The sequence below is a fragment of the Bradyrhizobium sp. SZCCHNRI3043 genome (genome assembly GCF_032377735.1).
In the GTDB taxonomy this organism is placed as follows: Bacteria; Pseudomonadota; Alphaproteobacteria; order Rhizobiales; family Xanthobacteraceae; genus Bradyrhizobium.
Genome location: NZ_JAUHID010000005.1, coordinates 1 through 112,449, shown reverse-complemented (window position 1 = coordinate 112,449; position 112,449 = coordinate 1). Strand labels below are relative to the sequence as shown.

Below are 112,449 nucleotides of genomic sequence, written 5' to 3'. Positions count from 1 at the left end.
GTTGCGCCGCCACCCGCTGCGACGGCCGTTGTGGCACCTGCTGCGGCTCCGGCTCCTGCCGCCGCGCCGCCGCCACCGCGCCCAGCCCAGACGCCTGCCGTGACCACCGCAGCCGCGCCGCCCGCTGCGGCGCAGACCGCCGGTCGCGATCCCAACTCGCCGGTCGGCATCTGGTTGACCGAGGAGAAGGAGGGCCAGATCCGCATCGAGCCCTGCGGCACCAATCTCTGCGGCTACGCCGTGGATACGAAGACCAACCAGAACGGCGAGCAGATCCTGATCAACATGCGTCCGAGCGACAAGACGCAGGAAAAGAAGTGGACCGGCCGCATCTTCGATCCGAACAGCGGCAGCACCTACGACTCGACCATTGCGCTGAAGGGAATGGACAGTCTGCGCGTGCAGGGCTGCGCCTTCGGCGGCATGTTCTGCGGTGGCCAGACCTGGACGCGGGTGAACTGAGCGCCGCGCCTGCGGTCCACGCTCTTTCAAATGAAAAGCGCGCGGCCTTGCGACCGCGCGCTCGAACTGATCTCGGGTGCTGCTCAGCCTCAGCCGACCGGGGTGGCATATTCCTCGTCGGTGACGTGCTCCATCCACGTCACGTGCTCGCCATTGAGCGATTCATGCATCGCGACGTGGACCATGCCGGTGGTCGGCGCGGCGCCATGCCAATGCTTCTCGCCCGGCGGAATCCAGACGACGTCGCCGGCCTTGATCTCGCGCACCGGCCCGCCCTTGGCCTGCACGCGGCCGACGCCCTGGATGACATAGAGCGTCTGCCCGAGGGGATGGGTGTGCCAGGCCGTGCGAGCACCCGGCTCGAACGCGACACGCGCCGAGGCGACGCGAGCCGGAGCCTGTGGCGTGATGATCGGATCCTGCCAGACCGTGCCCGTAAAGCTTTCCGCCGCCGCGCGGCGGGTGGGGCGAGAGCCCGCGAGATAGACTTCGACCATTGTTCTACCTTTCCTGAATCTGTGCCGTCGATTGATCGGGGCCGTGAACTACTTCTTCGACGCGGAGTAACGCGCCTTGGTCTCTGCGTTCATCGGATAGAGACCCGGCAGCACCGCGCCCTTGTTCACCTCGTCGACGATCCAGGCCTCCATGCGTTCCTGCTCGGGGCCCTCGGCGAGCACGTGATCGAGCATCGCCTGCGGGATCAGCACCGCACCGTCCTGGTCGGCCACGACGACGTCGTTCGGGAACACGGCCACACCGCCGCAGCCGATCGCCTCGCCCCAACCGACGAAGGTCAGGCCGGCGACCGAGGGCGGAGCAGCGTAGCCGTCGCACCATACCGGAAGCCCGGTGCCGAGCACGCCTTCGAGGTCACGCACCACGCCGTCGGTGATCAGCGCGGTGACGCCGCGCTTGACCATGCGGGCACAGAGGATGTCGCCGAAGATGCCGGCGTCCTTGACGCCCATCGCATCGACCACGGCGATGCAGCCTTCGGGCATGGCCTCGATCGCGGTGCGGGTGGAGATCGGCGACGACCAGGATTCCGGCGTCGCCAGATCCTCGCGCGCCGGCACGAAGCGGAGCGTGAAGGCGGGACCGACCAGCCGCTTCTGTCCCGGGCGCAGCGGCTTGGCGCCGCGCAGCCAGACATTGCGCAACCCCTTCTTCAGCAAGACCGTCGTGATGGTCGCGGTTGTGACTTGAGACAGGGTGGCGATGGCTTCGGGGGTGAGGGACATCTTGAGACTGGCGCTCCAAACAGGCTGGCGGAAAAAGCAGGCGCATCTTGCGAGCGACGAAGGCGGCGTCAAGGGCATGCTCGGTGCGTCCAGCGCATGCGGGGCTTGCGCCCATCCGATAAAGTCTTCTTATCGCCGAGCATCCGATTAATTTATTGAATTTTCGAGACTTTTTGCCTTTGACCCAATTCCACTTGCGATCGAAACGAGCTAGATCAGGGACCATCAACGCGGATCACTTCGGACTCATGGCCGATCCCTTTCCACCTCCCCGCCTGCTGCCCAGCGGCGACAGCGCCGTCACCGTCGAGTTCAGCCGGACCATCGACGAGATCGCCAACCGCCGCGTCCTGGCGCTCGACCATGCAGTGGCAGCGGCCGGGATCGAGGGCATCACGGAGGCGGTGCCGACCTATCGTTCGCTGCTCGTGCATTATGATGCTGACGTCATCGACCACGACACGCTCGGGGCAAGGCTGTTGGCGCTGTCGGCCGGGTCGCTCGCGCCGGACAGCGAGGTCAGGCGCTGGCGGGTTCCTGTCTGCTATGGCGGAGAGAATGGCATCGACCTCGAGGATGTCGCGAAGGCGTTGAGTCTCACGCCGGACGAAGTCGTCGCGCGCCATATCGCCAGAACTTATCGCGTCGCAATGATCGGCTTTACCCCCGGCTGGTCCTATTTGTCCGGTCTCGATCCCACGCTGCAGATGTCGCGCCGCCAGAATCCGCGGCTCTCGACGCCGGCAGGCATCATCGCCATCGGCGGCATCCAGACCGGCATCCAATGCCTTGCGGGCCCCTGCGGCTGGCACCTGCTCGGCCGCACCGCGATGCGGACGTTTCAACTGCATCGCGACCCGACCTTCCTGCTCGAGCCCGGCGACGAGGTCAGCTTCTACGCAGTTGACGTGAAGACCTTCACCGAGCAGGAGCGCGCCGCCGAGGGCGGCGAGCTCATCGCCGAGCGGATCGCCGCATGAGCACGCTCGTCGTCTCACAGATCGGCCCGGCAAGCTCGGTCCAGGACGGCGGGCGTTTCGGCGCGCAGCGCTACGGGCTGACACCGTCCGGTGCAATGGACAAGCTGGCGCTGGCGGCAGCCAACAGCCTCGTCGGCAATGAGCCGATGGCGGCTGCGATCGAGATCGGCCCGTTCGGCGCGACCTTCACGGCGAAGGGCGGCGCGGTGCGCGTGGCGCTCGCGGGCGCGCAACGACCGGCGGATGTTGCCAAGCGGCAGGTCGAGATCAACACGTCGGTGACGCTGAACGACGGAGAGGAGCTCACGCTCGGCTTTGCTCGCGGCGGCTCCTTCACCTATCTCGCCGTCGAAGGCGGCATCGCCGGCGAACCGATGTTCAACAGTCTCTCGGTGAATGCACGCGCTGGACTTGGCAGTCCCTACCCGCGGCCGCTCCAGGCCGGCGACGTGTTCGGGGTCGCACCCGCTGGCGACGCGCCGGAACTGCGGATCGATCTGCCGAAAATTAGCGGCGCGATTCGAGTCGTCATGGGGCCGCAGGACGACGAGTTCAGCGACGAGATGAAAGCGCTGTTCCTCGGCAGCGACTGGATGGTCTCGGCGACCAGCGACCGCATGGGCTATCGGCTCGAGGGGCCGCAGATCCGCCACCTGCACGGTCACAACATCGTCTCGGACGGCACCGTGGACGGCAGCATCCAGGTGCCCGGCAATGGTTCGCCGATCGTGCTGATGTCGGACCGCGGCACCAGCGGCGGCTATCCGAAGATCGCGACCGTCATCACAGCCGATTTCGGCCGCCTGGCGCAGACGCCCGCCGGCACGCCGTTCCGCTTCAAGGCGGTGAGCATGGTCGAGGCACAGACCGAGCTGCGCCGCTATAAGGGCCTGTTGCGCAGCCTGCCCGGCCGCGTCACCGCGATCGCGAGCAGCGACTTCAACGTCGATGCGCTGCTCACGGCCAATGTGGCCGGTCATGCCGTCAGCGCAACCGACGCCACCACCTGGCCCGGAGTGACTCTCGATTAACCTGATCGCATCTCACGCTGCTTCGAACCCATCAACGAGCGGACCCTGACATGACCAGCACCGTCGATCTGAACTGCGACCTCGGAGAAGGCTTCGGCCCGTGGGAAATGGGCAATGACGTCGCGATGATCGAGCTGGCGACGTCTGTGAACGTCGCCTGCGGCTTTCATGCCGGTGACGCCGACATCATGCGGCGGACGGTCGAGATGGCGAAGGCCAAAGGCGTCAGCGTCGGCGCGCATCCCGGCTATCGCGATTTGCACGGTTTCGGCCGGCGTCCGGTGCCGGGGCTGAAATCCTCGGAGATCGAGAACCTCGTCGCCTATCAGATCGGCGCCCTGCAGGCGATCGCCACCGCGGCCGGTCACAAGGTCACGCACGTGAAGGCACACGGCGCGCTGTCCAATGTCGCCTGCGAGGACGACATGACGGCGAATGCGATCGCCAGAGCGATCAAGGCCGTCGATCCCAGCCTGATCTTCGTCGTGCTCGCCAACTCCAAGCTGGTGACCGCTGGCGAGAAGGCCAATCTGAGGATGGCTCACGAGGTGTTCGCCGACCGCGCCTATTGCGACGATGGACTGTTGGTGTCGCGCAGCAAGCCCGGCGCCGTGCTGCACGATCCCAAGGTCATCGCCGATCGCGTCGTGCGCATGGTTCTGGACGGCGCGGTGATTTCGGTGACTGGCAAGGTGATGAAGATGCGGACCGACACCGTTTGCATCCACGGCGATACAGCCGGCGCCGTCGAGATCGCACGCGAGGTCCGCAAGGCACTCGACGCGGCCGCCATCACGGTCGCGCCGTTCAAGAGGTGATGAGAATCAGAACGGATGCGTGAAAGACGTGCCTAGGGTGATCGCGGCAATCAGCGCCATCGCGCTGTAGAAGGCAACCAGCGCGACGGTTGCGCCGCGCTCGCGAATGGCGCGGGCCTGGGGCATCTGTCGCAGGGGCGTCGATATCGTCCGCATGGCCGGTCTCCTGAAGTTCCGGCCATGAGAAAAGCGTTCCCGCGGCCGGGTGCAAGGCAACCGGCGAAATAACGACAAGCCCCCTGTTTCGGGTCCGCTTGGAACCAAAAAATTCTCGATCGGTGTTCCGACCGAGAAATATTCTCCATCTGGTTCCGGCTCAGTAGACGTCGAGTTGGAACCGGCCCTTCTTCTTGAGGTCCGCAACGAAGCTGACGGCCTCATCCGTGGAGCGGGCACCAAACTGGGCGACGATGTCGACCAGGGCGCGCTCGACATCCTTGGCCATGCGCTTGGCGTCGCCGCAGATGTAGAGGTGGGCGCCGTCGGCGAGCCAGGTCCACACCTCACGGCCGACCTCGCGCATGCGGTCCTGGACGTAGAACTTCTTGTCGCCGTCGCGCGACCACGCCAGCGACAGCCGCGTCAAGAGGCCCGCGGTCTTCATGGCGTTGAGCTCGTCGGCGTAGAAGAAGTCGCAGTCGCTGCGCTGATGGCCGAAGAACAGCCAGTTCTTGCCCGGCGCGCCGGTCGCCCTGCGATCGAGCAGGAAGGCGCGGAACGGCGCAACGCCGGTGCCGGGGCCGACCATGATGATCGGCGTCTTGGGATCGGCCGGCAGCGCGAAGCCATGCGCCTTCTGCACATAGACGCGCAGCTTGTCGCCGGGATTAATCCGCTCGGCCAGGAAGGTCGAGGCAAGTCCCAGCCGCTTGCGCTTCCCGATGACGTAGCGGACGCAGTCGACCGTCAGCGACAACTTGCCGGGCATGGCATTGTGCGATGACGAGATCGAGTAGAGCCGCGGCTGCAGCGGCTCCAGCGCCTCGACGAAGGCTTCGGGATGCGGCCGGACACCGGAGAACTTCTGCAGCACCGCCATCACATCGAGCGTCGCCGCATCGCCATCGGGATCCTCACCCTGCGCCAGTTGCCGCGCCTTCTCGCGGGTCGCGCCGCCGGTGATGAAGGAGATCAGCTCGAACAGCGAATCCGGTGCCGGCGCCAGCGAGACATCCTCCAAGAGGCACTGCCGCAGCGGCTTTCCCTTCACCTCGGTCATGTGCGAGGCGCCGAGCAGCGCGATGATCTGGTCGACCAGGCCGAGATCATTCTTGGCGAAGATGCCGAAGGAATCGCCGACGACGTAGTCGAGCCCGCTCTCTCCCAGATCAAACTCGATGTGCCAGGTCTCTTTCTCCGAGCCCGGCTTGTTGAGCAGGCGCCGCGACAGGAACGTCGCCTCGACCGGATTGTCGCGCGAGCGGCCGGGCTCGCTGACGACGACGGAGACGGTGGCCGGCGCAGCAGCAGCGGGCTTGGCGGCCGCCGGAGCCGTGTCGATCTCCTCGTAAAGAGCCTTCAGCATCCGCGCGGTTTCTTTGCCACCGGGGACGCACAGATTCAGCCGCGCCTCGCTGCGACCGGCGATCGCATCCGAATAGTCGTTGCAATTGTAGCCACATTGGCCGCAGTCCTGCTGCGCCATGGCCGCCATCATGCGCCGGCGCAGCGGGCGACCCTCGGCCAGCTTCATGCGTTCGGCGATCGGCATGGTCTGATCGTGCCATGGCGCCTCGCCGTCATCACCGTCGCCTGCGGGCGCGAGCACAGCGCCGTTCTGCGCCGGCGACAATGCTGTCGAGCCGTCTAGACCGAGCGCTCCGGCCAGGAAGCCGTTGAGCCACGAGCGCTGCGCCTCGGAAAATGGCGCCGTCGGAGGAATGATATCGATGTTGGGCATGGGCGTGATCTGGTTCATGCTGACACCTGCGACGAGGTCTGGGCTTCGGCGAGATTGCGCAGCGCTTCGCCGTCGTGACGGCGTGCGAACGACAGGAAGGTCTCTTCGGGCGAGGCGCGATGGGCGAGATAGGCCTTGAGCAGCTTCTCGACGGTTACAGGCGCATCCGCCGCCTTGAGGTCGCGATAGACCTCGCGGCCGATATCGGCCTGGGGGCCGAAACCTCCCCCGGCGAACAGATGATAGCCTTCGACCGTGTCGTCGCCGTCACCAACCGGCACCTTTGCCGCGATCAAGCCGATGTCGCTGATGTAGTGCTGGGCGCAGGAGTGATGACAACCGGTGAGATGAATGTTCAGCGGCGTGTCGACGTCCACCCTGCTCTCGCACCAGTCGCCGATCTCGGCCGCATGTTTCTTGGTGTTGGATGCTGCGAACTTGCAGCCGGCGTTGCCTGTGCAGGCGATCAGTCCGGCGCGGATGTGCGAGGCCTTGACCGACAGTCCGATCTGCTCGACCGCGGCGCAGGCCAGCGCGACCTTGTCGTCGCGGACGCCGGATAACAGCAGGTTCTGCCACACCGTGAGCCGGATCTCGCCGTCGCCGAGATCCGCAGCGATCTTGGCGAGCGCGCGCATCTGATCCGTGGTCAGCTTGCCCAGCGGCAGCACGACGCCGATCCAGTTCAACCCTTGCTGCTTCTGCTGGTGCACGCCGACATGGGCCATGCGGTCGGAGTCGGGCCGCGGCTCGAGCGCCTCGTCCGGCACGCGCGCAAGCTTGCGGCCGAGCCTCGTCTCGACGGCTTCCATGAACTTGTCGTGCCCCATGTTGTCGAGCACATATTTGAGCCGCGCTTTGAGACGATTGGTGCGGTCGCCGGTCTCGATAAAGAGCCGCACGATGGCGTCAGCCACCTCGGTCGCCCGCTCCGGCTCGACGATGATTCCGGTCGGCTTGGCAAAATCCTTGTGTCCCGTAATGCCGCCGAGGCCGAGTCTGAACCACACGCCGGGCGCAACCCCAAAACCGTCCTTCACCTCGACCGCCGAGAACGCAATGTCGTTGGTGTCCTCGAGCGCCGCGATCTGCCCGGCACCATCGAAAGCGACGTTGAACTTGCGTGGCAGGCCGTACAGCGAGCGGTCGTTGAGGATGTGGAAATGCCATTCGCGCGCATAGGGCCGCGTATCCAGCAATTCCTGCGGATCGATGCCGGCGGTCGGCGTTCCCGTTACGTTGCGGATGTTGTCGGCGCCGGAGCCGCGAGCGGTCAGACCGAGATCCGAGAGTCCCTCCAGCAGCATGACCGCGTGCCTGGGTGGGATTTCGCGCAGTTGCAGGTTTGCCCGCGTGGTGACGTGGCTGTAGGGACCGCAAAGCTCGTCGGCGAGATCGGCGAGGCCGGTCAACTGCCAATGCTTCAGGATGCCGTTGGGGATGCGCAGACGGCACATGTAGGAGTCCTGCGCCGGAGCGACGTGAAACAGGCCGTAGTAGCGCCAACGGAAATTGTCGGCCGTGGATGGCGCGGCATCGTTGCGCGCCTGCTCCTTCAGCCGTTCGTAGGCATCGAACGGATGTCCTTCGCGCTTGACCTTTTCCTGGTCGGCGAGCTTCCGTCCCGACGCGATCACCTTGTCCTGCGCCTTGATGTGGATGGCGTCCGGACCGGTCGGCTCGCTTGCTGTCGGCGCGCCACCCTGGCCGCGTCCTGCGAGCGTGACCTTGAGGCCCGCGGCCAACCCTTCGAGATAGCGCTTCTGCTCGTCGTTGAAGTCGACTGACAACGATTCGATTTTCATGATGGCGGACGAAGCTCCAGCGGCCAGGGCGATTGGCGTTCGGGAATGGGATGAGGATCGCATCGTCCGACCGGCCGGTATGGCCTGATTCAGGTGAGCGATCCGACCAGCTTCGTTGCTGCGGAAATCCGACATGGATTGCAGTCAGCGGCGTCTGCGGCGGCCGACTGCACCGCAACATTCAAGTTGCGTGCCAGCGGGACAAATCAAGGAAAAGCGCGAAGAATCAGGTCGCTGCCCGAATCGATGAAGGCGCGTTGTCAGGCTCAGGCCCCGAAATACGGGCACGCCGCCCAAAAATTGGTCGGCGGCGCCCGGTGCCCAGACCCTGATCGGAGCGGTGGATCAGGCCGTCCAGCGGCCGATCTTGAATGCCTTGAGATGGCCGATCACGTCGTCCACCGCAAAAGGCGGACCAGCGAACGCGCCGATGGCGGCATCCGTGCCGACCGCGGCCGTGCCCATCGCCGCGTCGTAGATATCCGGCCGGAACACGCCCATGGCGGTGCCCAGGGCTTCATTGCTGAGGGGAGTCTGGCCCCACCGCACCATCTGGGCATACAGCCATGCCGCCTGGATCTTCTCGGGCCGTCCCGCTTCTTCCCGGCCCACCAGCAGATAGCGCGAGCTTTCGCGGAAGGTGCCATCCGGCGAGATCTTGAGGCGGCCGTCCAGCGTACGCTGGAGCACCTCCGCATCGACGCCGATCCGCTCCGGCTGGGCCAGGATACGCGCGGCTTCTGCGTGGTTCTGCTCGATGAAGTCGGCGGCCTTGGCGCAGGCGCGGACCAGGCCGGCGAGGGCGCCGGGATTTTTGTCAGCCCAGCTCTGCCTGACCGCCAGCACCTTTTCGGCCGCGCGCACCAGCACGTCAGACACGAAGTGGAGAATATGGCCGATGCCGAGATCGACCGCGATCGAGTTCCACGGTGCTCCGACGCAGAACGCGTCGACGTGACCGTTGGCGATGCTCTCCACCATGTAGGGCGGCGGCAGCACCACGAGGCGGACGTCCTCATCGGGGTCGACGCCGCCTGCGGCCATCCAGAACCGCAACTGATAGTTGTGGGTCGAGAACGGAAACGTCATGCCGAAAGTCAGCGGCTCGGCGCCGGCCTTGCGCCGTTCAGCGACGACGCGCGCCAGGGCCAGCGCCGTCGCCATCGGGTCGAAACGATCACCCTCGAGGTGGGCCATGATTGCCGCATGCAGCGCCGGCGTCACGGTGATCGCGTTGCCGTTCACGCCGAGATTGAACGGCGCGACGATCGGAACCTTGACGTGGCCGATACCAAGACTGGACGCAATGGCCACCGGTGCCAGCAGATGCGCGGCATCGAACAGGCCAATGTTGAGCTTGTCGCGGACGTTCGACCAGGAGACCTCGCGGACGAGGGTGACGTCGAGCCCCTCCGCGGCCGTGAAGCCCTTATCGACGGCGACGATCAGCGCCGCGGCATCGACCAGCGGAATGAAGCCAATGCGAAGCGGGCCAGTCATTTCAACATCTCCGAGGCGGTCAGGATCGATTGTGCGATCTCGCCGATCTTCTTCTTTTCGCGCATGGCTGTGGAGCGCAACAGCACGTAGGCTTCCTCTTCGGTGAAGCCCTTCATCTTCATCAGAATGCCCTTGGCGCGGTCGATCACCTTGCGGTCCTCGAGCGCGGACTTCGCGCGCTCCAGCTCGTCCTGAAGCTTGGAGAACGCATTGAAGCGGGAGATGCAGAGGTCGAGGATCGGCTTGATCCGCTCCTTCTTCAGGCCATCGACGATGTAGGCGGAGACGCCCGCCTCCACCGAGGCCTGGATCGAGGCGGCGTCGCTCTGGTCCACGAACATCGCGATCGGCCGGCGGACGGCGCGGCTGACCTGGAACATCTGCTCCAGCACGTCGCGGCTCGGGTTCTCCAGGTCGATGACGATGACGTCCGGATCCAGGGCATAGATGCGCGCCAGAAGACCCTGCATCTCGCTGACATGCACGACGCCGGTAAAGCCCGCTTCCCGCAAGCCTTCCTCGAGGATGGCCGCGCGGATCGGGCTTTCGTCGACGATCACGATTTTAGGCGATTGCTCGGCGCTCATCGATCACCAGGTTGTCCGGGCCCTCACCCATAGCATGGACGTGGCCGCGTCAAAGCCTTGTCTTTCTGGGCAATTCGGACTAGCTGACGCCTATCTCATCAGGCAGTTCCAAGATGCAGCAGGGTTCGGCGCCCAAGATCAGCTTTGTTTCGCTCGGATGTCCCAAGGCCTTGGTCGATTCCGAGCGCATCATCACGCGTCTCCGCGCCGAGGGCTACGAGCTTGCCCGGAAGCATGACGGCGCCGACGTCGTCATCGTCAACACCTGCGGGTTCCTGGACAGTGCCAAGCAGGAATCGCTGTCGGCGATCGGCTCGGCCATGGCCGAGAACGGCAAGGTCATCGTCACCGGCTGCATGGGCGCCGAGCCGGAGCAGATCGAGCAGGCCTATCCCGGCGTACTGTCGATCACCGGCCCGCAGCAGTATGAGAGTGTGCTGGACGCCGTACACCGCGCGTCGCCGCCTGCGCACAACCCTCATCTCGACCTGGTTCCTCCGCAGGGCATCAAGCTTACGCCCCGGCACTACGCCTATCTGAAGATCTCCGAAGGTTGCAACAACCGCTGCACCTTCTGCATCATCCCGAAGCTGCGTGGCGATCTGGTGTCGCGCCCCGCAGCCGACGTGCTGCGCGAGGCCGAACGGCTGGTCGCAGCCGGGGTCAAGGAGCTCCTGGTCATTTCGCAGGACACCTCGGCCTATGGGCTGGACCTGAAATATGCCGAAAGCGCCTGGAAGGACCGCAGCGTCCGGGCGCGCTTCCTCGATCTGGCGCGCGAGCTCGGCGAACTCGGAGCCTGGGTCCGGCTGCATTACGTCTACCCCTACCCGCATGTCGACGAGGTGATTGGCCTCATGACAGACGGTAAGATATTGCCTTATCTCGACATCCCATTCCAGCATGCCAGCCCGAACGTCCTGAAGGCGATGCGCCGCCCGGCGGCGCAGGACAAGACGCTGGACCGGATCAAGGCCTGGCGGGTAGCCTGCCCCGACCTTGCGCTGCGCTCGACCTTCATCGTCGGATTCCCCGGCGAGACGGACGCGGATTTCGCCTATCTGCTGGACTGGCTGGATGAGGCCGAGATCGATCGGCTCGGATGCTTCAAATACGAGCCGGTGGCCGGCGCGACCTCCAACGCCCTGCCCGACCAAGTCCCGGACGCGGTCAAGCAGGAGCGCTGGGACGCCCTGATGGCCCGCCAGCAGAAGATCTCGGCACGCCGGCTCAAGCGCAAGGTTGGAACGCGTCAGCAGGTGATCATCGACGAGGTCGGGCCGAGCGTCGCCAAGGGCCGCACCAAGGCTGATGCCCCTGACATCGATGGCGCCGTCTATCTGTCCAGCCGCCGGCCGCTGCGTGTCGGCGAGATCGTCACGGTCAAGATCGAGCGTGCCGACGAATACGACCTGCACGGCACGGTCGCGGGATTCTAGCGCGGCTCTGTCGCGTCTCGGGCCAGCCGCCGGGAACTCGGGGGAATTGCAGACGGGCGTGTCAACGCGTCCTGGACCTGCGGACCGCCCCTCAGTGCGAGGAGCCCGTGGTGCGAACTGACCAGAGCTTCAGCAGGCGAAGCGCCTCGTCCTGCTTCAGTTCGAGATATTTGTTCTTGAGCTTGGTCAGCTCGTCGGGAGGCGTTGCACCTGAGACGAACCGGCTGTCGAGGATGGCGGCAACCGTGACCCAGCTCAGCCCGGCGGCCTTGCACGGCACGAGTATGCCGTCGCTGCGCAGGCTCTGCATCAGCGGCCGCACCAGCTCGATGCTGCATTTCGCGAGCTCCGCGATGGCCGCGATCGTCTCGCCGTAGCGCCGCTGACGGGCAAATTCCAGCAGCGCGGCCTCGGTCAGCTTTCCGCCCTGCTTCAGCTGACCAACCGCCACCTTGGAGCTGCCACCATCGCGGTTTCGCGACATGTCGCGCTCGGCGTCGACCGTGGCCGCTGAAATGGCGCTGCGGATTTCCTCGTAGAGATGCGGCGGCGCCGACGCGAGCAGCCGCGCCCTCACCGCCTCCGTCGCGCGCTGCAACAGGGTCCTGCGCAAGGCTGCCGGCAGATCGGCGCGGATGCCGGCCGCGACCGTGAGCTCTGCATCTCCAGCCGCCTGCGCCACGATGGCGGCGAATCCGGCGGGAAACACCCGCGCCCCGGGATTCCTCATCAGTTGGCGGCTCACGCTCGGATAGCGTCGCGCGAGCAGCGCATCGGTGACGATCTCCTGCAGCCACCAGCGCCCGGCGATCGCAATCAGGTGCTTCTCGCCGCGCGTCTGCGCGATCTCGACGAGATCCTCGCTGCTCAGCCGCGGCGATTCCGAAAGCACCGGCCCCGCGACGGCGATGTCGTCATGATAGGCCAGCCGCCGGATCACGCCGGCCGGCGCCTGCGGGATCGGGGCAAGCTGGGCGCTGAGTTCGGCGAGTGCGATCCGGGCACCGACGTCGGCCAGCGCGCGCAGCTCGATGGTGTTGACGAGGCGTTCGAAGACGTCGGCAAACAGGGCGTGCTGCTCGATATCCAGGCTGCCGGCCGAGGCGACGAACAGGGCGGCGACCCGCTCGGCCACGCCGGAGCAGCGGTCGGCTGAGCCGGTGGCTATGGCCGCCTGCACTTCTTCGGCGATCGTGAGATGGGGGTTCGACATCGCTCGTCCTGAGCGCTTGCATTTTCAAGCTGCCCGGCAAAGTAAACGCAGCCGCTAAATGTTTGGTAAAGTTGTCACTAAAGCGCGAGACCCGAGATTGGATCGTGCGGCCTTCGCACCGGCCGGCGCTTCCCTCGCCGCTTCCCGGAGCAGCGGCCCGTATTGCAGCCTACAGGCCGGCATCTTGACACCGGTTGCGATTTGCCTGTATGGCCGCCGCATGATCTTCAACCGGACCAACCGCCGCGCCGCCGTTTGCCGTCGTCACCGCCGTGACGATGCCGGGGCGCGCCATGTCCGAAGACGTTGCTGATCAGCTAGCTCATCAGCTCCAGGTTTTCGAGAAGGCCGCTCCCGCAAAGGAGCGGCCTTCTCGCTTTTTGGCCCACCGTTTCCCCCTGAGCACAGGAGATTGCACATGCTGACCGCCTCCCATCCCTACGACGCTCTGATGGAGATCACGGCGCGTCCGCGCACCGTCTTCGTTCAGGGCAAGGGCTCCTGGCTATGGGACGACGATGGCAAGCGCTATCTGGACTTCATCCAGGGCTGGGCCGTGAACGCGCTCGGCCATGCGCCGCCGGAGCTTGCCAGCGCGCTCACCAACCAGGCGGCGCGCCTGATCACGCCGAGCCCAGCCTATTTCAACGATACCAGCCTGCAACTCGCCAAAGCACTGGTCGACCGCTCGTGCTTCGACCAGGTATTCTTCACAAATTCGGGCGCCGAAGCCAATGAAGGCGCCATCAAGCTCGCGCGCAAATACGGCGCCCTGCGCAAGAACGGCGCGTATGAGATCATCACCTTCGAGGGCGGCTTCCACGGCCGCACCCTGGCGACGATGTCGGCTTCTGGCAAGAAGGCGTTCGAGCCGCTGTTCGAGCCGAAGGTGCCTGGCTTTCCCAAGGCGCGCCTGAACGACATCGGCTCGGTCGAGGCGCTGATCTCCGACCAGACGGTCGCGATCATGCTGGAGCCGATCCAGGGTGAGGCCGGCGTGTGGCCCGCGACGGACAAGTTCCTGCAGCATTTGCGGGCGCTGACCGCCGAGCACGGGCTGCTGCTGATCGTCGACGAGATCCAGACCGGAATGGGCCGCACCGGAAAACTGTTCGGCTATGAGCACGCCGACGTCCTCCCGGACATCATGACCTTGGGCAAGGGCATCGGCGGTGGTGTCCCGCTCGCCGCCCTGCTGGCGACCGACGCGGCGTCTTGTTTCGAGCATGGCGATCAGGGCGGCACCTTCAACGGCAATCCCCTGATGTGCGCGGCGGGACTTGCTGTGCTCGACGTCATCGAGAAGCCGGAGTTTCTCAAGGCTGTCGCGGACAACGGGATCTATCTCGAGAGTGAGTTGCAGTGCATCTCGGCAAGGCACGGCCTGGGCGAAGTACGCGGCCGTGGTCTGTTGCTCGCGCTCGACGTGATCAGGCCGATCGCGCCGGCGATCGTCGCGCATGCCTTCGAGCTCGGCCTGCTGCTGAACGCGCCGCGTCCGGATGCGTTGCGCTTCATGCCGGCGCTCAACGTGACCCGGGACGAAATCGCGGCGATGATCGACACGCTGGATGGCATCCTGACCAAGGTCGGCGCTGCCCGGTGCGTGGCGTAGCGGCTCAGGTCGCTAGGACCGGCGCGGCATTCATCAGTCGAGCCGGCCTTGCGGGATGCGCGTCCGGAGGGGCGCGCGATCGCCGAGAACATGATTGTCGGAGGAGCGGAAGCATGCCGGCGCGAAGACGAGGAGCCACAGCGTCAGGTCTATCGTGTCGCTCCGGAGGCTCCAGAACCGGACGTCGATTGACCTAGATCAAAGACAGCGCGCCGCCTGACCAACGATCTTTGCGGAGCCAAACACCTGCGGTCCGATGACATACGTTATATCCTTGTGGATATAGCGTTGTACGGGATGTGATCAGCTCGGAGGGACGAGGCTTGCCGGACCAAGCTGATGATCATTCCGCCGACAACGACGTCGGTACGACACAAGGAGATACGAGAATGGCGAGAGACAATCTGGCTCGGGCACTACCCGTCACGGACGCCACGAGCCACATCGCCCCCGCTGCCGCCACCGAAGAGGTTTTGATTCACGTCCGCTTCTTTCCGAACTCGGACATCAACTCGATCGGCGAGAAGCCGGCCGGGCTCACCGCGAACGAATGGTACGAGCGGCTGCTCGAGATGGCACGTCCGCACTATCGGACGTTCGCCGGCGGCCGCGGCTTCTTCCGCATCCCCCGCTCCTGCTTCGACGCGATCCTGAAAGGCGTTGCTGCCTGACGTCGGCTCTCTCCGGATGAGGCAGCGGGCGTCCTCTCTGCCTCATCCCTGTCGACCGCGGTGCGCCGGGTGCGCCGCGGTCGCTGACGTTTTGGTTCGTTCGGGCGTCGGAGGACAACATTGAGCGAATCAGCTTTCAGCGAACTGCGACGTGTCTTCAACGCGCTGCTGGCGTCCGGGCGGGCCTCGCAGAACCTGACAGACATGCTCGCCGACCGCGCCTTCGATCTGTTCGAAGCCAACATCCACGCCCAGACGGCGCATCTGCCCGCCCTCGCCTGCGCCAAGGGCTGCCCCTCCTGTTGCGCGCTGCGCGTGACGGCGACGGCACCGGAGATCTTCCTGCTCGCGCGCTACGCCCGGCAGATCGATCAGCGCATGCCGGCAACCGCGCTCGGCTCGCTGTCACGCCGGATCAAGCTCGCCAACCGCGCGACGCGCGGCTTGGGCGAGACCGAGCGAATGAAGCTGCGCCAGCCTTGCCCATTCGTCGTGCGCGGCGGCTGCATCATCCATCCCGCGCGTCCGCTCGCCTGCCGCGGCCATGCCTCGTTCGACCGGCGCGCCTGCGCGCAGGCCATGGCCGGCCGCGAGGTGGACGTGCCGGTCTCGGCGCCACACGTCGCGCTGCGCGCCCTGGTGCAGGATTCGCTCAGGGAGGCGCTCGACAGCGCAGGACTCGCCGCTGGCCTCTATGAGCTCAATCAGGGTCTCGTTCTGGCGCTCCACGACCCCGAGCGCGAGCGCGCCTGGCGCGACGGACAAGACAGCCTCGCGCCGGCGCGGATCGAGGCGTCGACGACGGCAGCGCAGACGGACGCGGTGCTCTGGAGCCGGGCTTCGGCTGGTGGCGCTTCGATCCGGGACGAATTCTAGCGGCAGATCCCGATCGCCAAGCGCCTATGGCTTGAGGATCGAGGCCCCGGTCGTGGCGCGGCTTTCGAGATCGGCGTGCGCCCGGCCCGCATCCTTCAGCGCATAGGCGTGATTGATCTGCACGTGCAGCTTGCCGCTGATCACCGCTGAGAACAGCGTGTCGGCGCCCTCCAGCAACTCGGACCGTTTGCCGATGTAGTCGTTGAGCTTCGGCCGGGTCGCGAACAAAGAGCCATGGCTGTTGAGCTCCGCGATCGAGAATGGCGGCACCGGACCCGAGGCATTGCCGAAGCTGACGAACAGACCGCGCGGCTTCAAGCAGGACAACGAGCCGGGGAAGGTCGACTTGCCGACCCCGTCATAGACCACGTCGCACAATTCACCGCGGCTGATCTGCTTGACCCGTGCGACGAAGTCCTCCTCGTTGTAGAGGATGACGTGGTCGCAGCCATTGGCCAGGGCGAGATCGGCCTTCGCCTTGGAGCCGACGGTGCCGATGACGTGCGCGCCGAGCGCGCGCGCCCACTGGCAGGCCAGCAGGCCGATGCCGCCGGCGGCAGCGTGGATCAGCACGCGATGGTGCGGCTCGACCTTGAACGTCTTGTGCAGCAGATACCAGACCGTCAGTCCCTTGAGCATCAGCACCGCGCCCTGCTCATAGGTGATGTGGTCGGGCAGCTTGACCAGGCGCTGCCAAGCGATATTGCGCTCGGTCGCGTAGCCGCCCAGATTTTCGTAGTAGGCGACGCGGTCGCCGGGATGAAAATTCGTGACGCCCGGCCCTACGGCGATCACCTCGCCTGCCGCCTCGTTGCCGGTGATGAACGGCAGGCCGGGCGCCTTGTACAGTCCGGTGCGGTAGTACACGTCGATGAAGTTCAGGCCGATCGCGTGCTGGCGGATGCGGACCTCGCCGGGGCCGGGCGCGGCGACGTCGACCGGCTCATAGACGAGCACCTCGGGGCCTCCCACCTTGTGCACGCGCACCGCCTTCGTCATCCCGCCATCTCCCTTCGGACTCTCCATCGCCGCGTCCGAGAATCCGGCGAAAGAACTTCCGACAGTTACCTGATTCTCATCGGACATCCGGCTCCGTTGAAGGAGCCGGACTCCGGCCGCGCATCGGGCGCTGCCGGCGGCAAAAGCGAAGTCGATCGCGACGGCCTTGTCAACTCGGCACCTGTCAGGCGTTGCGCTTCCTGCGGTTGCGCGAGGCCATCACGTTGAAGGCTTCGACCGCCAGCGCAAAGACAATCGCGAAGTAGATGTAGCCGCGCGGGATGTGGAACTTGAAGCCGTCGGCGACCAGCGCGACGCCGATCAGGAGCAGGAAAGCGAGCGCCAGCATCTTGGTGGTCGGATGGTTCGCCACGAAGCGAGCGACCGGTCCGGAGGACACGTACATGATGACCATGGCGATGATGACGGCGGCGATCATGATCTCGAGATCCTGGGCCATGCCGATCGCCGTGATGATCGAGTCCAGCGAGAACACGAGATCGATGACGATGATCTGCACGATCACCCAGAAGAACTTGTTGGTGCCGCCGCCCTGCGACCCGCCGTCCTCACGCGCCTCGACCTCGGCATGGATCTCATGCGTGGCCTTGGCGATCAGGAACAAGCCGCCGGCGATCAGGATGATGTCGCGCCAGGAGAAGCCGACGCCGCCGATCGTGAGCACCGGCTGCGTCAGCCCGATCAGCCAGACCAGCACGCTGAGCAGCACGATGCGGAAGATCAAGGCCAGCGCCAGCCCGACCTGCCGGGCGCGTGTCGCCTGCGGCTGCGGGATGCGCGAGGTGATCACCGACAGGAAGATGACGTTGTCGATGCCGAGAACGATCTCGAGGGCGGTCAGGGTGAGCAGCGCCGCCCACGCTTCGGGACTGGTCAGAAGGTCGATCATGCTTTCAAGGATCTCAACAGGCGGATCGCGGAGTCGCTCGCGACGATGTAGAGGGCGATCGCGCACAACAGCGTCGTCACGATCGGGTCCACGGCGAAGTTGTTTCCCAGCACATCGATGACCAGGACGCCCCAGAGCGCGACCAGCGGCAGCGTCAGCCAGCGCAGCCGTTCGACGCGCACCGGGTGGATGACATGGAATGGGACGAAGGTCAGCGCGATCAGGACCGCGAGCCCCAAGGTCGCCAACGATGGCGAGGGATGCAGCAGGAACAGGTAGAATGCCGCGATATTCCAGAGTCCCGGAAAGCCGCGAAAATGATTGTCGTCGCTCTTCATGCGGCGATCGGCGAAATACAGCGCGCCGGTGACGGCGATGCCGACGCCGATGACCGGCGCGGCGAGCGGCAGCAGCATCCCGCTGGCGGTGATGGCGTAGGCCGGCACGAACACATAGGTCGTGAAATCCACCACGAGATCGAGCACGTCGCCCGACCAGTCCGGCTGCACATGAACGACGTCGAGCCGACGCGCCAGCGGCCCGTCGAGGCCGTCGATGACGAGCGCGACGCCGAGCCACCAGAACATCGCAGTCCAATGCTCGCGCACGGCCTCGAGCAGCGCGAGCAGCGCGACGCCCGCACCGAGCGCGGTGAAGACGTGCACCGAGAACGCCGCGGCGCGATGGGCGGGCGTTGCGGCCACCCTGCTCTCTGGTCTCAACTGATCCATGCGGCGCCAGTGCTATCAGGAATCGGAGCCAATTGCATATCCGCCGTTGCGGCGATGCGCCGCGCAGGCTCACGCAATACTCTTGAAAAAGCCCCGCAGGAACGTCAAATGTTCCCGCATGAGCAACACAGACGCCAGCTTTGATGTCATCGTCGTCGGCGGCGGGCCCGCCGGGCTCGCCGCCGCCGTTGCCTTGTCGCAGACCGGGGCGCGGACGGCGCTCGTGGCCCGCAAGGCCCCGTATGCAGACAACCGCACCACCGCCCTGCTCGGCGGCTCGGTCGATTTCCTCGACGAGATCGGCGTCTGGTCATCGTGCCGTGACCGCGCCGCCGGCCTGAAGGCGATGCGGCTGGTCGACGATACCGGCCGGCTGATCCGGGCCCCGGAGGTGCGTTTCGTCGCCGACGAGATCGGTCTCGACGTGTTCGGCTACAACGTCGCCAATGCCGTCCTGGTCGAGGCGCTGGAACAACGCGCCGGCGAGATCGACGGCCTGATGCGGATCGCCGAGGATGCGGAAAGCGTCCGCAGCGATGCCGATGCGGTGACCGTCACCAGCGCATCGGGCCGCGTGCTGACGGCGCGGCTCGTGATCGGCGCCGACGGCCGGCATTCGCTGTGCCGCGAGGCCGCCGGCATCGGCGTGAGCCGGCGCACGCTGCAGCAGTCGGCGCTGACCTTCAACATCACCCATGCACGGCCGCATCACAACGTGTCGACGGAATTCCACACGCCGCAGGGACCTTGCGTGTTCGTGCCGCTGCCGGGCGATCGCTCCAGCGTCGTCTGGGTCGCAGCCCCGAAGGAGGCCGACCGGCTGTTCGCGCTCGACGACGATGCCCTGTCGGCAGCGGCCGAGCGGCAGTCGCATTCGATCTTCGGCCGCGTTCGCGTCGAGCCGGGCCGCCATGTGTTTCCGCTCGCGATCGAGCGGCCCCTGCGTTACGCGCAAAACCGCATCGTCCTGGTCGGCGAGGCCGCGCATGTGGTGCCGCCGATCGGTGCCCAGGGACTGAACCTCGGCCTGCGCGACGGCATCGACATCGCCGATGTCGTGCGCAAGGCCAATGCGGCCGGCGAGGATATCGGTGCGCCGCAGGTGCTCGCGCGCTATGGTGCGGCGCGCCGCGCCGACATCCTGAGCCGCACCTTCGCCATCGATGTCGCCAACCGCTCGCTGCTCAGCGATCTCCTGCCGATGCAGTCGCTGCGCGCCGTCGGCATGCACCTGATCGGCGGCATCGGCCCGCTGCGGCGGCTCGCGATGCGCGAGGGCCTGGCGCCGTCATGGAGAGCCACGCGCAGGGCCGGTTGAGCACCGTCAGGGAAACACCAGCCGACCAGTCTGGATCAGCCACATCACGCTGGTCAGGGTGATCACCGAGGCGAAGGTGCCGATCAGCACCGCCGATGAGGCCGGCTCGATCCAGCTGTCATTCTGGCGCGCGATTACGAACACATTGAGCGCCGGCGGCAGCGCCGCCATCAGCACCGCGGTCGCCGCCCAGGGCTGCGCGAACGGCCCGAACAGCAGCATCAGCCCGAACGACAGCAGCGGGTGGACGACGAGCTTCACCACGGTCAGGACCGGCACCTCCCAGGGCAGCCGCTCGAACGGGCGCAGCGCCACGGTCACGCCGAGCGCGAACAGCGCCGTCGGCGCAGCGGCGTTCTGCAGGAACTGCAGGGTGCGATCGAGCACCGTCGGCGGATGCAGCTGAAATGCGGCAGCCAGGATGCCGGCTGCCGTCGCCATGATCAGCGGGTTCTGCAGAATCTGGCGCAGCACGGTGCGCAGCGCGTGCGCCACCGAGGCGTGGTCGCGCTCGGTCAGTTCGACGAGCAGCGGCACGATCGAGAACAGGAAGATGCTGTCGCAGCAGAAGATCAGCGCGGTCGGCGCCGCCGCCTTGGTCCCGAGCACGGCCAGCGCCAGCCCCGGCCCCATATAGCCGATATTGCCGTAGCCACCCGCGAGCCCGGCCATGGTCGCCTCGCGCAGCGACAGCCGCCCGATGGCCTTGCCGAGCACGAGCGCCAGGGCGAAGGTGAGCATGGTGGCGAGCGTCGTTGCAACCAGGAAGGGAGGGTTGCTCAGCTCCGTGAACGGTGTGCGCGCGATGAGGTTGAACATCAAGGCGGGCAGCGAGACGTAGAGCAGGAAGAAGTTCACCCAGGCGAGCCCGGCTTCGGGCAACCTCCTCCACTTACCGCAGGCGAAGCCTATGAAAACGACGCCGAAATAAGGCAGGGCCAGGTTGAGAATGTCGAACATGGGCTCGGAGGATGACCCCTGGGGGGCCTGGGAAGGGCCTGGAATGCGGGGGCGTCGCGGCTTGACGCGAATCGGATTGGTCTAGATCAAATCCGCCCGCGGGGCACTAGCATCGCTCCCCATCCTGGTCTATTCGACTGGGATGATCAAAGCGCGAACTGCCAAGTTTCAGATCGGCCAGATCGTCCGGCATCGGGTGTTCTCGTTCCGGGGCGTGATTTTTGACATCGATCCGGAGTTCAACAACACCGAGGAATGGTGGTTGTCGATTCCCGACGAGGTCCGTCCGCACAAGGACCAGCCATTTTATCACCTGCTGGCCGAGAACGCGGAATCCGAATACGTCGCCTATGTCTCCGAGCAGAACCTGGTTCCCGACGAGTCCGGCGAGCCGATCCGCCATTCCCAGGTTGCGGAGATCTTCATCAAGGACAAGTCGGGCGGCTATCGTCCGCGCAATCCGCTGATGAACTGACCTGTCGACCGGAGGGTTTCAACCCAGCGCCGTCGGCGCAGGCTTGATCTTTGGTCCCGGCGCGCAAGTTCCCCTCACATCCGTTCGCAGAACGAAAAAGGCGCTCCGAATGGAGCGCCCTTGATTTTGCGGAATGGACCCGACCGGCGTTACTGCTTCGCCTGCGGCTGGCCTGGCTGGGTCTGCTCGAGCTTCTTGCGCTGCTCCTCGGCGCGCTTCTGCAGCTCTTCCTGCAGCTTCTTCTGGGTCTCCTCGAACTGCTTCGGGTCGGTCGGCGGGCCATCATAGGCCTTGGCGAAGCTGCTGTTGCCTTCCTGCAGCGGCAGCGGCAGCGTCAGCGCGGTGCCGTTCGAGTTGATCGCCTGGACAAACAGGGTCTGGCCCTTCTTCAGGTTGTTCACGAACTCAGGCGTGGCTTCGTAGTCCGACATGCAGCCGTTCTGGAAGCAGATGACGTATTTGCCTTCCATGAACTGGTTGTTGTCGATGACGATGCGGGTTCCGGGCTGGAGCTGCATGCCGAGCGGCAGCGTCACGCGCAGGATCTTCTTCGGCTCGCCTTCAGGCTCGATGATGACGGCTGCAACCACAGGCTGACCGGATTCGATGCGGCCGTCCTTGCCGATGAAGCAGACCTGCTTGGCGTTGGCATCCTGCCCCTTCAGGCAGAACTTGGTCCACGGCGCGTAGATCAGCTGCGGCATCTCCTGCTGAGCCTGGGCCTGAGGCTGGCCGCCGGCGGGAGGAGTTGCAGGGGCCTGAGCGGCCGGAGCGGGAGCCTTGGGAGCGGCAGCCGGAGCCTTCGCCTTCGGCGCTTGAGCCTGCGCAACCGAAGGAGCGAAGGAAACGGCCAGCGCGGTGACCGCGAGCAGCGCGACGAGCCGCCCACGCGGCCCAACCGACGAGGCCAAGTCACGGAAATTCATTGCGGAAAACCCTTTCTGAACGGCAGCGCCCGAGACCGCCAAAGGCGCCACACCAAGCCGTTGAAGCGGCTGTCTCCTCAGGAAATGAGGCGGTTAAGTGACAGGCGTTGCCGCCCTCACTCAATCGCCCGCCTTCTTAACGCGGTGCGCGGAAGAATCAATGCCGCGAGACCATGTCGAAGCCGCGGTCTAGCGCTGGCGAGCCTGTGGTAAAAGCCCCTTGTGACCTGTTCCGAATCAAATGCTTGCGCCCCGATCCTGATGCTGCAGCGCATGTTCAGCGCGGCCGCGAGATGGGTCGCCGTGATCCTGGCATTGTTGCTCGCGGTCTACACTCCCACGGCGAACGCGGCAGAAACTGCGGCGATCGCCATGCATGGTCACCCGGCCTTGCCCGCCGACTTCGACCACATGGCGTACGCGAATCCCGATGCGCCCAAGGGCGGCCGTCTGGTCTGGGGACTGCTCGGCACCTTCGATAGCCTGAACCCGTTCATCGTCCGCGGCATCGCGGTGCAGCAAATCCGCAGCTATGTGGTCGAGAGCCTGCTCACCCGCGGCAACGACGAGCCGTTCACGCTGTATGGCCTGCTGGCGAAAACTGTCGAGACCGACGAGAACAGGACCTATGTCACCTTCCGACTCGACCCGCGTGCCCACTTCTCCGACGGCAGCCCGGTGCTCGCCGAGGACGTGGCGTTCTCCTTTGCGCTGCTGCGCGATCACGGCCGCCCCAACCACCGGCAGTTCTACGGCAAGGTCGCCAGGACCGACGTGCTCGACCCGCTGACCATCCGGTTCGATTTCGGCGGCGCCGAGGACCGCGAGCTGCCGCTGATCCTCGGCCTGATGCCCATTCTGGCGAAGCACGCGACGGACGTGGCGAGCTTCGAGGACACGACGATGACCGCGCCGCTCGGGTCAGGCCCGTATCGTGTCACCGCGGTGCAGCCGGGATCCAGCGTCACCCTCGCCCGCAATCCGGACTATTGGGGACGCGACCTGCCGGTCAACCGCGGATTGTGGAACTTCGACGAGATCAGGCTCGATTACTACCGCGAGTCCAATGGACAGTTCGAAGCCTTCAAACGCGGGCTGTACGACTTCCGCGTCGAGACAGAGCCGCTGCGCTGGCACGACGGGTACGATTTCCCGGCCGCGCGCAATGGCGAGGTCATCCGCGACAGCTTCACCTCGGGGATGCCGCAGCCCTCGCAGTTCCTGGTGTTCAACACGCGGCGGCCGGTGTTCGCCGACGTGAAGGTGCGCCGTGCGCTGACGCTGCTGTTCGATTTCGAATGGATCAACCGCAACTACTTCTTCGGGCTGTACCGCCGCAGCGGCGGCTATTTCGCCGGCTCCGAGCTTTCGGCCTATGGACGTCCAGCCGACGCGGCCGAGTTAGAGCTGTTGAAGCCGTACGCCGCGCAGATCCCCGCCGACATCCTGGACGGCAGCTACCGCCTGCCGATCACCAACGGGTCCGGCCGCGACCGCGCAACGCTGAAGGCGGCGCTCGATCTGCTTAACGAGGCCGGCTATGGCTTCGACGGGACCGTCTTGCGGCATCGGACGACGCGGGCCCCCCTCGCCTTCGAGATCCTGGTCACGACGCGCGATCAGGAGCGTATTGCACTGGCTTACGCCGGCAGTCTCAAGCGGGCCGGCATCAATGCTTCGATCAGGGTCGTCGATCCCGTGCAGTTCGACCAGCGCCGCCTGAGCTTCGAGTTCGACATGATCCAGAACCGCTGGGACCAGTCGCTGTCTCCCGGCAACGAGCAGGCGTTCTATTGGGGCAGCGAGGCCGCCGACCGCACCGGAACCCGCAACTACATGGGTGCCAAGGATCCTGCGATCGACGCCATGATCGCGGCGCTGTTGCGCGCCCGCGACAGGCCGGAATTTATCTCGACGGTTCGCGCATTGGACCGTACCCTGATGGCGGGGTTCTACGCTATTCCAGTGCTCAATGCCGCCGAGGAATGGATTGCTCGGTGGAATCGTATAGAACGGCCAAAGAGGACGGCTTTGACGGGAGCGCTCCCGGAGAGCTGGTGGCAGCGGCCGGAGCCGGCACGGAAGTGACCAATCGGGGCAATTGGTCGTGGCCGGGTCCGTGAAAGTACGGGGCAACAGGTGAATCAGGCCAATACGTCGCCGACGCTCGACGCGTTGTTTCAACGCATCCTGGCGCGCAAGCCCGATGCGGTTGCGCTGGTCGATCCGATCAACAAGCAGCGCGTCGCCGGGCGGCCGCCGATGCGCCTGACCTATGCCGAAGCCGATCGCGTGATCTCTGCGCTGGCGGCACATTTCATCGACGCCGGCCTGCCCGCTCATTCGGTGATCGCGGTCCAACTGCCCAACACCATCGAGTTCGTGCTGACGGTGCTGGCCGCGCATCGCGCCGGCCTCGTGGTCGCCGTGTTCCCGCTGCTGTGGCGTCAGTCGGAGCTCGTGGCGGCGCTGAACCGCACCAGCGCGCGCGCCATCGTCACGATGTCGAAGATCGACGGCGTGATCCACTCCGATCTCGCGATGAACGCGGCGGCGGAGGCGTTCTCGATCCGCCACGTCTGCGGCTTCGGCTCCGACCTGCCCGAGGGCATGTATTCGCTGGACCAGTCGATCGCAAAACCCTCGCGTTCGACGCGCGGGATGATGCCGGACGGCCGCAAGGCCGCGATCGTCTCGTTCGACGTGACCGCCGACGGCTTCCGCGCCGTCCCGCGCACCCATTTGAGCCTGATCGCCGGCGGGCTCGCCGTCTCGCTCGAGAGCGATCTGCCGCAGGGCGTGAACATGATGTCGGCCTTCCTGCCGTCGTCATTCGCCGGTCTCGCCGCTTCGGTCGTGACATGGCTGTTGTCCGGCGGCACCCTTGCGCTGCATCACCCGTTCGACGCCGATGCGCTGGAACAGCAGCTCGCGGAGCTGGCCTGCGATACGCTGATCGCCCCGGCCCAACTCGCCTTGCGTCTCGACGAGGGCGACCTCGCCGCGCGGCTGCCGAACCTGCGCTATGTGCTCGGCCTGTGGCGCGCACCCGAGCAGGTCGCGTCGAGCGCATCGTGGAAGGCGCGCGACATCGAGCTCACCGATGTCTATCTGTTCGGCGAAGCCGGCCTATTCGCGGTGCGCCGCACTGCGGCCGACGGCAGCCCGGGCCCGGTCAAATCGGGACGCCAGGGCGCGCCGCGCGAACAGCCGGGCTCGTCGATCGCCGGCGAGATCCTGGTGACGCCGAAGGGCACGCTCGGACTGCGTGGGCCCATGGTCGTGCTCGCCGCCTACGCGCCACCGCCGCCGCCAAGCGACTCGCTGCTGCCGGCGGCGCCGCGCGACTACGTCGACACCGAATACGCCGTGCGCCTCGACCGCGCCCAGGACACGATCTCCATTACGGCGCCGCCGGCGGGCGTGATGGCCGTGGGCGGCTACCGCTTCCTCGCGCAGGATCTGCACGAATGGTCACGGCGGCTCGGCCAAGGCGCGCTGCTCACCGCTCTGCCCGACCGTCTCAGCGGTCACCGCCTCGCGGGCCGCGCGATGGACAATGCGCGCGCTCGGGAAGCGCTCGCCGAACTCGGACTCAATCCGCTGATGGTCGAGGCCTTCCGAGATCGCGCCAGCTCGGGCGGCTGATATTGCCGCGTTGGCCAGGTCGTCGATCCGGTGCGCCCGCGAGAAGGGCGCGCACTCTGACAGGGGAACCGGTGCGTTCGGAACAGTGTTGACGCCGCGTTAACGGGAGCGACCTAGGATCGCACGTTGTCATCAGCGTATCCTGAGTTCCCTGGATGTCCCAACAAGGCCCGCTTCTCATCGTCTCTCCTTCCACGCGGCCTTCGCTGACAGCTGCCCTCGCGGCGGCGCAGATTCTCCCCTCCGTCGAAACGCGCTGGACCGATGCGCTGAGCGCGATGTCCAAGGTGCAGCCGGCCGCAGTGGTGGCCGTGATGGAGGGCGCTGATGCGGCCGAGCTTGCGGCGCTCTCGCGTCATATCGGCGCGCGAAAGCCCTACGTGCCGCTGATCGCAATCACGCCAGGTGACGCAACCCTGCCCGATCACGCTCTTCCCCTGCAGGACAGCGACAACCACGAACGGCTGCTGGCGCGATTGCGCGCCGCCCTGCGTGTCCGCACTCTGCACACCACCGTGTTGCGCCGTCTCGACGAGAAGAAGACGCCCGACGCCGCGCTGCCGGAAACAGATCCGCTCGATGATGCGACCGTGCTACTGCTCGGCCGCGGCACCTCTCTGCCCGGCCTCTCGGTTGCGCTCGGCGAGCGCATGGCCGTGGTCGGCGCGCTGAGCATCGAAGCCGCCGCGAAGCATCTGTCGAGCCGCGACATCGACGGCATCGTGCTCGGCGAAGGTTTTTCGCCGCGCGTGGTCGATGCGTTCCTCGCGGTGCTCGCCGAGGACACCCGCTTCCGCAACCTTGCCGTCGTCGTCACCGCCAACCAGCCGGCGCCGCTGCAGGAACTCGCCAATCTCGAGATCATCGCCGGCGCACCCGCGCACATCGCGGCCAGCGCGCTGCCCTTGATCCGCCAGCACGCCTTCGAGGCCCGCCTCAACCGCACGCTGCGCGCCATCGAAGCCGGCGGCATGCTCGATCCGCAGACCGGCCTGCTCACCCGCAACGCGTTCGCCCGCGACTTCGCCAGCGCCGTCAGCCAGACCCAGAAGAACGGCGGCAGCCTTGCCGTCGCCCGCTTCGCGTTCGATCCGGTCAATCCGCGCGCGCAGTATGACGGCGCGCGCATCATCAGCCGCCTGATGCGGCGGATGGATTTCGGCACCCACGAGGACAACGGCTCGGTCGTCGTCGTGTTCGCCGAGACCGATCTGCGCTCGGCTCACGCCATCGCGCGCCGCCTCTCCAGCGTGATGCGCCACACCTCCCACGGCAAGCGCGATACGCGCACGGAGCCTTCGGTCACCGTCGCCGCGCTGCAGGCCGGCGATACCGCCCGAAGCCTGCTGGCCCGCGTCTACGGCGAGGCGCAACGCGCGGCTTCATAGAACGATGTTGCCTGCGTCACGGTCGTCATTGCGAGTGACCTGCCACCGAAGTTTCATCCAGGAGCATTTAGAGTCCTGTTGAATTTTACGCCGAGTGGCGCGGGTGCAGCAACGGGCGATTGGCGGAGCTGGTCGGGGTTGCGCAGCCGATCGCCCGTTGCGGTGAGGTTGGCGGCATAGGCCGCAAATTCTTAGGGGCAGGTCACTACATCAAAGCATATAACGTCAGATCTGAGCCCTTCGTCTGGACCAAGAAACGTCTGGACCAAGAAAAAGGCCCGGCAACGCCGCTTCAAAGACCGCCGTATCACCGAGCTATGATTCCGGGTACCAGGTCCGCTTGCGCACGCCAGTTGAAACGGTCTCGTGTGCGCGCACATGGGTGCAGGTCGTGATAACGAGCGCAAGCCGGCTGCACTGCCAGTCAGCGCCGAGCGCGGCGCTAGTGGGTGACGTCAGGTTGACCGACAATAATGCCGCTACGCAGGCAAACATCACACACGCCGCGATCAGCACCGCTCCCTTGTGGGTCCTTGGGTGGAAAATCATGGCCTTGGCTCCTCTGTACGATGGCCGGAAGAATAAAGGGCAGGCTCCACGATCCTTGTGATCTAATTCACGACCTGACCCATAGTTTTCGCTGGTGGCCCGAAGGCGTGCTCATTGCTGGCACTGGACCAGCGCCGCAGCCGGACTCGCGCACCGGAGCAAACAGCATCTTTGTTCGGCCACCTCGTCGGCCCGAGGCGGGCGACGTGGGCGGAATGTCAACGCCGAGCGCCTTGGCTGGCTTGAGATTGACGACCAGCTCAGACCTGGTTGTCTGCTCGACGGGCTCCGCGTCCGGCTGCTGCCTCGGCTTGATCTTGATCAAGTTCAGCAGCGTCGCCGCCACGATCATCACCAGGACGCCACCAACACTGAGCGCGATCTGCATCGTCAGCCCCTCCGAGATGCCGAGCAGCGCCAGGCGGCTGGCGAACGTCAGCAGAACGCCGAGGCAGTAGATTGGCAGCGAATTCTGGCCACAGAGAATGGCGCCGCGCATCACCGCCGTCGTCAGCCCTCGCCAATTGCGAGGCACTAACCATACCACCAAAACCGCAAGGGCCAAGAAATGCAGCAGTCGCAATGGATCGAGATTCGATTTGTCCATCGGGTAAAGCAGCGTCAGCAGCGCCTGCGGGACCAGCGCTTCCAGCGGTTTGATGCTCCAGCTCAATGCGATGATGAGGCTGAACACCAGATAGAGAGCGGCAGCCACAAGCGCGGTGCCTGAGGTCACCCATGGCCGGGCTCTCTTGTCTTCGATCATCCACCACACGCCAAGCACGACCAGCAGCTGCCACGCCAGCGGATTGAAGGCCCAGTGGCCGTTCGGCCATGCCGGGATGGTCCAGCCGAAGACGTGCACCAGTGCGTAAAGCAACAGCGACGCGCCGAGCGTTGCGTTCGGCGCTCGCAGCAGCAGCCACAGCAGCGGCGCGAACAAAAGGTGATAAAGCACGAAGAGCGGCAAGACGTCGGTGTTGACGGGGCAGTATTGCAGGATCGCCGCGTGCGCGAGCGTCACGCCCGGCTGTTCCAACAGAATGCGCGTATTGCTCTCGTCGGCAAGATGGCCGCCGCCTGCGAGGTGAACCATGATGGCGCAGGCGAGCGTGAGCAGCAGAAATGCGACATAAATATCCCAGCTTCGCCACAGCGTCCGGCCGATCACGCCGGTCCAGCCCCCGCAGCGCCATGCCTTGCCGTAGGCCAACGTGCAGGTTACGCCCGACACGAACATGAACACTTCCGCGGCATCGCTGAAGCCGTAGTTCCGCAGCGTCAGCCAGCTCCCGATGTTGTTGGGGACATGATCAAGAAAGATGCACCAGAGCGCGATGCCGCGGCAGGCATCAATGCGCAAATCGCGGCCGTAGCCTTTCAGCTCCGGCAACGCGCCTACCGATGGCTTCAGGTCGGCAGTTCGATCATGCATCTGATTGCCCCGTCCGGCGTACGAGCACGCTTCAAGAGGGACCGAATTTGACAAAAAGTCACCGCCGCGCTGCCGGATCGTGACAACGCCGCAATCTAGATCTGCTTCACGCCGACCCCGCCACGAAAGCTATTACGATAACGATCATATGGCGGCGCTTGGTAGAACCTGCTGGCGCGTGAGTTTGACGATCATCGTTCAAACGGCACCGCGCGTAAATCAGCCCGAGGTCCACAGAGAGAGGTTCCTAGGTCCTATGATCAAGGTACCGTACAGATCTCGGCATCAATCACCTTTGCCCACAGGCGAAGGAGACTCTGAGTCCCACGACTTTCGTGGTCCGTACTCACGCTCCTACCGTGAGGTGACTACAATTACACCACACAACGGCATTCGGCTCCTACCTTGAGTGCGCGGCGGCGAACCGCTGGTTGGGCCAAGGATGATGGTGGATGGACGGTATCGGGAGCCAGTCTTCCGCCAGCTTCTTCCTCGCCAAAGACCCGAAGGTGGGTGTATGTTTTTTAAGTTGGATCTCCGTGCAATGAGATGACGGAGAGCTTTTATGAAAGTTCTTATTGTCGACGATCATGCATTAATCCGCGAGGCGTTGCACGCTGTCGTGAAACAACTGAAGCGAGACTCCGTCATTTTTGAAGCTTCGAACGGCCGTGAGGCAGTGCACATAGTCGAGGAACATCCTGACATCAGCCTCATTTTGCTTGATATCAATTTGCCTGATCGAGATGGCTTCTCTGTGCTCCGCGAACTGCGTGACCGCTATGCGACCATTGCTATCGTCATGCTCTCGTCCTCGGATGATCAAGATACAGTCAAGCGCGCTTTCAAACTAGGCGCTCTGGGTTTCATCCCGAAAACGACCGAACGTGAGGTCATGCTCAACGCCATCAAGTTGGTGTTTTCTGGCGGCATTTACATTCCCTCGGAGATTCTTGAGGAACCAACGTCTCCGCGGCTTACAAATAAGCTAGCGGCGCGCGACTCTCCCAAGGGTCTCGGGTTGACCGATCGGCAGATTGAAGTGCTGGCGCTCCTGATGAAGGGAAAAAGCAACAAGATCATTGCCAAGACCCTCGATATGGCCGTGCCGACAGTGAAGAACCACATCACGGTCGTTCTCAAGGCACTCAATGTAACGAGTCGCACCGAGGCAGTAATAGAAGTAGGAAAAATGGGCTGGGAATTGTCGCCGAAATCTGATTCATAACGCCGCCCCGGTGTCTCTCCTATCGTCTTGATCCCTCAAGAACTCTTGCATGACAGCGCGGAGCCGCATTGGGTCGACAGGTTTGTGCAGCAAAATGTACCCTCTATCCTTAGCGTCACGTAATGGTTCGGGTGCCGTATCGCCGCTGGTGAGGATAGCTGGAATTGATGAGCCAAACGCCGCACTAATTTGTTCAATTGCTCGGATCCCCGTCTTTCCGCTCGCAAGATGATAATCCGAGATTATAAGATCGAGGCGTTGTTGGCACTCAGCCAGTCGGATAAGCGCAGCTTCGTCGGATCCGGCGGTAAGGACGGAGTATCCCCATTTGCCAAGCAATCCGCCCGTCTCCTCTCGCACAATTGGAGCATCGGCAATAACAAGAATTACCTTACCTTCGACCGCAACGACTGCGGGGCGAGGTGTGTCGACGGGCTCAGTGGACGTGACGCATTTGTCGGCCATCGGAATCAGGATTGCGAATCGCGAACCTCGGCCCACAGTCGAAGCTAAGTCGACTTGATGGTTGAGAAGTACGCGAAGCCTGTCGACAATAGCCAGGCCGAGCCCCAGGCCGCCGTACCGGTTCCGTTCTGGGCCGGGTAGTTGAAAAAACTCGCCAAAGATTTTCTGCTTCTGATCCTCAGGAATGCCGGGACCGCTATCCCATACTTCGATACGCAACATTTCACCGCGCCGACGACATCCGACGATGATCCCGCCCCGTAACGTATAGCGCACAGCATTGGATACCAGATTGAGCAGTATGCGTTCGAGCAGCATGGCGTCGCTCCGCACCCAGGCATCACTTCGCCGAACGCGTAGACGCAAGCCTTTTTCTCGCGTTGCCTGATCAAACGTAGTCTCAATTGTTTGCAACAAGCGCGCGATCGGGAATTCGGTAATTTTGGGTGTAAGGATTCCAGCATCGAGCCTGGAAATATCCAGGAGCGAGTTGAACATTTCATCCATTTCTTTGCGCGTTGCATCGATCCGCTCGATCGTCTTTGTCCTTTCCCCCGATTTGAGCGGCGTGCGCAGCTGCGCAACGAACAGGCCTAGTGCATGTAATGGCTGCCGCAAATCATGGCTTGCCATGGCAAGAAAACGCGATTTTGCTGCATTGGCGAGCTCCAGCTCTTGCGTACGTTCTGCGACCTTCCGTTCGAGTTCCATGTGTGCGTGGCGCAGACTTTCCTCCGCTTTCTTGCGCACCTCGACGTCGGCGCTCAGTAACAAACTTGGAACGGTAATACTGATCAAGAACATCAACACCAGCAGGAATGAAACGTTGAGATCCACGGTCGTGAAGGGGCCGCCGCCCGTGAGCGTCCCCCAAATCGTGATCCCCGCAAGCACCAGCGCAACCGTTGCAGTGTCACGTGGACCGCGGCGCAGCGCCGCCCACAACATTGGCAGGATCGCAAGAAAACCCAGTGGATTTCGGCTCGGCGTTTGCTCGATCAGGGGGCTGAAAGCAATGAGTCCAACAGCCGCCGCTGTTGCGAGGACGCCGACCGTCTCCAAAAATTCCTTGCGGTTGAAAGCATGGAAGGGGCTTGATGCCCAAAGCACGATAACGGGGGCAATGACCAGCGCGCCGGTCACATCTCCCAGCCACCAAGTGACCCAGGCGTTTGCGAAATTCGTCCGTTCGATGTACCCGGCGGTTGCCAGGCTGGACAGTCCAATGGTGGCGCTGATCGGTGTCGCGATCACGAGGCAAATCAGGGTAAACTTCCCGACAGAATTTGGCGTCGAAAACGTATTACATCCGCTCGACCATCGATTGATGAGGTAAACGCCAACAACGGCTTCAAGAGAGTTACCGGTCGCAATCGCAATTGCGGTGGCAACCGAGCCGGCGGTCGCCGCATTGGCGATCACCGCCGCCGTGAAAATTGCGGGCCAAGTCCGATATCCCCACAACAGCACCGCCGCCAGCGCGACACCTGTCGGTGGCCAAATTGGCGTTGCACTGGGATGAATAGAGGCGAGAGCAAGGCCACCTTTTGCCAGGGCGAAATAGATCAGTCCAATTGCGACCAGACCGCTGGCATAGCTAATGCCTCGGCGGAAATTTATCTCCGGCGATAGTGATCGTGGATCGGACATCGTCGATGCCTGGACCAGGCAGTTGGATCGCCCCCCACAACTGACCTTTGATCTTCTTAATGAAGATCTGCGAAACATTAATCCTCTTTAGGGACTCGTGCGACCATCTCAAGGTTGCACACGCGTTCGAGCCGGACTTAGCTAGCGCTCGCATGAGGCCGATACGGGCGAGCATCGCAGGCCCGCCGTGTTCTGCAACTGACCTGCCACCGAAGTTTCATCCAGGAGCATTTAGAGTCCTGTTGGGTTTTAAGCCGAGTGGCGCGGGTGCAGCAACGGCGATTGGCGGAGCTGGTCGGGGTTGCGCCGCCGATCGCCCGTTGCGGGGAGGTTGGCGGCATAGGCCGCAGGGGTCTGGTATTTCAGTGAAGAGTGCGGCCGCTCGCCGTTGTAGTCCGTGACCCAGGCGGCGAGCTTGCGCCGCGTGTCGTCGAGGCCGAAGAACAGCGTTTCGTTCAAGAACTCGTCGCGCATCCGGCCGTTGAAGCTCTCGACAAAAGGCGTTCTGGATCGGCTTGCCGGGCGCGATGAAGTGCCAGTCGATGGCGTTGTCCTTGCACCAGGCCAGCATCGCATTGCAGGTGAACTCGGTGCCGTTGTCCGAGACGATCGAACCCGGCTTGCCGCGTCGGGCGACGATAGTGGTCAGCTCCCGCGCCACCCGCCGGCCCGAGATCGAGGTGTCAGCGATCGCCCCCAGGCTCTCCTTGGTGACGTCGTCGACGATGTTGAGGATACGGAAGCGCTGTCCTGGGGCGAACTGGACACGTCCATACCGCCAAACTTGGTCTTCCAATTGTAGAACGTCGCCTCCGAGATCCCGTGCTTGCGGGCAAGATCAGCCGTCTTCGCGCCGGCCTCGTGCTCTTTCAAAACCGCGATGGTCTGCTCTTCCGTGAACCGTTTACGCTTCATCTGTCCGTCCGTCGTCAGGCCGGACTCTAAATCCTTCTGGAGGAAATTCTTAGGGGCAGGTCACGAGGAGCAAAGCGACGAAGCAATCCAGAATTCTGGCGTGGCTTCTGGATTGCTCCGCTTCGCTCGCAATGACGGAACGTCGGCTTGGCCACGATCTCAACCAAACACGTACATCTTCAGATCGCGCATTCGCCTCACTCGTCTGATCTGATCATCGGACGGGGCGTGTGGCGTCTTGTGAAGCGGAGCGTTGCGATGCAGAACAGACAATCTCGCGATCAGACCGACTGGATCAGCGTGATCGCGATCGTCTCAGTCTTCACGATCGCCAGCCTTGCGTTGCATTTCGGCTGGATGCTTCGCTAACGCTCCATTCTGCTACGCCGCTTTCTTCTTCTCCGCGAGGTCGGCGAGTTCCTTCAGGATATCGGTGGTGCCGGCGAGCCGCTCCTCGGGCGTCTCCCAGACCTGCAGGAACACGACCTTCATGTCGGGGCGCACCTTGGCGGCCTGGCCGTGGCGCTTGATGAAGGCGACGAGACGATCGGGATAGGCGAAGCTGTTGTCGCGGAAGGCGATGACCGCGCCCTTCGGGCCGGCATCGACCTTCTCGACATTGGCCCTGCGACAGTAGTTCTTGATCGCGGCGACCTTGAACAGATAGCGCGTCTCGTCCGGCAGCTTGCCGAAGCGGTCGCGCAGCTCGGCCGCGAAGTTGTCGATCTCGTCGTCGGTCTCGAGATCGGCGAGCCGACGGTACAGCGACAGTCGCACCGAGAGGTCGGAGACGTAGTCCTCGGGGATCAGCACGGGCATGCCGATGGTGATCTGGGGCGACCAGCGGTCGACGGTCGGCTCGGTGATGCCCGCCTTGAGGTTCTCGATCGCCTCCTCCAGCATCGACTGATAGAGCTCGAAGCCGACCTCCCTGATGTGGCCGGACTGCTCGTCGCCGAGGAGGTTGCCGGCGCCTCGGATGTCGAGGTCGTGGCTGGCGAGCTGGAAGCCGGCCCCCAGCGTCTCCAGCGACTGCAGCACGCCCAGGCGCTTTTCGGCCAGTGGGCTGATCTTGTGCGTCGACGGCAGGGTGAACAGCGCATAAGCGCGCAGCTTGGAGCGGCCGACGCGGCCGCGCAGCTGATAGAGCTGGGCAAGGCCGAACATGTCGGCACGGTGCACGATCAGCGTGTTGGCGCGGGGAATGTCGAGGCCGGATTCGACGATCGTGGTCGACAGCAGGATGTCGAACTTGCCGTCGTAGAACGCCCCGATGATGTCCTCGATCACGGTCGGCGCCATCTGGCCGTGCGCGACGGCGACCTTCATCTCCGGCACGGTCTTGTCGAGGAACTCCTTGACCTCGGCGAGATCGTCGATGCGCGGCACGACGTAGAACGCCTGACCGCCGCGATAGCGCTCACGCAGCAGGGCCTCGCGGATCATCACGGGGTCGTGCGGCGCGACGAAGGTGCGAACGGCGAGACGATCGACTGGCGGCGAGGCGATGATCGACAGCTCGCGCACGCCGGTGAGTGCGAGCTGCAAGGTGCGCGGGATCGGCGTCGCCGACAGGGTCAGCACATGCACCTCGGCGCGCAGCTGCTTCAGCCGCTCCTTGTGGCTGACGCCGAAATGCTGCTCCTCGTCGACGATGACGAGGCCGAGATCGCGGAACTTGATCGCCTTGCCGAGCAGCGCATGGGTGCCGACGACGATGTCGACCGAGCCGTCGGCGAGGCCCTTCTTGACCTGATTGAGATCCTTGGTGCTGACCAGCCGCGACGCCTGTGCGACGTTGACCGGAAAACCCTTGAAGCGCTCAGCGAAAGTCTTTGCATGCTGGCGCGCGAGCAGCGTGGTCGGCACGACGACTGCGACCTGCTTGCCGTCGAGCGCGACGGCAAAGGCGGCGCGCAGCGCCACCTCGGTCTTGCCGAAGCCGACGTCGCCGCAGACCAGCCGGTCCATCGGACGTCCCGCTTCGAGATCGGCGAGCGTCGCCTGGATCGCGGCGAGCTGGTCCTCGGTCTCGTCATAGGGGAAGCGGGCGCAGAACTCGTCATAGAGGCCGACCTGCACCGGCAGCTTCGGCGCCTCGTGCAGCATGCGCTCGGCGGCGATCTTGATCAGCTCACCGGCCATCTCGCGAATGCGGTTCTTCAGCTTGGCCTTGCGCGTCTGCCAGCCGGAGCCGCCGAGCTTGTCGAGCTCGACGTTGGTCTGGTCGGAGCCGTAGCGCGACAACAGCTCGATGTTCTCGACCGGCAGATACAGCTTGGTCTCGCCGGCATAGCGCAGTTCGAGACAGTCATGCGGCGCGCCGGCGACCTCGAGCGTCTGCAGCCCGACGAAACGGCCGATGCCGTGATCGACATGGACCACGATGTCGCCGATCGCGAGGCTCGTCACCTCCGAGATGAAGTTGTCGAGCTTGCGGCTCGCCCGGCGCGGCCGCACCAGGCGGTCGCCGAGAATGTCCTGCTCGGAGATGACGGCGATCTGGTCGGTCTCGAAGCCGGTCTCGAGACCGAGCACCGCGAGCATGGTCTCGTTGCGCGGCGTCGCCTGCACCACGCGCCAGGTGTTGACGCTGGTGACGTGGATCAGCTTGTGGTCCTTCAGCATGCTGGCCATGCGGTCGCGCGAGCCTTCGCTCCACAGCGTGATCACGACCTTCTTGCGCACCGATTGTAATGCCTGCACGTGGGCGACAACTGCCTCGAATACGTTGACGGCGGAATCGTTGCGCTCGGGCGCGAAGTTGCGGCCCTGCCGCGCGCCGATGTCGACGACGCCGGTGCTCTCCGGCACCGCGAACGGAGTGACACGCGCCAGCGGGACGGCGGCGAGCCGTTCAGCCCACTCCGACGACGTCAGATACAGCCGGTCGACCGTCAGCGGCTTGTAGATCGCACCGCCGCCGGGATGCTCCATTGCCTCGCGGCGCGCGTCGTAATAGTCGATGATCTGCTTGAAGCGCTCGCGCGCGGCATCCTCGCCCTGCGGCTCGATCACGATGGGCGTGTTCGGCAGATAGTCGAACAATGTCTCCATCTTGTCGTGGAACAGCGGCAGCCAGTGCTCCATGCCGGGATAGCGGCGGCCTTCGCTGACGGCCTCGTACAGCGCGTCATCGCGCTCCGGCGCGCCGAACTCGGCGACATAGCCCATGCGGAAGCGGCGGATGGTGTCGGTGACGAGCTGGAATTCGGAAACGGGCACGAGGTCGAGCGAGCGCATGTCGAGCAAGGTGCGCTGCGTCTCGGCGTCGAAGGTGCGGATCGATTCCAGGCTGTCGCCGAAAAAGTCGAAGCGCACCGGCTGGTCGAGGCCGGCGGGAAACAGGTCGAGAATGCCGCCGCGCACCGCATATTCGCCGCTCTCGCGCACGGTCGACGAGCGGTGATAGCCGTTATGCTCGAGCCAGGCGACGACGGAGTCCATCGGCACGACATGGCCGGGCGCGACCGACAGCGCCTGCCCGGCCATGGTGTCGCGCGCCGGCACGCGCTGCACGATGGCGTTGACGGTGGTCAGCACGATCAGCGGCTTGTCGCTGCCGGCGAGGCGCGACAGCCGCGCCAGGGTGGTGACGCGCTGGGCGAGAATACCGCCATGCGGCGAGACGCGATCGTAAGGCTGGCAGTCCCAGGCCGGGAACTGCATCACCGGCAGATCCGGCGCGAAGAAGTCGAGCGCCCGCGCCAGCTGCTGCATCCGATTGCCGTCGCGACAGACCACGGCGAGGCTCACCGCCGGCGGCTTCGGCTTGGCCGCGACCGCCCGCGCGAGATCGGAGACGACCAGGCCTTCGGCGCCCTCGGCGACATTGGCGAGCGTCAGCGCGCGCCCCGGCGCGAGATGCTCGGCTGGCGACTTGACCGGGCTCTTCATCAATCGGCGTCCACCGCGCGGAACGCCTTGATGCGCTCGAACAATGCCGGGGTCTGCTCCGGCGGCAGCGGCCGGGCGCCGGTCACCGCGGCATAGAAATCCGGGTCCGGAACTTCCAGAAGCTGTTCGAGCTCGGCCAGCTCGCTCTCGGAGAGGCTCCCGATCTCGGCATCGGCGAAGCGGCCGAGGATCAGGTCCATCTCACGGGTGCCGCGATGCCAGCAGCGGAACAGGAGCCGCTTGCGACGGTCGTCTAGGCCTTGGCTCGATCGGGTCGTTCCGGTCATCGCGATATTCCTGCAGGACAACGCCAAAAGCCCGGACGGTGCCGGGCGCGGTTCGATATAGCGGCACGCAGCGCTCCTGTCAGCCCTCCCAGGCTGCAGAACCGGCATGCCCGGCACCTGAAACCTGAGAAAAAGACGTGGATGTCTTGGCATTCGCGGCTATTCCGGCTCTCAAACCGCTTTAAGTGTTCGGTCCATGCGCCCAAGCGTTCTCAATCCCCTGTTCGCGCCGGTCACCACCCTGTCGGGTGTCGGGCCGAAGCAGGACAAGCTGCTGCGCTACCTGCTCGGCTGCAGCGAGACGCCTCGCCTGGTCGACCTGCTCCTGCATCTGCCGGCCAGCGTGATCGACCGCCGCAACCGGCCCAAGGTGCGCGACGTCGCGGTCGGAACCGTGGTGACGCTCGAAGTCACGGTCGATCGCCACCGTCCCTCGCGCAACGCCCGCGCGCCGTACCTCGTTTACGCCAGCGACGAGACCGGCGACGTCGTGCTGACCTTCTTCCGTCCCAAGGGCGACTACATCGAGAAGGTGCTGCCGGTCGGCGCCAAGCGCTATGTCTCCGGCACCGTGCAGATGTATGACGGCGTGCCGCAGATCGTGCACCCCGACCGCATCCTGGATGAAGCGGGGTTTGCAAAACTCTCCGGCATCGATCCGGTCTATCCGCTGACGGAAGGCCTCGCGCTCGGATCGTTGCGGCGCGCGATCGCCGCGGCGCTGACCAAGCTGCCCGAACTGCCGGAATGGATCAGTCCGGAGGTGCTCAGCCGCTGCGGCTTCCCGCCCTTGAAGGAGGCGCTGACGCGGGTGCATGTGCCGCAGGAGCTGACGGACATCCTGCCGGAAAACCGGTTCTGGTCGCGGCTCGCGTTCGATGAGCTGCTCGCCGGCCAACTGGCACTGGCACTGGTGCGGGCGCAACTGCGCCGGCCCGCGGGCAACCGTCATGCCGGCGATGGCCGGCTGCGCCGCAAGATCATCGACGCCCTGCCCTATGCGCTGACGAACTCGCAAGCCAAGGCGATCGAAGCGATCGCCGCCGATCTCGAAAAGCCGGTGCGGATGCTGCGGCTGCTGCAGGGCGATGTCGGCTCCGGCAAGACGGTGGTGGCGCTGCTGGCGGCAGCCGCCGTCGCCGAGGCCGGCAAGCAGGCGGCCCTGATGGCCCCGACCGAGATTCTGGCGCGCCAGCATGCCAAGACCATCACGCCGCTCGCCGAGCGCGCTGGGATGAACGTGGCCATTCTCACGGGGCGCGAGAAAGGCAAGGAGCGTCGCGACATTCTTGCGCGTCTGGAGGCCGGCGAAATCGACCTGCTGGTCGGCACCCACGCGCTGATCCAGGACGACGTGGTCTTCAAGTCGCTGGCGCTCGCCATCGTCGACGAGCAGCATCGCTTCGGCGTGCGCGAGCGGCTGGCGCTGACCTCGAAGGGCGAGGCCGTCGACGTGCTCGTGCTGTCGGCGACGCCGATCCCGCGCACCCTCGTGCTGACCTATTTCGGCGACATGGACATCTCCGAGCTGCGCGAGAAGCCGGCCGGCCGGCAGCCGATCGACACCCGTGCGGTCGCCGACACCAGGCTCGGCGAGGTCATCGATGCCGTCGGCCGCGCGCTCGATGCCGGCAAGCTGGTGTACTGGATCTGCCCGCTGGTCGAGGAATCCGAGGCCGAGGGCGTCGATCATCTCACCAATGCGACGGATCGCTTCGAGAGCCTGCGCGAGCGCTTCGGTGCCAAGGTCGGCCTCGTCCACGGCAAGATGAAGGGCAGCGAGAAGGACGACGTCATGGGCCGGTTCGCGGCCCATGAGCTGCGGCTGCTGGTTGCGACCACCGTGGTCGAGGTCGGCGTCGACGTGCCGGCCGCCAGCATCATGGTGATCGAGAATGCCGAGCGCTTCGGCCTCGCCCAGCTGCACCAGTTGCGCGGCCGTATCGGCCGCGGCTCGGAAGCGTCGACTTGCATCCTGCTCTATCACGAGCCGCTGGGGCAGATGTCGAAGGCGCGGCTCGCGGTGATCCGCGAGACCACCGATGGCTTCCGCATCGCCGAGGAGGACCTCAAGCTGCGCGGCGAAGGCGACGTGCTCGGCATCCGCCAGAGTGGCCTGCCCGGCTATCGCATCGCCCGTCCCGAGGTGCATGCCCAACTGATCACCCAGGCGCGCGACGAGGCGCTGCGCATCCTGAAAGAGGACCCGAAGTTGAAGGGCCCGCGCAGCGACGCGCTGCGCTGCCTGCTCTATCTCTACGAACGCGACGAGGCGATCCCGCTGCTGACGGCGGGCTGACATGTCGTAGGGTGGGCAAAGCGACGCCAAAGGCGGCGCGTGCCCACCATGTCGATGGTCGTAAAGAACAACGGTGGGCACGTCACACCGCGCGTTGCGCGGTGCGCCTTTGCCCACCCTACGAGTCTATGACGCCGGCTTATTCACCTTGCAGCTCTCGGCGAACGCCACCAGCTGCGCCGCATCGGTGCCCTGCCCCTGCACGTCCGTCGCGATGTGCTCGAACAGACGGGCGAAGCCTTCGTAGATCAGCGCGGCCGGATGGTCATCACCCAGGAAGCCCGCGATCTCGCGCATTTCGGCGACCCAGCGATAGGCCTTCGGCAGCATGTCCGGCAGCGCATTGGCAAGCCGCGCCTGGACGTGCGGCAGGCTCAGCGCCAACTCGTCGCGCAGCGCGTCGGCGGCGCCGGCGCGGGTGGCGGCCAGCACCATCGCGGCGCCGAGCCCCGTCAGGCCCTTGTTGATGCCCGCATAGGACATCTTCAGCGCCGAAGCCGCGCCGATCGGCCCTTCGATCCGGCGCAGATCGAGCCCGAGTTGGCCCAGCGCGGCGACATCAACGGCCGCCTCGCCGCTCACATACAACGCCGGTCCCTTCGTGCCCGGCTTCGGCGGCAGACCGATGATGGCGGCATCGACCAGGCGCGCGCCCGAGGACAGCACGATGTCCTCGATGGTCCGGATGGTGTCGACGTTGACGGCGTTGCAGTCGACGATGATGGGCTTCTTCGAATTCCGGTTGATGACCGTCGCGAGTTGCTCCGCCAGCGCCACAGCCTCGCCCGGCGGCACGATCGACAGGATAATGTCGGCATTGGCGATCTCGGCGTCGCTGGCGCCGACCATGCCGGATGCGGCCGCCCTCGCCCGCGTCGCCGCGCTGCGCTCCTCGAGCGAAGTCAGAACCTTGCAGCCGTGCTCCACGAGACGGGCGGCGATGGCGCTGCCCATGGCGCCGGGCGCGATGACGGCAATGCTGGGAGGCATGATGACGCTCCGATTCCAACGATGGTCTCTAAAACTATGCCCACCCCATGACAAAACTGAAGGCACGAAAACGAAGGGCAGCCCTTCCGGGCTGCCCTCGCCTTGGCCGCAACGCCAGCGCCCCCTCAGAGCCCCCGAGAACGCTGGCTGCCGCGGCAGACCCTCAGAACGCGATCTTCAAGCCTCCGCTGCCGAAGAAATCGTCTCCTCCCGTGCGTCCGATCGTGCGCGACACGTTCACCGTCAGCGCCACATTGCTCCAGAACGGCGCCACGACGCCGGCGCTCACCCGGCCGTAGACGTTGTGCGAGGTGCCGTTCGGAACCGTCCAGTTGTTGACGATGACGGGCGCCGAGGTCGCGTTGTACTGAATCAGGCGGCCGTTGCCGATGATGTCGTCATCGAGGGTCAGGTTCAGGTACGGATTGATGACGTTGCCCTGCACCTGGAACGGCGTGCGCAGCTGCACGCCGACGCTGCCGATCAGGGTCTCGGCGGTCTGCGAGCCGACCGCGAGCGTCAGCGCAGGATCGCCGGTCTCGGTGTAGCCGTCGACACGGGCGCGGGCATAGGTCAGCCCGCCGATCGGTCCGAGCTTCGCCGTGCCTGCATCGAACAGGTAACCGGCCTTGCCGGCCGCGACGAAGGTGGTGCCGCCGGGACTGGAGGTGATGGTGTCGACCACGCCCGGCCGCGTGTTGTGATAGTCCTGACGGCCGATCGTCGCCAGGCCCTCGGCAAACAGGTTGCTGCTGGCCCAGGCGCCGTAGAGGCCGAACTGATAGGAGTTGGCATCCGTGGTGCCGGCGCTGTTGAACAGCCTCGCCTTCGGATTGGAATAGTCGAAGGCGGTACCGATCATGGCGTTCGCCGACAGCCGGTACTCGACGCCAATTGTGCCGCCGATGCTGTCGAGATTGAAGCCGTTCGAGGCGGCGCTGCCCTGGCGGTCGCTCACGCCGCCATTGCCCTGCATGTAGAACGACCATGGGCTGACCGGCGCCAGCGGCGGCGCCTTGGTGTAAGGGGACTTGGCGTAAGGCGCCTTCGTCACCGCGGCAAAGGAATTCATCGTCGACGGCGCGAAGCCGGTGGTCTCGCGGAACTGATCCAGCTTGCCGAACAGCGTCGAGGCAAACCCCATCGCCGTGATCGATGCCACCTCGCCCTGCGGCGCGAAGGTCAGCGGCGCGTTGAGGCGGTTGACGATGTACTGGCCCAGCACCTCGAAGCCGTGCGAGGTCAGGTGCACGCCGTCGACATAGAACAGATACTGGCTCTGCAGCGCCGGATTGCCGATGCACGCCACCGGACAGGCGCCGACATTGGTGAAGCCATAGCGCTGTGGATTGGCCTGGATTAGCGTCCCCACCAGTCCGGTGTCGACATACTCGACACGTACGCCCGAACGCGCGACGCCTGCGAGCGACTGCTGCATCAGGCTGTTATAGGTCGTGCTGTAGGCCTTGCCGGCCGGGGCATTGGCGTTGCCGACGGCCTCCGGCAAGGTGCTGACATCGCCGGCCGTGAACACGATGCTGCGCGCGCCGTCCCCGACCAGCGCGTTGATGCCGGCCATGGCCTGCTGGGCCGTGACGGCCGCGGCCGTCGGCGCGCCAGCGAGCGAGCCGCCGGCGCGGTAATAGGCCCGCGCATCGTTGCCGCCGACCGAGATTTCGACCAGGTCGGTCGACGAGATCCTGCCGGAGAAGCCCGTCAGTCCGCTCCATTCCTGGAAGAAGCCGGGAATGCCGGGCGCCACCACGTTGGTATTGCCCGCCATGGCGCCGCCGATCGCGTAGTTGAGCTGGGGAATGCCGAGCAGCGCCGAGGTCGTGTCGACGAAATTCGTGCCGCCGCTGAAGCGGCCGGTGGGATAGAGCGGCAGCTTGCCGGCGCCGCCGGTGAAGGTCCAGAGATTGCCCGTGTCGGCGTAGCTGTCGCCAAATGCCTGAATGCGCGTATAGGTGGTCTGGGCTGCTGCCGGCCCCGTCAGTTGCAGGGACGCCGCGGACAGCGCGACCGCGCACAACAATGTCGTCCTACTCACAGGCATCCTACGCGCCTCCCCAACGCCTTACTTTTGTTTGCCCGATGTTTCCATGGTGACCATTCGAAACACCACCGCCCGCTGGTTGTAGGAACGACGACATCCGTGGCTGTGCTTTCCCCGCATCATCATGCAGTGCAAAGCGCCGCGATGCGCACGTTTGCCCGCTGGGCGGACCGGACCGCCAGCGACCATGCTCACGAAGGCTGCTGACAGAATCTGGCAGAGGGCTCGGCTAGTCGTGTGGCTGAAGCGCTGCAGACGGCGCCGCCACCGGAGAAACGACGATGCCCGACTTCAATTTCCTGATCCTCTACGTCGACAACCCGCCGAGGAGCGCGGCCTTCTATGCGGATCTGCTCGGCCGGCCCGTGATCGAACAATCGCCGACGTTCGCCATGCTGCCGCTGCGCGAGGGGGTCATGCTGGGCTTGTGGTCGCGGCACACGGTCGAGCCGACAGCGACGGGCGCAGCAGGCTTCGCCGAGGTCGCGTTCGCGGTCGGCGATGCCGGCGAGGTCCAGAGGCTGCACGACGACTGGAAGGCGCGCGGACTCTCGATCGCGCAAGCGCCGACGCGGATGGATTTCGGAACGACGTTCGTCGCGCTCGATCCGGACGGGCATCGCCTGCGCGTGTTCGTTCCGCAGGATGCGGCCTAGCCCCTCCGCGGGTGGCCGGCCATGCGCATCAATCGGCCTTTCAGCCTAGTCCGCCTTGGCCGGCTCCGGCTCGCGATGCGGCGATGGCTGCGCGGGTGCGTTGGCGAGGCGCGCGGTGTTGGCCATGTTGGCCAGCGCCGCGACCTTTTTCTGCTGGTCGGATCCCGGCTGCACCACGCCGCATGACATGATCAACGTCGCCGCGTCCTCGGCGCTCATGTCGACCTCGATGATCTTGCTCCGCGGCAGATAGAAGAAGAAGCCCGTGGTGGGGTTCGGCGCGCACGGCAAGAACACTGAGATCTGCTCGTCGTCACCGGGCAGCCGGCTCGCAATCTCCGTGCTCGGCGGCTGCGAGATCAGGACGATCGACCACATGCCCGGCGACGGAAACTCGACCAGGCCGACACGGCGCAGGCTCGAGCCCTTGCCCGAGAACAGCGTCTCGAACACCTGCTTGAGGCCGCGATAGATCGCCCGCACCGCCGGGATGCGGCCGAGCAGCCGCTCGCCGAGGTCGACCAGGGTGCGGCCGATCAGGTTGGCCGTCAGGAAGCCGAGCAGCGTCAGTCCGATCACGGCCACGATCAGGCCGGAGCCGGGCACGCCGAACGGCAGATAGGTTTCCGGACGATAGACCAGAGGCACGAACGGCCGGACCAGCCCGTCCACCCAGGTCACGAACCACCACGTGATGTAGAGCGTGATGGCGACGGGTCCGGCTACGACGAGGCCGGTCAGGAAATAGTTGCGAAACCGGAACATCAGCCCATGGTGGGGCGTCTCGGCCGGAGCATCGGCCAAGGGATCGGTCTCTGGCGGCAGGTCGTCGCGGGAACTCATGCGAACTTCCGGGTCGGATCAAATCTCAGCTAAGGGTCTTAGCAGATTTTTGAAGGGCAAAGGCCCTCTTTCCGACACATGCGCGCTTTGCCGCTGACCTGTGGCCCGGCAGCCGGACACCCATTCCAGGCGGAAGGTGCTTCAGGTCCCGTTGCGGAGAGTTGCGACGCGGACGGCCGAACGCGGCGCCCTAGGCGCTGCGCAGCGGCAGGGCCAGCCCGACCGCCACGAAGATGCCGCCGCAGACCTGGTTGAAGCGCCGCCCGACCCGCGCGAGCCAGGGGCGAACCTGGGCCGCCGCGCTGGCGATGGCGTATTCGGTGACGAACTCGGTCACCGTATAGGTGACGGCCACGACGGCGAACTGCACCGCCAGGCTGCGATCGGGATCGATGAACTGCGGCAGCAGCGCGCTGAAGAACAGCAGGCATTTCGGGTTGGTCGCCGCGGTCAGGAAACCCTGGCGGAACAGCGCGTGTCCTCTGGCCGTCACGGCTTGGTCGGCCAGATCGACGCCCACCGGCGGCGCGAGCCACAACTTGACCCCGAGCCATGCGAGATACAGCCCGCCCACCCATTTCAGCACCACGAGCCAGGTGATCGACGACTGCACCAGCGCACCGATGCCGAACATGCACAGCGCGATGACGAGGATGAAGCCGATCAGGCCGCCCGAGATCGTGAACAGCGTCCTGCGTCCGCCGTGCAGCGCCCCGTGCGTCAAGGCGAGCAGGCCGTTCGGGCCTGGCGTCAGGGAGATCCCCACGGACGTGACAAAGAACAGCAGCCAGGTGTTGAGGGCCATCCCGATCCCCGTGATCAAGCGAACCGACCGAACCGCCGGGCCGGACGTTTGCCTATTCCACCGTGACCGACTTGGCGAGGTTGCGCGGCTGGTCGACATCGGTCCCCATCACCACGGCGGTGTGGTAGGCCAGGAGCTGCACCGGGATGGCGTAGACGATCGGCGTGAACGTCGCGGCCATGTCCGGCATGGTGATCGTCACCAGCGAGTCCACGGTCGCCTCCTCGGCTCCCTTGGCGTCGGTCATCAGGATGATCTTGCCGCCGCGCGCGGCGACCTCCTGCATGTTCGACACCGTCTTCTCGAACACGCGATCATAGGGCGCGATGACGACGACCGGCATGGTCTCGTCGATCAGCGCGATCGGGCCGTGCTTGAGCTCGCCGGCGGCGTAGCCCTCGGCGTGGATGTACGAGATCTCCTTCAGCTTCAGCGCGCCTTCGAGCGCCAGCGGATAGGAGGTGCCGCGGCCGAGATAGAGCACGTCCTTCGACTTCGCGATCTCGCGGGCGAGCTTCTCGATCTGCGGCTCGGTCGTCAACGCCGCCGCGATCAGGCGAGGCACTTCGACCAGGCCATGCACCAGCTTGGTCTCGTCGGCTTCGGAGAGCTCGCCGCGGCCGCGACCTGCCGCGATCGCGAGCGCCGCGAGCACCATCAACTGGCAGGTGAAGGCCTTGGTCGAGGCAACGCCGATCTCCGGGCCGGCGAGCGTCGGCATCACGATCTCGCTCTCGCGCGCAATCGTCGAGGTCGGCACGTTGACGACCGAGAGCGTGTGCACGCCCTGCGACTTCGCATAGCGCAGCGCCGCCAAGGTGTCGGCAGTCTCGCCGGACTGCGAGATGAAGATGGCGAGATCGCCCTGGCGCAGCGGCGCCTCGCGGTAGCGGAACTCCGAGGCGACGTCGAGCTCGACCGGCACCCGCGCGAAGCGCTCGAACCAGTATTTGGCAACGAAGCCGGCGTAGCTCGCGGTGCCGCAGGCGGTGATCGAGATGCGCTGAATGTCCTTGAAGTCGAACGGCAGCCGCGCCGGCAGCACTACGCGCTCGGTGCCCATGTCGACATAGCGCGCCAGCGTATGGCCGACGACCTCCGGCTGCTCGTGGATCTCCTTGGCCATGAAGTGGCGATAGTTGGCCTTGTCGACCAGGAACGACGACGCGCCGGATTTCAACACGTCGCGCTTCACCACCGCGCCCGAGGCGTCGTGGATGATGCCGGAGTCGCGGGTGATCTCGACCCAGTCGCCATCATCGAGATAGCTGATCGTGTCGGTGAACGGCGCCAGCGCGATCGCATCCGAGCCGAGGAACATTTCACCGTCGCCGTAGCCCATCGCGAGCGGCGAGCCCTTGCGCGCGCCGATCAGGAGGTTGCCATGCCCCTTGAACAGGAAGGCCAGCGCGAACGCGCCCTTCAATTGCGGCAGCGACGCAGCCACGGCCTGCTGCGGCGAATGGCCTTTCAGCAAATAGGAGTTGACCAGATGGACGACGGTCTCGGTGTCCGTTTCCGACGCGAACCTGGCGCCCTGCTTTTCGAGCTCGGCCCGTAGTTCGCGAAAATTCTCGATGATGCCGTTATGTACCACGGCAACGTTGTCAGTCGCATGCGGATGCGCGTTGCTCTCGGTCGGCTTGCCGTGGGTCGCCCAGCGCGTGTGACCGATGCCGGCGTGCCCCTTCAGCGGATGCTGCTCGAGCCGCTTCTGCAGGTTCTTGAGCTTGCCCTCGGCGCGCCGCCGGTCCAAATGATCGCCCTCGAGCGTGGCAACGCCCGCGGAATCGTAGCCGCGATATTCGAGACGTTTCAAGGAATCGACGAGATGCTCGGCAACCGGCCCGCGTCCCAGGATCCCGATGATTCCGCACATCAGCGCTAGTCCCCAAATCGTCGAGAAAGATTCAAAAGCGTGGCATTGTCTTAACGAAAACCGCGCGCTTTCAGGATTCAATAATTATTGCGGATTGCGACAGGGTTAAGTGGGAGCCCTAACCGAGGGCCTGCATGCAACTCCGGTTTGATGCGGAGGTCCGGTTCGGAGCGCACTTAACGCCCGGTCAACGCTTTCGCGCAGAGACTGTCGCGTCGGAGAGGACGCCATGACCTATAGCCGCCGCCCAACTGATCCCAAAGGCACCAGCCCGCTGAGCCTGTCGCATCCGACCTCCGGAAGCCATCTGGCGCACTGGCCGCCGCCGGCCTTGAGCAACGAGCTCAAGCCGATGCCGATCAAACATCGCGCCAACGAGCCCGTCAAGCACGCCACCCGCCGCGGGTGGCGTTTGACACGTGCGATGTTCGCTGAGTTCCAGGACGACGAAAGCTGATTTCTCAGCTCACTTCTTGTGGCGTTGCTTGGCATTCCGGAAGCGCGCCGCGGCGCCCTCACGCGTCGTCTGCGGGCTCCGCTCGAGCGCCAGCGCATCATCGGGAACGTCGCGCGTGATCACCGAGCCAGAGCCGATATAGGCGCGGGCGCCGATGGTGATCGGCGCCACCAGCGAGGTGTTGGTGCCGATGAAAGCGCCCTCGCCGATATTGGTCTTGTGCTTGTTGAAGCCGTCATAGTTGCAGGTGATGGTGCCGGCACCGATATTGGCATTGGCCCCAACATGGGCGTCGCCGATATAGGACAGGTGATTGACCTTCACGCCCGCCTCCAGCACGGCGGCCTTGGCCTCGACGAAATTGCCGATCTTGGCACCGTCTCCGAGTGTCGTACCGGGCCGCAGCCGCGCGAACGGCCCGAGCAGGCTGTTCCGGCCGAGCTTGGACTGCACGATGTGCGAGAACGAATGCACCACCGCGCCGTCGCCGATCGACACGCCGGGGCCGATCACGACGAACGGCTCGATGGTCACGTCCTTGCCGAACGTGGTATCCGCAGCGAGGTAGACGGTCTCCGGCGCGACCAGCGTCACGCCTGCATCCATCGCCGCGCGGCGCAGCCGGTTCTGCATCACCGCCTCGGCTTCGGCGAGCTGCGCCTTGGTGTTGACGCCGCGCACCTCGTCCTCGGAGGTCTCGATCACGACCGCCTCGAGCCCCTGCTCGCGCGCGATCGCCACCGCATCGACCAGATAGTACTCGCCCTTGCTGTTGGCATTGCCGATCCTGTCGAGGATCGCGAGCGCGCGACGGCCGTCCATCGCCATCACCCCGGCATTGCACAGCGTGATCGCCCGCTCCGCTTCGCTTGCATCGGCCTGCTCGCGGATCGCGACCAGCTTCGATCCGTCGAGCAGAAGGCGTCCATAGCCGGTCGGATCGGCGGCGCGGAAGCCGAGCACGGCGAGCGCTGCGCCTTCCACGAGCGCTGCCCGCAGCCGCGCGAAAGTCTCGGCCGTGATCAGCGGCGTGTCGCCGAATGCGACCAGCAGATCGTCTGCGCCGCGCGCGATCGCCTGCCGCGCCGCCAGCACCGCATGCGCCGTCCCCAGCCGCTCGCGCTGAACGAAGATATCCGCGTCGGGCCGCAGGCGCCTGGCTTCCTTCTCGACCGCTTCGTGCCCTGGCCCCACCACCACGGCGATGCTGGCGCCATCGCCTTGCGGCGCCGCCGCCAGGACGTGCGCGAGCAATGATTCGCCGGCGATGGGATGCAGCACCTTGGGGACGCTCGTGCGCATCCGCGTGCCCTCGCCTGCCGCAAGCACGATGGTCAGACTGGATCGAGCGGTCATGAAACACCTGGGATGAAGGGAGCGCATAGGTCGCGCTGTCATAATGCGTTTTCTGCGCGGGGCAAACCGCACCCGCTGAAGCCCCTGGTGGTTTTCCTGTTAATGTTCGCTTCGTGATTCGATTAAGGCAGGTTCATGGCTAAGGACTCCCGCAAATCCGCCGGCACAAATGGAGCTGAGAAGACGGGGGCGACTCTGTCCGGAGTGTTTGCCGACGAGAACGAGTTCGATCGCCGCGCCCTGTGGCGGCTCGGCTGGTGGGGGGCTGGCGCCGTCGGCGCCGTCGGCCTGGCCGTTTTCACCAATCAGGCCGCACAGGGATGGCGGCAGGACCGTGTTTCCGCGGCCGATCTGTCGCGCCAGGCACAATTGCTGCAGTCGCTGGCCCGCGAGACGCAAGGCGAGGCGCGCCAGCTCGGCGCGGCCATCGAGACGCTCAACACCGATCGCGACCGGCTGTACGCGCGCGTGACCGTGCTCGAGCAGGGATTGGACTCGGTGACCGGCGCGCTGGCCAAGCAGAGCGCCCAGGCAACCGCCAATCCCGCCCCCGGCGGCAAAGCCGCACCCGCGCCGCAGATCGCGGCCGTGGAGTCCCAGGCCACGGTGGCGGCCCCATCGAGTTCCGCGGCGTCCAGCCCCTTGCCGGCCTACGCGAACGCGTCGCCGTTCATGCCGATTCCCAACGGGGCCGCCGGAATCAGTCCGGCTCAGCCCGGTTCCCCGGCGGCTGCCGCGAGCGCCGACAAGACGAAACAGGAGCAGTCCAGGCCGATGTCGGCCGGGCTGTCGGGTGCTTCGTCATCGTCCGTCTCCGCCGCTCTGTCGCCGACCCCGCCTGCACCCGCCGTCGCGGCGACCGGTTCCCAGCCGCCTGGTGGCGCACCGGACCCGGCCGGCAAGCCGGCCGAGACCGACAAGCTCGCAAAGGCTGAGCCCGCAGAGGCCGCCGCCAAGGGCAATGACAGCACGGACGTCACGGTCACGGCGGTCCAGAAGACCGAATTCGCAGTCGATCTCGGCGCGGCCAGCTCGCTCGGAGGATTGCGGGCGCTGTGGCGGGATCTCGTGAAGACCCATGCCGACCTCGCCTCGCTCAGGCCGATCATCATCCTGAAGGAAGGCCGGAGCGGTCCGGGCATGCAGCTGCGACTCGGCGCCGGCCCATTGGGCGACGCGGCCACGGCGGCGAAGATCTGCGCGGTGCTCGCCGAGAGCCGGCGTGCTTGCGAGACCACCGTCTATGACGGCCAGCGCCTCGCAGTCCGCGAGGAGCCGGAGGGGGCCGAGGCGGCCAAGCCGGGCGCTCCCGCGGTTGCCGCCCAGAAGCCGGTGCAGCGCCGGCGCACGTTTCAGCCGCAGGCCCAGCAGCAGCGCCACGGCAAGCGCGAGGAGCCGCCGCCCACGGCAGCAGCACCGGCGCCGCCGCCGGCAGAGGCGCCCAAGCCCGAGCAACCGTCGGCGCTGTCGTCGTTCTTCCGCCGCTCCTGAGCCTCAAATCATCGTGCGGCCAAAGCCGGTTGGGACGGATTGTGAAAGCAGTCCGCGAACCGGCTTTGCGGCTTGTCCGACGATCCTTTCCGCAGCATAGTCCCGCGCATGAAAAAGACCCCGTTCCGCCTCTCGCCCTATCAGGTGCAATGGCTCCTGATCATAGGCTTCGTCACCGTCGGCTATGCCCTCTATCTGCGCTATCTCGCGATCGAGCTGTCGAGCGTCGCGCTGGCCTGCGATGCCGGCCTGCAGACGCTGGCCTGCAAGAGCCGGGCGGTCGCGACCACGCTGTTCAAGAATTCGGTGTTCGGCGCCACCGCGCTGGTGATCGCGGTGCTGCACGTGATGCGGCCGTCGATCGTGCTCTTGACCGGCGGACTGATCGCCGCCGGCCTCGGCATCGTGCTCTACAACATCGTGCTGTCGGGCCTGGCGATCGGCCTGCTCATTCTCGGATTTGCGCGGCCCGCGCCCGCCACAGCGTGAACGCCAGCAGCAGATACATCGCGCAGGTCCACATCGCCTGCCAGTTGTCGCGGCCCTCGTTGTAGATCACGTAGACCGAGGAGATCGCGAGCAGGCCGGCGAAGCTGGCCTCGGCGATCGGGCGCGCGCCCTGCGCCGGACGATTGCCGAGCAGCATCGCGAACGGCACCGCCGCCATGGTCAGGCTCGCGAACGGGAAATCGCGGTAGCGCGGGTCGAATACAAAGCCGAGCGCCGTCTCGGCCGCGATCAGCACCGTCACGACCAGGACCAGACCCAGCAGGTAGGTGATCTTCAACTGCTTGCGGCCGTCATTCGGTCCGAGCAGGTCGAGAAAGGTCGGCAACGGCCGCCCGGCCATCGCCGCGTTGGCGCTGAGGATGGGCGCCAGGACGCCGGCAGCGAGCAGCGCCCCCCAATGCAGCCAGCCGCCGACACCGAGGCTCTCATAGAACATCTTGTCCGCGGCCATGCCGAACAGCACGCCCGCTGTCGTCGCGGAGAACCCGACCCCGATCCAGGCCGAAACGTGCGGCGGCCAGGGCCGGCGCCGCACCGTCAGCCACCCGGCCAGGAACACCACGAACGACAGGATCATGCCGCCGCCCATCTGCAGCTTCCACAGCGGATAGTTGCTGACGGGCTCGCCCGGCGGATATTTCAGCGCCCGCGTATCGTCGCTGATCAGGCCCCAATAGCCGCCGACCGTGCCTTCGAGCTTGCGCTTCCACGGCTGGTCATAGGCCTCGATCAGGTTGACGCGGAAGTTCTCGCGCTTGGCGAGGCTGAGGATCTCCGACACCACCCGCGCCTGGTTGGCGCGCGACGGCAGCGCACCCTCGCGCATCCGCCCCTCGCTCGGCCAGCCGGTCTCGCCGATCAGAATCTCCTTGCCCGGAAAGGCGACGCCGACCTGCTGGCGGATGGCGTCGACATGGGAGGCGGCGAATTTCGCGCGCACCGGCATGTCCTCCCAATACGGAAGGATATGAACCGTGACGAAGTCGACGATGTCGTAGAGCTCGCGATTGCGCAGCCAGAACTCCCAGACGTCGGCATAGGTCACGGGGACCTGGACCTGGGCCTTGACGCTGCGGATGGTCGCAGCGAGATCGGCGGTCGTCATCTCACCGCGCAGCAGCACCTCGTTGCCGACCACGACCGCCGTGATCACCTTCGGATAGCGCTTGATCAGGTCGACCGCGATCGCGATCTGCTGCTCGTTCTTCAGCTTGTTGGAGCCGAGCCAGATGCCCTGGATCACCTTGATGCCGACCCGGGATGCGATTCCCGGCACCTGGTCGAGGCCGTTCTCGATCGAATAGGTGCGCACGCATTCGGAGATCTTGGCGAGCTGCACCAGGTCCTGCTCGATCTGCTCGGCGTCGATATGGGTGGTCGGATCCAGCGGGCTCTGCTGGCCGCGGAACGGCGCATAGGACACGCACTGCAGCTTCGAATCGAGCTCGATCGGCGCGCGCGCGAGCGTGATCGGCTGGGCCAGCCACCACCACGCCGCGGCGATGACACCCAAGGATATGAGCAGAAGCGCCAAGGGCGTAGGAAGGGATTTCAGTTCCGTGTCTCCAGGCAGGGTGGTGTCGATTACCCGGTCGGCGGCGATCTGCCAAGTAGGCGATCGGCCGAGCCCTCCGGCACTCTTGGCGTACCCGCTCCAAATCACCCTTTTACGATGACGCGAGAAAGTTGGTACGTTGCTGGACAAAATCCGAGATTCCGGTCATTGGGAATCCCGGTTGACCCCGGCCGTCGCAACCAGGTTTCTCGGCCCTGCGCAAGCGCCCGTCAGGAACGCTCCGCGACAGTCGGAATCAATCTCCCGCCGCAATCGGGGCCGATTTGATCGGCATCACCACTGCGTCCGTCAGGGGACGGCACGAAGGCAACAATCGGGGAATTTATGGGTCGACGCGTGCTCAAGTCCAAGTTTTCGGTTTCGCGCCTGTCCGCGGCTCTGGGCCTCGTGCTCCTCATCGGCGCGCCCGGCGCCCTCGCCCAGAGCGGCAGCGACCATCCCCAGGACCAAAAGCCGCAGGCGGCCAATCCGGCCGACGTGTCGAGGGACAACCAGCGCAAGGCCGACGAATTCACCGAAGCGTCCCAGGCGCTCAGTGGCGGCCCGGCCGGCAATCCCGAATGCGTCTGGCTCGGCCGCCGCGTCGTCCAGCTGATGTACAACGACGACCTCGATACCGCCTTCCGCCACCTCGATCTCTATGACCGGTTCGGCTGCCCCGGTGGCCACGTTCAGGCCGCCTTCCGCTGCCTGACGCGATTCATCCCGCAGATCGATCCGAAGGTGCCGAACTCGCTGAACAACCACGTCCATACCTGCTGGATCAATCCGGACGCGAAGCCGCAGGTGGCTGCGGCGCCTGCGCCGGGCCCAGCCTCGAGCCCGGCAGCGACGCCGGCCGCGCAGGCGTCTCCAGCGCCGACGCAGCAGCCCGCCCCCCAGGCTTCGCCCTCGCCCCCGCAGCCTCCGGCGAAGTGACCGGCGCTGAGGCAGGCAGGACGCACGATCCCGGCGACCGCCCCCCATGCGTGGCGTGCGCATGACAGCGCTCCGATCACGTGGCAGGATACGATCGAGATACGATCGAGGTCGTCGACGCGCGCTTGAGCCTCGCCCCGGTTCAGGCACCGTTCAGCATCATTGGGCTCTGTTGGGATGGCATATGATGTCGCGGCCTTCGGCTGTGACGGCGTGAGAATGACCGCCTTCGTCGTTCGTCGTCGAACGTCACGCGTGAACGTGCTCCCGGTAGCATCGCATACCCGAGATGGAACGGCGACCGACCGCTCCGCTTCGCCGCTGACTTGATCCTAGGAATGGTTGCCCCTCCAATGCGTGCCGTCGTCGCCGTCCTGCTCCTCGTCACCGCTGTGCACGCCGCCCTCTGGGGACTGCTGCAGGACAAGCAGGAGGCCCCCAATTTCACCGGCCTGCTGCAGAGCGTCTCCTACGATCCGCATGAAGGAACCGGGGCCCCCGGCGCCAACACCGTGGCCTCGCCGGAACGCATCCGCGCCGACATGAAGAAGCTCGCCACGATGACGCGGGCCATCCGGCTTTACTCCTCTACCGGCGGCCTCGAGATCGTGCCGCCGCTGGCCGCGGAGGCCGGACTGAAGGTGATGCTCGGCGCCTGGATCGACAAGGATCCGGACCGCAACGAGCGCGAGATCCAGTCGGCCATCACCCTCGCCCGCCGCAACAGCAACGTCATCGGCATCGTGGTCGGCAACGAGACCATCCTCACGGCGACCCAGAAGGTCGATGAGCTGATCGAGAAGATCAAGCGCGTGAAGAAGTCGGTCAACGTGCCCGTTACCACCGGCGACGTCTGGAACAGCTGGCGCGACAACCCCGAGCTCGCGGCCAATGTCGACTTCATCGCCGCGCACGTGCTGCCCTATTGGGAATTCTTCACCGACGACCAGGCCGTCGATCAGGCGGTGGATCGCTATCAGCTCCTGAAGAAGCAGTTCCCCGGCAAGCGCATCATGATCGCCGAGTTCGGCTGGCCGAGCCAGGGCTACAGCCGCAGCGGCGACAACCGCGGCCCCGCCGTGCCGGGCCCGCTCCGGCAGGCGAAGGTGCTGCGCAATTTTCTCGCCCAGGCCGCCTCGATCGGCATGGAATACAACATCGTCGAGGCCATCGATCAGCCCTGGAAATATTTCGAAGGCGGCGTCGGCCCGTATTGGGGCGTCCTGAATGCCGCGCGCGAGGCGAAATTCGCCTGGAGCGGCCCGATCGTGAATCCCGACTATTGGCAGCTCGCGGCCATCGCGCTGCTGGTCGGCGTGCTGCTGTCGCTGCCGATCGTGCGGCTGCGCCAGCCGACCGTGCTGCAGGCAATGATGCTCGCCATCACGGCACATGGCGTCGGTGCCTGGGTCTCCAACGTCTTCGCCTATTGGAACGTGCACTATTTCGTCTGGGGCTCGACCTTCGCACTGACCCTCGGCCTGATCCTCTTGGTTCCATTGATCCTCATTGCGATGGCCCGCATCGAGGAGATCGCCGCGATCGCCTTCGGCCGCGAGCCGCGCCGTCTGCTGACCCGCGACAAGGCCGCGCGCGACCGCGCCGCCATGCCGGAGGGCTATTGCCCGAAGGTCTCGATCCACGTGCCGGCCTATTTCGAGCCGGTCGACATGATGAAGCAGACGCTGGATGCGCTGGCGCGGCTCGACTACCCGAACTACGAGGTCGTCTGCATCATCAACAACACGCCCGACCCGGCGTTCTGGCAGCCGATCCAGGATCACTGCCGCATGCTCGGCGAGCGCTTCAAGTTCATCAACGCCGAGAAGGTCAAGGGCTTCAAGGCCGGCGCCTTGCGCATCGCGATGGAGCGCACCGCCGTCGACGCCGAGATCATCGGCATCATCGACGCCGACTATGTCGTGACGCCGGACTGGCTCTCCGACCTCGTGCCGGCCTTCGCCGACCCCGCCGTCGGCCTGGTGCAGGCGCCGCAGGAGCATCGCGACGAGGATCTGTCGCTGATGCACTACATCATGAATGGCGAATATGCCGGGTTCTTCGACATCGGCATGGTCCAGCGCAACGAGGAGAACGCGATCATCGTGCACGGCACGATGTGCCTGATCCGGCGCGCGGCGATGGACATGGCCGGCGGCTGGTCGAGCGACACGATCTGCGAGGACACCGATCTCGGCCTCGCCATCCAGGAGCTCGGCTGGCAGACCCACTACACCAACACCCGCTACGGCCAGGGCCTCCTGCCCGACACCTACGAGGCGTTCAAGAAGCAGCGCCACCGCTGGGCCTATGGCGGCTTCCAGATCGTCAAGAAGCACTGGCGCCGCTTCCTGCCCGGCCGCAGCCGGCTGACCTCGGACCAGAAGCGCGAGTTCTCGCTCGGCTGGCTCAACTGGCTCGGTGCCGAGAGCCTCGGCGTCGTGGTCGCGATCCTCAACCTGATCTGGACGCCGATCGTTGCCTTCGCCGGCATCGCCATTCCCGACAAGATCCTGACCATCCCGATCCTCGCCGCCTTCGTGGTCTCGCTTGCCCACTTCCTGATCCTCTACCGGCTGCGGGTGGCGGTGAAGCCGTGGCAGATGCTGGGCGCGATGGTCGCGGCGATGAGCGTGCAGTGGACCGTCAGCCGCGCCGTGGCGCAGGGCCTGATCACCGAGCACCTGGCGTTCGCCCGCACGTCCAAGGGCGGCCTGTCGCGGATGTCGATCGAGTTCCAGGCGTTCTGGGAGGCCGTGATCGGCGCCCTGCTCCTGATCGGCGCCACCATCCTGATCGTGACCAACACGCTTGCCATCACCGAACTCTACATCTTCGCCGCCGTCCTGATCCTGGAGAGCCTGCCGTTCCTCTCAGCGGTCGCCATCGCGCTGCTGGAGATGTCGCGCATCAACTCCTTCGAGTTCTGGCGCTACACCACCGTCCGCACCGCCGAGCTGATCGGCCTGCGCCCGGTCTGGGTGCCCGAGCTGGCGGGGCCCGGGATGCAACCGGCGCCGCTGAGCGCGGCAGCAACGAAGGCGGCGGATAAGGCGTAGCGCCGAGCGAGGCCTGCCGAAGCCTGCACCGCGTAGCCCGGATGAGCGGACGCAAGGGCCCCGAAGGGCGCAGGCGGCAGCGACATCCGGGGTCATCGCGACGGGGCCCGTGAGACCCCGCATGTCGCCGTCGCTCTGTCGAGCGCCGGCGGCGGCTCATCACGGCGGCTCATGGCGGGCGACGGCCCCGTCATCGCCGCGCCCGAAACGATCGTCGATCTCCCGTGGTTTCCCCCGCCCGCCCTATTGACCGGAACGGACCCACCCCCTACACAGCGCCCACGACAGCATGCGGCCCAAGGTCGGGGTTTTTTGCCGCCCCGATCTCATGCCGCAGTGAACCACGGCCACGCCGCAAGCGTTCCGATGGGTACCTGCCGACGATCCGGACAGTGACGGCCCTGCCGTCGCACCGCTTCTTGGAAGCGAGCGCGTAGCTCAGCCGGTAGAGCACGTGACTTTTAATCATGGGGTCCCGGGTTCGAGTCCCGGCGCGCTCACCAAGATCCCGAACGATCGAATAGTCAGCTTGGCAGACGCCTCCCTTGGCCACGTCGGAACATCGGTAAGACGATGCGTGGCCTAGATCGCCCGTAAGCGGCGGCCTGAATGGGTCTCGATCGGAACTCGATTTCGTATTCGATGAGTCGAACGCCCTCGATCCTCACGCGGCTTTGGGTCCTCAGTCATTTCCTTGGCTACGATGCTCGTACGAACCCGGCGGGACGTCTCCATGTTCTCTTCCATCCAGGCGATGTAACGAGGAAGCTGCCGAATCACGCGGTCAGACGCGCCGCGCGTCCGCTCTCGCCCGTCAGCTCGATCATGTCGGCACCTCCACGTCTGTCGGAATTGCAGTCTGCGCAACCAGGGTGCTAAGAACGACAATCAAAGGTATCGCAAGTCATTTTTATCGAATTCCGGTAAGGCCTTTTTGGCAAGGCGTTCGCGCCAGTGGAGCCAGCATGTCTGCAAGCTATGGCGCCGTGATCAACCGGCTGCTCAACGGCGTCGGCTTCCAACTCATTCGCCAATCGACGCTCGATCAGCTGGTCTCGTCGGCCCGCAATGGACATGCAAGCGAGCAGGACAACGAAGGTGAGGATCAAGTCCGAACGGATTCGCAAGCCAGCGAACCGACGGAGACGGTATCGGCCAGCTATCTCCAGAACCTGCAGCGCGAGAGTTTGGCGCTTCGTGAGATGTCGACCGAGCTCATCAAGCTCAAGCTGCAACTGGCCGGAGCGAACGACGGCACCAACACGAGCGAGCCCTCGACTCCGGACGTTGCCGGCCCCCGGCTCTACACACCCGTATACGACTACGCGGGATTGCGAACCGATCCCGCGATCGTGCACAACCATGACTTCATGCGGGATCCCCGCTTCGTCGCCGCCTACGAACGTGGCGCCGCCGCCGAGGGCTATGAGCCTCGCTATTTCTGGCGGACGCACGTTGCGCTCTGGTGCGCCAGCATCGGCGTCAGCCTTGGCGGCGATTTCGTCGAATGCGGCGTATGTCGCGGCATGCTCAGCTCTTCAATCATGCACTATCTCGACTGGAACAACATCCAACGTCGATTTTTTCTGTTTGATACGTTTACCGGTGTCGACGAGCGCCTCGTCACCGATGAGGAGGTCGCAAGCGGCAACCTCGGCTACTTCAGAGAGATGTACAAGACCGACATCTATGAGGATGCCGTTCGCAACTTCTCCGAATACAAGAACGTCGAAATCATTCGTGGCAGTGTCCCATCGAGCCTGTCGACCGTCGACATCAATGCCGTCGCTTATCTGTCGATCGACATGAACAATGTCACGCCCGAGATCGCGGCCATCGACCACTTCTGGAGCAAGCTGCAGCCAGGCGCCCCGGTTCTGCTCGACGACTATGGTTTCGTCCGCTACGAGGCCCAGAAGCGTGCGTTCGACGCTTGGGCCGCTCGGCATGGCGTCGCTATCCTCGCGCTTCCCACAGGACAAGGCCTGATCATCAAGCCGCCACCGGCGTCGGGGGCTGTACGCCGGAAGCGGCGCTTCATAGCTCCATTTTTGCGCACCGCCACCGTGAAGCGTTTTTTTGGGATGACGACGGCGTAAGGTTGTCCACATGCCGACTGGCTTGTTCGGCCAAACCAAGGCACAATCGAGAGTTGCAGTCCTTGATTTAATTGCCGGGGCGTTTCGATGAATTGGGCAAGAACAGTCGTCGCGATTCAGTTGAGACTTACGGTGACAGCGCTGGACTGCACCCCTCAAGTGAGACACAGATAATTTCTGTGACAGTGCACAAAATTGAACGTCCCTCCGTCACTGACTTTAGTGCACTGGCACCGTAATCCCTGACAACGGATGAGGAGCGCGATGTGTGGATGCGCGCGCCGTGGGATGAATCGAAGGCGCTGCAACGGCAGTTGCCGGATGATGCGTTGAAGATTGTCGCTCGCGGTGTCGACAAGGGAGATCAGGCAGCGGCATGATCAGGACGGCCAATCAATGTCCGCTTTGCCGAGCTATGGCAAAAATCAAGATTTTATCAAGTAACGCCAGCAAGTCGGGTTGCCACATTCACGAAGTATCGCCCTTTCATCTTGTGGATTGTAAAGATACCTTGTTCCCTTCGGGATAGAAAAGTTATGCATTGTATATCCTCCGGGGATATCCGGCGCAGAGAAGCCAATTGGGGCTTCGTCAACGTCTTTTTCTGTGGTCCCCTCAATCCATCCCTGTCGTTTGAGATGGTCGACGTCGTGTTGCGATAAGCCACCCGCTCGAATAGGATTCCAGTTAGGATTGAATCTTCCCATATTCTTCATTTCAACTTCCTCCGGCCTGCACCTTAAGATTTTTTATGCAAGAATTACAATCTAACATATACTTCTACTGCTCGCCATAAGTTTTGGAGCAGCTGTGGCCGCCTGACTGGGGGCCCCATCGCACCAGCATGAGTGGGCGTGACAGCCAAGGGTCGGCGAGCCGCTGCAGCGGATGAGGAGACCGGAAATACGGTAAATACGGTGACAGTGCACTAATTCGATCGTCGTTTTCGTTCCTGAATATTGAGCACTGGACTGCACCCCTTAAGTGAGACACAGATAATTTCTGTGACAGTGGGGTTGCCACGACGACTATCGTGCCTTGTTTTGCGCGAACGCGGCTTCGAACTCAATAGGCGATCGATAGCCGAGCGCCGAGTGCAGGCGCTCCTTGTTGTAGACATCCGCAATGAAGCTATCGATCCGGCGGCGAGCGTCTCTTATGTCGGAGAACGCCTTGCCGTTGACCTCCTCGGCCTTGAGCGTCTTCATGAAGCTCTCAGCCTTGGCGTTGTCGAAGGGGTTGCCCGGCCTGCTCATGCTGATCGTGATGTCGCGATCCGCTAATATTTGGCGATAGGCGATTGACGCGTATTGCACGCCGCGGTCGGAATGGTGGATCAGGCTGCTGCGTTGCGGCTTGCGGGCCTCGATGGCCTTGTTCAATGCTGCAATCGCGAGCGAGGCATCGAGCGTGTTCTCGAAGGCCCAGCCAACCGCCTTGCGCGAGAAGGCATCGAGGATGACCGCGAGGTAGGCGAAGGTCGTGGCGAGATGGACGTAGGTGATGTCTGCGACCCAGATCTGATCGGGAGCGGACGGCACCAGGCCGCGCACCAGATTGGGCACCACGACAATATCCCTTGGTCGCTCTGCAGGCGGCTTCAGGAATGGCGCCTTGCGCTGTGCGAGAAGATTGTCCTCGCGCATGAGCCTGAGCACCTTCTTAGCATTAACGACCATGCCTTTACGTCGGATGGTGGCCGTCACGCGCCGGTAGCCGTAGAACGGATGCTTCAGGCAAATGCGTTGGATCTGATCGCGCAGCTCGCAGTCGGCAGTCTCACGACTGCGTTTGTTGAGATGCCGGTAATAGGTCGCGCGTGGCAGGCCGGCCAGACCGCAGAGCCGTTGCACGTCGGCGTGGGACTCCGTTGCCTCCGATGTCATGGCTTTGATGACTTCGATGATGCGGGTGCGGGTCCGCCTTGCGCTGCCGGCCGCTCCAATGCGCGCAAGGCTTGCCGAAAAAAATCGAGATCCATCTGCTGACGGCCGACAAGCCGTTCGAGTTCGGCGATGCGAGCATTTGCGCGCGTCAGCGCAGACCGCTTGTCGTCATAGGTTGCCGTAGCTTTGAGCTTCCGGGAGCCGGGCTTCGGCCCTCGCTTGCGGTTCAATCCCTCGGGTCCTTGCGCCTTCCAGGCCTTGATCCAGTCATGCAGGATCTTGCGAGATATCCCAAGCTCGCGAGCCACAGGCAGAACGCCTTCGCCTCGCTCGACGCGCTTGATCGCCTTCAGTTTGTAAGCCGTCGGAAACTGACGGTTCTTCCCTCTTGCTGCCACAGGTCATCCTCGAAATGCCTGTCACAGAAATTATCGTGTCTCACTTAAGGGGTGCAGTCCAGCAGCGTCACCGTAATCCTGATCCGAATTATGTGCTCATCGTTGATGCCGCGCATGACGTCGCCTTTAGTTGAATGTCGATAGCCCTCACGAAGGGCCCAAGACTGCGATCGGCGTATTTCAGCCCGGTGGTACAGAGCGATGTTGGCGTACAACGCGAGCCCCCAACGATGCCGCTTTCAGAATCCGTCGATGTTGTCCCGGATGAACTGCTGCAGGGCGGGACTATAAGCCGGAAAGTCATCTTCCCGGAATCGCTTGTCCGTTCGCAAGAATTCCGCGTGATACGAGAGATGAAGCCTAAGGTTCGTGCCCCATTCTTCACCATCATATTCGAGGAGCTCCTCTGCGGCGTAAAGAAAGCTCGCAACAAACCACTCGTATTCTTCCGTCTCGCGATCGGGCGGCCTTCCATAGGCCAACTTTGGATGCTGGACACAAAGCTTCAAGAACTCGCGGAACGTAGCTTTGGCCGTGGTCTCGCGTTGGTTCTTCCGGTTGAGGTGGAACTGCCGCCACGCGATGGCGACACCAACGAACGCGATGAACGTCGTGGCAAGCGGTGCCACTTTGGCCCATTGTTGGGCATCAGCAAGTGTCATTGTCTGATCCTCCCAGCCACGCACCGATCATGTCACAGGAACAGCATCTGACAAGAACATCAGCGGCAACGAACAAGCCCTGTTGCAGCTGAGGGCGCGCAGAAAAGCTGGCGCCGCCTCGATGGCTACAACCAGTTGCCAAAACTCGTTCTCGGTGTGACATTCAACGACGGGATCGAGGTCATCGCCAAACCGACTGACCGTCAGCTCGTAACCGCCGCCGCCTGACCGGCCCGTCCGTCACCAAAATTTGGCGATAGCTCACGGCGGATCACGATCCGCCCTACGGACCTTTTCCGGGTTACGCGCTATCAGAGCCCTTCGTCTCGAAGAATTTGCTTCGCCTTTTCGTCATTGAGCGCAGCAGCTTTCCTCACCCAATAGATAGCCCGTTCTGGATCCTTTGCAGCACCATTTAGGCCACGAGCGTAGTTTACTATCATTTCCCGAATGGCCGCCAGATGACCCGCTTCTGCCACTCGCTCCTTCAAGTCGAAGGCTCGAAAATAGCGCTCCTTGGCAGTCCCGGCTCCAAGTCCGCGCCGAAGAGCTCCCGAAAGATAGAGAAGCGAATCGAAGTCCCCGGGTCCGATTGCCCGTTCGGCTTTTTCCATCCAGTGCAAACTGGAAGAGTTGTCTCCCTTGTCTTGCAGATACTCCGCCATCTCGATCATGGCCAAAATAGAGCCCTTTGCTATGAACTGCTCTAAATAGGAGACAGCCGTTTCCTCTTCACCTTGTCTAAGAAGCTCCCGAGCTTCTCCTACATCAAAGCCCAATGCGTCCGAGAGGATCTGCACGGAAGCCTGCTCCATCGATCGTGGCGGGAGATGCACACAGCGCCGTGCAGGGTTCCCGCGCAGCCAGTTTCATGCGCGTCACCGCAACGGCCGTAACCGCCAATAACGAAAGAGCCGTCCTTCACCTCCCGGAGGGATCGGCCTCCAACACGACCTTCGCCACGGGATAACGCCAGTCGTTCTTCGTGTTGTCGGCGGCGGCATCGATGCCTGCCACGATCACCGCACCAAGGATCCCGCCATTGACGCCGCTGGCCAGACGAGCCTGGCGCGTTGCATCGAAGGGCGCGACCGTGATCATCCGCTTTTGATAGCCAGGCTTCTGGCAGGTCACGGCAAGCGTGCTCGATTGTCCGCGGTAGAGCGGCACGCGCACCTTCGCGGGGCTCGTCATGGTTGCGCTGAAACCGGAGGCTTCCAGTGAGCAGGAAGCCCCGGCCATCTCGACCTCGCCCTGGCCGGGATTGTGAAACGTCCGCACTTCCACAAGCTGGTCACCCGCGAACTCGGGCACGCTTGCGTCGGTTCGGCGCTTCGGCTCGTAGACGTCGATCCCTCGGCTGCCCGTGCTCGGCCTGATGTCGGTCACATTGTTGACCGCAAGCGGCGCAGCACACCCGCCAAGACACGCCCCTCCAAGGATGGCCAGCCAGGTGGCCATCCAACGCAAATAGTCCATTTGAGCCCCCACAGCACCCCTACTGTTGTTGACTAGCGGTAGCAGGGGCCGATCTGGGGAACAATAGCCGCAACCTTAGGGGGAATAGAGCGACTATCAAAAACCGATGACGTTGCGGACAGGACACAGTCGCTGTCGTCCCCCAGCATCAAATACGTCGGTGGTCATGTGTCAGACGATCGCCAGCGGCGGGAATTCAGGGTCATCAACATGACGCGGTTGCCCCGCCACAACCTTCCTCGCGATCAATGCCAGGGCGGCGCGCTCGGTACCCGCACAGGTTGCAGTGACCGGTGGGCATCCCGGATCATGGCGCGACGGCGCTGCGCTTTCCAGCAACATGTGCTGTGAGGATGCACGGACAAACTTATTTCATCAGGCCGCTCAACACGATCACCCCTGTCCAGTCCGCTTCTGAAAAATATTTCTCTTCCATTTTTCCGAAACTCATGATTGACTGTCCCCATCCCGTGCTCCTCGAGAGGGGCGGATCGCGATCGTCACGGACGTTGGGCGCGGGATGCGGCGGCCGCAGGCGGGTCGCAGCGTGCTTGAGGCGCGCGGACGAACGACTCCGTGCGGACGTGAAATCGCGTGGTCCTGGCGCCCCGAAGCTGGCGCCAAGTCCTCAGGGGATGATGACCCCGAGGGCGACGGTGGCTACCAAGCCGGACACCGGGGAGATCGCGTATAAGCGTGAAGACCATCGCGCGGGGAATGCCGGATGTCGGCTGAACCTGTGGTGACTGCCGCCTGCTTTTCTTCTGCAGGCGGGCCATGGGTTGCGGCCTGCAGCCCGGCATTCCCCGCGCCCTCTGTTTCATGGGGGCGAGACGACCAGCAAAGCTCGGGCGCGAAAGGCGTCGCGACGATGGTTGAACGCGCCCACCTGCCCCGCAACCCCTCCTGCATCGTGATGAGGTACAGATGGCCCGGCCGAACGATCGTCATGCGGCGGGCCTAGCCGCCGTCGCCCGTTGCGTCCCCGCGGTGCGGACGCACGCGGCTTTCAATCACCGGCTGCCGGGAGCGCGCGCACGAACAGCAACAAGATCTTACATGGCGACATCCGACCTGCGCAAAAGCGCCGCGGACGCGGCGTGTGTTCGCATGTGTGGCCGCACGCGATCGAACCGATGGCGATCGTCGCGGTGCAGCCGCGATCGCGTCAACCGTATCGTGAGGAAGTCCCGATGTCGTCACCCACGCCAACAGGACGGCGGGCCATGCTCGTCCTGCTCGCCGTTCTCCTCCTCGGCAACATCGCCGCCATCATCGCGTGGCCTTCGCATTGCGGCACGAGCCCACGGCTCACGATCGGCGCGGCGGTCATGCTCGCCGGCTGCGGCGAGGCCGACGCCGCTGGTCCTCACCTCGAGGCGATGCGGCGGCCGCATCGGGCCTCCGAGCCGGTTGAAATGGCGAGGGCTCCCTGACATCGTGGCCGTCACCCGTGTTCAGCGATCAGCAGCCCGCCGAGATCGAGCGCGGCGACGCGCTGAGGCTGCTGCCGCGCCTTGCGGGCTGATGCGCCTCGTCTCGCCCAAGGAGCTTTCCCGATGTCCTACGCCTTCCTCTTGACCTCGCTGATCGTGGTGGCCTCGCCCGGCACCGGCGTGCTCTACACGCTGGCGGTGGCGCTGACGAAGGGGTCGCGGATGAGCGTCGCCGCGGCGTTCGGCTGCACGCTCGGCATCATCCCGGCGATGCTCGCCGCGATCGTTGGCCTTGCCGCCGTGCTGCACACCAGCGCGCTGGCCTTCGCCGCGCTGAAATGGTGTGGCGTTGCGTATCTCTTGTACATGGCCTGGCAGACGCTCGGGGAGCGTGGCGCGCTCTCGGTGGAGGCCAAGGATGACGCGAAGGACGCAGCGCGCTCGGCCGGGCGAGTGGTGCTGACCGGGTTTCTGGTCAACATCCTCAATCCCAAGCTGTCGATCTTCTTCCTCGCCTTCCTGCCGCAGTTCATCGCCGCGGACGAAGTGCATCCGCTCGCCGCCATGCTCGAGCTGTCGGCCACGTTCATGGCGATGACGTTCGCGGTGTTCGTTGTCTACGGGCTGTTCGCCTCAGCGGTGCGCGATCGCGTCGTCAGCCGCCCCCGGGTGATGGCGTGGCTGCGCCGGGCGTTCGCCGGCGGCTTCGCCCTGCTCGGCGCGCGGCTGGCGCTGAGCGAGCGCTGAGGTGGTCGCGCTGGGGCGGAGCGGTCGCGGATGACGAGACAATCCTCAGCCACACGAAGTTGGTCAATTTGTTACTCGTCATGCCCGGGCTTGTCCCGGGCATCCACGTCGTTCCAAGGACGCCAATCGACGTGGATGGCCAGGACAAGCCCGGCCATGACGGTGTGGAGGGAGTGCGCCACAAACCTTGAGCCGCGTACGCGACCGCACTCCGCCGTCAGGCGTACCATCAAAAAGCGAAACCCGCCTGAAGCCATTGGCTCCAGACGGGTCTCATCAGTTCAGCAGTTCACCCGGCAGAGATCAGCCGAACTGGTTCATCGTGTTGTGCGCACCGCCGGCCTTCAGGGCCTTGTCGCCCGCAAAGTACTCCTTGTGGTCGTCGCCGATGTCGGAGCCGGCCATGTTCTGGTGCTTGACGCAGGCGATACCCTGGCGGATCTCGGCGCGCTGGACGTTCTTGACGTAGCCCAGCATGCCCTGCTCTCCGAAGTACTCGCGGGCGAGGTTGTCGGTCGAGAGCGCGGCCGTGTGGTAGGTCGGCAGCGTGATCAGGTGATGGAAGATGCCGGCGCGCTTGGCCGAATCCGCCTGGAAGGTGCGGATGCGCTCGTCGGCTTCCTTCGCCAGCGGGGTGTCGTCGTACTCCGCCTTCATCAGCTCGGCGCGGTTGTACCTGCTGACGTCCTGGCCCGCCTCCTTCATCGCGTCGTAGACCTGCCAACGGAAGTTGAGGGTCCAGTTGAACGACGGCGAGTTGTTGTAGGCGAGCTTGGCGTTCGGGATCACCTTGCGGATGCGGTCGACCATCTTGGCGATCTGCTCGATATGCGGCTTCTCGGTCTCGATCCACAGGAGGTCGGCGCCGTTCTGCAGCGAGGTGATGCAGTCGAGCACGCAGCGGTCCTCACCGGTGCCGGGACGGAACTGGTAGAGGTTGGAGGGCAGCCGCTTCGGACGCAGCATCTTGCCGTCGCGGTTGATGATGACGTCGCCGTTGCGGGCGTTCTCGGGCGTGACCTCCTCGCAGTCGAGGAAGCTGTTGTACTGGTCGCCGAGATCGCCGGGCTGGCTGCTGAACGCGATCTGCTGCGTCAGGCCGGCGCCGAGCGAGTCGGTGCGGGTGACGATGATGCCGTCCTCGACGCCGAGCTCCAGGAAGGCGTGGCGGCAGGCGCGGATCTTGGCCAGGAAGACGTCGTGCGGCACGGTGACCTTGCCGTCCTGATGGCCGCACTGCTTCTCGTCGGAAACCTGGTTCTCGATCTGCAGCGCGCAGGCGCCCGCCTCGATCATCTTCTTGGCGAGCAGATAGGTCGCCTCGGCATTGCCGAAGCCGGCGTCGATGTCGGCGATCACAGGCACGACGTGGGTCTGGAAGCCGTCGATCTTGGCGATGATGTCGGCTTCCTTCGCCTTGTCGCCGGCCTTGCGGGCCGCGTCCAGCGTGCGGAACAGGTCGTTGAGCTCGCGCGAGTCGGCCTGGCGCAGGAAGGTGTAGAGCTCCTCGATCAGCGCGGGCACCGAGGTCTTCTCGTGCATCGACTGGTCCGGCAGCGGACCGAACTCGGAGCGCAGCGCCGCGATCATCCAGCCCGAGAGATAGAGGTAGCGGCGGTCGGTCTTGCCGAAATGCTTCTTGATCGAGATCAGCTTCTGCTGCGCGATGAAGCCGTGCCAGCAGCCCAGCGACTGGGTGTACTTGGTGCTGTCCTCATCGTAGGCGGCCATGTCGGCGCGCATCACCGCGGCGGTGTAGCGGGCGACGTCGAGGCCGGTCCGGAAGCGGTTCTGCAGGCGCATGCGCGCCACGGCCTCGGCGGTGACGCCGTTCCAGGTCGGCTGGGTCTCGAGCAGCGCACGCGCCGCCTCGACTTCGGCCTGATAGGACGCCGGCCCCTGGATGGCCTGATCGCTCAATCCACGCGGTTGGAAATTCATGTCCGTGATCCCTTGGTTAAGGACAACCTGGGACCTGTTGTAAGCACGCTGGGACGGCGGACCAGACATTGCGCGGAAAACTTGTCACACTTTACAAACATCTCGTGTATAGCTGTAAGGAGATTACAAGACCGGGATTTGGCCATGACCACCGCCACGGCACGATCGATCTTCATGGGCCCGCGCCTGCGCCGCCTCAGGCGCGAGCTCGGCCTGACCCAGGCCGACATGGCCGCGGACCTCGAAATATCAGCGCCTTACGTGGCGCTCCTGGAGCGGAACCAGAGGCCGGTGACGGCCGACATGCTGCTGCGGCTGGCGCGGACCTACAAGATCGACCTTGCCGATCTGGCCGGCGACGGCGGTGCCGACCACACCGCGCGGATGCAGTCGGTCCTGAAGGACCCGATGTTCTCCGACATCGACATTCCCGCGCTGGAGATTTCCGACCTCGCCGTCAGCTATCCCGGCATGACCGAAGCCTTCCTGCGCCTCTACACGGCGTATCGCGAGGAGCAGCTCGCGCTGGCCGAGCAGCGCGCGCCGGCGCTGGCCGGCACTGCGCCGCGGCCGGGCAACGACGGTTTCGACGCCAACGATCCTGTTGCCGACGTCCGCCGCTTCCTGGCCGCCCGCCGCAACAACTTTGCCCAGCTCGACGATGCCGCCGAGCGCCTCGCCCAGGCCATCTTCCAGGGGCCGCCGACCGGGTCCCCGCAGGTCTCGGCGGGGCCGGCCGGCTTCATCGAGCGCTTTCGCGCGCGGCACAATCTCCAGGTCCGCTACATGCCGCCGAACGTCATGCTCGGCTCGCTGCGGCGGCTCGACCTGCACCGGCGGCAACTCCTGATCGAGGACTCCCTGGACAGCGCGAGCCTGAAATTCGAGCTCGCCCGGCAGCTCGCTTATCTCGAGCTCGATACCGAGATCGGCGCAGCGCTGGAGGACGGCAAGTTCGCCAGCAAGACCGCCGAGCTCTTGGCGCGGCGCGCGCTCGCGGCCTACGCGGCGGCTGCGATCATCATGCCCTATTCGATCTTCGCGAAGGCCGTCGATGCGAGGGCCTATGATCTCGAGGCGCTGGCGCGGCAGTTCGGCACCAGCTTCGAACAGACGGCGCATCGCGTCACGACCCTGCAGAAGCCGGGCGCCGAGCGGATTCCGTTCTTCCTGATCCGGGTCGATCCCGCCGGCAACGTCTCAAAACTGCTCGACGGCGCCGGCTTCCCGTTCGCGCGCCACGGCGGCGCCTGCCCGCTCTGGTCGGTGCACGGCATCTTCAAGACGCCGCGCCAGATCGTCACGCAATGGCTGGAGCTGCCGGACGGCCGCCGCTTCTTCTCGATCGCGCGCACGGTGACCGCCGGCGGTGGCTCCTACGGCGCCGTCCGGGTCGAGCGGGCGATTGCGGTTGGCTGCGCCGCCGAGCATGCGGGCCAGTTGATCTACACCCGCGACGGCCACGGGCCTGATGCCAACGCGCCGACCCCGATCGGCGTCGCCTGCCGGGTCTGCCACCGCCCGAAATGCGCGGCGCGCTCGGCGCCGCCGATCGGGCGCGAGATCCTGCCGGACGATTTCCGGACGTCGTCGGTTCCGTTCGGCTTCTCGGCGGATTGAGCATGGGCCGGCAATGGAACAAGGAGCTGGTCGGCGGCCGGGATGGCGGGCGAAAATCCGCCAAAACGGGCTGCAAATCGGCTGGGACGCCATGGCCCTTGACGGAACAGCCATAAACCGGACAAAGATTGCGCCAAAATGTCGCGGCGGAGATTGGCTATGAGATACGTCGACGGCGCTGTGATGTTCCTCAGTCTGTGGCTGCTGGCATCGATGGTCCTCGACGCCGTGACGCCGCCCGAGCTGAACTTCTACATGATCGGCCCGATCATTGCGCCGGCCGCGATCATCACCGGCTTCCTGTACTGGCTTCGCATCCCCTCCCGCGACTTCGTGCTGGCGTCCGCAGCCATCTGGATGGTCTGCGAGATGACGATGGAGATGATCACCCCCAAGCCGCTGTCGCCGCTGCTGGCGGTGGCCGCCGTCGCGCCGCTGCTGGTGGCCGGGATCCTCCTGCACGTCCAGCACTGGCGCCAATCGAGCGGCCGCTCGCCACCGCCCGCTTCGGCGCCGACGACCAATCTGCCGGGCTCCTCCAACGCGATGCCGGGCCGGCGCCCGTTCTGAGCCGCGCCGGCAATGGTGGATAGCGTGCAGCTTCCCGTTGTTCTACGGGACTGGATGTTTACGAGGAAATCAGAAACCCCCTCTTAAGCTCCGCCGGTCCATCAGAAGCCGACACACAGCCGCGCGGGGACCATGCTCAACGAACTTCTCGTGATCGAAGATGCCGACGTTCATCTGTCGATCCTGCGCAAGATCGCCGTGCAGGCGGGCTTTGCGACGACCGGCGTGAACTCGGTCGACGGCGCGATGAACGTGCTGCGCCGGCGCAGCTTCGAATGCATCACGCTCGACCTGAATCTGGGCGAGCGCTCCGGCACGGAGGTGTTGCAGCTGTTGGCGGACATCAAATCCCGCACGCCGGTGCTGATCATCAGCGGCTCCGACGATCAGACCCGGGACGTCACGGTCCGCGCCGGCAAGATCCTCGGCCTCAACGTCTATCCGCCGTTCTCCAAGCCGGTCGACCTCGCTTTGCTCCGACAGACGCTGCGCCAGATCGCTGCCGATACCGACCGGCAGCGCCGCGTCAAAGCGAGCATTCGCTAGCCCGAACGCCCCCTCGTTTCCCGCTTGATCCAGATCAAGGCGCCATACCTCTGCCGCTTGTTGGCTGCAGAGGGAGGAGCGGAAACGAGATGCGATGACGGCAGCGAATTCAGCCAACGAAGCAGAAGCAGTTGTGATCGAAGCGACGCCCTATGAGCTCGTGGGCGGCGAGGCTGGCGTGCGCCGTCTGGCGGAGCGCTTTTACACCATCATGGACCAAGAGCCCGGCGCCAGCCGCATCCGGGCGATGCACGACGCCGATCTTGGTCCGATCAAGCAGTTGCTGTTCGAATTTCTCAGCGGATGGCTCGGCGGGCCGGCGCTCTATTTCGAGCGGGCCGAGCATCGCTGCATCATGTCGGCGCACCGTCCGTATCCGATCGGCGATGCCGAGCGCGACGAGTGGATGACATGCATGCGCCGCGCGATGTTCGATTGCGACATCACCGGCGACATGTATGCACTACTTGATCAAGCATTCCTGCGGATGGCCAACGCATTCCGGAGCCGCCAGGCGAGCTGACTGGAACTCCCATCAGTCCGACTTGGCGGCGGCCTCCCGCGCCAGACGCTCGGCCCTGAGCCGCTCGCGGTTGGCGTAAAAGGCCCGCTGGGCCGCCTCGTGATCGCGCATGGCTTGCTCGGCATCAGCCCTGCGGGTGGCGTCACGCGCCCGACGCTCTTCCGGCGTGAGGACGCGAGGCTGTCTGTCTGTGCTATCGTAAGGCATGGGCAGATAACGCCCAAGCGGCCGGGATGTTCCCAGCATACGATGGTTCAGTCCGACTTTCGTGGAAACAGCTGGTCGCGGATGTAGCGCGACGTCGGCGTCAGGCTGAGTCCGTAGGGCTTCTGCCACACCGCGCGGTCGATCTCCTTCTTGTCTCCGATCTCCAGGCGCCCTTTGGCATGCTTGGCGATGAAGATGGCGTCGCTCATCTTGCGGCCCGACCGCTTATTCTTGGCGGTGACTTCCTTCCACAGCCGCAGGCGGCCGAGCTTGAGCTTCGGAAGCTCCTCCTTGATCTCGCGCTTCAGGCAATCCTTCGCCGTTTCCTGCGCGCGTTTGCGGCCGCCCGGAAACATCCAGCGTCCGTCGGCCCGGCGTCGGACCAGGAGAACCCTTCCGCCCTTGGCGGCAACCAGCTTGGACGCCTTGGTCATGGCCCCGAAGCTCTCACCTCTCGAACAATGAAGTGGAGTCTATCAAGATTCGCTCCCACTCCTGCTCCGGAGCTTTGCGGAGATTCGGCCAGGACCCGCGCGTCCGCCGAGCAGGCTCAACCGCAGCGCTCCGCCCCGTCAGCAGTGGCTCAGTAGCAGGAGCGCGGATCGACCGCGACATACTCTCCCGACGGATAGCGATAGTAGCAATTGCCCTGCGACAGATAATAGCCCGGTCGCGCCGCAGCCGTTGCGCCGGCGATAGCGCCGGTGGCACCACCGAGCACGGCGCCCGCCGCGGCACCGCCCGCCTTGCCGGTGAGGATGCCGCCGAGCACCCCGCCGATGATCGCGCCCCCGAGCGCGCTGGCGCCCGGATCGACTTCGGCCGGAGGCGGCGGCGCCGGTTCGTAGGCGACCGGCGGGGGCGCCTCGTAGGCCGCCGACGGTGCATAGACCACATCGTCAGCATAGTCCTCCGACACGTAGGTCGGCGGCCCTTCCATGGGCTCGGGATAATAGTACCAGACGCCACCGACGTCCCACCACCAGCCCGGACGGCCGTTGTGAACCTCGTGCCGCCAGCGGCCACCTTCCCAGCCGATCCGGCCGCGATAAGGCTGCCCACCATAGTCGCGCACGGCGACCCTGCCGTGCGCATAACGCGCATCCGGTCCCGGCCCGATCGCCGCCGGACCCGGGCCTGCGGCGTAGCCATGGCTGGCTCCCGGCGGACGTCCCTGGGGGGCAACGGCAGCCCGCGGCGGTGCGGCCGGCTGTGCTCCCTGCGGCTGGCCGGCCATGGGGCCGGCTTGCCGCGGAATCGGGACATGGGGCTGGCCGCCCGGTTGCCCACCCTGGGCTGGCGCTTGGCGGATGACACCCGGCGAGCGGGCCTGGGGCGAATGCCCGGCGCCAGGACCAGCCTGGTCCTGGGTTTGCGCCCCGGCTTGGGCGGGGATCGCGACCGCGGTCAGGATTGCGATCGCGGGCAGCCACCGTGTGCTCTGGTTGGACAACGTCATTCTCCCCTACCCCTTTGATCGCCCGCCGTCTGCGTTGGTTGCCGCACAGGGCGGGGTGCGATGCGGACTGATGACTCCGGCTCGCCGGCTTCCGCGTGTACGGTCCGGACACACCATAATTTGCGCGACAAACGGGTAAAATCCCGACTATTTTGCGGCCAAGTCAGCCTGCCGCGTCAGGTTAACCGAGACGCACGCTGATTCGCCGCTCCGATCGTGCAACCTCGCTTGCGCGGTCTTGCCGGTCCGGTTCGAGCTGATCGGCGGTCACCGGTCGGGCACGATCACGTTGCAGTTGGTTCGTCCCGACATCAGACAATCCTGCATCCGGCTTGCGGAGGTCAGGCTGCGGGCCAACCACAAGCCGAAGGCCACCACGACCGCCGCGAACACGAGTCCCGCCACGGCGCCGCGTCGCCCGTTATCCGGCCCCTGCGTACTCATCGGTGCCCTAGGCGGCCCGCAGGCCAGCGGCCTCACCGTGCGGTTGCTGCTGCTGCTGGCGCGATGCCGGCGAGATCGACTCGATCCGCGTGCAGCTCGTCACCCAGAACAGCTGCCCGCATTCCCATTCGGAACCCAGCACACCGGCCGAAACGGGCCTCGGGCGGGCGAGGACCGCGGTCATCACGCATGCGCTGACCACGAGAGCGACGAGCGCGAGGCCGAGCGCCATGCGCCCACGGCGAACAGAGGTCATGCCGGTCAACTCCGTTGGATGTCGCACCCGGGCGGTGCGCTGGTGCCGCGAGGCGTGAAGCGACTCACAGCCCGCCGACCTGCGTCAGCGACGGGGCTGCTTACATAGCCTCCGGCGAACGCCATGCAAGCGCCGGGCAGGTCGGATGTGGAGGAGCGGCGATAAAGCATTTGTCATCGACGCATGCGATCCTATACACACGGGCTCGCGTCGGCCTCCGCTCGTGTTCACGACATCGTGGAAGAATTGCCTGGCGGCGCGTGCAGCCCCTGACCGAACACCCAACTAGCGAAGTGACGACGTCTCCATGAGAGGATTCAAGGAACCTGGATTTGCCGATCGGCAGAAGGCCGCACAGCAGGCCCGCCAGAGCATCGTGCAGAAGTTCAAATCGCAGCCGGGACCGGACGATCCCGAAGTCGTGAAGCGACGGCAGGAGCGCGAAGCCGCCGCCGCCCGCCGCGAGCAGCAGCGATTGGAGCGCGAGGCCGCCAAGGCCGAGCAGAAGCGTCTCGAGGAAGAGGCCAAGGCCGCCGAGAGTGCCCGGCTTGCGCGCGAGGCGGAAGAACAAGCCGCCCGCCTGGCCGAGATGGAAGCCGAGCAGAAGGCGAAGCGCGATGCGCGCTATGCCGCGCGCAAGGCCCGTGGAAAGAAGAAGTAAGCAGCGACGCTGCCACCACGAGACCTGCGTGTCGTCGCAGCCGGCATCGCTGCGATTCCTCATTCATCGGCGATGGGACTGATACGGTCGTCCCATCGCACGATGACGTGCGAGACGCGTCAGTTCTTCTTCATCATGCCGTCGTCCTTCTTCATCCCGTCCTTGGACATGGCATCGTCCTTCTTCATGGCGTCCTTCGCCATCGAGTCCTTCTTCATGCCGTCGTGGGACATCGCGCCCTTTTTCATCCCATCGTCCTTGCTCATCTTGTCCTCCGCGAATGCCGTCGGCGCGACGGCCACGTTGAACGCGAGTGCGGCAGCGGAGATTCCGAGGATGAGGCGGCTACGATTGGTCATGATGATCGCTCCTTCGTATGACGGGTTCGACGGCGACGGACGCGCCGTTCTTGGACATCGACGTTCCGATGAAGGCGATTGTTACGAGCGCGGACGAGAATCATTGTTCGATCAAATTTGACTCGAATGCGCCCTCTTCTGGAATCAACGACACAATTTTGCCCGGCAAAGCCATGTTAGTACAACCCGCGCAAGGGATTCACAGGCCGGCACGTGCGCCGCAGCATTATGTCGCTTCCCATGCATTTGGCCTCGAACGAACTGTCTAGTTCGGCTAGAGGTAAGTCCGGCAAATTGGCTGGTATAAGTCACGCCAACGAACCGGGGTCGGGAACCCAACCAAAAGTTGTCCAGGGGAAATCTCATGCTATCACGCCGTCATGTCATCGCATCCGCGCTCGCTGCGCCGGCCATTCTGCGTTTTGGAACCGGTACGGCCCACGCGGCAACGACGCTGAAGATCTCCCACCAGTTTCCCGGCGGCACCATCGACAAGGGCGATTTCCGCGACCGGCTCTGCCGGGTGTTCTCGGAGGAGGTTGCGAAGCGCTCCGGCGGCGAGATCGCGACCGAGATCTATCCGAACTCCTCGCTGATCAAGACCGTCGCGCAGTTCTCGGCCATGCGGAAGGGCGCGCTCGACATCAGCCTCTATCCGATGCCCTATGCCGGCGGCGAAGTTCCCGAGACCAACATCGCGCTGATGCCCGGGCTCGTTACGACCTACGACCAGGGCATGCGCTGGAAGAACGAGCCGGTCGGCAAGACGCTGAGCGATTTCCTGGCCGACAAGGGCATCATCCTGCTGACCTGGGTCTGGCAGGCGGGCGGGGTCGCCAGCCGATCGCGGCCGCTGGTGACACCCGACGATGCCAAGGGCATGAAGGTGCGCGGCGGCTCGCGCGAGATGGACATGGTGCTGCAGACGGCCGGCGCCTCGGTGCTGTCGGTTCCATCGAACGAAATCTACACCGCGATGCAGACCGGTGCCTGCGATGCCGGCATCACCTCGTCGACCAGCCTGATCTCGTTCCGCCTGGAAGAGGTGTCGAAGGCCCTCACCTCCGGAGCCAAGGCGTCGTACTGGTTCATGCTCGAGCCGCTGATGATGTCCAAGGCCTCGTTCGACAAGCTGCCGAAGAACCAGCAGGACATCCTCCTCGCGGTTGGCGCTGAGATGGAGGCGTTCGGGCGCAAGGGCGCGCAGGACGACGACATCGAAGTTGCAAAAGTCTACGAAAAGGCGGGCGCCAAGGTTGTGGAACTCGATGTCGGGACCGTCAACAAATGGCGCGACATTGCCCGTGACACGGCCTGGAAGGACTATGGCGGCAAGTCTGCGAACTGCGCCAAGCTCCTCAAGCTCGCCTCCGACGTCGCGGCCTGATTGATGCACGCGCCCGTTATCGATACCGAGGCCACGACAGCCATCGGCGCCAGCGGACCGCTGGCGCCGCTCCAGCGTGTTGTCTCGCTACTCAATCGCATCATCGTCGTTCTGGCCGCGTTTGCACTGGTCGCGGCCTGCGTCATCCTGAGCTACAGCGTGGCGGGCCGTGCACTGTTCAAGGCCGCCAACTACTGGCAGGACGAAGCCGCCGTATTCTTGCTCGTCGGCGCCACCTTCATGACTGCGGCCTATGTGCAGGAGCATCGCGGCCACGTCAGCATCGAAGCCTTCGTTGGGTTGATGTCTCCGCTCGCCAACAAGATCAGGCTCTGGCTGGTCGACGTCGCGAGCTTCTTGTTTTGTGCCTTCTTCACCTGGAAATCCTGGACCCTGACACACGAGGCCTGGGTCGATGGCCAGGTCTCGAATTCGATGTGGTCGCCGCCGCTGGCGATTCCTTACGGCCTGATGGCCGCCGGGATGACCCTGCTGTGCCTGCAGATGCTGCTGCAGATCGTGGCCCCGCTGACCGGAGCGCGTCGATGAGCGTGTTCGGAATTGGGGTTGCCTACGGACTCTCGACCCTGTTTGCGATGTTCGCGGGCATGCCGATCGCGTTCGCGCTCGGCGCCGTCGCCGTCGTATTCATGGCCATCTACATGCCGGCCGCGTCGCTCGATACCGTCACGCAGAACGTCTACGAGGAGATGGCGTCGATCACGCTGCTGTCGATCCCGCTGTTCATCCTCAAGGGTGCCGCGATCGGCCGTTCCCGCGCCGGACAGGATCTCTATTCTGCTCTGCATGCCTGGCTGCATCGCGTGCCCGGCGGATTGGGCGTCGCCAACGTGTTCGCCTGCGCGCTGTTCGCGGCAATGGCGGGATCGTCACCCGCGACCTGCTCGGCGATCGGCTCGGCCGGCATTCCCGAGATGCGCAAGCGCGGCTATTCCGGCGGCTTCGCAGCCGGCATCATCGCCGCCGGCGGCACGCTCGGCATCCTGCTGCCGCCGTCGATCACGATGATCCTGTTCGCGATCGCCGCGGAGAAATCGCTGGGACGGCTGTTCCTGGCCGGCATCGGCCCCGGATTGCTGCTGGTCACGCTGTTCGGCGTCTATGCCGTCGTGCGCTTCCGCCAGGAATACGCGCGCGCAAAAACGGTCTATGAGAAGTCGGGCACCTGGTCGGACATCCTGATCAAGGACGAATACACGATGGCGCAGCGCTTCTCCGTGCTGCCCCGCGTGATCCCGTTCGTGCTGCTGCTGACCGGCGTCATGGTTGCGCTCTATGGCGGGCTGGCCACGCCGTCGGAGACGGCAGGTCTCGGCGGCATCCTGGCGCTGGTGCTGATTGCGATCATCTACCGGGTCTGGAGCCCGACCGACCTCGCGCCGATCATGAAGGCGACGCTGCGCGAGTCGACCATGCTGATGCTGATCATCGGCATGTCGCTCTTGTACTCCTACGTGATGAGCTACCTGCACATCTCGCAGTCGGTGGCGGAATACATCGTCGCGATGCATCTGCCGCGCTGGGAGCTGCTCGCCGCGATCCTGCTGATGGTGGTCGTGCTCGGCTTCTTCCTGCCGCCGGTGTCGATCATCCTGATGACGGCGCCGATCATCCTGCCGCCGCTGCGCGCGGCGAACTTCGACATCATCTGGTTCGGCGTGGTGATGACGATCGTCATGGAGATGGGCCTGATCCATCCGCCGGTGGGTCTCAACATCTTCGTCATCAGAAACGTCGCGCCGGACATCCCGCTGCGGGAGGTGATCTGGGGCACGCTGCCGTTCGTGCTGCTGATGATGGCCGCCGTGCTGCTGCTCTGCTTCGTGCCGCAGATCTCGACGGCGCTGCCGGATCTCGTGATGGGGCCGGATCTGAGCCGCTGACGCGGCGGCGAATGGCGAATGGGGAGTGGCGAATAGGGGATATAGCGAATGGGCCTTCCCTATTCGCCATTCGCTACTCGCCTCATCTTCGCATTCAGTGCCGCTGCAACACGGCTGACCGGTGGCCGGCCGAGCAGCCGGCTGATTTCGTTGGTGGCGGCCAGCAGTTTCGTCATGTCGACGCCGGTGCGGATGCCCATGCCTTCGAGCATGTAGACGACGTCCTCGGTCGCGACGTTGCCGGTCGCGCCCGGCGCGAATGGGCAGCCGCCGAGGCCGCCGGCCGCGGCATCGATGACGCGGACGCCCTCCTCCATGCCCGCATAGAGATTGGCCAGCGCCTGGCCGTAGGTGTCGTGGAAATGCATCGCCAGATGCGTCACCGGCACGTCGTCGCAGACAGCGCGCAGCATCTGCCTGGCCTTGAGCGGCGTGCCGACGCCGATCGTATCGCCCAGCGATATCTCGTAGCAGCCGAGGTCCCACAGCGCCTTGGCGACATTGGCGACGGCCTGCGGCCTGATCTCGCCTTCATAGGGGCAACCCAGCGCGCAGGAGACGTAGCCGCGCACCCGGATGCCGTCGGCCTTGGCGTGGGCGATCACCGGCTTGAAGCGCTCCAGCGACTCTTCGATCGAGCAATTGATGTTGGCGCGGGAGAAGCTCTCGGAGGCCGCGGTGAAGACCGAGATCACCTTGGCGCCCGCGGCGCGCGCCGCCTCATAGCCCTTCACGTTCGGCACCAGCACGTGGAATTCGCCGGGCAACGCGGCGACGCTGCGCATCACCTCGTCCGATCCCACCATCTGCGGGATTGCCTTGGGCGAGACGAAGGCGCCGACCTCGACCATGGTCAGCCCTGCGTCCACCAGCGCACGGACAAAGGCGATGCGATCGGCCACGCTGATCGGCATCTTCTCGTTCTGCAGGCCGTCCCGCGGGCCCATTTCGATGATGCGCACGCTTTCGCTCATGCCGACCTCTTCGGGTTCGAGGATCAGGCGGACGGTTCGAGGTCCGCCAGTTCGACGCCTTCCTGCACGATGTCGCCGACCTTGCACTTGATCGCCTTGAGCCGGCCTGCGAACGGCGCCCGCAGGGTCTGCTCCATCTTCATGACTTCGAGCGTCAGGATCGCCGCGCCCTTCTCCAGGACCGCACCTTCCTGCGCGAGCAGCGCCACCACGGTCCCCGGCAACGGCGCCACGATCTTGTCCTCGCCGGCCTGCTCCTCGTCGTCACCGCCGAACGGATCGATCCAATGCAGATCGAAACGGCCGTTGCGGGTTCGCAGGTACAGCTCGTGGCCCTCGATGACGGCCACCACATGGGATTTGACGCCGTCGCGCACAAGGTCGAAGCCGCCGTCGTCGGTCGGAGTGACCGAGAACGAGCTCTCGCGGCCCTCGATCGACAGGCGCTGCACGCCCGGACCATAGGCCAGCGTCACCGTCCGCGACTCCGCTCCGGCGCCCTGGCGGAACGAGAACATGCGCTGCCGCAGTCCCACCGGCATCCAACCGGATGCGCGCCACGGCGATCCCTGCTCCTTCACGGCCACGGTCTGCTCGTCGATGAGAATGGCCGCGACGGCGGCACAGAGCTCGACGTCGCCGGCCACCGCCCCTGACTGGGTCAGATGCGTCAGATGGCGCTCGATGAAACCGGTGTCGATCGCGTTCGCCACGACGTCGGGATGCGTCAGCAGCGCCGACAGGAACGGGATGTTGCTGACGATGCCGCGGACGTCGGTGTCCTCCAGGCCGCGGTTGAGCCGCTCGATCGCGACCTCGCGGGTCGGCGCCCAGGCAATCATCTTGGCGAGCATCGCGTCGTAATAGGGCGAGACCGCATCGCCCTCGCGATAGCCGGCATCGATGCGCAGGCCGCCGGTTTCAGCAGGAAGCCGCCAGGTCTTGATCGTGCCGACTGAGGGCATGAAGTTCTTGGCGGGATTTTCCGCGTAGACGCGGGCCTCAATGGCATGACCATGCAACCGGATCTGGTCCTGCGTCAGCGGCAGCTCTTCGCCGAAGGCGACGCGCAACTGCCATTCGACGAGATCGACGCCGGTGATCAACTCGGTGACGGGATGCTCGACCTGCAGGCGTGTATTCATCTCGATGAAGAACACGTCGCGGCCGTCGGAGACGAACTCGATGGTGCCGGCGCCGACATAGTTCACCGCGCCCGCCGCGCGCCTCGCCGCCGCGCAAACCGTCTCCCGCTGCTCCGGCGTCAGCGTCGGCGACGGCGCCTCCTCGACCACCTTCTGGTGCCGACGCTGCAAGGTGCATTCGCGCTCGAACAGCGACACCAGATTGCCGTGGCTGTCGCCGATGATCTGCACCTCGATGTGGCGCGGGTTCTGGACGAATTTCTCGATCAGCACACGGTCGTCGCCAAACGCCGCCTTGGCCTCGCGCTTGGCGCTGGTGACGGCATCAGCGAGATCGCCGGCTGCATTGACCACGCGCATGCCGCGGCCGCCGCCACCGGCGGAGGCCTTGATCAGAACGGGAAAGCCGATCCGCGCGGCTTCATTGGCGAGCGTCGCCTCGTCCTGCGCCTCGCCGTGATAGCCGGGCACCAGCGGCACGCCGGCCTGCTCCATCAGGAATTTGGAGCCGGACTTGGAGCCCATCGCGGTGATCATCGCGGCCGTCGGCCCGACGAACACCAGGCCCGCGTCGAGACAGGTCTGCGCGAATTCGGCGCTCTCGGACAGGAAGCCATAGCCGGGATGAACCGCCTCGGCGCCTGTCTGCCTTGCAGCCTCGATCAAGCGCTCGATGTTGAGATAGGAATCGCGAGCACGCGCGGGGCCGAGCAGCACGGCTTCGTCGGCGAGAGCGACATGCAGCGCGTTGCGGTCGGCCTCCGAATAGACAGCGACGGTCTTCAATCCCATCGCGCGTGCGGTGCGGATGACGCGCACGGCGATCTCGCCGCGGTTGGCGATCAGGAGCTTGCGGAAACGGCGATACAATCCGGGACGAACCATGATCACATCCTGAACAGGCCGAACCTGGTCGGCTCGACCGGGGCATTGGCGGCGGCAGACAATCCGAGGCCAAGCACGAGGCGGGTATCGGCGGGATCGATCACGCCGTCGTCCCACAGCCGCGCCGTCGCGTAGTAGGGATTGCCCTGGGCCTCGTATTGCGCACGGATGGGGCTACGGAATTTCTCTTCCTCCTCCGTGGGCCAGCTCTCGCCCTTGGCCTCGATGCCATCGCGGCGGACCTGGCTCAGCACCATCGCGGCCTGCTCGCCGCCCATCACCGAGATGCGCGCGTTCGGCCACATCCAGAGGAAACGCGGCGCATAGGCGCGGCCGCACATGCCGTAATTGCCGGCGCCGTAGGAGCCGCCGATCACCACGGTGAACTTGGGAACCGACGCGGTCGCGACCGCCGTCACCAGCTTGGCGCCGTCGCGTGCGATGCCCCCGGCCTCGTATTTCTTGCCGACCATGAAGCCGGTGATGTTCTGCAGGAACACCAGCGGGATGTTGCGCTGGCAGCACAGCTCGATGAAGTGCGCCCCCTTCAGCGAGCTCTCGCTGAACAGGATGCCGTTGTTGGCGATGATGCCGACCGGATGGCCCCAGATATGCGCGAAGCCGCACACCAGCGTCTGGCCGTAGAGCTTCTTGAACTCGTCGAACTCCGAGCCGTCGACCACCCGCGCGATGATGTCGCGCACGTCGAACGGCTTGCGGCCGTCGACCGGCACGACGCCGTAGATCTCTTCCGCCGCATAGCGCGGCTCGCGCACCTCGCGCATGTTCAGCGCGCTGCGTGCGCCCGGCGGCTTCAGCGTGCCGACGATGCGCCGCGCGATGCCGATCGCGTGCGCGTCGTTCTGCGCATAGTGATCGGTCACGCCCGACTGCCGCGAATGCACGTCGGCGCCGCCGAGCTCCTCGGCGCTGACCACCTCGCCGGTTGCCGCCTTCACAAGCGGCGGGCCGCCCAGAAAAATTGTGCCCTGGTTGCGCACGATGATGCTCTCGTCCGACATCGCCGGCACATAGGCGCCGCCCGCCGTGCACGAGCCCATCACGATCGCGATCTGCGGAATGCCGGCCGCCGACATCTGCGCCTGGTTGTAGAAGATGCGGCCGAAATGCCGCTCGTCGGGGAAGATCTCATCCTGCAGCGGCAGGAACGCGCCACCCGAGTCGACCATGTAGACGCAGGGCAGATTGTTCTGCCGGGCGATGTCCTGGGCACGCAGATGCTTCTTCACCGTCATCGGGTAGTAGGTGCCGCCCTTGATGGTGGCGTCGTTGGCGACGACGACGCATTCGCGGCCGGCAATGCGGCCGATGCCGGTGACGATGCTGGCCGAGTGGACGTCGCCGCCATAGAGCCCATGTGCGGCCAATGGCGACAGTTCGAGGAACGCCGTTCCGGGGTCGAGCAGCAGGTCGACGCGCTGGCGCGCCAGCATCTTGCCGCGCGACAGGTGCCGGTTGCGTGAGGCTTCGCCGCCGCCCTCGGCGACCTGCGCCAGCTTCATCCTGAGGTCGGTGACCAGCGCGCGCATGGCGTCGGCATTACGGGCGAAATCGGAGGACGATGGATCGATCGTGGAATGAAGCATCATGACCGGCGTCTTCGTTGCGAGGCTGGAGGGGGAAGCCGTGGGAGCACGCGTCAGAGCGGTCGCGGCCGTCCAGGCCGCTGCGAGCCCGGGTGTACCATCTTTGCCCGCATGCTGTCCTCCCTGCCCGCCGGCGGCCCGGTTTGCGGCCATCCGTCCTTCTCGAATTAAACGATCATACGTTTTTAAATTCTATTCTCAAGCGGATTGTTGTAGGGTCCGGGGCGGGCAGCATTTGCTTGAGACCACGGAATTTTCAGACTTCACTACGGGACCCCCTACCGTGGCGGATCCGCCGCTATCGGCACCGGGACGGTCCAGCGAGGACGAGATGGCGCGCACGATCGGGTCACATGGTCCGACGACGATGGAGGCGATCCGCAAGGCCGGCCTGCGGCTGATCTTCCAGCATGGCTATGAGGCCATGAGCCTGCGCCAGCTCGCCGCCGAGGTCGGCATCCAGCCAGGCTCGCTCTATAATCACATCAGCACCAAACAGGAGCTGCTGGCGGAGCTGATCCAGGACCACATCAACGACCTCCTGCGCGAGCTCGAACAGGCGCTGCGCGACACCCAGGGTCCGGTCGAACGTCTCAGGGCGTTCGTCGCCTTCCACGTCGGCTATCACATGACCCGAAAGCGCGAGGTCTTCATCGCCAACTCGGAGCTGCGCAGTCTCGAGCCCCGCAACTATGAGGCGGTGGTAGCGCTGCGCGGCGCCTATGAGCGCCGGCTGGCCGACATCCTCAGCGACGGTGTGGCGCAAGGCGTGTTCGACGTCGACGACATCCAGGTCGCGACCTTTGCCATCATCGCGCTCTTGACCGGGCTGTGCAGCTGGTACCGTCCGGGCGGCCGGCTCAGCAAGGAGACGATCATCGCGGCCCATGAGAAGCTCGTCCTCTCCGGCGTCATGCCGCGCACCGCCGGGCCTGCGCAGGCCGGCGGCGGCCGGCCTGATCACCCGACCGGCTGAACGGGCCGCGCCGATGGCTGGCAGCCCGGAGCTCGACGCGATCGATCGCAGGATCCTGGCGGAGCTCCAGGCCGACGGCCGGATCCGCATCAACGAGCTCGCCGGCCGGGTGGGGATCTCGCATCCGAACTGCCTGCGCCGCGTGCGGACGCTGCGCAATAGCGGCGTGATCAAGTCCATCCGCGCCAGCATCGACGAGCGGTCGCTGGGCTATGAGGTCGTAGCGTTCGTGTCGATTCAGCTCGACAGCCAGCACCAGACGGCGCTGGAGGCGTTCGAGGCCGCGATCGTGCCGTTGCCCTGGGTCCAGCAATGCTGGCGGCTGTCGGGAGATGCGGATTTTCTGCTGAAATGCGTGTCGACCGGGGTCGAAGGCATGAGCCGCCAGCTCCGCCAGTTCGCTGCCCTGCCCGGCGTCCGGGCCATCAGGAGCTTCCCGGTGCTTGGCCTGTCCAAGGACGCGCCGCTGCCCATCCCCGGCGGGCTGCTGAACGGATGATGGCCGTGTCGGCCCCTCAATGCGTCCAGGGCTCGCCGCGGCGGAACGAGAAATTGTCGGCATAGGCGATCTGCCGCTTCACCGGCTCCTTCGGCTCGATCACCTCATAGGGAATGCCCTTGCGTTCGCAATAGGCGATCGCCTCGTCCTTGGTGTCGAAGCGCAAGGTGACCTGCTGCTTCATGTCCGAGGACGACGTCCAGCCCATCAGCGGCTCGACCGAACGCGGCTGCTCCGGCTCATAATCCAACTGCCAGTCCCGGGTCTTGGCCTTGCCCGATTGCATCGCGTTCTTGGCGGGCTTGAAAATGCGTGCGGTCATGGCTGGTAGAGCCCCTGGAAGCTGCGGTCGTCATGCGTTTGGCGGAAACGGCCGGGATGGGTTACAGGCAAGCTTCAGCACGGAACGGTGATTCCCATCCTGGACATGACCGTTTATCGTGCTCCGTATAGTCATTCTGCCGTCCCGTGACAATCTCGGTCGACTGCCACGGCGCCTCTGCCCCCCGACGTTTTCCATTCAAAACAGTGCGTTGAAGCGGCCATGAAAATCAATGCCACGCTGCCCGAGCGAGGGCGCGACCTTCGGCTCGATCTGTTTCGCGGAATCGCCAACTGGGCGATCTTTCTCGATCACATCCCCGACAATGTGGTGAACTGGATCACCACGCGGAATTACGGCTTCAGCGACGCCGCCGACCTGTTCGTCTTCATCTCCGGCTATACCGCCTCGTTCGTCTATGCGCGCATGATGATCGACCGCGGCTTCATCGTCGGCGCCACCCGGCTGTTCAAGCGGGTGTGGCAGCTCTACGTCGCCCACATCGTGCTGTTCGTGATCTATATTGTGGCCATCAGCTATCTGGCGACGCGCTTCGGCGTCTCCGAGATCATCGACGAGTTCAACGTCGCAGGCCTCGTCGACCACGCCAGCGATACGCTGGCCCAGGGGCTGATCCTGAAGTTCAAGCCGGTCAATCTCGACGTGCTGCCGCTCTACATCGTGCTGATGGGCTTCTTCCCGCCGGTGCTGTGGATGATGCTGCGCCAGCCCGACCTGACCATGATCGCCTCGATCGTGCTCTGGCTCCTGGCGCGGCAGATGGGCTGGAATTTTGCGGCCTACCCGGCCGGCACCTGGTACTTCAATCCGTATTGCTGGCAGGTGCTGTTCGTGTTCGGCTCATGGTGCGCGCTCGGCGGCGCCCGCCGCTCGATGGGCATCATCATGGCGCCGGCCACGCTCTATTTCTGCATCGCCTATATGGTGCTCGCACTGGTCATGACGATGGCCGGCCGCTTCCCTGAGCTCGGATCGATGTTTCCGAACTGGCTCTATTCGGCCTTCAATCCCAACGACAAGACCAATCTCGCGCCGTACCGCTTCCTGCATTTCGTGGTGATCGTCATTTTGGTCATCCGTTTCGTGCCGAAGGAATGGCCGGGCCTGGAGTGGAAGGCGCTCGATCCCCTCGTCGTCTGCGGCCAACAGTCGCTGGCGGTGTTCTGCGTCGGCGTATTCCTGTCCTTCATCGGCCACTTCACCCTGATGCTGAGCTCAGGTTCGCTGCTGGCGCAGATCCTCGTCAGCGCGGCGGGCATCGCGATCATGACCACCGTGGCCTACTACATCTCCTGGTCGAAGCGGCAGGACAAGCCGCTGCCGAAGCCGCCTGCGCCGAAGTAAACCCCGCACATCAGGGGCGCGGGGGTGGTCCGCGCGTCCGTTGACCTGCATCAAGCCGGCCACTATCGGGCTCGCTAAGGTTTGCATCACAAGGGGTGCCGCCTTCCGCGGTGCGCGTTCCCTGGCGAACGCACAAGGCCGCCACGCGGCAATTTGCTGACAAGGACCAGAACATGCCGACTCATTTCCATGCCGTCGTGTGGCTCGATCACAGCGAGGCCAAGGTGTTCCATATCGGACTGACCGGTGCCGACGAGCTGACGCTGCATCCACACCTGCAGACCAAGCATCTGCACCACAAGGCCAACGAGATCGGCAGCGGCCACGCGGCGCCCGACAAGAATTTCCTAGAGGAGGTCGCGCACGCGCTCGATGACGCCGGCGAGATCCTGATCATCGGTCCGGCCAGCGCCAAGACCGAGCTTGCCAAGTACCTGCACGAGAAGCATCCTGCGGTTGGAAAGCGCATCGTCGGCGTCGAGGTTGCCGATCACCCGACCGATCGCCAGATCGTCGCCTATGCCAAACAGCACTTCAAGATGGCTCCGCCCCGCGTGGCGACTGGCACTGCGGGCTAAGTATAGCCTTTCTCCCGTCGCAGGGTCCGTTCGATCATGGACATGCTGACGCCGGACCCATCCAACGCCATTGCTGCCACGCCGGCCGTCGATCGCGGCCGGCGTCGTTTTCCGTGGCGCGGCCTGCTCTCGATCATCCTGCTGTTCGGCGCACTGGCTGGGTTTGCCGTATGGTGGATGCGTGGACCGCTCATCGCGACCGCCCGCATCACTCGCGGCACGGCGGCCGAGATCGTCTATGCAACCGGCGCGGTGGAGCCGGAGACGTGGTCGCGGAGCACGCCGCTGGTTCGCGGCCGCATCGTCGAGCGCTGCCGCTGCGAGGGCAAGCTGGTCAAGGCCGGCGACGTGCTGGCGCGGCTCGACGACAAGGAGGCGCTGGCCACCTTGAACGATCTGCGCGCACAGGAGGAATTCCAGCGCCTCGAATTCGAGCGGCAGACGCAGCTACTGGCGCGCGGCGCGGCCACCTCGCAAGCGTACCAGCGCTCCGAAAGCGATCTCGCCCGCATCCGCGCCCAGATCGCGGCCCAGACCCAGCGCCTCGACTACTTCAAGCTGGTGGCGCCGATGGACGGCGTCGTCCTCAAGGAGGACGGCGAGGTCGGCGACATGGTCGATCCCGGCACCATCCTCTACCGCGTCGGCCTGGAGAAGCCGCTCTGGGTCGTCGCCGACGTCAACGAAGAGGACATCCCCCGTGTCCAGGTCGGCCAGCAGGCGCTGCTGCGCGCCGATGCGTTCGGCAACCAGGCGCTGCCCGGGACGGTGAAGCAGATCACGCCGGCGGGCGATCCCGTGGCGAAGACGTTCCGCGTGCGGATCGGCTTGCCCGACAACACGCCGCTGCGCGTCGGCATGAGCGTCGAGGCCAACATCGTCAGCCGCGAGACGGCCGACACGCTGCTCGCGCCGGCCAATGCCGTCGTCAACAACAGCCTCATGGTGATCGAAGGCGGCCGTGTGCATCGGCGCGCGGTGCGGATCGGCATCCGCGGCTCCGCGGCGGTCGAGATCCTCGACGGCGCCCGCGAAGGCGAGCTGGTCGCGGCGCCCGCGACCGCCGACATCAAGGACGGCGAGCGGATCCGCGTGATCGAGCCCGAGACGTCCGCGCCATGAGCCTCGTCCTGACCATCGCCTGGACCCATGTGCGCCATCGCGCCCGGCAGACGCTGGTCGCGATCGCCGGCGTCATGACCGGGGTGGCGTTTTCGGTGATGATGGCGGCGATGATGGAGGGCTCCCAGGACGACTTCATCCGCACGCTGGTCGACGCGCTGCCGCACATTTCGATCACCGACGAGCTGCGCCAGCCGACCCGCCAGCCGGCCGACCTGGTCTATGCGGCGGCCGAATTCCACCGGTTGACCCCGAACGTCCGCCGCCCCGGCATCAAGAACCCGATGGCCACCATTGCCTCGCTGCAGGGCTGGGTGCCGGGCGCGCTGACGGCGTCGGTGCAGTCAAAGGCCGTGCTGCGCTTCGCCGGCCGCAACCTGACGGTCGCGATCATCGGCATCGATCCGCGCACGGAGGGCCAAGTCTCGACGCTGCCGAGCCACATGCGGCAGGGCAATCTCAATTCGCTGTACCGGTCCTCGCACGCGATCCTGCTCGGCGACCGGCTCGCGGCCAAGATCGGCGCGCGGGTGAACTCCAACATCACGCTCGCCTCGGCCCAGGGCATCAGCATGAACGCGACCGTAGTCGGCACCTTCCATTCCGGCTTCCGCGGCACCGACGAGACCACCGGCTACGTGCTGCTGCGCACCGCGCAGATCCTGGAGCGCCAGACCGGGATCATCAACGAGATCCGCGTCCGCACCAACGATCCGATGCAGGCGCGCCTGATCAGCGAGCGCATCGGCGAGCAGACCGGCTACAAGGCGGTCTCCTGGCAGGAGGCGCAGGAGGATCTGCTGGCGGCGATCACGCTGCGCAACGTGCTGATGTACACCATCGTCGGCGCCATCCTGCTGGTCGCGAGCTTCGGCACCTACAACATCATCTCGACCATCACCCACGAGAAGACCCGCGACATCGCCATCCTCAAGTCGCTCGGCTTCCGCGACCGCACGGTCCGCACCATCTTCATCGTCGAGGCGCTGTTCATCGGCCTCACCGGTGCCGCCCTCGGCTGGGCGCTCGGCTACCTGCTTACCCGCGGGCTCGCCTCGCTCGAGTTCAAGACGCCGTTTTCCGACTACAATCATCTGCCCGTGCTGTATTCGCTGAAGCACTATCTGCTCGCGGGCGCGGTCGCGCTGATCTCCAGCGCCGTCGCCGGCTACTTTCCGGCCCGCGCCGCAGCGCGGTTGCATCCGGTCGACATCATCCGGGGCGCGACGTGAGCCCGCCCCTGATCGAGGCGCGGCAAGTGACGAAGGTGCTGCCCGGCGAGGTGCCGGTGACGCTGGTGGCCGACATCGATCTCGTGATCCGTCCGCGCGAGCTCATCGCCATCACCGGACCGTCGGGCTCGGGAAAATCCTCCCTGCTCTACCTGCTTGGCCTGCTCGACCTGCCGAGCCGGGGCGACGTGCTGATCGACGGCCGCTCGACGACGGGCATGAACGAGGATGAGCGCGCCGAGGTGCGACTGTCGCGGCTCGGCTTCGTCTTCCAGTTTCATTTCCTGCTGCCGGAATTCTCGATCACCGAGAACGTCGCGCTGCCGATGCGCGCGCTGGCCCGGCTGTCGCCGCGCGCCGTCACCCAGCGCGCCGAGGAGCTGCTGGCGTCGCTCGGCCTCGCCGATCATCTGCGCAAGACGCCGGACAAATTGTCCGGCGGCCAGCGTCAGCGCGTTGCGGTGGCGCGCGCGCTCGCCAACGATCCGCCGGTGATCCTCGCCGATGAGCCGACCGGCAGCCTCGACACCGCCGCGACCGCGCAGGTGTTCGGCATCCTGCGCGATCTCGTCACGCTGCGCGGCAAGACCGTCGTCGCGGTCACGCACGATCTCAACCTCGCCGCTCAGATGCAACGGCGCGTGCACATCATCGACGGCCGGCTGGCGCAGGACGAGCTGGCGCGCTGATCCGCCCGCCGCGACCTCGGCACGGCCGACGCGCGAACCGCCTCCTGCGCCTGATTTGATTTAGCGCAAAGACGCGAGATTTCGATTCAGAGGATGCTGACCACCAGCGGATGTTCCTTCCCCGGATTCACCCGCACACTTCGGATGCTCCCGGGTTTTGCCGCTGCGGGAGCATCCGAATTTTTTTATCGGCCCAGCCGCGCTCGCGGTCGCTCGGCCGTTTGAGCGCTGGCGGCCTGGCCGAAATCTTTCTCGCTATCGTGAGTATCGCGCCAGCTATCAGGCCCCGCCTGAGAAAGCCGCGCCGCTGCGGAGATGGTCGGGGCAGCTGGATTCGAACCAACGACCTGCAGTACCCAAAACTGCCGCGCTACCAGGCTGCGCTATACCCCGATGTTCTCAAGGAACCATTGTCCTGGAGGCCCCGTCACTACACGGTCGCGGCCTCCGCAGCAAGACCGCGGCCCGGTCCGTGAAGCGGAGCCGACATGAAAACGGCCCCAGGAAGCGCCGTTCCGGGGGCCGTCAAATACCGTGGTCGCAGGAAGCATCCGCTCAGTGCGAGGACAATGCCGGCGAGCCCGTCTCGGGGTGGATCTCGGCCGCCATCATGCCCTTGGAGCCGGGCCCGTAGCGGACCAGCACCCATTGGCCGGGGCGCAGCTCGGTCATGCCATAGCGGCGCAGGGTCTCCATGTGGACGAAAATGTCCGGGCTCCCTTCCCCGCAGGTCACGAAGCCAAAGCCGCGCAGCCGGTTGAACCACTTGACCTGGGCTCGCTCCAGCCCGCTGGTCGGCGTCACCGTCACATGGGTCCGCGGCGGCAGCATCTGCGCCGGATGGATCGCCGTCGACTCGTCCATCGAGACGATGCGGAACGCCTGGTAGCCCTTGGAGCGCTGCACGCACTCCACCACCAGGCGAGCACCTTCATAGGCGGTCTGGTAGCCGTCGCGCCTGAGCACCGTGACGTGCAGCAGCACGTCCGGCCAGCCATTGTCGGGAACGATGAAACCGTATCCCTTCGAGGCGTCGAACCATTTGATGACACCGCTGATTTCGACGAGGTTCTCGCCAAGACCGGTCATCGCATCGATTGCCGAGTCGCGCGCGACGCCGGTTTGATATTCCGCCCCGAGCCGGGTTGGTGTCGATACACCAACGACCGGCATCCCAAGCTTCTTGGACTCAAATCCGTCCGACCCCATAACCCCGGACCTCACATATGAATTGTGAGCCGCCACCCCTGCAACGGCGCCCTCATACACGTGCTCACCACCTATACCCACGATGAGTCACGCGAATCTCTCGAATCAAAGATAACATTCCCTCGTGCCGCGCATAGATAAAAATCGGTTTCAGTGAGGCATATGAACAGAGATGCCGACAAAAATGCATCAATTTCCGTTCAATTACGGACGAACGATCCGAGTACTTCGCCGATGTCGTGGTGGATAACAAGGTCTGCAACGTCGTCCTGATCGGTCGGTTCCCGGTTGATGATCACGAGTTGCGCGCCAGCCCGCTTTGCCATCAATGGAAAGCCCGCGGCCGGCCACACAACCAGCGATGAGCCGATCGCGACGAACAGATCGCAGTGCTGCGCGAGTTCGGTGGCACGCTGCATTTCATGCTCGGGCATCGACTGACCAAAGGATACCGTCGCCGTCTTCACCGGCTCCGCGCATTCGGGACAATCCGGCGCGGCACCGTCGGCCTCGAAGCGCTCGCGCACCCAGTTGAGCTCATAGCGCTGCCCGCATCCGATGCATCGCGCGTAGGTGGTGTTGCCGTGCAGTTCGATGACGTGATCCGGGGCGAAACCGGAGTCCTGGTGCAGGTTGTCGATGTTCTGAGTGATGACGGCCGGAATTTTCCCCGCACGGTAGAGCGACGAAAGCGCCAGGTGGCCGCGGCCGGGCCGCGCCGCGGCAAACGTCTCCTGCATCGCGAAGCGCCGCCGCCAAGCCTCGTCCCGCGCCTCCTGGCTAGCGACGAATTCGTCGAAATGGATCGGCCGGTTGCGCGTCCATAGACCGCCGGGAGAACGGAAATCCGGAATGCCCGTCTCGGTCGATAGTCCAGCGCCGGTGAAGGGCACGATCGCACGCGCCGCAGCGATCATGTCTCCCAGGCGATTCACCCCGTCGTGCAGATCGGATGCAATCATCAGCGGCTGCCCCGAACCATGAGACCTCGCATCATCATTGTCCTCCCTTCATAGCACGACAAACTGGCTCCCGCCTCCAAGCGTGTCCGGCCCGGCTGCGTCGTCGTGCCACTCCGTCTCCACCGGAACCGGCCGTGAACGACGCGGCTACAAGCAAAACGAGTCGGATTGTTCCGTGTCTACCTGAAGACGTTGGCGCTGCTCGCCTCCCGCGGTCTGTCCCCGGCAAAACGCGCGGCCCGCCTGCAGCCGGGCCGTGCGTCCGCAATCACGCCTCAATCGGACATCCACATCGCGCCAGCGATTCGCCAGGAAGTTTGTCACGCGTCTCACGGCGAGGCTCGCCGGATAGCAACCGGAGCAGAGAGGATCCGTGAGGCAGAACGAGACGCAGGACGACCGCCGCGCGAAGGAGCGCGCCGACATCACCGCAAGGATTGCACGGTTCAAGTCGACCCAGGAGAAGTTCGCGCGCGAACGCGAGGAATATGCCCGCTCGGCGTGGAAGAAGGCGCAGCGCGGCGAGGCCGCGGAATAGCAGGGATGAAACGAGAGCCCGGAGGCTTTCGCCATCCGGGCTCTCCTTCTCACGACTGACGTCTACCAGTGATGACGCCAGTGGTGGTAGCGATGATAGTACGGTCCGCCGTAATAGGCATACGGGCCGGGCGCGTAGACGTAACGCGGGCCGTAGTCATAGTAGTCGTAGCCCGGACCATAATAATAGGGATGCGACGCCGCGATCGCGCCGGCGGTCAGCGCGCCCGCCGCGAGGCCGAATGCGAGACCCGGACCAAGACCGCGCGCCTGTGCCGGCGCGGGTGCCGCCAATGCGGTGACGGCGACGGCACCTGCGGTTGCCAGAACTGCCAATGCCTTTCTCATGATCGTTGTCCTCCAATTCCGATGCGTCCAAACAACGCAGATGCGGGGGAATTGGTTGCAGGCTGGTCGCCCCCGCGCGCGGCGGGAACGGTAACGCTAGTCATGCGTTCAACCCTCTAGGGGGAGTCCGCGATGGCATCCTGGCTGGAACTTCTATTCAACATCATCGGCTATGGCGGCTTCGTCGTGCTTGCGTTCCTTCATCCCGGGACCGAGGCGGCCGGTACGGAAGACGGAGCGGATCTGGACCGCGACTGACGCCGAGCCGCGTGGCGATCACGCCGGAGGCTCATCCACAATCGATCCAACGCCTGTCCACAGCTCCCAGTCTGTGTCTTTTGGCTCCCGGATCAACGGCTTGCTGCGCAATATCCACCAGCTTGTCCCCGGCGCGCGCGACGACGCTGCCCGCTTGGGCGGAGGCCGCACGGGCCGGTCAATCTTCCCGGAAAAACCCTTGAACCTTCCTGCGGCACGCCGAGACAGATCAGTACTGGGGATTTCAGGGCCCAGTGCTCGAGGGTGGCGCCACGCGACGAAGATATTCCGTCGCGCTGGCGCTGCTGTCGTTTTCCGCTCTCCCCGCGCGAGACTTCGCGATCCGCGAACGCGACACTCAGGCCCGCTGCAGCCTACACATTCCGCAACGAAAGAGGCCCCCTTCTCAGGGGGCCTCTGACGTGATCACGACCGTGACTGACGGTCAGATCAGGCAACCGCGTCCTTGGCGGCCTTGACCGGGCGCGCGCGCACGATCTTGCGGGCCGGCTTGGCCTTGAACATCATCTCTTCGCCGGTGAAGGGGTTGGTGCCCTTGCGCGCCTTCACGGCGGGTTTCTTGACGACGACGAACTTGGCGAAGCCCGGCACCAGGAACACGCCGTTCTTCTTCAGCTCCTTGTGGCCGACGTCGGTGAGCGTCTCCATGACGTTCTTGACGTCGCGCTTGGACAGCTCGGTCGAGGTCGCAATCTTCTCGATCAGCTGCGACTTGGAAAGTTGGGTAGCCATCGTATCTCCTTGTGATTGGTACCGGTGAATGACGTGACGACTGCGCGGCTATCAGCGCATTGCTGCGCAGACTGGTCGGGGCATTCTGGCTGCATTGCACAGCCGGGACTTCAGTCGTCTGGTGGCGTATCACCCCGCGATTTTTCGGGATTCTCCTGCATTTCAAGGGGCCCCGAAGCACCCACAGCGGCGCCAAAATTCCAACGGAGCGCGCAGAAGTCAAGCTGCGATGGCGATCGAACGGAGCATGCGATTCATTTTCCCCTATATTTCCAGGCATTTTCGATGGTCCTGCGTGATTTTGGCCTCACATTGCAGGCGAAACACGCTGAAATCCCTGCATGCGGTCGCATCGCGCCCGTTCATCCCTGCCGCGAATCACTGCCAAAACAGCGATTCGCTGGCATACGGAGAGGCTCTCGCAACACCGCGCGGCCCCGTCGAATGCGTCGCCGCGCGCACTGCACATCCGCGCGAGCCGGCATCGCCGCAGCATCAGGCTCGATACACGGGCGAACGAATTGCTGCTATGGATCGGCGTCCGCAGGCGGCCGTTGAGCATCCGCTTCGAGTTCAGGGAGAGAAGAAACGATGCGTTATCTCCACACCATGCTGCGCGTGCGCAATCTCGACGCCGCGCTCAAATTCTATTCCGATGCGCTCGGCCTCAAGGAGGTGCGCCGGATCGACAACGACAAGGGTCGCTTCACGCTGGTGTTTCTCTGCGCACCCGAAGATGAACACCTGCTGAAGAGCCTGCCGCCGACGCGCGGCGCCCCGCTGGTCGAGCTCACCTACAATTGGGACGAGGAGAGCTATGGCGAGGACCGCTTCTTCGGCCATCTCGCCTATGAGGTCGACGACATCTACGCCACCTGCGACCGGCTGATGAAGCTCGGCATTACCATCAACCGGCCGCCGCGCGACGGCAACATGGCCTTCATCCGCTCGCCCGATCTGCACTCGATCGAGCTGTTGCAGAAGGGCGAGCCGAAGGCGCCGGCCGAGCCCTGGCTGTCGATGCCGAACACCGGACATTGGTGAGCCGTTCGCACTCGTCCACCTGCCGGAACATCGAGGCTATCCTCGCGTTGTCGCTCCGATTGATGGAGAGGATTCGAGGAGGCCGAGATGGGTCGAGGAATTCTACTGTGGTTGTTGGGCGTGCCGATTCCGGTGATCATTCTGCTGTGGCTGTTCTTCGGCCACTGATCGCCGCGCACGACGCGTTCGACGGAAAAGCCCCGCTTCGAGCGGGGCTTTTTGCGTAACATTCGCTAGCAATGCCGCTCGCCCAGACAGGAGCCGGACGTGTCCGCCGACAACAGACTGACGATCTGGGGCCGCCCCAATTCGGTGAACGTGCAGAAGGTGCTGTGGTGTCTCGCCGAGCTCGATGTCGCTTATGACCGTATCGACGCGGGCATGCAGTTCGGCCGCAACAACGAAGCGGACTATCTCGCGATGAATCCGAACGGCCGCATCCCGACGCTGGTCGAGGGCGATTTCGTGCTGTGGGAGAGCAACGCGATCATGCGCTATCTCTGCCTCGCCCATGGCGATGGCACGCCGCTTTATCCAACGACGCCGCGGCACCGCGCCGCGGTGGAGCGCTGGCTGGACTGGACGCTGTCGACGGTGCAGCCGATCGAGCGTCCGCTGTTCTGGGGACTGGTGCGAACGCCGCCGGAGCAGCGCGACATGGCCGCCTTGCAGAAGGCGGCCGACGACGCCGCGGCGATGTGGCGCATCCTCGACACGCATCTGGCCACGCGCAGCCATGTCGAGGCCGAGCGCTTCACGCTCGCCGACATCGCGCTCGGCGCCTATGCCCGGCGCTGGTTCGGAGTCGAAGGTGTCGTCAAGCCGGAGCTGCCGAGTCTCGCGCGCTGGTACGGGGAGATCGCGCGGCGCCCGGCCTTCATCCGCCACATCGCGCCGCCGCTGTCGTGAGCACCTCAGCGACCGGCCGAGGTGCCCATCTCGACGCGCAAGGCCCCGCCCACTTTCACGCAGGTATTGGTTCCCTCGACGCGTACGAAGTTGGCACCGTAGGACGCGCAGGGATTGTTGCTGGCGGCGCCTGAACGGGGTGCAGCCTTGTTGGGTCCAGCCGCCTTCGGCGCGGGAAGCGATGGCGCAAGAAGCGATGATCCCGGCGAGCCGGCGGCTGCCACGGTCACGGCGGCCAGCGCCGCGATGGCGCCCAGGATGAGAGATCGACACATGCCGCTTGTTAGCGCGCCTGCCGCAGGGAAGCGATAGCGACGCCTACTTGCCGATGAACTTGACGCCGACCGAGGCGCCGCGGCGCCACACCACCTGGCACTGGCGGCCCGTTCTTGCGTCGCGCGCGAAGGCGAGCCGGATGGTCGCCGGCAGCGCCGCCGCGTCCTGCAGGGTCAGCTTGGCGCCGGCGCTGGAAATGTCCTGAACCAGGCAATGGCGCACGGCGAACCCGCCATCCAGCGTGATCCACGCCGGCTGCTTCATCGATTTGCGGGCTTCCCGCTTCTTGGGCGCGGCCATCATCCTGCTCCTGCTTCGCCCGCTGCAGTACGGCAAGGACCCTAATGGACGGTTGACCGGACCACGTACTCGCCTGCGGTGCATGAGCGCAGACCTCGCGCCGACCGCATCTCGACACGGACCGTGGATTTCAAGATCGGGGGATGGGTAAGGAAAGCCGGCGCGGAGTGGCGCTCCCTAGCGGAATCGAACCGCTCTCTCCACCGTGAAAGGGTGGCGTCCTAACCGATAGACGAAGGGAGCAATACACACGATGCCAGAGGGCACGAGGCCCCGGTGCCATCGCCGCTTGCACGTTTCGGTAAAACCTTCAGCAAATCAGTCGCTTGAGGCGGTGACCTGCGAGGTCGGCTGAACCACCGACGGTGATTCCGTGCCGCGCGCCGAACGTATAGAGGCGTTTCGCCGGCCGGGCAAGCCACCCCTCGGCGGTCTTTCCGCGCCTCCTCCAGCCATGCTCAACGCGCCGCAAACAGCGGGGAGATGCCGTCCGTGTCGATGTAGACCACGCCCTCCTCGACCTTGACCGGATATTGCGCCAGCGCGCTCTCCGGCGGGTGGAGCGGCGTACCGGTGAAAGCATCCCACGTCCAATTGTGCACGGGGCAACTGAGGACGCGGCCGTCGAAGCCGGCCTCCTCCATCGGCGCCGCCGTGTGCGGGCAGACGCCCTGGAACGCCTTGAGCTCGCCATTGTCGGGCCAGGCAAGGATGATGAGCTGGGCGTCGGCGATGACGAGGCGCATGCCGCCTTCGTCGATGGTGTCGGCCTTGCAGACGCGGGTGAACATTCGCTGGCCTCATGCTCCATTGCGACCATCGCAATCGAAGGACCACGAGCAAAACTCGTTCCGCGGACCGCGCTGTACCCCGCGAGCCCGACAAGACCGTGGCACCCTTCTTGCTGCCTGCCCTGCAGATCTGGTCGAACGAGCCGACGTGTCGCAAAGGCGACAGACCGCTCGGCGGCGAGTTGCGGCGGAGTGCGACATGACCGACATGACCGAGCTGAGAACACGCAAGGAGCCGCTCAATCTCGCCATCGTGCATGTCGATCCCGACGCCTTCATCGCCAACCTCATGGGCTGGCTCGAGATCACCGCCTTCATCAAGGCGCAGCGCGCCGGAGAGGCCACGGTGCCTGCAGACGGCAAGACACCCGCATTGTCGGCGGCGCAATTGCAGAACGGCGGCGTCCACGAGGTCGGCAACGACGCGCTGTTCGCCTTCGCGATGACGGCGTCGCTGAAGGGCGACAAGGCCGCGGTCGACAAGGTCGAGACCGCCTTGCTCGACGGCATGGGCAAGGATTTTCCCGGCTCGTTCGCGCTGTGGCACTTTCGCGCCACGATCGATGCACCGACCACGCTCGACGATTTCGTCGGCCAGGCCGGCAAGAAGATGCTGACGGGCGATCTGCCGCCACCGCCACTGCGCGCCAAGGAATATTGGAGCGCCGGACTGCGCTTCTTCGAGAAGGCGCGCAAGTCGAACTTCGTCCACGAGATCATGTATCCGCTGGCGAAATGGACGCGGGCGCGCTGGACCGAGACGGCGGAGAAAGGCGTCGCCTTTCTGCATCACATCGAGGACAACGTCCCGGTGCTGCGCGAGGTGCTGGAGGAGCCGCGAAACGACCAGGCGTTCATCGCCAATGTCCTGCTGAGGCTCGCGCCCGCGGTCGATATGGAATTGAATGAGGAATATCAGGGGTTCCTGCGCTCGCTGGCGCGGCGCAACTGACGCAAGGGTGCGGTGTCAATTCCAGCTGACCCGCCCACGCAAAAAGGCCGGCGGGCGTTACGCCGCCGGCCTCTTGTCGCGACTGCCGGCTCCGGCCGTCCGGTTCCGTCGCATTCCTGGGGAATATGCGAACAGGGTCGCGCGATCTGGTCAATGACAGGTTAACGCACGTATGCCGGAATAACCACGATCCTGGGCTCTACAACCATGATCCCGGGTTTGCGTTCCGGCCATGAAGCAGCGCGAGGACCATCGGCGAGATCGGACAAGACCGTCAGCTCAGTTGCAAGGTGCGCTTCGTCTCACGGCGCAGCGCCTGCTCCTGGCAGCCCGACAGCCGGACGAGCTCCTGGGGATACATGTCGTAGCCGTGGCTGCCAAAGGCACTCTGCTGCGCCATCGGGACCTGCGCAGGCGTCCGGGCCGCATCTGCCCCTCCCCCTGCATTCGACGAACCTCGGACCGGATCGAGCCCAGTGTTCAAAGCGGCCATAGCCAGCTCCGCGAAAGAGTGCCTGCCCCGACTGGAACTATAGTCCACCAGCCACGGGGCGCAATTGGGCAAAACGCCATCAGCCGGCGGTGGCGCGCGCCTGCTCCGCCTCCTGTTCCCAGCGCAGGATGGTCCGCTCAAGATTGTGGAACTTCTCGGCGACGTCGCCGTCGAACAGCGGGTCCTTGCGGTCGGACATGCGGGCATCGATGTCGGCCCAGTCCTCCGCGCTCAGGGCGCGCAGCGCCGCGGGAAACAGCAGGGTCTCCTCCTTGCGCAGGTGCTCGCGCTGGCTGTCGATGAACTGGTGCACGGCGGCATGAAAGCTTTCGCGCAGGATCTCCTGGTCCGACAGCACCGCGTTCACGGCGTCGGCAAAGCCGCGCAGCCGCTGCGCCTCGGTCTCGTGCTCGTCGTCGACGTCGCCATAGGCTGCGGCCGCGGCAGGGTCGCGCTCGCGCAGCTTGTCGAAGATCATCTCCTCCTTGGGATGATGACAGCGCTGCGGATAGTCCTCGAAATAGGCGATGATGCTTTGCAGGATGTCGTAGTCCGGCCGCCGATTGTGATCGAACAGCTCCAATTCGTGCTCGAGCACCGACAGAAGCTTCTCGAGATTCTCGTGCTCCTGCAGCAGCGCTTCGATGATCCTAGCCATGGCCGCCCTCGCCTGTGCGCCGGCCGGGCCCTGCCGAACCGGCATTTTCCCTGAACACAAAAGACTACGCCCGCGCGAGCGCGGGCGGCATTGCGGCAGATCAAACTGACTGGCCGATGTGACAGGTCAGCGGGACGGGCTCACTCCGCGGCCAGCGCCTGCGGCGCCCGCGCAAGGCCGAGCCGGTCCCAAACGTCGACCAGCGCCTCGGCCAGGGCGTCGATCAGGCCGTCATCATGGTAGGGCGATGGCGTGATCCGCAGCCGCTCCAGGCCGCGCGGCACGGTCGGATAGTTGATCGGCTGGATGTAGATGCCGTGCTCGGACAAGAGCAGGTCGGACGCCGTCTTGCACTTCTCGGGATCGCCGACATGCACCGGCACGATGTGCGTGTCGGACGGCATGACCGGCAGCCCGGCGGCGTTCAGCACGGCCTTGAGTCGGGCCGCCCGATCCTGGTGCCGGTCACGCTCCCACTGCGAGGTCTTGAGGTGGCGAATCGCGGCGGTCGCGGCGGCGCAGACCGGCGGCGGCAAGGCGGTGGTGAAGATGAAGCCCGGCGCATAGGAGCGGACGGCGTCGATCAGATTGGCATTGGCGGCGATGTAGCCGCCGAGGCAGCCATAGGCCTTGGCGAGCGTGCCTTCGAGGATGTCGATGCGGGCCATCGCGCCGTCGCGCTCGGCGATGCCGCCGCCGCGCGGGCCGTACATGCCGACCGCATGGACCTCGTCGACGTAAGTGAGCGCGCCATAACGCTCGGCGAGATCGCAGATCCGGTGCAAGGGCGCAACATCCCCATCCATCGAATACAGGCTCTCGCAGACGATCAGCTTGGGCCGGTCGGGATCGGCCGCCCGCAGCAGCTCCTCGAGATGGGCGAGGTCGTTATGCCGCCAGACCTGCTTCTCGCTCCCGGCCTTGCGGACGCCCTCGATCATCGAATTGTGGTTGAGCGCGTCCGACAGCAGCAGACAGTTCGGCAGCAGTTTTGCGATGGTCGAGATGCCGGTCTCGTTGGAGACGTAGCCCGAGGTGAACACCAGCGCCGCTTCCTTGCCGTGGAGATCGGCAAGCTCGCGCTCGAGCTCGATCAGCGGATGGTTGGTGCCGGCGATGTTGCGGGTGCCGCCTGCGCCGGTGCCCATGCGCGCGGCGACATCGACCATGGCGCCGATCACCTTCGGATGCTGGCCCATGCCGAGATAGTCATTGGAGCACCAGATCACGACGTCCTTCGGCCCCTCCGGCGAATGCCAGATTGCGCGGGGGAAACGGCCGGCGAGGCGCTCCAGATCGGCGAAGACGCGATAGCGCCGTTCCTGGTGCAACTGGTCGAGGGCACGCTCGAAATAGCTGTCGTAGTTCATCACCTGATCCGTCCTTCCCCTGCCCGCGTCCCGAACCTGCGTTCCGGCGCGCCCTTGGAGGCCTGTTCGGGGTGGGACCAAAGCGCAATCCGGCGCGTCCTTCGTTGATCCAGATCAGGGATCGCGCACGATGCCGGGCATCCGGATGCCGCTCGCCGCGGTCCGCGACGCCCCCCGGAGGCGTTCAGGCGCGCAGCGGGTTCTCCGCATCGGCAACCTCGAGCCGCAGCGGCGCACCGGTGTCGAGGAAGGCAGACAGAGCTGCCTCGTACGGCGCGGGGTCGAGACCGCGCGCGGAGAGCCATTGCGGCTCGTAATAGGTTTGGCGATAGCGCTCCCCGGAATCGCAGATCAGCGTGACCAGTGAGCCGCTCTGTCCATCCTGCCGCATCTCGGCCGCCAGCCGGCACAGCGCCAGGAAATTGGTCCCGGTCGAGCCGCCGACCGGCCGGCGCAGCCGCCGCGTCAGCACGTTCATCGCCGCGACCGAGGCGGCATCCGGCACCTTCATCATGCGATCCACGACCCCCGGCACGAAGGATGGCTCGCAGCGCGGACGGCCGACGCCCTCGATCAGCGACGGCCGTTCGCACGTCCGGGCGCTGTCGCCGTTGCAGAAGGCGTCAAAGAACGCGGAATGCTCGACATCGGCGACGCACAGCCGCGTCGGGTGGCGGCGGTAGCACAGATAGCGGCCGATCGTCGCCGACGTGCCGCCGGTGCCCGCGCCCATCACGATCCATTCCGGCAGCGGGCAGCGCTCGCCCTGCAGCTGGTTGAAGATCGACTCGGCGATGTTGTTGTTGCCACGCCAATCGGTGGCACGTTCGGCGAACGTGAACTGGTCCATGTAATGGCCGCCGAGCCGGCTCGCGAGCGCAGCCGCCTCGGCATAGAGAAACCGGCCGTCATCGATGAGATGGCAGTTGCCGCCGTAATGCGTGATCGCGGCGATCTTCTCCGCCGAGGTGGTGCGCGGCATTACCGCGTAGAACGGCACGCCGATCATCTGCGCGAAATAGGCTTCCGATACCGCTGTCGACCCGGAGGAGGCCTCGACCACGGGCGTGCCTTCGCGGATGTGGCCGTTGCACAACGCATAGAGAAACAGCGATCGGGCCAGCCGATGCTTGAGGCTCCCGGTCGGATGGGTCGACTCGTCCTTCAGGTAGATGTCGATGCCCGCGAGCGCGGGCACGATCAGCCGGATCAAGTGCGTGTCGGCGGTCCGGCACTGGTCGGCCTCGATGGCCGCCACGGCGTCGTCGACCCAGCCACGGCGATAGCGTGGACCACGGGCTCTGTCGGAAGCTGACCAAGGCGGCGAATTCATCGCGGCAACCGACCATGATCCCTTCGCCACATCAAGCCCGCCCGGCCGCCCATGCCGAGCAAGCTGGGGGCAAATAGCGGTTCGGCGCCAGCCGGCGAGCCTTGGCGCCGCAACGGAGCGAACGGCTTCGCATTTGCATCAGCGGAAAACGCTCGCATCGCTTGCAACTCATGGAATGCACGCGTGAATTTCGGAAGAATCTTTTGAATGACGGCGGGAATGGTCAAATATTTGCACGCTTTTGCGACCAAGCTGGGCATCATCGAACGGCACGACCGAGTCGAGCCTGCATCACGGGCGACCCACGCCTGCTCCGAGGGGCACCATGAGAGTTCTTTCGATTGTTCTGGTTGCGTGCGCGATCAGTCAGGCCGCTCTCGCTGAAGGTCTGGAATGCCGGCGTGTGGCCGACCCGACGCCGCGCTTGAGCTGCGTGGAAACGCCGACGACCGCCCAGGCGCCAACTACCTCCCGCACCGACGCCTGGACCCCGGTCGAGCCGCGCCAGGAGGCCCCGGTGCGCGGCGGCGAGGCGACGGCGCCGAGAACCTCCCGGCCCCGTTGAGGCCAGCCGGGCGGCAGCCGACCGCGGCTGCACTCGGCCCTGCGGCGGTCTCTCCCCAATCGAGCGCCAGGGCGCGCGGTTCTTTCCCTTGAAGGGCGGCTCATTCTGCCGACATGTAGATCTTGCCGTGCGGCCACGGACCGATGTCAAATCCACCCCCGCGCGGGCGGTGGAGGGCCGGTTCGGCTCCGCCGCATTGGATGATCGGAGACCATGGCTTACTTGCCATCGCAAATGAACCTGCTCGAAGCCCTCGCGACCGTGATCGGCACCGCGGCGATCGCTCCCGCGCTGCTGATCCTCTGGCTGGTGGTCGCCGCCGGTGACAATTCAGGCCCCCCGCTCAAGATCTGGACCGCCTTCCTGCTCGGGGCAGCCAGCGTGCTGCTGCTCGGCATTGTCAGGATGCCGTTCCAGCATGTCGGGCTGACATTGGAGAATCCCTGGATCGCCCAGGCGGTCCGGGCCCTGTTCGGCGTCGCCTTGCCGGAAGAGCTCGCCAAGGTCGCGGTGATCGCCGCGCTATGGTCGCGGCGCCGGCAGGTCGGCAACGCCATGGACACGGTGTTCTATGGCGCGGCCGTAGGCCTCGGCTTTGCTGCCTATGAAAATCTCGCTTACCTCGTCCAGCACGCCGAGATGTGGCGCTCGCTGGCGGTGCTGCGCAGCGTGCTCACCGTGCCGTTTCACGGCGCGCTCGGCATCATTGCCGGTGCCTATCTCGCGATCGCCCGCACCAGTACGGCGCTCGGCGCCAACCGCCACAATCGCGAAGGGGCACGGCTGTCGAGCTGGGCGCTGGTGCTGGCCGCTCCCGTGATGCTGCATGCGGCCTTCGACTATCCATTGCTGTTGCTGCAGCGGGCGTCGACGCTCGACACCGCCGCGCGCCTCTGGCTCGGCGGCGTCAGCGTGCTGATCGGGTTCTCCTCGATCGGCCTCGCCGTACGGCTGGTGCGCCGGGTCGCCCATCACCACACGCCCCGCACCGAGGTGGCGCGGGCAAGACTGAGCCAGCTGCGCAGGATGTGGGCGCTGCTGCTGCTCGGCGGCGCCGCCGGCTTCGTCGGGCTTGGATTCGTGCTGACCTCGATTCGGCATTGGCTGCTCAACCCCGACCGCAACGTCGCCGGCGTTCTGGTTCCGCTGGGCCTCACCGCGATCATCGTCGGGATGGCCCTTCTGATTGTCACGACGACGATCTATGTTTTCGGCCGCAACCGGATGCGGACGACGGCATAATCCCGGCCCCCCGCGCCATCAGAGCAACGAAACGCGCATCACGCGCTTGTCCCGGCCGTCGTTCCTCACCATCTGCGTGGGAAGGCGGACGCGGCATCCAGCCCGTGACCTTGCCCGGAGTGACGATCATGACCCTTCCGCAGGATACGATTCCGCCCGAGCTCGAGCGCATGAGGTCGCAAATGGGCGCAGCCGTGCGCACGCATTGGAAGGCCTTCCTGATCGAGGGCATCCTGCTCGCCGTACTCGGCCTGCTTGCGATGATCCTCACCCCGCTGGCAAGCCTTGCGGTCACGATCTTCCTCGGCTGGATGTTCCTGATCTCGGGCATCACGGGGCTCGCGCTCACCTTCTGGGCCCGCGGCATGCCGGGCTTCTGGTGGTCGCTGTTGTCGGCGATTCTCGCCATCATCGCCGGAATCATTCTGGTGGCGCAGCCGGTCCAGGGGACGGTGACGCTGACCATCGTGATCGGCGTCTATTTTCTCGCCGAAGGCGTCGCCACCATCATGTATGCGCTGGAGCACCGCCGCGAGCTGTCCGGGCGCTGGTCGTGGCTGGCAATCTCGGGCGTGGTCGACATCGCGATCGCCGGCATCATCATTTCCGGGCTGCCGGGCACAGCGTTGTGGGCGATCGGTCTGCTGGTCGGCATCAACCTGCTGTTCGGCGGGCTGTCGATGATCGGCATGGCGCTCGCCGCGCGCAACGGCTGACGCCGGGGGGCTCGATTTTCGGGATGACAAGCGGCCGCGCGGCCGCTATAGGATGGCCATGATCAACGCCGCCACCAGCTTCTATTGGTACTTTAGCTACGACAGCTCGCTGGCGGCGGGAGGATCGCGCTCAATCTGACACATTGCAGCAAGATATCCGAACGAGCCGCCAGAACCTGGCGGCTTTTTTGTTGCCGGCAGGTGCCCATCAAGACACCCAGGAGCCCGCCATGCTGAGCACCACAGACGATCTTCGTATCAAGGAAATCAAGGAATTGAGCCTGCCGGCGGAGGTGATGGGTGAAATCCCCCGTACCCTGACCGCGACCCGTGTGGTGATGGCGGCGCGCAACGCGATCCACGCCATCCTGACCGGCAGCGACGACCGCCTGCTGGTCATCGTCGGCCCCTGCTCCATCCACGATCCCGACGCGGCGATCGACTACGCCGGCCGCCTCGCCACCTTGCGCGAGCGCCTCGCCGACCGCCTCGAAATCGTGATGCGGGTCTATTTCGAGAAGCCGCGCACCACCGTTGGCTGGAAAGGCCTGATCAACGATCCCGGCCTGGACAATTCCTTCGACATCAACAAGGGCCTGCGGCTCGCGCGCAGCGTGCTGTCCGCCGTCAACAATCTCGGCCTGCCGGCGGGATGCGAATTCCTCGACATGACGACGCCGCAATACATCGCGGACCTCGTGGCCTGGGCCGCGATCGGCGCGCGCACCACCGAGAGCCAGATCCACCGCGAGCTGGCCTCAGGCCTGTCGTGCCCGGTCGGCTTCAAGAACGGCACCGACGGCAACATCCGCATCGCCGCCGACGCGGTGAAATCGGCCGCGCATCCGCATCATTTCATGGCGGTGACCAAGGGCGGCCGCTCGGGCATCGCGGCGACCACCGGTAACGAGGACTGCCACATCATCCTGCGCGGCGGCAGCGGCCCCAATTACGACGCCGCCCATGTCGAGCAGGCCTCGGCCGAGCTGATCAAGTCCGGACTGCCGGCGCGGCTGATGATCGACACCAGCCACGCCAATTCGAGCAAGAAGCCGGAGAACCAGCCGCTGGTCGCCGCCGACGTCGGACGCCAGCTCGCCGTAGGCGAGCAGCGCATCATGGGCGTGATGATCGAGAGCCATCTCGTGGCGGGTCGGCAGGACGTGAACCCGGGCGTGGCGCTGACCTACGGCCAGAGCATCACCGACGGCTGTATCGGCTGGGACACGACGGTGGAGGTGCTGGAGCAGCTCGCCGAAGCCGTCGCCGCCCGGCGTGCGGCGCATCGCAACTCCCCGCGTGAGCGCTCGGCGTAGCACTCACGACCGATGAGCGGCGCGCGTCGGGCGCGCCGCAGGTCGCGCTCAGCAGCCGCGGCAGATGCCCTTGATCTTGCGATCGAGCTCGCGGTCTTCCTTGGTCATGCCGCTGAATGAATTTTCTTCGGCCTGCTCGGCCTTGGGCAAATCGCTCGGGCGGACCTGGCGGTGACCGACCGGCGCCTGCGGCGGCATGCCGCTCTTCGATCCGGTGCCGGCGGAGGAGCCGCTGCCGCTCTGCGCCAGCGCGATGCCATCAGTCACGACCATCAGGAGCCCCATCGCGATCGCAAGTCTCTTCATGTTGCTCCTCCGTGTCAGCGGAATCGGCAGGACACTTCATCCCGCGGCGGGCGGATAGAGGTGCGCCTCGCCGCAATAGTCAATCACACGATAGCGCGTTTGCGCACCTGCCGCATGATCCTGCTCAACAGTTTCATCGGCAGTGAGGTATTGCGGCCCCACCGGCGCCTTGCCGTAGCCGCCGGGAATGTCGAGCACGTAGTCGGGCTGGCACAGGCCGGACACCCGGCCGCGCAGCGTTCGGATCAGGGCCTGACCTTGCGCCAGCGTGGTCCGCAGATGCGCCGTGCCCGGCGCGAGGTCGCCATGGTGCAGGTAATACGGCTTGATGCGAATCTCGACGAAGGCGCGCATCAGCGCCTCCAGGGTCGCCGCATCGTCATTGACGCCGCGCAGCAGCACCGACTGGCTGACCATGGGAATGCCGGCATCGATCAGCCGCGCGCAGGCCGCCTGAACCGCAGGGCTGAGCTCGCGCGGATGATTGGCGTGCAGCGCGACCCAGGTCGCGGCGCCCGGCACCTTCAGCGCCTCGACCAGCGCCGGCGTGATGCGCTGGGGATCGGCGACCGGCAAACGGGTGTGGATACGGATGATCCTGACGTGATCGATGCCGGCGAGATCGGCCATGATCTCCTTCAGCCGCCGCGGCGACAGCATCAGCGGATCGCCGCCGGTGAGGATCACCTCCCAGACCTCGTCATGTGCGCGGATGTAGTCCAGCGCCACGCGATAGGCCTCCTCCGACAGCGCGTTGTCCTTGCCGGGCCCGACCATCTCGCGGCGGAAACAGAAACGGCAATACACCGCGCAGACATGCACGAGCTTGAGCAGCACGCGATCGGGATAGCGGTGCACGATGCCGGGCACCGGCGCATGCGCGTCGTCGCCGATCGGATCGCCGCGCTCGCCGGGCGCGGCCTTCAGCTCGTCCATGCTGGGCACGAACTGGCGCGCGATCGGATCATTCGGATCGTCAACGTCGATCAGGTCGGCGAGATGCGTCGTCACCGCCACCGCATAGCGCTGCGCCACGCGCGCCAGCGCCGGCTGGTCCGCCGCGTCAGCCAATCCCTGCGCGACGAGATCCTCGGCGCTGCGCAATGTCGTCGGACGTTCGACCCTGTTCATCGCTCACCTGCCGGCGGCGTCCATACCACCTGGTCGATCCTCGTGGCGCCGGCCGCCAGCATCACCAGGCGGTCGAAGCCAAGCGCCACACCGCTCGCCTGCGGCATCGCGGCCACGGCGGCGAGGAAGTCCTCGTCGAGCGGATAGCGCTCGCCATAGCGCCGCTCCTTCTCGGCCATCTCCTGCTCGAAGCGGCGGCGCTGCTCGGCGGCGTCGGTGAGCTCGCCAAAGCCATTGGCGAGCTCGACGCCGCAGGCGTAGACCTCGAACCGTTCGGCAACGCGCGGGTCCGCCGCCACCCGCGCCAGCGCGGCCTCCGGCGCCGGATATTCATATAGCACGGTGAGGCGTCCCTGCCCGAGATGCGGCTCGACATGCTCGACCAGCACCTTGCTGAACAGGTCCGACCAGGTGTCGTCGTCGCTGATTCGGATCTTGCCAGCGGCGGCCTGCGCCAGCGCCGCACGGTCGCCCGCGCCGTCGCGGATGGTCGCCAGCAGGTCGATGCCTGCATGGCGCTCGAACGCGCCGGCAACCGTCAGCATCTCGGGCTCTGCGAAGGGATCGGCGGTGCGGCCGCGAAAGGCGAACTGCCGGATTCCGGTCGCCTGGGCCGCGTGCGCGATCACCACGACCGTGTCGGCCATGATCGCATCGTAGGGTGCCTCCGCCCGATACCATTCCAGCATTGTGAATTCCGGCAGATGCAGGTCGCCGCGCTCGCGGTCGCGGAACACGCGGGCAAACTCGAAGATCCGCCGCTCGCCGGCCGCCAGCAGCTTCTTGCAGGCGAATTCCGGCGACGTTCGGAAATACCGCCGATGGCGGGTTCCGTCCGGCCTCGTCAGGTCGGTGCCCGGCGCGTGCAGATGGGTCTCGTTGCCCGGCGACACCTGCAGGATGCCGGTCTCGACCTCAATAAAGCCCTGCTCGTCGAACCAGGCCCGCAGCGCGCGGATGATGGCGGCCCGGGCGAGCAGGAACGGCCTGATGTCGGCGTGCCGCTGCGGCGACCACCAGGGCGAAGGCTCGGGCTCCCGGGACATCAGGGGATCGCCCGTTCGGGCCGCAAAAGACTGGCAACCCCGGACAAAATCAGTATGTTGCCGCCCGAAACCGCATTCCGCGTCGCGCGGCGCCCCGGCCCAGTCCGGCGCCCCTTTTTCAGTGTCAGGAAAACAGCTTTGAAAGTCATCGCCAGCTCTATTCGCAAGGGTAACGTCATTGAGCAAGATGGAAAGCTCTATGTCGTCGTCACCGCCGAGAACATCCATCCCGGCAAGGGCACTCCGGTCAGCCAGATCGAAATGCGCCGAATCAGCGACGGCGTGAAGATCTCCGAGCGCTTCAAGACCACCGACCAGGTCGAGAAGGCGACGATCGAGGAGCGCAACTTCACGTATCTCTACGAGGATGCCGACGGCTTCCACTTCATGAACCCGGAGACCTACGACCAGGTCCAGGTGCCGAAGGACGTGGTCGGCAACCAGGCCGCCTATCTCCAGGAGAACATGACGGTCAAGCTGTCGATGCACGACGTGGTCCCGGTGGCGATCACGCTGCCGCAGCGGGTCACGCTGGAGGTGGTCGAGACCGAGCCGGTCACCAAGGGCCAGACCGCGTCGTCGTCCTACAAGCCGGCGGTGCTCTCCAACGGCGTTCGTACCGGCGTGCCGGCGCACATCACGGTCGGCACCCGCATCGTGGTCATGACCGAGGACGGCTCCTACTGCGAGCGCGCCAAGGACTGAGGCATCTCGAGGATCTGACGCCGGGGGGCGCGGGGGGATTTGGGGGCACGGGTCATCACACTGATCGCCGCCCTGGCGGCGATCATCACGCTGGCCGCGCCGTCCACGACGCGCGCGGCCGATGACTTTGCTCCGCCCGCCCTCACCATCAACCGCGCCGACTGGCGCGCGGCGCTGGACCAGCTCCGCTCCGAACTCAACGCGGCGCCCGAGGTCGCCGCCGACTTCGCGCCAGCGCGCCGGAGCAGCGTTTCGGCCGGTGATGCGCGGCGCAGGCCCGCGCTGGTCCAGCTCAACGGCGTGACCTCGACCATCTTCACGGGGATCGGACGCAGTCCGGTCCCCGTTTTGCTGCCGTTCGACACCACCGCCTATCTCGCCGCGCGCCGCAGCGCCGCCATCGCGGCGCGCGGCCTGCCGCGCTATCAGGCCGACTTCCAGACCGACCTGTTCGATGCCGGCCCGTCCGGCTACGACGCGGTGTTCTCGCTGCCGCCGGAGGTGACCTCCGGCCTGCCGTCGCGCGTCTTCGCAAAACCGGTCGAGATCCAGATCACCGGATCACTCCTCACCTACGAGGTCGCCGATCCCGCCGGCGGCAAGGGCGAAGGCGTCAAGGCGCTGTCAGCGCAATATCCCGATCTGCGCCGCTTCATTCGCGAGGGCTATGTCCGCTACGCCTTCACGCGCTTCGGCGTGCCCTATGTGGTCTCGATCCAGTGCCTCGACAGCGCGCCGCGGCCGCGGCGGCTCGCCTGCCGCGAGGCCTATCCCATCGCCGAGCGCTTCCTCAAGGCACTGCGCATCGCCGGCGGGCAGCCGTCGCGCATCCCGCCGGAGATCGCGCCGCTCGCCGCCGAGCGCCCGGTCACGCTGGATGCCGATTTCACCTATCGGCCCGTTGGCGACATCGTCGCCAACAGCGGCGGACGCGGCCAGGGCGGGCGGGCCGACCGCACCGTCTATTCGCAGATCCGCTATCCGCTGGATGCGCCGGCCTATGTGCATTCGCAGTCGTTCGGCCGCCGGCGCGCGAGCGACAAATTCGACCAGCCGTGGAGCCAGTATCCCTGGCGCGACAATTTCTGCGAGGCGCGCAGCTTCAACGTCGGCCAATGCGCCAGCGGCTTCGGCCATCAGGGCCAGGATCTCAGGCCCGGTGCCTGCCCGGTGCGCCGCGACGGCGCCGACGGCTGCAACCCGTGGCGGCAGCGCGTGCTCGCCGTGCGCGACGGCGTCGTGATCCGCTCAACCCGGCAGCAGGCCGTGACGGTGCAGGTCAACAGCGGCACCGAGCACGTCCGCTTTCGCTACATGCACATGAATCCCGCGGCGATGGATGCCGACGGCCTGCTCAATGGCCGCAGCCTCCGCGAGGGCGAGCCGATCGGCGTGGTCTCGAACTATCTCGACCATCCCAACGGAACCACGCGCCATCTGCATTTCGACGTCCAGCTGTTCACGCGCGATGGCTGGATCTGGGTCAATCCCTACGTGACGCTGATTACAGCCTATGAGCGCCTGATCGGCGGCCGCGGCCGCGAGGTCGGGCTGGAGGAGATCGCCGCGTCGCCGCCGTCGCCGACCGGCGCACTCGGATCGTCGCCGCTCGGACCTGCGGCCGACGCCGCCGCCGTCGCGCGCGACCGGAACTGATCACCGGCGGACCCGGAACCGGAGCCGACCGCTCCGGGTTGTCTGGCCACGGAGGATCGCAGATGATGACAGCCAACCCGCATCGCAGAGCCGGACCGGCGCTCGTTTCAGCCGCGATTGCGCTGCTCTGCGTGGGGGCGCTGACAATGCTGGTGCGCGACCGCTGGCATCCGCCGGAGATCAAGTCCGCCGAGGCGGCACGGCATTCGACGACCGGCCAGGTCGCCCGCGCCGCCGGCGCGCGCGTGATGCCGACCGACCCCACCCTCGCGGTCGAGCCGAAGCCGGAAGGCCCCAAGCGGGCGCAGCCGGCGAATCCGTTTTGAGCGTGGCACGCGTGCTTATTAGTTCGAGCTGATTGCAAGCGGCATCTGTCTCGGCGAGATACGAGACGGGGAGACAGTCAACAGTCACGCCGACCACTTGTCCTCTTCGCGACGATGCTCCTCGGCATTGAGGCGGTCCGCAATCTCTTGCGCCATCGCCTCGTTCTTGGTCGTGGCGATCGGCTTGCCGTCCTGGCGCTGCACGCGCTCCTTGTCGGCTTCCAGCGGAAAATCCTCCGGCTTGAGCGGTTCGTCCGTCCCGGTCATGCGCGCCTCCTCTACCTCCCGCGCATAACCCGCCGGGCCGTGCCGCGGTTCCAGGCAACTCAGGACGCCGCCCGCGCCGGCCGCTCCGCCGGCGTCCAGCGGAACGCGACGCCGTAGCGATTCCAGAGATTGATCACGCCGATCGCCGACGTCAGGAACACCAGCTCCGTTTCCGAGAATTCCGCCCGGGCCTGGGCATAGACCTCGTCGCTGACGCCGCCCTGCAGCGTGGTCAACGCCTCGGTGAAGGCCAGCGCCGCGCGCTCGCGTGCCGAGAATTGCGGCGCCTCGCGCCACACCACGACGAGATTGATCTTGTCGGCGGAGACGCCGAGCTTCTCGGCCAGCAGCACGTGATGCTGCACGCAGAACGCGCAACCGTTGATCTGCGACGCCCTGATCTTGACGAGCTCGAGCAGTTGCTTGTCGAGGCCGGCCTTGGCCGCCTGCTGACTCACCGCAAGGATGGCATCGTACAGCTCCGGCGCCTGGCTCCGGAACGTGGTGTACTCGCTGCGCGCATGTGACATGGTCTGTCTCTCGTGTTATCAGATATCTGATAACTTATCAGGGCTCTGATGATATGCGCAAGGCACCGGAATTGACGACCTCGCGAGCGTCGCGAAAGGCAGCCCCCGCAAAGGCCGGCCCCGCGCATCGGCCGAAGACAGCGGCCCGCCCGCCATCGCCCGGCGAGGGCAAGCGCGGCGAGGACGGCTACCTCGCCTATTTGCTGCGCCAGGCACAGGCCGCGGCGCGGCTGTCGCTCGACCGCGCGCTCATCGCGACCGGACTGACCCATCCGCAATTCGTGGTGCTGACGATGCTCAAGGCCTATCCCGGGCTGTCCGGCGCCGACCTCGCCCGCGTCGCGCTGCTGACGCCGCAGACCGTCAACGTCATCATCAGCAATCTCGAACGCGACGGCGCCATCCAGAGAGCACCGCATCCCGTGCACGGCCGGGCGCTGCAATGGACCCTGACCCGGCACGGCCTCGCTCTGCTCGCCAAGGCCCGGCGCCGCGCCAGCGCGCTGGAGCGGCGACTCGCCGGCGACCTGAGCAAGCGGGACCTCGCGACCATCCGCCGTTGGCTGGCCCGCATCGCCGCCGAGCTCCACCAAGCGTGAAAGTTCCGCCCGTTCCGGGCTTTGCCGCCGGCCCGCATCAGCGGGTAGACTGCCCTCCATGACTCAGTCCGATTCACAGCCCGATACGATGACCCGCCGCGCCCTGCTCCGCTCCGGCATCGGTGCCGCCGCGCTGCTCGGCCCCGCCCTGCCGGCAGCGGCTGCCCCGGCCGAGTTCGAGGCCTGGCGCGACGGCTTTCGCGCCCGCGCGCTCGCCAAGGGCATCTCGCCGGCCACCTGGACCCGGGTCATGGCGCGGCTCGAGCCCGACATGACCGTGTTCAAGGAGTTGCGCAACCAGCCGGAGTTCAAGGAGCAGCTCTGGCAGTACATCAACCGTCGCGTCTCCGACTGGCGCGTCATCAACGGCAAGATCGCGCTGCAGAAGAACGAGGCGCTGTTCGCCCGCATCGAGAAGGACTTCGGCGTCGAGCGCGGCACGCTGCTGGCGCTGTGGGGCGTCGAGTCCGCCTATGGCGATCCGCTGGTGCAGCAGAACCACATGCGCCCGGTGTTTCCGGCGCTCGCCGCGCTCGCCTGGAACGAGCCGCGCCGCAAGGCCTATTGGGAGACCGAGCTCACCAACGCGCTGAAAATCGTCGATCGCGGCTGGAGCACGCCGGAGGAGATGCGCGGCTCCTGGGCCGGCGCGATGGGCCACACGCAATGGATGCCCGAAGTCTGGCTCAACGTCGGCTTCGACTATGACGGCGACGGCAAGATCAACCCGTTCGGCCGCCCCGACGACGCGCTCGGCTCGACCGCGCGCTATCTCGTCAACCGCGGCAAATATCACCGCGGCGAACATTGGGGCTACGAGGTGCGCGCGTCCGGCAACATGTCAGGAAGCCGCAGCTACGCGGCCTGGCAGGCAGCCGGCATCACCCGCGCCGACGGCCAGCCATTCCCACAGCCCAATGCCACCGCGCAGCTCTGGATTCCGGTCGCGGGCGGCCCCGCCTTTCTGCTCGGCCCGAACTTCTATTCGGTGAAGTCCTACAATCCGGCGATGAGCTACGCGCTCGCGATCTGCCATCTCGGCGACCGCATCCTGGG

At 65.3% G+C, this 112,449-nt stretch carries 108 protein-coding genes, 3 tRNA genes and 3 pseudogenes (1 of these 114 only partly in view); 54 read left to right on the top strand and 60 right to left on the bottom strand.

All coding sequences use genetic code 11. The features are described from left to right. Nucleotides 1–462, top strand: the 3' portion of a protein-coding gene (locus QX124_RS13500; protein WP_315797406.1) for a DUF2147 domain-containing protein. The gene continues 426 nt to the left of window position 1, outside the view; 462 of the gene's 888 nt are visible here — the last part of the coding sequence; its start codon lies beyond the left edge, outside the window; its stop codon occupies nt 460–462. 89 nt (nt 463–551) lie between these two features. Here QX124_RS13500 and QX124_RS13495 read toward each other — a convergent pair whose 3' ends face one another. After that, nucleotides 552–959, bottom strand: a complete 408-nt coding sequence (locus QX124_RS13495; RefSeq protein ID WP_315757461.1) for a cupin domain-containing protein — start codon at nt 957–959, stop codon at nt 552–554. Nucleotides 960–1,007: 48 nt separating this feature from the next. Then, nucleotides 1,008–1,706, bottom strand: a complete 699-nt coding sequence (locus QX124_RS13490; RefSeq protein WP_315737930.1) for a ribonuclease activity regulator RraA — start codon at nt 1,704–1,706, stop codon at nt 1,008–1,010. A gap of 248 nt (nt 1,707–1,954) precedes the next feature. Here QX124_RS13490 and pxpB point away from each other — a divergent pair, with 248 nt between their 5' ends. The 3 genes from pxpB to QX124_RS13475 are packed head-to-tail and all read left to right on the top strand — an operon-like array spanning nt 1,955 to nt 4,535. Continuing rightward, the gene (gene pxpB / locus QX124_RS13485; protein WP_315797405.1) at nt 1,955–2,686 is read left to right on the top strand and encodes a 5-oxoprolinase subunit PxpB; all 732 of its coding nucleotides are present in this window, start codon (nt 1,955–1,957) and stop codon (nt 2,684–2,686) included. Continuing rightward, nucleotides 2,683–3,717, top strand: a complete 1,035-nt coding sequence (locus tag QX124_RS13480; RefSeq protein WP_315797404.1) for a biotin-dependent carboxyltransferase family protein — start codon at nt 2,683–2,685, stop codon at nt 3,715–3,717. The genes pxpB and QX124_RS13480 overlap by 4 nt, the downstream gene beginning before the upstream one ends. Before the next feature lie 50 nt (nt 3,718–3,767). Beyond that, the gene (locus QX124_RS13475; protein ID WP_315797403.1) at nt 3,768–4,535 is read left to right on the top strand and encodes a 5-oxoprolinase subunit PxpA; all 768 of its coding nucleotides are present in this window, start codon (nt 3,768–3,770) and stop codon (nt 4,533–4,535) included. Between the two features lie 6 nt (nt 4,536–4,541). On the opposite strand, the gene QX124_RS13470 is transcribed toward QX124_RS13475, so the two are convergent. From QX124_RS13470 to QX124_RS13450, 5 genes are all read right to left on the bottom strand, one after another. Next, nucleotides 4,542–4,691: a hypothetical protein gene (locus tag QX124_RS13470; RefSeq protein ID WP_315711980.1), complete on the bottom strand. Its 150-nt coding sequence runs from the start codon at nt 4,689–4,691 to the stop codon at nt 4,542–4,544. 160 nt (nt 4,692–4,851) lie between these two features. Further along, nucleotides 4,852–6,453 (bottom strand): sulfite reductase subunit alpha, encoded by a 1,602-nt coding sequence (locus tag QX124_RS13465; protein ID WP_315797402.1) that lies wholly within the window; start codon nt 6,451–6,453, stop codon nt 4,852–4,854. Continuing rightward, nucleotides 6,450–8,240: a NirA family protein gene (locus tag QX124_RS13460; RefSeq protein ID WP_315737924.1), complete on the bottom strand. Its 1,791-nt coding sequence runs from the start codon at nt 8,238–8,240 to the stop codon at nt 6,450–6,452. The genes QX124_RS13465 and QX124_RS13460 overlap by 4 nt, the downstream gene beginning before the upstream one ends. A gap of 345 nt (nt 8,241–8,585) precedes the next feature. Next, entirely contained in the window at nt 8,586–9,740 is a 1,155-nt protein-coding gene (locus QX124_RS13455; RefSeq protein WP_315797401.1) for a CmpA/NrtA family ABC transporter substrate-binding protein, read from the bottom strand. Then, nucleotides 9,737–10,327 (bottom strand): ANTAR domain-containing response regulator, encoded by a 591-nt coding sequence (locus QX124_RS13450; RefSeq protein WP_012044202.1) that lies wholly within the window; start codon nt 10,325–10,327, stop codon nt 9,737–9,739. The genes QX124_RS13455 and QX124_RS13450 overlap by 4 nt, the downstream gene beginning before the upstream one ends. Nucleotides 10,328–10,440: 113 nt before the next feature. On the opposite strand from QX124_RS13450, the gene rimO reads away from it, so the two are divergent. Continuing rightward, a complete protein-coding gene (gene rimO / locus QX124_RS13445; RefSeq protein WP_315797400.1) occupies nt 10,441–11,766 on the top strand; it encodes a 30S ribosomal protein S12 methylthiotransferase RimO in 1,326 nt (441 codons plus the stop codon). A 91-nt stretch (nt 11,767–11,857) separates the two neighbouring features. Here the strand turns inward: rimO and QX124_RS13440 are convergent, their stop codons facing one another. Next, complete coding sequence (locus tag QX124_RS13440) at nt 11,858–12,979, bottom strand: DUF2336 domain-containing protein (protein ID WP_315797399.1); 1,122 nt, start codon at nt 12,977–12,979, stop codon at nt 11,858–11,860. A gap of 418 nt (nt 12,980–13,397) precedes the next feature. Between QX124_RS13440 and QX124_RS13435 the strand changes: the two genes are divergently transcribed. The 3 genes from QX124_RS13435 to QX124_RS13425 all read left to right on the top strand — a co-directional run bounded on the left by QX124_RS13435 (nt 13,398) and on the right by QX124_RS13425 (nt 16,141). Continuing rightward, complete coding sequence (locus tag QX124_RS13435) at nt 13,398–14,594, top strand: acetylornithine transaminase (protein WP_315797398.1); 1,197 nt, start codon at nt 13,398–13,400, stop codon at nt 14,592–14,594. Nucleotides 14,595–14,983: 389 nt separating this feature from the next. After that, nucleotides 14,984–15,265 carry a hypothetical protein gene (locus QX124_RS13430; protein ID WP_315772105.1) on the top strand — a complete coding sequence of 94 codons (282 nt, stop codon included), beginning with the start codon at nt 14,984–14,986 and terminating at the stop codon, nt 15,263–15,265. 120 nt (nt 15,266–15,385) lie between these two features. Next, a complete protein-coding gene (locus tag QX124_RS13425) occupies nt 15,386–16,141 on the top strand; it encodes a hypothetical protein (protein WP_315797397.1) in 756 nt (251 codons plus the stop codon). 24 nt (nt 16,142–16,165) lie between these two features. On the opposite strand, the gene QX124_RS13420 is transcribed toward QX124_RS13425, so the two are convergent. The 3 genes from QX124_RS13420 to pcsA form a co-directional block, all read right to left on the bottom strand. Then, on the bottom strand, nt 16,166–17,140 hold the full coding sequence (locus QX124_RS13420; RefSeq protein ID WP_315772107.1) for a quinone oxidoreductase: 975 nt from the start codon (nt 17,138–17,140) through the stop codon (nt 16,166–16,168). A gap of 184 nt (nt 17,141–17,324) precedes the next feature. Continuing rightward, nucleotides 17,325–18,050, bottom strand: a complete 726-nt coding sequence (locus QX124_RS13415; RefSeq protein ID WP_315737916.1) for a TerC family protein — start codon at nt 18,048–18,050, stop codon at nt 17,325–17,327. Then, complete coding sequence (gene pcsA / locus QX124_RS13410; protein ID WP_315797396.1) at nt 18,047–18,781, bottom strand: phosphatidylcholine synthase; 735 nt, start codon at nt 18,779–18,781, stop codon at nt 18,047–18,049. Before pcsA ends, QX124_RS13415 begins: the two co-directional genes overlap by 4 nt. 118 nt (nt 18,782–18,899) lie before the next feature. Between pcsA and QX124_RS13405 the strand changes: the two genes are divergently transcribed. Continuing rightward, complete coding sequence (locus tag QX124_RS13405) at nt 18,900–20,099, top strand: UbiH/UbiF family hydroxylase (protein ID WP_315772113.1); 1,200 nt, start codon at nt 18,900–18,902, stop codon at nt 20,097–20,099. A gap of 6 nt (nt 20,100–20,105) precedes the next feature. Here QX124_RS13405 and QX124_RS13400 read toward each other — a convergent pair whose 3' ends face one another. Beyond that, nucleotides 20,106–21,059 carry an AEC family transporter gene (locus QX124_RS13400; RefSeq protein ID WP_315797395.1) on the bottom strand — a complete coding sequence of 318 codons (954 nt, stop codon included), beginning with the start codon at nt 21,057–21,059 and terminating at the stop codon, nt 20,106–20,108. Nucleotides 21,060–21,201: 142 nt separating this feature from the next. On the opposite strand from QX124_RS13400, the gene hspQ reads away from it, so the two are divergent. After that, nucleotides 21,202–21,534, top strand: coding sequence for a heat shock protein HspQ (gene hspQ, locus QX124_RS13395; protein WP_315797394.1), 333 nt, complete (start codon nt 21,202–21,204; stop codon nt 21,532–21,534). Nucleotides 21,535–21,683: 149 nt separating this feature from the next. Here the strand turns inward: hspQ and QX124_RS13390 are convergent, their stop codons facing one another. Continuing rightward, a complete protein-coding gene (locus QX124_RS13390; RefSeq protein WP_315757443.1) occupies nt 21,684–22,460 on the bottom strand; it encodes an invasion associated locus B family protein in 777 nt (258 codons plus the stop codon). A 261-nt stretch (nt 22,461–22,721) separates the two neighbouring features. Here QX124_RS13390 and QX124_RS13385 point away from each other — a divergent pair, with 261 nt between their 5' ends. The 3 genes from QX124_RS13385 to QX124_RS13375 all read left to right on the top strand — a co-directional run bounded on the left by QX124_RS13385 (nt 22,722) and on the right by QX124_RS13375 (nt 27,496). Then, on the top strand, nt 22,722–24,548 hold the full coding sequence (locus QX124_RS13385; protein WP_315797393.1) for an extracellular solute-binding protein: 1,827 nt from the start codon (nt 22,722–22,724) through the stop codon (nt 24,546–24,548). A 51-nt stretch (nt 24,549–24,599) separates the two neighbouring features. Further along, nucleotides 24,600–26,108: a class I adenylate-forming enzyme family protein gene (locus tag QX124_RS13380; protein ID WP_315797392.1), complete on the top strand. Its 1,509-nt coding sequence runs from the start codon at nt 24,600–24,602 to the stop codon at nt 26,106–26,108. Nucleotides 26,109–26,263: 155 nt separating this feature from the next. Then, a complete protein-coding gene (locus QX124_RS13375) occupies nt 26,264–27,496 on the top strand; it encodes a GGDEF domain-containing protein (RefSeq protein ID WP_315797391.1) in 1,233 nt (410 codons plus the stop codon). A gap of 53 nt (nt 27,497–27,549) precedes the next feature. Here the strand turns inward: QX124_RS13375 and QX124_RS13370 are convergent. The 3 genes and pseudogenes from QX124_RS13370 to opgC form a co-directional block, all read right to left on the bottom strand. Next, a pseudogene (locus QX124_RS13370) lies at nt 27,550–27,681 on the bottom strand (IS3 family transposase); the annotation flags it as partial. Nucleotides 27,682–27,811: 130 nt separating this feature from the next. Further along, entirely contained in the window at nt 27,812–28,045 is a 234-nt protein-coding gene (locus QX124_RS13365; RefSeq protein WP_315797390.1) for a hypothetical protein, read from the bottom strand. 67 nt (nt 28,046–28,112) lie between these two features. Then, the gene (gene opgC, locus QX124_RS13360; protein ID WP_315797389.1) at nt 28,113–29,480 is read right to left on the bottom strand and encodes an OpgC domain-containing protein; all 1,368 of its coding nucleotides are present in this window, start codon (nt 29,478–29,480) and stop codon (nt 28,113–28,115) included. Nucleotides 29,481–30,045: 565 nt separating this feature from the next. On the opposite strand from opgC, the gene QX124_RS13355 reads away from it, so the two are divergent. After that, nucleotides 30,046–30,708: a response regulator transcription factor gene (locus QX124_RS13355; protein ID WP_315797388.1), complete on the top strand. Its 663-nt coding sequence runs from the start codon at nt 30,046–30,048 to the stop codon at nt 30,706–30,708. On the opposite strand, the gene QX124_RS13350 is transcribed toward QX124_RS13355, so the two are convergent. The 4 genes and pseudogenes from QX124_RS13350 to QX124_RS13335 all read right to left on the bottom strand — a co-directional run bounded on the left by QX124_RS13350 (nt 30,703) and on the right by QX124_RS13335 (nt 37,922). Beyond that, a complete protein-coding gene (locus tag QX124_RS13350; RefSeq protein WP_315797387.1) occupies nt 30,703–32,823 on the bottom strand; it encodes an MASE1 domain-containing protein in 2,121 nt (706 codons plus the stop codon). The genes QX124_RS13355 and QX124_RS13350 overlap by 6 nt on opposite strands. 249 nt (nt 32,824–33,072) lie before the next feature. Beyond that, nucleotides 33,073–33,738: pseudogene (locus QX124_RS13345) on the bottom strand (integrase core domain-containing protein). Between the two features lie 381 nt (nt 33,739–34,119). Next, complete coding sequence (gene mfd, locus QX124_RS13340; RefSeq protein ID WP_315797386.1) at nt 34,120–37,635, bottom strand: transcription-repair coupling factor; 3,516 nt, start codon at nt 37,633–37,635, stop codon at nt 34,120–34,122. Beyond that, a complete protein-coding gene (locus QX124_RS13335) occupies nt 37,635–37,922 on the bottom strand; it encodes a succinate dehydrogenase assembly factor 2 (RefSeq protein ID WP_315737904.1) in 288 nt (95 codons plus the stop codon). The genes mfd and QX124_RS13335 overlap by 1 nt, the downstream gene beginning before the upstream one ends. 196 nt (nt 37,923–38,118) lie before the next feature. Between QX124_RS13335 and recG the strand changes: the two genes are divergently transcribed. Continuing rightward, entirely contained in the window at nt 38,119–40,221 is a 2,103-nt protein-coding gene (gene recG, locus QX124_RS13330; RefSeq protein ID WP_315797385.1) for an ATP-dependent DNA helicase RecG, read from the top strand. Between the two features lie 126 nt (nt 40,222–40,347). Here recG and QX124_RS13325 read toward each other — a convergent pair whose 3' ends face one another. Together QX124_RS13325 and QX124_RS13320 are read right to left on the bottom strand one after the other, a co-directional pair. After that, complete coding sequence (locus QX124_RS13325) at nt 40,348–41,211, bottom strand: NAD(P)-dependent oxidoreductase (RefSeq protein ID WP_315774723.1); 864 nt, start codon at nt 41,209–41,211, stop codon at nt 40,348–40,350. A 163-nt stretch (nt 41,212–41,374) separates the two neighbouring features. Then, entirely contained in the window at nt 41,375–43,267 is a 1,893-nt protein-coding gene (locus tag QX124_RS13320; RefSeq protein ID WP_315797384.1) for an autotransporter domain-containing protein, read from the bottom strand. 281 nt (nt 43,268–43,548) lie between these two features. Between QX124_RS13320 and QX124_RS13315 the strand changes: the two genes are divergently transcribed. Then, nucleotides 43,549–43,923: a VOC family protein gene (locus QX124_RS13315; protein ID WP_315757431.1), complete on the top strand. Its 375-nt coding sequence runs from the start codon at nt 43,549–43,551 to the stop codon at nt 43,921–43,923. A 45-nt stretch (nt 43,924–43,968) separates the two neighbouring features. On the opposite strand, the gene QX124_RS13310 is transcribed toward QX124_RS13315, so the two are convergent. From QX124_RS13310 to glmS, 3 genes are all read right to left on the bottom strand, one after another. Further along, nucleotides 43,969–44,766, bottom strand: coding sequence for a DUF502 domain-containing protein (locus QX124_RS13310; protein ID WP_315737899.1), 798 nt, complete (start codon nt 44,764–44,766; stop codon nt 43,969–43,971). Between the two features lie 190 nt (nt 44,767–44,956). Further along, on the bottom strand, nt 44,957–45,571 hold the full coding sequence (locus QX124_RS13305; RefSeq protein ID WP_315772128.1) for a LysE family translocator: 615 nt from the start codon (nt 45,569–45,571) through the stop codon (nt 44,957–44,959). Between the two features lie 52 nt (nt 45,572–45,623). After that, complete coding sequence (glmS, locus tag QX124_RS13300; RefSeq protein ID WP_315797383.1) at nt 45,624–47,450, bottom strand: glutamine--fructose-6-phosphate transaminase (isomerizing); 1,827 nt, start codon at nt 47,448–47,450, stop codon at nt 45,624–45,626. 229 nt (nt 47,451–47,679) lie between these two features. On the opposite strand from glmS, the gene QX124_RS13295 reads away from it, so the two are divergent. Next, a complete protein-coding gene (locus QX124_RS13295) occupies nt 47,680–47,907 on the top strand; it encodes a hypothetical protein (RefSeq protein WP_315772131.1) in 228 nt (75 codons plus the stop codon). 9 nt (nt 47,908–47,916) lie between these two features. Here QX124_RS13295 and glmU read toward each other — a convergent pair whose 3' ends face one another. Then, nucleotides 47,917–49,263, bottom strand: coding sequence for a bifunctional UDP-N-acetylglucosamine diphosphorylase/glucosamine-1-phosphate N-acetyltransferase GlmU (glmU, locus tag QX124_RS13290; protein ID WP_315772133.1), 1,347 nt, complete (start codon nt 49,261–49,263; stop codon nt 47,917–47,919). Nucleotides 49,264–49,398: 135 nt separating this feature from the next. Between glmU and QX124_RS13285 the strand changes: the two genes are divergently transcribed. Next, nucleotides 49,399–50,754, top strand: coding sequence for a hypothetical protein (locus QX124_RS13285; RefSeq protein WP_315797382.1), 1,356 nt, complete (start codon nt 49,399–49,401; stop codon nt 50,752–50,754). Nucleotides 50,755–50,862: 108 nt separating this feature from the next. After that, entirely contained in the window at nt 50,863–51,243 is a 381-nt protein-coding gene (locus QX124_RS13280; protein WP_284416120.1) for a hypothetical protein, read from the top strand. Here QX124_RS13280 and QX124_RS13275 read toward each other — a convergent pair. Then, nucleotides 51,203–52,783 carry a beta-(1-6) glucans synthase gene (locus tag QX124_RS13275; protein ID WP_315797533.1) on the bottom strand — a complete coding sequence of 527 codons (1,581 nt, stop codon included), beginning with the start codon at nt 52,781–52,783 and terminating at the stop codon, nt 51,203–51,205. The two genes, QX124_RS13280 and QX124_RS13275, sit on opposite strands and share 41 nt — an antisense overlap. A 381-nt stretch (nt 52,784–53,164) precedes the next feature. Here QX124_RS13275 and QX124_RS13270 point away from each other — a divergent pair, with 381 nt between their 5' ends. The 4 genes from QX124_RS13270 (at nt 53,165) to QX124_RS13255 (ending at nt 58,916) form a co-directional block, all read left to right on the top strand. Next, nucleotides 53,165–53,758, top strand: a complete 594-nt coding sequence (locus QX124_RS13270; RefSeq protein ID WP_315737893.1) for a beta-1-3, beta-1-6-glucan biosynthesis protein — start codon at nt 53,165–53,167, stop codon at nt 53,756–53,758. Between the two features lie 353 nt (nt 53,759–54,111). Further along, the gene (locus QX124_RS13265) at nt 54,112–56,817 is read left to right on the top strand and encodes a glycosyltransferase (RefSeq protein ID WP_315797381.1); all 2,706 of its coding nucleotides are present in this window, start codon (nt 54,112–54,114) and stop codon (nt 56,815–56,817) included. 427 nt (nt 56,818–57,244) lie between these two features. Then, a tRNA-Lys gene (locus QX124_RS13260) sits at nt 57,245–57,320 on the top strand. Nucleotides 57,321–57,782: 462 nt separating this feature from the next. Beyond that, entirely contained in the window at nt 57,783–58,916 is a 1,134-nt protein-coding gene (locus tag QX124_RS13255) for a TylF/MycF/NovP-related O-methyltransferase (RefSeq protein ID WP_315797380.1), read from the top strand. A gap of 1,028 nt (nt 58,917–59,944) precedes the next feature. Here QX124_RS13255 and QX124_RS13250 read toward each other — a convergent pair. The 3 genes from QX124_RS13250 to QX124_RS13240 form a co-directional block, all read right to left on the bottom strand. Continuing rightward, on the bottom strand, nt 59,945–60,802 hold the full coding sequence (locus QX124_RS13250) for an IS3 family transposase (protein ID WP_315797379.1): 858 nt from the start codon (nt 60,800–60,802) through the stop codon (nt 59,945–59,947). Then, entirely contained in the window at nt 60,799–61,200 is a 402-nt protein-coding gene (locus QX124_RS13245) for a helix-turn-helix domain-containing protein (RefSeq protein WP_315797378.1), read from the bottom strand. Before QX124_RS13245 ends, QX124_RS13250 begins: the two co-directional genes overlap by 4 nt. Before the next feature lie 239 nt (nt 61,201–61,439). Continuing rightward, nucleotides 61,440–61,862 carry a hypothetical protein gene (locus QX124_RS13240; protein ID WP_315797377.1) on the bottom strand — a complete coding sequence of 141 codons (423 nt, stop codon included), beginning with the start codon at nt 61,860–61,862 and terminating at the stop codon, nt 61,440–61,442. 90 nt (nt 61,863–61,952) lie between these two features. Between QX124_RS13240 and QX124_RS13235 the strand changes: the two are divergent. Further along, a pseudogene (locus tag QX124_RS13235) lies at nt 61,953–62,090 on the top strand (IS256 family transposase); the annotation flags it as partial. Between the two features lie 83 nt (nt 62,091–62,173). Here QX124_RS13235 and QX124_RS13230 read toward each other — a convergent pair. Continuing rightward, nucleotides 62,174–62,662 carry a hypothetical protein gene (locus tag QX124_RS13230; protein WP_315797376.1) on the bottom strand — a complete coding sequence of 163 codons (489 nt, stop codon included), beginning with the start codon at nt 62,660–62,662 and terminating at the stop codon, nt 62,174–62,176. A 121-nt stretch (nt 62,663–62,783) separates the two neighbouring features. Beyond that, the gene (locus QX124_RS13225) at nt 62,784–63,323 is read right to left on the bottom strand and encodes a hypothetical protein (RefSeq protein ID WP_315797375.1); all 540 of its coding nucleotides are present in this window, start codon (nt 63,321–63,323) and stop codon (nt 62,784–62,786) included. A gap of 1,244 nt (nt 63,324–64,567) precedes the next feature. Between QX124_RS13225 and QX124_RS13220 the strand changes: the two genes are divergently transcribed. Both QX124_RS13220 and QX124_RS13215 read left to right on the top strand, forming a co-directional pair. After that, nucleotides 64,568–64,777 carry a hypothetical protein gene (locus QX124_RS13220; protein WP_315797374.1) on the top strand — a complete coding sequence of 70 codons (210 nt, stop codon included), beginning with the start codon at nt 64,568–64,570 and terminating at the stop codon, nt 64,775–64,777. Nucleotides 64,778–64,900: 123 nt separating this feature from the next. Continuing rightward, nucleotides 64,901–65,524 (top strand): LysE family translocator, encoded by a 624-nt coding sequence (locus QX124_RS13215; protein ID WP_315797373.1) that lies wholly within the window; start codon nt 64,901–64,903, stop codon nt 65,522–65,524. Between the two features lie 303 nt (nt 65,525–65,827). Here the strand turns inward: QX124_RS13215 and QX124_RS13210 are convergent, their stop codons facing one another. Then, nucleotides 65,828–67,465 carry an isocitrate lyase gene (locus QX124_RS13210; protein WP_315797372.1) on the bottom strand — a complete coding sequence of 546 codons (1,638 nt, stop codon included), beginning with the start codon at nt 67,463–67,465 and terminating at the stop codon, nt 65,828–65,830. Nucleotides 67,466–67,609: 144 nt separating this feature from the next. On the opposite strand from QX124_RS13210, the gene QX124_RS13205 reads away from it, so the two are divergent. From QX124_RS13205 to QX124_RS13190, 4 genes are all read left to right on the top strand, one after another. Then, nucleotides 67,610–69,085 (top strand): short-chain fatty acyl-CoA regulator family protein, encoded by a 1,476-nt coding sequence (locus QX124_RS13205; protein WP_315774705.1) that lies wholly within the window; start codon nt 67,610–67,612, stop codon nt 69,083–69,085. Nucleotides 69,086–69,244: 159 nt separating this feature from the next. Further along, the gene (locus QX124_RS13200) at nt 69,245–69,655 is read left to right on the top strand and encodes a hypothetical protein (RefSeq protein WP_315737883.1); all 411 of its coding nucleotides are present in this window, start codon (nt 69,245–69,247) and stop codon (nt 69,653–69,655) included. Nucleotides 69,656–69,787: 132 nt separating this feature from the next. Continuing rightward, nucleotides 69,788–70,201 carry a response regulator gene (locus tag QX124_RS13195; RefSeq protein WP_315737882.1) on the top strand — a complete coding sequence of 138 codons (414 nt, stop codon included), beginning with the start codon at nt 69,788–69,790 and terminating at the stop codon, nt 70,199–70,201. A 94-nt stretch (nt 70,202–70,295) separates the two neighbouring features. Then, entirely contained in the window at nt 70,296–70,724 is a 429-nt protein-coding gene (locus QX124_RS13190; protein WP_315737881.1) for a group II truncated hemoglobin, read from the top strand. 12 nt (nt 70,725–70,736) lie between these two features. Here the strand turns inward: QX124_RS13190 and QX124_RS13185 are convergent, their stop codons facing one another. The 4 genes from QX124_RS13185 to QX124_RS13170 all read right to left on the bottom strand — a co-directional run bounded on the left by QX124_RS13185 (nt 70,737) and on the right by QX124_RS13170 (nt 73,090). Next, entirely contained in the window at nt 70,737–70,931 is a 195-nt protein-coding gene (locus QX124_RS13185) for a hypothetical protein (protein WP_315797532.1), read from the bottom strand. Nucleotides 70,932–70,978: 47 nt separating this feature from the next. Continuing rightward, nucleotides 70,979–71,365: an NUDIX hydrolase gene (locus QX124_RS13180; RefSeq protein WP_315712048.1), complete on the bottom strand. Its 387-nt coding sequence runs from the start codon at nt 71,363–71,365 to the stop codon at nt 70,979–70,981. A 149-nt stretch (nt 71,366–71,514) separates the two neighbouring features. After that, the gene (locus QX124_RS13175; protein ID WP_315797371.1) at nt 71,515–72,390 is read right to left on the bottom strand and encodes a hypothetical protein; all 876 of its coding nucleotides are present in this window, start codon (nt 72,388–72,390) and stop codon (nt 71,515–71,517) included. Between the two features lie 451 nt (nt 72,391–72,841). Beyond that, the gene (locus tag QX124_RS13170) at nt 72,842–73,090 is read right to left on the bottom strand and encodes a hypothetical protein (protein ID WP_315755520.1); all 249 of its coding nucleotides are present in this window, start codon (nt 73,088–73,090) and stop codon (nt 72,842–72,844) included. A 307-nt stretch (nt 73,091–73,397) separates the two neighbouring features. Here QX124_RS13170 and QX124_RS13165 point away from each other — a divergent pair, with 307 nt between their 5' ends. Further along, a complete protein-coding gene (locus QX124_RS13165) occupies nt 73,398–73,751 on the top strand; it encodes a DUF6481 family protein (RefSeq protein ID WP_315737878.1) in 354 nt (117 codons plus the stop codon). A 119-nt stretch (nt 73,752–73,870) separates the two neighbouring features. Here QX124_RS13165 and QX124_RS13160 read toward each other — a convergent pair whose 3' ends face one another. Beyond that, nucleotides 73,871–74,110 carry a pentapeptide MXKDX repeat protein gene (locus tag QX124_RS13160; protein ID WP_315797370.1) on the bottom strand — a complete coding sequence of 80 codons (240 nt, stop codon included), beginning with the start codon at nt 74,108–74,110 and terminating at the stop codon, nt 73,871–73,873. Nucleotides 74,111–74,474: 364 nt separating this feature from the next. Here QX124_RS13160 and dctP point away from each other — a divergent pair, with 364 nt between their 5' ends. Genes dctP through QX124_RS13145 form a run of 3 tightly spaced genes read left to right on the top strand, consistent with a single transcriptional unit; the run spans nt 74,475 to nt 77,401 of the window. Continuing rightward, nucleotides 74,475–75,497: a TRAP transporter substrate-binding protein DctP gene (gene dctP, locus QX124_RS13155; protein ID WP_315785311.1), complete on the top strand. Its 1,023-nt coding sequence runs from the start codon at nt 74,475–74,477 to the stop codon at nt 75,495–75,497. Between the two features lie 3 nt (nt 75,498–75,500). Next, nucleotides 75,501–76,046 (top strand): TRAP transporter small permease, encoded by a 546-nt coding sequence (locus QX124_RS13150; protein WP_315737875.1) that lies wholly within the window; start codon nt 75,501–75,503, stop codon nt 76,044–76,046. Then, entirely contained in the window at nt 76,043–77,401 is a 1,359-nt protein-coding gene (locus tag QX124_RS13145) for a TRAP transporter large permease (protein WP_315755523.1), read from the top strand. Before QX124_RS13150 ends, QX124_RS13145 begins: the two co-directional genes overlap by 4 nt. Nucleotides 77,402–77,460: 59 nt before the next feature. On the opposite strand, the gene QX124_RS13140 is transcribed toward QX124_RS13145, so the two are convergent. From QX124_RS13140 to QX124_RS13130, 3 genes are read right to left on the bottom strand one after another with little or no spacing between them, the layout of a single operon-like run. Next, nucleotides 77,461–78,375 (bottom strand): hydroxymethylglutaryl-CoA lyase, encoded by a 915-nt coding sequence (locus QX124_RS13140; protein WP_315797369.1) that lies wholly within the window; start codon nt 78,373–78,375, stop codon nt 77,461–77,463. A 23-nt stretch (nt 78,376–78,398) separates the two neighbouring features. Further along, nucleotides 78,399–80,405 (bottom strand): acetyl/propionyl/methylcrotonyl-CoA carboxylase subunit alpha, encoded by a 2,007-nt coding sequence (locus tag QX124_RS13135; RefSeq protein ID WP_315797368.1) that lies wholly within the window; start codon nt 80,403–80,405, stop codon nt 78,399–78,401. Between the two features lie 2 nt (nt 80,406–80,407). After that, on the bottom strand, nt 80,408–82,015 hold the full coding sequence (locus QX124_RS13130; protein ID WP_315772143.1) for a carboxyl transferase domain-containing protein: 1,608 nt from the start codon (nt 82,013–82,015) through the stop codon (nt 80,408–80,410). Nucleotides 82,016–82,343: 328 nt separating this feature from the next. Between QX124_RS13130 and QX124_RS13125 the strand changes: the two genes are divergently transcribed. After that, nucleotides 82,344–82,988 carry a TetR/AcrR family transcriptional regulator gene (locus QX124_RS13125; protein WP_315797367.1) on the top strand — a complete coding sequence of 215 codons (645 nt, stop codon included), beginning with the start codon at nt 82,344–82,346 and terminating at the stop codon, nt 82,986–82,988. Between the two features lie 13 nt (nt 82,989–83,001). Further along, nucleotides 83,002–83,487, top strand: a complete 486-nt coding sequence (locus tag QX124_RS13120; RefSeq protein ID WP_315737869.1) for an Lrp/AsnC family transcriptional regulator — start codon at nt 83,002–83,004, stop codon at nt 83,485–83,487. Between the two features lie 16 nt (nt 83,488–83,503). Here the strand turns inward: QX124_RS13120 and QX124_RS13115 are convergent, their stop codons facing one another. After that, nucleotides 83,504–83,809: an ETC complex I subunit gene (locus QX124_RS13115; protein ID WP_315737868.1), complete on the bottom strand. Its 306-nt coding sequence runs from the start codon at nt 83,807–83,809 to the stop codon at nt 83,504–83,506. 222 nt (nt 83,810–84,031) lie between these two features. Here QX124_RS13115 and QX124_RS13110 point away from each other — a divergent pair, with 222 nt between their 5' ends. The 5 genes from QX124_RS13110 (at nt 84,032) to QX124_RS13090 (ending at nt 88,795) form a co-directional block, all read left to right on the top strand. Beyond that, a complete protein-coding gene (locus QX124_RS13110; protein WP_315755528.1) occupies nt 84,032–85,174 on the top strand; it encodes an OpgC domain-containing protein in 1,143 nt (380 codons plus the stop codon). 173 nt (nt 85,175–85,347) lie between these two features. Then, entirely contained in the window at nt 85,348–85,752 is a 405-nt protein-coding gene (locus QX124_RS13105; protein ID WP_315772149.1) for a translational machinery protein, read from the top strand. A 42-nt stretch (nt 85,753–85,794) separates the two neighbouring features. Further along, the gene (locus tag QX124_RS13100; protein ID WP_315797366.1) at nt 85,795–86,874 is read left to right on the top strand and encodes an efflux RND transporter periplasmic adaptor subunit; all 1,080 of its coding nucleotides are present in this window, start codon (nt 85,795–85,797) and stop codon (nt 86,872–86,874) included. Further along, nucleotides 86,871–88,106, top strand: a complete 1,236-nt coding sequence (locus QX124_RS13095; RefSeq protein ID WP_315772152.1) for an ABC transporter permease — start codon at nt 86,871–86,873, stop codon at nt 88,104–88,106. The genes QX124_RS13100 and QX124_RS13095 overlap by 4 nt, the downstream gene beginning before the upstream one ends. Further along, entirely contained in the window at nt 88,103–88,795 is a 693-nt protein-coding gene (locus QX124_RS13090; RefSeq protein WP_315797365.1) for an ABC transporter ATP-binding protein, read from the top strand. The genes QX124_RS13095 and QX124_RS13090 overlap by 4 nt, the downstream gene beginning before the upstream one ends. 316 nt (nt 88,796–89,111) lie before the next feature. Here the strand turns inward: QX124_RS13090 and QX124_RS13085 are convergent. From QX124_RS13085 to QX124_RS13075, 3 genes are all read right to left on the bottom strand, one after another. Then, nucleotides 89,112–89,188: transfer RNA gene (locus QX124_RS13085), tRNA-Pro, on the bottom strand. Between the two features lie 162 nt (nt 89,189–89,350). After that, a complete protein-coding gene (locus tag QX124_RS13080; RefSeq protein ID WP_315737862.1) occupies nt 89,351–90,004 on the bottom strand; it encodes a cold-shock protein in 654 nt (217 codons plus the stop codon). Nucleotides 90,005–90,204: 200 nt separating this feature from the next. Further along, nucleotides 90,205–90,966: an SIR2 family NAD-dependent protein deacylase gene (locus QX124_RS13075; protein WP_315772155.1), complete on the bottom strand. Its 762-nt coding sequence runs from the start codon at nt 90,964–90,966 to the stop codon at nt 90,205–90,207. A 373-nt stretch (nt 90,967–91,339) separates the two neighbouring features. Here QX124_RS13075 and QX124_RS13070 point away from each other — a divergent pair, with 373 nt between their 5' ends. Next, nucleotides 91,340–91,504 carry a hypothetical protein gene (locus QX124_RS13070; protein WP_315737860.1) on the top strand — a complete coding sequence of 55 codons (165 nt, stop codon included), beginning with the start codon at nt 91,340–91,342 and terminating at the stop codon, nt 91,502–91,504. Nucleotides 91,505–91,566: 62 nt separating this feature from the next. Here QX124_RS13070 and QX124_RS13065 read toward each other — a convergent pair whose 3' ends face one another. Continuing rightward, nucleotides 91,567–91,851, bottom strand: a complete 285-nt coding sequence (locus QX124_RS13065) for a hypothetical protein (protein ID WP_315737859.1) — start codon at nt 91,849–91,851, stop codon at nt 91,567–91,569. Between the two features lie 132 nt (nt 91,852–91,983). Between QX124_RS13065 and QX124_RS13060 the strand changes: the two genes are divergently transcribed. Further along, complete coding sequence (locus tag QX124_RS13060; RefSeq protein ID WP_315737858.1) at nt 91,984–92,109, top strand: hypothetical protein; 126 nt, start codon at nt 91,984–91,986, stop codon at nt 92,107–92,109. A gap of 450 nt (nt 92,110–92,559) precedes the next feature. Here QX124_RS13060 and QX124_RS13055 read toward each other — a convergent pair whose 3' ends face one another. Continuing rightward, entirely contained in the window at nt 92,560–92,862 is a 303-nt protein-coding gene (locus QX124_RS13055) for an HU family DNA-binding protein (RefSeq protein ID WP_172109121.1), read from the bottom strand. A 591-nt stretch (nt 92,863–93,453) separates the two neighbouring features. On the opposite strand from QX124_RS13055, the gene QX124_RS13050 reads away from it, so the two are divergent. Continuing rightward, a complete protein-coding gene (locus QX124_RS13050) occupies nt 93,454–93,906 on the top strand; it encodes a VOC family protein (protein WP_315737857.1) in 453 nt (150 codons plus the stop codon). A 267-nt stretch (nt 93,907–94,173) separates the two neighbouring features. Beyond that, nucleotides 94,174–94,815 carry a glutathione S-transferase family protein gene (locus QX124_RS13045; protein WP_315797364.1) on the top strand — a complete coding sequence of 214 codons (642 nt, stop codon included), beginning with the start codon at nt 94,174–94,176 and terminating at the stop codon, nt 94,813–94,815. A gap of 5 nt (nt 94,816–94,820) precedes the next feature. Here QX124_RS13045 and QX124_RS13040 read toward each other — a convergent pair whose 3' ends face one another. The 4 genes from QX124_RS13040 to QX124_RS13025 all read right to left on the bottom strand — a co-directional run bounded on the left by QX124_RS13040 (nt 94,821) and on the right by QX124_RS13025 (nt 96,182). Then, the gene (locus tag QX124_RS13040; protein WP_315797363.1) at nt 94,821–95,090 is read right to left on the bottom strand and encodes a porin; all 270 of its coding nucleotides are present in this window, start codon (nt 95,088–95,090) and stop codon (nt 94,821–94,823) included. A 43-nt stretch (nt 95,091–95,133) separates the two neighbouring features. Continuing rightward, nucleotides 95,134–95,391 carry a PilZ domain-containing protein gene (locus QX124_RS13035; protein WP_315712079.1) on the bottom strand — a complete coding sequence of 86 codons (258 nt, stop codon included), beginning with the start codon at nt 95,389–95,391 and terminating at the stop codon, nt 95,134–95,136. Nucleotides 95,392–95,559: 168 nt separating this feature from the next. Next, nucleotides 95,560–95,634, bottom strand: a tRNA-Glu gene (locus QX124_RS13030). Between the two features lie 215 nt (nt 95,635–95,849). Next, nucleotides 95,850–96,182: a Rieske 2Fe-2S domain-containing protein gene (locus tag QX124_RS13025; RefSeq protein ID WP_315737854.1), complete on the bottom strand. Its 333-nt coding sequence runs from the start codon at nt 96,180–96,182 to the stop codon at nt 95,850–95,852. Between the two features lie 199 nt (nt 96,183–96,381). Here QX124_RS13025 and QX124_RS13020 point away from each other — a divergent pair, with 199 nt between their 5' ends. Then, the gene (locus tag QX124_RS13020; RefSeq protein ID WP_315737853.1) at nt 96,382–97,134 is read left to right on the top strand and encodes a hypothetical protein; all 753 of its coding nucleotides are present in this window, start codon (nt 96,382–96,384) and stop codon (nt 97,132–97,134) included. A gap of 274 nt (nt 97,135–97,408) precedes the next feature. On the opposite strand, the gene QX124_RS13015 is transcribed toward QX124_RS13020, so the two are convergent. The 4 genes from QX124_RS13015 to QX124_RS13000 form a co-directional block, all read right to left on the bottom strand. After that, nucleotides 97,409–97,534: a hypothetical protein gene (locus tag QX124_RS13015; protein ID WP_315737852.1), complete on the bottom strand. Its 126-nt coding sequence runs from the start codon at nt 97,532–97,534 to the stop codon at nt 97,409–97,411. Between the two features lie 172 nt (nt 97,535–97,706). Further along, nucleotides 97,707–98,285, bottom strand: coding sequence for a hemerythrin domain-containing protein (locus QX124_RS13010; protein WP_315737851.1), 579 nt, complete (start codon nt 98,283–98,285; stop codon nt 97,707–97,709). Between the two features lie 140 nt (nt 98,286–98,425). Continuing rightward, a complete protein-coding gene (gene hemA, locus QX124_RS13005) occupies nt 98,426–99,655 on the bottom strand; it encodes a 5-aminolevulinate synthase (protein ID WP_315737850.1) in 1,230 nt (409 codons plus the stop codon). A gap of 184 nt (nt 99,656–99,839) precedes the next feature. Further along, nucleotides 99,840–100,988, bottom strand: coding sequence for a PLP-dependent cysteine synthase family protein (locus tag QX124_RS13000; protein WP_315797362.1), 1,149 nt, complete (start codon nt 100,986–100,988; stop codon nt 99,840–99,842). A 778-nt stretch (nt 100,989–101,766) separates the two neighbouring features. Between QX124_RS13000 and QX124_RS12995 the strand changes: the two genes are divergently transcribed. From QX124_RS12995 to QX124_RS12985, 3 genes are all read left to right on the top strand, one after another. Continuing rightward, entirely contained in the window at nt 101,767–102,795 is a 1,029-nt protein-coding gene (locus QX124_RS12995) for a PrsW family intramembrane metalloprotease (protein ID WP_315737848.1), read from the top strand. 128 nt (nt 102,796–102,923) lie between these two features. Then, nucleotides 102,924–103,511 (top strand): HdeD family acid-resistance protein, encoded by a 588-nt coding sequence (locus QX124_RS12990; protein ID WP_315797361.1) that lies wholly within the window; start codon nt 102,924–102,926, stop codon nt 103,509–103,511. Nucleotides 103,512–103,741: 230 nt separating this feature from the next. Continuing rightward, nucleotides 103,742–104,827, top strand: a complete 1,086-nt coding sequence (locus QX124_RS12985) for a 3-deoxy-7-phosphoheptulonate synthase (protein WP_315797360.1) — start codon at nt 103,742–103,744, stop codon at nt 104,825–104,827. A 48-nt stretch (nt 104,828–104,875) separates the two neighbouring features. Here the strand turns inward: QX124_RS12985 and QX124_RS12980 are convergent, their stop codons facing one another. From QX124_RS12980 to epmA, 3 genes are read right to left on the bottom strand one after another with little or no spacing between them, the layout of a single operon-like run. Further along, nucleotides 104,876–105,133, bottom strand: coding sequence for a hypothetical protein (locus tag QX124_RS12980; protein WP_315737845.1), 258 nt, complete (start codon nt 105,131–105,133; stop codon nt 104,876–104,878). 36 nt (nt 105,134–105,169) lie between these two features. Next, on the bottom strand, nt 105,170–106,264 hold the full coding sequence (locus tag QX124_RS12975; protein WP_315797359.1) for a lysine-2,3-aminomutase-like protein: 1,095 nt from the start codon (nt 106,262–106,264) through the stop codon (nt 105,170–105,172). After that, nucleotides 106,261–107,310: an EF-P lysine aminoacylase EpmA gene (epmA, locus tag QX124_RS12970; protein WP_315797358.1), complete on the bottom strand. Its 1,050-nt coding sequence runs from the start codon at nt 107,308–107,310 to the stop codon at nt 106,261–106,263. Before epmA ends, QX124_RS12975 begins: the two co-directional genes overlap by 4 nt. 138 nt (nt 107,311–107,448) lie before the next feature. Here epmA and efp point away from each other — a divergent pair, with 138 nt between their 5' ends. The 3 genes from efp to QX124_RS12955 all read left to right on the top strand — a co-directional run bounded on the left by efp (nt 107,449) and on the right by QX124_RS12955 (nt 109,997). Next, a complete protein-coding gene (gene efp / locus QX124_RS12965) occupies nt 107,449–108,015 on the top strand; it encodes an elongation factor P (protein ID WP_315712097.1) in 567 nt (188 codons plus the stop codon). Nucleotides 108,016–108,054: 39 nt separating this feature from the next. Beyond that, a complete protein-coding gene (locus QX124_RS12960) occupies nt 108,055–109,671 on the top strand; it encodes a M23 family peptidase (protein WP_315797357.1) in 1,617 nt (538 codons plus the stop codon). A gap of 62 nt (nt 109,672–109,733) precedes the next feature. Then, the gene (locus QX124_RS12955) at nt 109,734–109,997 is read left to right on the top strand and encodes a hypothetical protein (protein ID WP_315772179.1); all 264 of its coding nucleotides are present in this window, start codon (nt 109,734–109,736) and stop codon (nt 109,995–109,997) included. 84 nt (nt 109,998–110,081) lie between these two features. Here the strand turns inward: QX124_RS12955 and QX124_RS12950 are convergent, their stop codons facing one another. Beyond that, nucleotides 110,082–110,264, bottom strand: a complete 183-nt coding sequence (locus tag QX124_RS12950; RefSeq protein ID WP_315712101.1) for a hypothetical protein — start codon at nt 110,262–110,264, stop codon at nt 110,082–110,084. Between the two features lie 59 nt (nt 110,265–110,323). Beyond that, nucleotides 110,324–110,794 carry a carboxymuconolactone decarboxylase family protein gene (locus QX124_RS12945; RefSeq protein ID WP_315737839.1) on the bottom strand — a complete coding sequence of 157 codons (471 nt, stop codon included), beginning with the start codon at nt 110,792–110,794 and terminating at the stop codon, nt 110,324–110,326. A 53-nt stretch (nt 110,795–110,847) separates the two neighbouring features. On the opposite strand from QX124_RS12945, the gene QX124_RS12940 reads away from it, so the two are divergent. Together QX124_RS12940 and QX124_RS12935 are read left to right on the top strand one after the other, a co-directional pair. Beyond that, a complete protein-coding gene (locus tag QX124_RS12940; RefSeq protein ID WP_315797356.1) occupies nt 110,848–111,393 on the top strand; it encodes a MarR family winged helix-turn-helix transcriptional regulator in 546 nt (181 codons plus the stop codon). A 58-nt stretch (nt 111,394–111,451) separates the two neighbouring features. Next, a partial coding sequence (locus QX124_RS12935; RefSeq protein ID WP_315797355.1) for a lytic murein transglycosylase occupies nt 111,452–112,449 on the top strand: 998 nt, incomplete at its 3' end.

Coding starts and splice junctions, on each gene's coding strand:
- QX124_RS13495 (WP_315757461.1), bottom strand. CDS start 959: ATGGTCGAAGTCTATCTCGCGGGCTCTCGCCCCACCCGCCGCGCGGCG.
- QX124_RS13490 (WP_315737930.1), bottom strand. CDS start 1,706: ATGTCCCTCACCCCCGAAGCCATCGCCACCCTGTCTCAAGTCACAACC.
- pxpB (WP_315797405.1), top strand. CDS start 1,955: ATGGCCGATCCCTTTCCACCTCCCCGCCTGCTGCCCAGCGGCGACAGC.
- QX124_RS13480 (WP_315797404.1), top strand. CDS start 2,683: ATGAGCACGCTCGTCGTCTCACAGATCGGCCCGGCAAGCTCGGTCCAG.
- QX124_RS13475 (WP_315797403.1), top strand. CDS start 3,768: ATGACCAGCACCGTCGATCTGAACTGCGACCTCGGAGAAGGCTTCGGC.
- QX124_RS13470 (WP_315711980.1), bottom strand. CDS start 4,691: ATGCGGACGATATCGACGCCCCTGCGACAGATGCCCCAGGCCCGCGCC.
- QX124_RS13465 (WP_315797402.1), bottom strand. CDS start 6,453: ATGAACCAGATCACGCCCATGCCCAACATCGATATCATTCCTCCGACG.
- QX124_RS13460 (WP_315737924.1), bottom strand. CDS start 8,240: ATGAAAATCGAATCGTTGTCAGTCGACTTCAACGACGAGCAGAAGCGC.
- QX124_RS13455 (WP_315797401.1), bottom strand. CDS start 9,740: ATGACTGGCCCGCTTCGCATTGGCTTCATTCCGCTGGTCGATGCCGCG.
- QX124_RS13450 (WP_012044202.1), bottom strand. CDS start 10,327: ATGAGCGCCGAGCAATCGCCTAAAATCGTGATCGTCGACGAAAGCCCG.
- rimO (WP_315797400.1), top strand. CDS start 10,441: ATGCAGCAGGGTTCGGCGCCCAAGATCAGCTTTGTTTCGCTCGGATGT.
- QX124_RS13440 (WP_315797399.1), bottom strand. CDS start 12,979: ATGTCGAACCCCCATCTCACGATCGCCGAAGAAGTGCAGGCGGCCATA.
- QX124_RS13435 (WP_315797398.1), top strand. CDS start 13,398: ATGCTGACCGCCTCCCATCCCTACGACGCTCTGATGGAGATCACGGCG.
- QX124_RS13430 (WP_315772105.1), top strand. CDS start 14,984: ATGGCGAGAGACAATCTGGCTCGGGCACTACCCGTCACGGACGCCACG.
- QX124_RS13420 (WP_315772107.1), bottom strand. CDS start 17,140: ATGACGAAGGCGGTGCGCGTGCACAAGGTGGGAGGCCCCGAGGTGCTC.
- QX124_RS13415 (WP_315737916.1), bottom strand. CDS start 18,050: ATGATCGACCTTCTGACCAGTCCCGAAGCGTGGGCGGCGCTGCTCACC.
- pcsA (WP_315797396.1), bottom strand. CDS start 18,781: ATGGATCAGTTGAGACCAGAGAGCAGGGTGGCCGCAACGCCCGCCCAT.
- QX124_RS13405 (WP_315772113.1), top strand. CDS start 18,900: ATGAGCAACACAGACGCCAGCTTTGATGTCATCGTCGTCGGCGGCGGG.
- QX124_RS13400 (WP_315797395.1), bottom strand. CDS start 21,059: ATGTTCGACATTCTCAACCTGGCCCTGCCTTATTTCGGCGTCGTTTTC.
- hspQ (WP_315797394.1), top strand. CDS start 21,202: ATGATCAAAGCGCGAACTGCCAAGTTTCAGATCGGCCAGATCGTCCGG.
- QX124_RS13390 (WP_315757443.1), bottom strand. CDS start 22,460: ATGAATTTCCGTGACTTGGCCTCGTCGGTTGGGCCGCGTGGGCGGCTC.
- QX124_RS13385 (WP_315797393.1), top strand. CDS start 22,722: ATGCTGCAGCGCATGTTCAGCGCGGCCGCGAGATGGGTCGCCGTGATC.
- QX124_RS13375 (WP_315797391.1), top strand. CDS start 26,264: ATGTCCCAACAAGGCCCGCTTCTCATCGTCTCTCCTTCCACGCGGCCT.
- QX124_RS13365 (WP_315797390.1), bottom strand. CDS start 28,045: ATGATTTTCCACCCAAGGACCCACAAGGGAGCGGTGCTGATCGCGGCG.
- opgC (WP_315797389.1), bottom strand. CDS start 29,480: ATGCATGATCGAACTGCCGACCTGAAGCCATCGGTAGGCGCGTTGCCG.
- QX124_RS13355 (WP_315797388.1), top strand. CDS start 30,046: ATGAAAGTTCTTATTGTCGACGATCATGCATTAATCCGCGAGGCGTTG.
- QX124_RS13350 (WP_315797387.1), bottom strand. CDS start 32,823: ATGTCCGATCCACGATCACTATCGCCGGAGATAAATTTCCGCCGAGGC.
- mfd (WP_315797386.1), bottom strand. CDS start 37,635: ATGAAGAGCCCGGTCAAGTCGCCAGCCGAGCATCTCGCGCCGGGGCGC.
- QX124_RS13335 (WP_315737904.1), bottom strand. CDS start 37,922: ATGACCGGAACGACCCGATCGAGCCAAGGCCTAGACGACCGTCGCAAG.
- recG (WP_315797385.1), top strand. CDS start 38,119: ATGCGCCCAAGCGTTCTCAATCCCCTGTTCGCGCCGGTCACCACCCTG.
- QX124_RS13325 (WP_315774723.1), bottom strand. CDS start 41,211: ATGCCTCCCAGCATTGCCGTCATCGCGCCCGGCGCCATGGGCAGCGCC.
- QX124_RS13320 (WP_315797384.1), bottom strand. CDS start 43,267: ATGCCTGTGAGTAGGACGACATTGTTGTGCGCGGTCGCGCTGTCCGCG.
- QX124_RS13315 (WP_315757431.1), top strand. CDS start 43,549: ATGCCCGACTTCAATTTCCTGATCCTCTACGTCGACAACCCGCCGAGG.
- QX124_RS13310 (WP_315737899.1), bottom strand. CDS start 44,766: ATGAGTTCCCGCGACGACCTGCCGCCAGAGACCGATCCCTTGGCCGAT.
- QX124_RS13305 (WP_315772128.1), bottom strand. CDS start 45,571: ATGGCCCTCAACACCTGGCTGCTGTTCTTTGTCACGTCCGTGGGGATC.
- glmS (WP_315797383.1), bottom strand. CDS start 47,450: ATGTGCGGAATCATCGGGATCCTGGGACGCGGGCCGGTTGCCGAGCAT.
- QX124_RS13295 (WP_315772131.1), top strand. CDS start 47,680: ATGACCTATAGCCGCCGCCCAACTGATCCCAAAGGCACCAGCCCGCTG.
- glmU (WP_315772133.1), bottom strand. CDS start 49,263: ATGACCGCTCGATCCAGTCTGACCATCGTGCTTGCGGCAGGCGAGGGC.
- QX124_RS13285 (WP_315797382.1), top strand. CDS start 49,399: ATGGCTAAGGACTCCCGCAAATCCGCCGGCACAAATGGAGCTGAGAAG.
- QX124_RS13280 (WP_284416120.1), top strand. CDS start 50,863: ATGAAAAAGACCCCGTTCCGCCTCTCGCCCTATCAGGTGCAATGGCTC.
- QX124_RS13270 (WP_315737893.1), top strand. CDS start 53,165: ATGGGTCGACGCGTGCTCAAGTCCAAGTTTTCGGTTTCGCGCCTGTCC.
- QX124_RS13265 (WP_315797381.1), top strand. CDS start 54,112: ATGCGTGCCGTCGTCGCCGTCCTGCTCCTCGTCACCGCTGTGCACGCC.
- QX124_RS13255 (WP_315797380.1), top strand. CDS start 57,783: ATGTCTGCAAGCTATGGCGCCGTGATCAACCGGCTGCTCAACGGCGTC.
- QX124_RS13250 (WP_315797379.1), bottom strand. CDS start 60,802: ATGACATCGGAGGCAACGGAGTCCCACGCCGACGTGCAACGGCTCTGC.
- QX124_RS13240 (WP_315797377.1), bottom strand. CDS start 61,862: ATGACACTTGCTGATGCCCAACAATGGGCCAAAGTGGCACCGCTTGCC.
- QX124_RS13225 (WP_315797375.1), bottom strand. CDS start 63,323: ATGGCCACCTGGCTGGCCATCCTTGGAGGGGCGTGTCTTGGCGGGTGT.
- QX124_RS13220 (WP_315797374.1), top strand. CDS start 64,568: ATGCTCGTCCTGCTCGCCGTTCTCCTCCTCGGCAACATCGCCGCCATC.
- QX124_RS13215 (WP_315797373.1), top strand. CDS start 64,901: ATGTCCTACGCCTTCCTCTTGACCTCGCTGATCGTGGTGGCCTCGCCC.
- QX124_RS13210 (WP_315797372.1), bottom strand. CDS start 67,465: ATGAATTTCCAACCGCGTGGATTGAGCGATCAGGCCATCCAGGGGCCG.
- QX124_RS13205 (WP_315774705.1), top strand. CDS start 67,610: ATGACCACCGCCACGGCACGATCGATCTTCATGGGCCCGCGCCTGCGC.
- QX124_RS13200 (WP_315737883.1), top strand. CDS start 69,245: ATGAGATACGTCGACGGCGCTGTGATGTTCCTCAGTCTGTGGCTGCTG.
- QX124_RS13195 (WP_315737882.1), top strand. CDS start 69,788: ATGCTCAACGAACTTCTCGTGATCGAAGATGCCGACGTTCATCTGTCG.
- QX124_RS13190 (WP_315737881.1), top strand. CDS start 70,296: ATGACGGCAGCGAATTCAGCCAACGAAGCAGAAGCAGTTGTGATCGAA.
- QX124_RS13185 (WP_315797532.1), bottom strand. CDS start 70,931: ATGCCTTACGATAGCACAGACAGACAGCCTCGCGTCCTCACGCCGGAA.
- QX124_RS13180 (WP_315712048.1), bottom strand. CDS start 71,365: ATGACCAAGGCGTCCAAGCTGGTTGCCGCCAAGGGCGGAAGGGTTCTC.
- QX124_RS13175 (WP_315797371.1), bottom strand. CDS start 72,390: ATGACGTTGTCCAACCAGAGCACACGGTGGCTGCCCGCGATCGCAATC.
- QX124_RS13170 (WP_315755520.1), bottom strand. CDS start 73,090: ATGACCTCTGTTCGCCGTGGGCGCATGGCGCTCGGCCTCGCGCTCGTC.
- QX124_RS13165 (WP_315737878.1), top strand. CDS start 73,398: ATGAGAGGATTCAAGGAACCTGGATTTGCCGATCGGCAGAAGGCCGCA.
- QX124_RS13160 (WP_315797370.1), bottom strand. CDS start 74,110: ATGACCAATCGTAGCCGCCTCATCCTCGGAATCTCCGCTGCCGCACTC.
- dctP (WP_315785311.1), top strand. CDS start 74,475: ATGCTATCACGCCGTCATGTCATCGCATCCGCGCTCGCTGCGCCGGCC.
- QX124_RS13150 (WP_315737875.1), top strand. CDS start 75,501: ATGCACGCGCCCGTTATCGATACCGAGGCCACGACAGCCATCGGCGCC.
- QX124_RS13145 (WP_315755523.1), top strand. CDS start 76,043: ATGAGCGTGTTCGGAATTGGGGTTGCCTACGGACTCTCGACCCTGTTT.
- QX124_RS13140 (WP_315797369.1), bottom strand. CDS start 78,375: ATGAGCGAAAGCGTGCGCATCATCGAAATGGGCCCGCGGGACGGCCTG.
- QX124_RS13135 (WP_315797368.1), bottom strand. CDS start 80,405: ATGGTTCGTCCCGGATTGTATCGCCGTTTCCGCAAGCTCCTGATCGCC.
- QX124_RS13130 (WP_315772143.1), bottom strand. CDS start 82,015: ATGATGCTTCATTCCACGATCGATCCATCGTCCTCCGATTTCGCCCGT.
- QX124_RS13125 (WP_315797367.1), top strand. CDS start 82,344: ATGGCGCGCACGATCGGGTCACATGGTCCGACGACGATGGAGGCGATC.
- QX124_RS13120 (WP_315737869.1), top strand. CDS start 83,002: ATGGCTGGCAGCCCGGAGCTCGACGCGATCGATCGCAGGATCCTGGCG.
- QX124_RS13115 (WP_315737868.1), bottom strand. CDS start 83,809: ATGACCGCACGCATTTTCAAGCCCGCCAAGAACGCGATGCAATCGGGC.
- QX124_RS13110 (WP_315755528.1), top strand. CDS start 84,032: ATGAAAATCAATGCCACGCTGCCCGAGCGAGGGCGCGACCTTCGGCTC.
- QX124_RS13105 (WP_315772149.1), top strand. CDS start 85,348: ATGCCGACTCATTTCCATGCCGTCGTGTGGCTCGATCACAGCGAGGCC.
- QX124_RS13100 (WP_315797366.1), top strand. CDS start 85,795: ATGCTGACGCCGGACCCATCCAACGCCATTGCTGCCACGCCGGCCGTC.
- QX124_RS13095 (WP_315772152.1), top strand. CDS start 86,871: ATGAGCCTCGTCCTGACCATCGCCTGGACCCATGTGCGCCATCGCGCC.
- QX124_RS13080 (WP_315737862.1), bottom strand. CDS start 90,004: ATGGGGTCGGACGGATTTGAGTCCAAGAAGCTTGGGATGCCGGTCGTT.
- QX124_RS13075 (WP_315772155.1), bottom strand. CDS start 90,966: ATGATTGCATCCGATCTGCACGACGGGGTGAATCGCCTGGGAGACATG.
- QX124_RS13065 (WP_315737859.1), bottom strand. CDS start 91,851: ATGAGAAAGGCATTGGCAGTTCTGGCAACCGCAGGTGCCGTCGCCGTC.
- QX124_RS13060 (WP_315737858.1), top strand. CDS start 91,984: ATGGCATCCTGGCTGGAACTTCTATTCAACATCATCGGCTATGGCGGC.
- QX124_RS13055 (WP_172109121.1), bottom strand. CDS start 92,862: ATGGCTACCCAACTTTCCAAGTCGCAGCTGATCGAGAAGATTGCGACC.
- QX124_RS13050 (WP_315737857.1), top strand. CDS start 93,454: ATGCGTTATCTCCACACCATGCTGCGCGTGCGCAATCTCGACGCCGCG.
- QX124_RS13040 (WP_315797363.1), bottom strand. CDS start 95,090: ATGTGTCGATCTCTCATCCTGGGCGCCATCGCGGCGCTGGCCGCCGTG.
- QX124_RS13035 (WP_315712079.1), bottom strand. CDS start 95,391: ATGGCCGCGCCCAAGAAGCGGGAAGCCCGCAAATCGATGAAGCAGCCG.
- QX124_RS13025 (WP_315737854.1), bottom strand. CDS start 96,182: ATGTTCACCCGCGTCTGCAAGGCCGACACCATCGACGAAGGCGGCATG.
- QX124_RS13020 (WP_315737853.1), top strand. CDS start 96,382: ATGACCGACATGACCGAGCTGAGAACACGCAAGGAGCCGCTCAATCTC.
- QX124_RS13015 (WP_315737852.1), bottom strand. CDS start 97,534: ATGGCGCAGCAGAGTGCCTTTGGCAGCCACGGCTACGACATGTATCCC.
- QX124_RS13010 (WP_315737851.1), bottom strand. CDS start 98,285: ATGGCTAGGATCATCGAAGCGCTGCTGCAGGAGCACGAGAATCTCGAG.
- hemA (WP_315737850.1), bottom strand. CDS start 99,655: ATGAACTACGACAGCTATTTCGAGCGTGCCCTCGACCAGTTGCACCAG.
- QX124_RS13000 (WP_315797362.1), bottom strand. CDS start 100,988: ATGAATTCGCCGCCTTGGTCAGCTTCCGACAGAGCCCGTGGTCCACGC.
- QX124_RS12995 (WP_315737848.1), top strand. CDS start 101,767: ATGGCTTACTTGCCATCGCAAATGAACCTGCTCGAAGCCCTCGCGACC.
- QX124_RS12990 (WP_315797361.1), top strand. CDS start 102,924: ATGACCCTTCCGCAGGATACGATTCCGCCCGAGCTCGAGCGCATGAGG.
- QX124_RS12985 (WP_315797360.1), top strand. CDS start 103,742: ATGCTGAGCACCACAGACGATCTTCGTATCAAGGAAATCAAGGAATTG.
- QX124_RS12980 (WP_315737845.1), bottom strand. CDS start 105,133: ATGAAGAGACTTGCGATCGCGATGGGGCTCCTGATGGTCGTGACTGAT.
- QX124_RS12975 (WP_315797359.1), bottom strand. CDS start 106,264: ATGAACAGGGTCGAACGTCCGACGACATTGCGCAGCGCCGAGGATCTC.
- epmA (WP_315797358.1), bottom strand. CDS start 107,310: ATGTCCCGGGAGCCCGAGCCTTCGCCCTGGTGGTCGCCGCAGCGGCAC.
- QX124_RS12955 (WP_315772179.1), top strand. CDS start 109,734: ATGATGACAGCCAACCCGCATCGCAGAGCCGGACCGGCGCTCGTTTCA.
- QX124_RS12950 (WP_315712101.1), bottom strand. CDS start 110,264: ATGACCGGGACGGACGAACCGCTCAAGCCGGAGGATTTTCCGCTGGAA.
- QX124_RS12945 (WP_315737839.1), bottom strand. CDS start 110,794: ATGTCACATGCGCGCAGCGAGTACACCACGTTCCGGAGCCAGGCGCCG.
- QX124_RS12940 (WP_315797356.1), top strand. CDS start 110,848: ATGCGCAAGGCACCGGAATTGACGACCTCGCGAGCGTCGCGAAAGGCA.